Source organism: Streptomyces sp. NPDC126510, assembly GCF_040302345.1.
Classification (GTDB): domain Bacteria; phylum Actinomycetota; class Actinomycetes; order Streptomycetales; family Streptomycetaceae; genus Streptomyces.
Genome location: NZ_JBEORR010000002.1, coordinates 1 through 115343, shown reverse-complemented (window position 1 = coordinate 115343; position 115343 = coordinate 1). Strand labels below are relative to the sequence as shown.

Below are 115343 nucleotides of genomic sequence, written 5' to 3'. Positions count from 1 at the left end.
TACGCCTCGTCGACGACGACCATCGACGGCTTGGCGGCCTGCGCGGCCTCGTACAGCGCGAGGACCGTCTCGGGCGGGACGGCCGTGCCGGTGGGGTTGTTGGGGGTGGTGATGAAGACGACGTCCGGCTGGTTCTCCGCGATCGCCTTCTCGGCGGCGGCGAGGTCGATCGTGAAGTCCTCGTTGCGGGGGCCGGAGATCCAGCCCGTGCCGGTGCCGCGCGAGATGAGGCCGTGCATCGAGTACGAAGGCTCGAAGCCGATGGCCGTGCGGCCCGGTCCGCCGAAGGTCTGCAGCAGCTGCTGGAGGACCTCGTTGGAGCCGTTGGCCGCCCAGACGTTGGCCACGCCGACCTCGTGGCCGGAGGTGTCGGTGAGGTACTCGGCCAGCCGTGTGCGCAGCTCGACCGCGTCCCGGTCGGGGTAGCGGTTGAGGTTCCGGGCGGCCTCACGGACCCGCTCGGCGATCCGCTCGACCAGCGGCTCGGGCAGCGGGTACGGGTTCTCGTTGGTGTTCAGCCGTACGGGGACGTCCAGCTGGGGCGCGCCGTAGGGGGACTTGCCGCGCAGCTCGTCCCGTACGGGGAGGTCGTCGATGCGTACGTCGTTCACTTGCTCTCGGGCACCTTCCAGCCGAACCTGGCCTTGATCGCCGCGCCATGCGCGGGCAGGTCCTCCGCCTCCGCCAGCGTCACCACGTGGTGCGCGACCTCGGCCAGCGCGTCCTGCGTGTAGTCGACGATGTGGATGCCGCGCAGGAAGGACTGGACGGACAGGCCCGAGGAGTGGCAGGCGCAGCCGCCGGTGGGCAGGACGTGGTTGGAGCCGGCCGCGTAGTCGCCGAGGGACACCGGGGCCCAGGGGCCGATGAAGATCGCGCCGGCGTTGCGGACGCGGTCGGCGACGGCGGCGGCGTCGGCGGTCTGGATCTCCAGGTGCTCGGCGCCGTACGCGTCGACCACCTTCAGGCCCTCGTCGACTCCGTCGACCAGCACGATCGCGGACTGCCTGCCCGACAGGGCCGGGACGATCCGGTCGTCGACGTGCTTGGTGGCGGCGACCTGCGGCTCCAGCTCCTTCTCGACCGCGTCGGCGAGGTCGACCGAGTCGGTGACCAGGACGGCGGCGGCCAGCGGGTCGTGCTCGGCCTGGCTGATCAGGTCGGAGGCGACGTGCACCGGGTCGGCCGTGTCGTCGGCGAGGACCGCGATCTCGGTCGGGCCGGCCTCGGCGTCGATGCCGATCCTGCCGGTGAAGTAGCGCTTGGCGGCGGCGACCCAGATGTTGCCGGGGCCGGTGACCATGTTCGCGGGCGCGCAGGACTCGGTGCCGTAGGCGAACATGGCGACGGCCGTGGCGCCGCCGGCCGCGTACACCTCGTCGACGCCGAGCAGCGCGCAGGCGGCGAGGATCGTCGGGTGCGGCAGGCCGCCGAAGTCGGCCTGGGCGGGCGAGGCGAGCGCGACGGATCCGACGCCGGCCTCCTGCGCGGGCACCACGTTCATGATCACGGAGGACGGGTACACGGACCGGCCGCCTGGCGCGTAGAGCCCGACGCGGTCCACCGGCACCCACTTCTCGGTCACGGTGCCGCCGGGCACCACCTGGGTGGTGTGCGTCTCGCGGCGCTGTGCGCGGTGGACGACCCGGGCGCGGCGGATGGACTCCTCCAGGGCCGCGCGCACGGCCGGGTCGAGCTCCTCCAGCGCACGGGTGAGCGCGGCGGCCGGCACGCGCACCTGCTCGAGCCTGACCCCGTCGAACCGCTCGGCGGCGTCGATCAGCGCCGCGTCACCCCGATGATGCACGTCCTCGCAGATCGGACGCACCTTCTCCAGGGCGGCCGCAACGTCGAAGTCGGCTCGGGGCAGCAGGTCGCGCAGGGCGGGTCCCTCGGGAAGGGCGTCGCCACGCAGGTCGATTCGGGAGATCACGTCCCCAATTCTCTCAGACCCCGGTGAGGCGTCGTCCGCGCGTATCAATGGCTGATACAGAACGCGGCAGGCAGCCTGAAGATCACCCTTACGTGGAGTGTTCGGGGGGTCACACAGCGGGCATGAACAGGTGTACGAGGAAGTGACCGGCGAGTAGGCGGGGGAGGAAGGAAGCGCTGTGACCGAGGGGGCCGGCGTCCGCGCCGGGGAGCTGCCCGAGGACCTGACCGCGGCCGAGGCCGGCATGTGGCAGGCCTTCCGCAACGGCACCGTGTACGACCTGAGCAGCGGCGACGCCGTGGTGGACGATCCGCACGGCGGCCACCCCTGGGGTGCGGAACGGACCGTGCGGGCCCGGATCGTGTGCTGGCTGCTGCTGGACGGCCCGCCCGCCCTGGCCGGCCGCGTGTCGTCGCTGAAGCTGATGGGCGTGCAGGTCAGCGGCTCCCTGGACCTCGCGGGCGGCACGGTGGTGCCGTACGTCGAGATGCGCCGGTGCCGTTTCGAGCAGGACGTGCTGCTGCCGGAGGCCCGTTTCACGACGCTGCGGATGGTGGACTGCTCGGTGCCCCGGCTGGAGGCGGCCCGGGTGCACACCGAGGGCGATCTGCATCTGCCGCGTTGCCGCTTCCACCACGGCATCCGGCTCACGGACGCGCAGATCGGCACGGACCTGATGCTCAACCAGGCGATCGTGCACCGGGACCACAGCGGCCGGTCGATCGCCGCGGACGGCATGACCGTCGGCCAGGACTTACAGGCCGAGCTGCTGTCGTCGCACGGCGAGCTGAGCCTGCGTGCCGCGACCGTCGGCGTCTCCCTGAGCCTGCGCGGGGCGCGGCTGTCCAACCCGTACGAGCGGCTCGCGCTGAACGCCCCGCAGCTGACCGTCGAGCGCAGTCTCTATCTGACGCCGGCGGGGGTCGGCGCCCAGGCGATGAGCGGGATGACCCCGGCGCAGGGGACGCGGATCCAGCGCTTCGCCTGCGAGGGCGGCATCCGTCTGGACGACGGCCGGTTCGGCGACGCCGTCGACTTCGAGCGGGCCCGGTTCACTCTCACGGATGACCAGGAGCTGTCGCTGCGCCGGGTGCAGACGCCGGAACTGCGGTTTCTCGGGGAGCAGCCGGTGCGGGGGCGGGTGGTGCTGTCCGGGGCGAAGGTCGTCAACCTGATGGACCGGGCGGACGCGTGGCCGGGCCCGGGGCGGCTGCACATGGGCGGCTTCGCCTACGAGAACCTGGTGCCGCGCGGGCCGTTCCCCCTGGCCGAGCGGCTGGACTGGGTGACCGCGGCGACCGCCGAGTACAACCCGGAACCGTACGAGCGTCTCGCGTCCGTGCTGCGGGCCGGCGGGGAGGACGAGGACGCCCGTGAGGTGCTGCTCGCCAAGCAGCGCCGGCACCGCGAGAGTCTGCCGACGGCGGCCAAGCTGTGGGGTTACGCGCAGGACTGGACGGTCGCCTACGGATACCGGCCGGGCCGGGCCGCCGTGTGGATGGCGGTGCTGTGGGCGGCGGGCTCCTTCGCCTTCGCCCAGGCCGGCCATCCGCCGATGAAGCGGGGCGAACATCCGGAGTGGAACCCCACGCTCTTCACCCTCGATCTGTTGCTGCCGGTCATCGACCTGGGCCAGGTGGGCTTCTGGCAGCTGCGGGGGCCCTGGCAGTGGCTGGCGACGGCGATGATCCTGCTCGGCTGGATCCTGGCGACGACGGTGGCGGCGGGGGCGACGCGGCTCCTGCGGCGCAACTGATGGTGCTGGTGTGACCACAGTTATCGAACTGTCACGGTTTTACGTTCTCTTGACCATCGGATGTACAACTTTCCGTAGGTTCCATGAACAGTCTGGCGCCGTCATGACCAGCCGACTTTCAATGGTCGGCACCATGGCAATGCAGCTCCCGTTCATCCGCGCGAGCCGGATGGCAAGGCCCTCCCCCCACCTCGTCGGCGAGCCGTGCGCCGACGACGAGGTGCTGCTCGACGCGCCCGACGCCCGGCTGAGTCCGGCGCTGGTCGCCGCCGCCCGGGGCGACCACGGGCCGGCCGCGACCCTGCTCCTCGCCACCCGCGCGGCCTGCGAGTGGGAGCGGCGCGACCGGTACGTGACCCGGCTGGCCGCTTTCGCCCGCTCGCGGCCCGAGTGGCTGGACGCCTGGCTCGCCATCGCCCCGCAGGACCCCGACGCGCTGCTGCTGGGGGCCCAGCTGGCGGTGGACCGTGCCTGGCAGTCACCGGCCCGGGCCGAGCTGCTGCGCGAGGTGAGCCCGCTGATCACGGCCGCCGCCCGGGGTGACCAGCGGGACCCCGTGCCGTGGCGGCTCGCGCTCGACCACGCCCGGGGCGCCCAGGCCGGGCACACGTACTTCGAGGAGCTGTGGGCGGCGGCCGTACGCCGTGCCCCGCACCACTACGGCTGCCATGTGGCGGCCCTGCGCTACCTGGCCACCTACTGGCACGGCTCGCACCACGAGTGCTTCGACTTCGCCGATCGGGCCGCCCAGGACGCTCCCGCCGACGCGCTCGTGCAGGCCCTGCCGCTGCGGGCGGCCTTCGGCTACCTCACCGACCGGTGCGGGCCCGAGGTGCCGCGCGAGCGACTGGACGCGGCGGCCGACCGCGCGATCGCGCTGTCCCCGCTGCTGCCGGCGGCCGACCCCTGGCCGGCCCGGATGCGGAACCTGCTGGTCTTCGTCCTGGTGCGCCTGGAGCGCTGGGCGGATGCCGCCGAGCAGCTGCGCCTGAACGGCCCGTACGCCACTTCCTTCCCCTGGGACCAGGTGTCGGACGACCCGCTCGGTCACTTCCTGCGGGTACGCGAGGACATCCTGGCGGGGGCGGTCGGGGCAGCCGGGGACCCGTCCGGGCATCCGCGGAGTGAACGGGGCGGTCGAGTCCGTCCCGGCGACCATTAGGCTTTTGCGTCGTGACCACCGTCCGGCTTCCCCTCTTCCCCCTGAACTCGGTGCTGTTCCCGGGGCTCGTGCTGCCGCTCAACGTCTTCGAGGAGCGGTATCGCGCCATGATGCGCGAGCTGCTGAAGACGCCCGAGGACGAGCCGCGCCGGTTCGCCGTCGTGGCGATCCGCGACGGCCACGAGGTGGCCTCGACCGCGCCCGGCATGCCCGACCCGACGGCCGTGCCCGAGCGGGGGCCGGCGGCCGGTTTCGGCGCGGACCCCGTGAAGGCGTTCCACAAGGTGGGCTGTATCGCGGACGCGGCGACGATCCGGGAGCGCACCGACGGCTCCTTCGAGGTGCTGGCGACCGGCACGACCCGGGTGAAGCTGCTGTCGGTCGAGGCGTCCGGGCCCTTCCTGACGGCCGAGCTGGAGCCGCTGGAGGAGGAGCCGGGCGACGAGGCCGCGCCCTTGGCGGAGGGGGTGCTGCGCTCCTTCCGCCAGTACCAGAAGCGGCTGGCCGGGGCGCGGGAACGGTCCCTGGCGACGGGGGCCGACCTGCCGGACGAGCCGGGCGTGGTGTCGTACCTCGTGGCGGCCGCCATGATGCTGGACACCCCGACCAAACAGCGCCTGCTCCAGTCCCCGGACACCGCGTCCCGCCTGCGCGACGAGCTGAAACTCCTTCGCTCCGAGACGGCGATCATCCGTAGTCTGCCGTCGTTGCCGGCCTCGGAGCTGACACGCGGCCCGATGAGCCTCAACTGAGCGGATCGGCATGGCGAAGAAGGCGAAGAAGCAGCAACAGCCGGGCGGCACTCCCGCGACGGTGGCCCTCACGGCGGCGGGTGCGGCCTACACGGTCCACTCCTACGACCACGACCCCGCGCACCCCTCCTACGGCGAGGAGGCGGCCGAGGCCATGGGCGTCTCCCCCGACCGCGTGTTCAAGACCCTGGTCGCGGACGTCGACGGCACCCTGACGGTCGCGGTGGTCCCGGTGGCGGGCCAACTGGATCTGAAAGCCCTGGCGGCGGCCGTGGGCGGCAAGCGCGCGACCATGGCCGACCCGGCCCAGGCGGAACGCACGACGGGCTATGTCAGGGGCGGCATCTCACCCTTGGGCCAGCGCAAGCGCCTGCCGACGGTTCTGGACGACTCGGCCACGGCCCACGCGACGATCTGCGTGTCGGCGGGGCGGAGGGGCCTGGAGGTGGAGCTGTCGCCGCAGGACCTGCAGCAGCTGACGGAGGCGGTCCTGGCCCCGATCGGCCGCGCCTAGGTCTCGCCGAGCCGCGGGCGCCGGCGCTGAGGGCGCGGTACCCGTCCCGAGGAGAGCGGCACCGCAACGCGCCGCCCGGCCCGGCGCCGAGCCCCTACGAAGCAGGCGTCCCCTGATACGGCTCGTGATACGGCTCGGGTTCCGGATCCCGGGGCCCGAACAACGCCATGAGCCCGAGATGCAACACCAGCGCGGCGAACGGCCAGGCCAGCAACGCCCCCTTGGCTCCCAGCTTCAGCGGCGCGGAGAACGTCACCCCCCGCCCCACTTCCCGCGCGTGGGCGATGACATCCTCCGTGGGCCCGAGCCACACCCCGACCCGCCAGGCGAGCAAGGACCCGAGAAGCCCTCCCAGGGCCAGCCCCACCACCAGCGGGACACCCCCGCGCCGACGCAGCAGGAAGACCACGAGCGCGCTCACGACCCCGAAGCCCAGCCCGAGCATCGTGAAGGTGCCGTCGACACCGATGCCCTGCTCGCCCTCGGTGTCCTTGAGGTAGACGACCCAGCTCTTCTCCACCACGTCGCCGACCAGCGGCACGTGCGGCGCGAGCCACCACCACAGCACTCCGAGCAGCACCCCGCCGAGCGCCACGGCCACGGCGATCACCGCGGCCTCCCGCAGTTCCGTCTTCATTCCGGGGCCGTCCTGTCCGTACCAGCCGGGCCCGGCGTGTTCGGCGTGCTGGGACCCGGGAGCCGCAGGCCCGGCGTCCGGCGGCTGCCACGAACCCTGTGCGGAGTGTCCGTGCGGCGGCGGGGGCGGAGTCAGTGGTGCGGTCACCCTGCCATCGTGCCAGGCCCGCCTGTGTGCCGCGTCACCGGACGACCGCTCCCCGCTCAACGGACGGCCGCCCGGCGGTACGCCCAGGTCGCCACGACCAGCGAGACGACGCCCACGGCCCCGCACACCGCGAGGTCCCCGAGCACGAAGGCCCAGTCGGGATGCGGCCCGAACGTACGCGCGAAGGCCTCCACGCCGTACGTCGACGGCAGCAGGTCCCGCGCGAAGCGCACGACCTCCGGCATCCGGTCCGCCGGCAGCACGCCCAGCAGGAGCGCCGCCGACATGCCCAGCTGCCCCAGCAGCGTGGCCAGTTCCGGCCGGGGCGCGAGCAGCCCCAGCGCCGCGCCGAGCCCGGCGAGCGCGGCGCCCGCGAGCGGGATCACGGCCATGAGGACCCACAGATGGGCCATCGGCAGCCCGAACAGCACACACCCGAACACCGCGGTCACGACCGTCCCGGGCACGGTGAACGACGCGTACGCGCCGGCCGCGCCCAGCACCACCGCCGCCGGCGGCACGGGCAGCGTCGCGTAGTGGTCGAGCCCGCCGCTGGCCCGCAGCTGCCCGAAGTACTGGGCGAGGAGGTTCAGCGCGACGAAGGCGACCACCAGGACCGACGATCCGGCGACGACGGCCTGTGCCTCCGCCCCGTCGTCCACGACCCCGCGCATCAGGATCATGATCCCGACCGACTGGAAGGTCGCCACGAACAGCAGCGGGATCCGCGCCACCCTCGCCCGGGACAGCTGGGCCCGGTACACGGCCGCCAGCGAGGGCCACAGCCGCGCCCGGGGCCCGAGCTCGGCCGCGCCCGCGGCGGGCTTCTCAGCGGCCAGGGCACTGCCCGGCAGGACATCGGCGGGTACGACACTCACGTCGCGCTGCTCCCCTTCGCTCGGGTCCATTGCGGCAGTCGCCTGTTCGGTACGGATCCTGCGGCCGGTGTGCTCACGGCCCGCGCGTCCGGCGCCCTGGTGCTCACGCCTTCACCAGCCCCTGCTGCACGGCACCGCCGAGGGCGAGGTACACGTCCTCCAGGCTCGGCGCTGCCAGGGTGAAGTCGTCCAGAGCGGCGAACGCGGTCCCGCCGGTGACGGTCGCGACGACCGCCCGGGCCTCCTCGGGCCCGAGCCGGAGCGTCCAGCGGCGGCCCGACTCCACGACACGGTCCTTCAGGGCTGCCACCTCGGGCACGTGCAGCGGAGCCGCGTCCCGCCACACCAGGTCGACGCGCACCTCACCGGCGACCCGCTCCTTGAGTCCGGCGGGCGTGTCGCAGGCGATCACCCGCCCCCGGTCGAGGACGGCCACCCGGTCCAGCACCGTCTCGGCCTCGATGACGTTGTGCGTCACGAGCAGCACGGTCGTGCCGCGCTCGGCCCTGCGCCGGTCCACGGCGGACCACACGGCACGGCGCGCCACCGGGTCCATGCCGGTGGTCGGCTCGTCGAGCACGAGCAGCGGCCGCTCCCCGACCAGGGCCGCCGCGAAGCACGCCAGACGCCGCTGGCCCCCGGAGAGCTTCTTCAGCGGCCGCCCGGCGAGCGGCGCGAGGCCCAGCTCGTCGAGGACGGCGTCCCGCTCGGCCCGCGCCTGCCGCACGTCCAGGCCGCGCAGCCGCCCGGTGGTCTCGGCCGCGAGCGACACGGTCAGCTCGTCCAGGGCGGTCGACTCCTGCCCGAGGTAGGCGAGGATCCGCGCCGCCCGCTCGGGGTGGCGCACGATGTCGTGACCGAGGATCTCCACACTGCCGCGGTCGGGCCGCATCAGGCCGGTCAGCTGGCGCACGAGGGTGGACTTGCCGGCGCCGTTCGGGCCCAGCAGGCCGAAGATCTCGCCGCGGCGGATGTCCAGCGTGACGTCGTCCGTGGCCCGGACCTCGGGCGCCGCGGGAGTGCCGCGCCGGCCCCGGACCGCCGGATAGGTCTTGGTCAGCCCGCGCACCGCGCACACGACGTCACCATCGTGCCGAAATGCCTGTGCCGCGCGCTTACTCACAAGGGACGAGACTACGGGGTCGGCGACCCCGGTCCGCTCTCGGGTCGGTCCGTACCGGGAAATCCGCCGGCAAGGAACTCAGGCCTCTACGGGTGGGTGCTCCACGCCCGTGCGCACGCTGATCTCCCGCCAGAAGCCGGCCCGGATGGCGTACCGGTCGCGCTCGTCGATCTGGTCGTCCTTGTGGGCGAGCAGGCCGAAGCGGGCCGCGTAACGCAGCAGCTCCCCGTCGACGCGGTGCGGGATGCGCGGGTACATCCCGGACAGTTTCGGCAGGTGGGCCTGGTCGCCGAGGCGCTCCACCCAGCGCCGGGCGAAGACCTGCCCCACCTCGAAGGGGTCACCGCCGACGGTGGTGATGTCCTCCTCGCGGTCGGCCCACCGCTGCTCGGCCGTGGTCAGCTGGGCGAGTGTCGGCATCGAGGCGGCCTCGGGGGGCTCGGCCGTGGGCCGGTCGACCCAGCCCTTGTCGGAGGACCACCGGAGGGTCGCGGAGGCGGGGTGCTGGGCGGGCTGGGTGCCGGGGGCGCGCAGGGCGGCCAGGTCTTTGGGGGTGGGGACCCCTTTGGCGGCGGACCCCCGTTCCTCGGTGCCGTTCTGCCCGGGGCCGGCCTCCTGGTGCCGGGGCTGTGGGGCGGACCGGTCGGCCGTGGTTCCGAGGGCGGACTCGGGCAGCGGCGCGGAGAGGATGGCGGCGATCTCCGGCCGGGGCGCGGGCTGCGGCGCGCACACGCCGGTGAAGTCCTTGGCGCGGACGGCCTTGGTGATCCACGTACGGTCCAGGACGCGCCGCTCGTCGGCCTCGGCGACCAGGTCCTCGGACTGGTTGTAGTCGCCGTCGGCGGCCTGGACGGCCCACAGGTGGACGGCCACGCCGTGCTCCTTGGCGGCCATCATGCCGGGCAGCAGATCGCCGTCGCCGGTGACGAGGACGACGTCGGAGCACGCGCGGTTGCGGGCCAGCTCGGTGAGCTCGGCGTGCATCGCCGCGTCCACGCCCTTCTGCGCCCAGCGGCCGTCGCTGCGGGTCAGGGCGCCGAGCCGGACGGTGACCCGGGGCATCACGCGCAGCCTGCGGTGCTCGGGCTGCGGGACACGGTCGGGGGCGCCGTCGAACCAGTAGATGCGCAGCAGCGGCTGCTGCGTGTCGGATTCGGCGCGTTCGCGCAGGCCCTGGATGAGGGCGGTGTGGTCGACGGTGATGCGGGACCGCGAGGGCTCTCCGGCGAGGAGACTCGCCGCGGCTCCCAGCAGATACCCAGCGTCCACCAGGACGATGCAGCGGTCCACGCGACTCACCCTCTTCCCAGGAGGTTTGCTTCGGGCTCGCTTCGAGTCTGCCCGACGGCGCGGAGGTTAACGGCCGGAACTCGATCTTCGGCGTGGCGTTTCGGGCCCTCCTTCTCCGACCACCCCTGTCACGCACGGTAATTGTCCGACATGCGATCGTTGTCGGCCTGTGTGAATCTGGTCCCGGCCCTGGCCCCTAGTCCCCCACAGGAGGCATCACCATGGCCAAGAACAAGAACCGTGACCGTAAGCAGCAGCGTCCGACCGAGCGTGGTCAGCGGGCCGACCGCAGCCCCGCCTCGCAGACGGAGCCCCAGCCCGAGGTCGAGGCGACCCCCGGCGAGATGGCGTCGGCCAAGCGAAAGCGCAGCTTCGGCCACAACTGACGTCTGTGTGACGGGTTGTCGAGCCCACGCACATGCACGAGGGGCGTACCCGATCCCGGGTACGCCCCTCGAACGCGTCAAGAGCCCGGTCTCACCCGGCCAGGCAGGACGGCCCGAGCAGCACCTTCAGGTCGCCGAAGAGCGCCGGGTCCGGCTTCACCCGGTGCCGGTCCAGCCGCAGCACGGTGGTCTTGGTCGGCCCCTGGAGCTTGATCCGGACCTCGCTGTCGCCCTTGTGGTGGCTGAGGACCTCGCCGAGGCGGCTGACCAGCGGCGGGGTGACCCGGGTCGCCGGGATGGTGAGGACCACGGGTGCGTTGGTGCCCGCGTTCGACAGGTCCGGGATCATCAGCTCCATCGCGACGAGCCGCGGGATGTCCTCGCGCTTGTCGAGGCGGCCCTTGACGAACACCACGGCGTCCTCGACGAGTTGCGTCGAGACGAGCTGGTAGGTCGCGGGGAAGAACATGCACTCGATCGAACCGGCGAGGTCCTCGACGGTGGCGATGGCCCAGGCGTTGCCCTGCTTGGTCATCTTGCGCTGCAGGCCGGAGATGATGCCGCCGATGGTGACCACGGAGCCGTCGGAATAGTCACCGCCGGTCAGCTGGGAGATGCCCGCGTCCGCCTTGTCGGACAGGATGTGCTCCAGGCCGAACAACGGGTGGTCGGAGACGTACAGACCGAGCATCTCCCGCTCCTGGGCGAGCAGATAGGTCTTGTCCCACTCGTCCGGGGAGAACTCCACGTCGAGCCCGAAGCCCGGCTCGCTGGTCTCGGCCTCGCCCATGCCGCCGAAGAGGTCGAACTGGCCCTCGGCCTCCTTGCGCTTGACCGCGACCACGTTGTCGATCATGGGTTCGTAGTGCGCGGTGAGGCCCTTGCGGGTGTGGCCCATCGCGTCGAAGGCGCCGGCCTTGATCAGCGATTCGGTGGTGCGCTTGTTGCAGACCACCGCCTCCACCTTGTCGAGGTAGTCCGGGAAGGAGACGTACTTCCCCTTGGACGTGCGGCACCTGATGATCGACTCGACCACGTTCGTACCGACGTTGCGGACGGCGGAGAGGCCGAAGAGGATCACGTCGTCGCCCTGGGCGGCGAAGTTGGACATCGACTCGTTGACGTCCGGCGGGAGCACCTTGATGCCCATGCGGCGGCACTCGTTGAGGTAGACGGCCGACTTGTCCTTGTCGTCCTTCACGGACGTGAGCAGCGCGGCCATGTACTCGGCGGGGTGGTTCGCCTTGAGGTACGCCGTCCAGTACGAGACGAGTCCGTACGCGGCGGAGTGCGCCTTGTTGAACGCGTAGCCGGCGAAGGGGACCAGTACGTCCCACAGGGCCTGGATGGCCTCGTCGCTGAAGCCCTTCTTGCGGGCGCCCTCCTGGAACAGGACGAAGTTCTTCGCCAGTTCCTCGGGCTTCTTCTTGCCCATCACGCGGCGCAGGATGTCGGCCTCGCCGAGCGAGTAGCCGGCGATGATCTGGGCGGCCTTCTGTACCTGCTCCTGGTAGACGATCAGGCCGTGGGTGACGTCCAGGACCTCCCTGAGCGGCTCCTCCAGCTCGGGGTGGATGGGCGTGATGTCCTGCTGGCCATTCTTGCGAAGGGCGTAGTTCGTGTGGGAGTTCATGCCCATGGGGCCCGGGCGGTACAGGGCCGACACGGCGGAGATGTCTTCGAAGTTGTCCGGCTTCATCAGCCGGAGCAGGGAGCGCATGGGGCCGCCGTCGAACTGGAAGACGCCGAGGGTGTCGCCGCGCTGGAGCAGTTCGAAGGTCGTGGGGTCGTCGAGCGGGAGGCTCAGGAGGTCGATGTCGACCCCCTTGTTGGACTTCACCATCTTGACGGCGTCGTCCATGATCGTCAGGTTGCGCAGGCCCAGGAAGTCCATCTTCAGCAGGCCGAGCGACTCGCAGCTCGGGTAGTCCCACTGGGTGATGGTGACCTTGTCCGTGTGCCTGACCCAGACGGGCACGTGGTCGGTGATGGTCTCGCTGGACATGATCACGCCTGCGGCGTGCACGCCCATCTGCCGGACCAGGCCCTCGACGCCCTTGGCGGTGTCGATGACCTTCTTCACGTCCGGCTCGTTCTCGTACATCGCCCGGATCTCGCCCGCCTCCGAGTAGCGGGGGTGCTCGGGGTTGGTGATGCCGTCCAGGTTGATGCCCTTGCCGAGGACGTCGGCGGGCATGGCCTTGGTGAGGCGGTCGCCCATCGCGTACGGGTAGCCCAGCACGCGCGCGGAGTCCTTGATCGCGTTCTTGGCCTTGATGGTGCCGTACGTGCCGATCATGGCGACCTTGTCGGCGCCGTACTTCTCGGTCACGTAGCGGATCACCTCGACGCGCCGGCGCTCGTCGAAGTCGATGTCGACATCGGGCATGGAGATGCGCTCGGGGTTGAGGAACCGCTCGAAGATCAGGCCGTGCGGGATCGGGTCGAGGTCGGTGATGCCGAGGGCGTAGGCGACGATCGAGCCGGCCGCGGAGCCTCGGCCGGGACCGACCGCGATGCCCTGCTTCTTGGCCCACATGATGAAGTCGGCGACCACGAGGAAGTAGCCCGGGAAGCCCATCGAGATGATGGTGTCCATCTCGTACTCGACCTGCTTCATGCGGTCGTCCGGGATGCCGTCCGGGAAACGGCGGTTCATGCCGCGCAGGGTCTCCTCGCGGAACCAGCTGACCTCGGTGTACCCCTCGGGGATGTCGAACTTCGGCATGAGGTCGCGCTTCTGGAACATGCCCGTGGTGTCGACCATCTCGGCGATCAGGCGGGTGTTGGCGCAGCCCTCCTGCCAGGCGTCCGAGGAGTCGATGGCGTACATCTCGTCCGTGGACTTCAGGTAGTAGCCGGTGCCGTCGAACCGGAAGCGGTCGGGGTCGGAGAGGTTCTTGCCGGTCTGGATGCACAGCAGCGCGTCGTGGGCGCCCGCCTCGTGCGAGTACGTGTAGTGCGAGTCGTTGGTGACCAGCGGGGGGATGCCGAGCTTCTTGCCGATCTCCAGGAGGCCGTCGCGGACCCGGTGCTCGATCTCGATGCCGTGGTCCATCAGCTCCAGGAAGTAGCGGTCCTTGCCGAAGATGTCCTGGTACTCGGCGGCGGCCTTGAGGGCCTCGTCGAAGTGGCCGAGGCGCAGCCGGGTCTGGACCTCGCCGGAAGGGCATCCCGTGGAGGCGACGATCCCCTCGGACCACTGGGAGATGGTCTCCTTGTCCATCCGGGGCCACTTCTGCAGCCAGCCCTCGGCGTACGCGTCGGAGGACAGCCGGAAGAGGTTGTGCAGGCCGGTCGAGTTCACCGCCCACATCGTCTTGTGGGTGTAACCACCCGAACCGGAGACGTCGTCCCGCTTCTGGTGCGGCTGGCCCCACTGGATCTTGCGCTTGTTGCGCCGGGACTCGGGGGCGACATAGGCCTCGATCCCGATGATCGGGGTCACTCCGGACTTCTGGGCCGTGTGGAAGAAGTCGTACGCGCCGTGCAGGTTGCCGTGGTCGGACATGGCGATGTGCGTCATGTCCATCTCGTTGCAGGCGTTGAACATGTCCTTCAGCCGCGCGGCACCGTCCAGCAGCGAGTACTGGGTGTGGACGTGCAGGTGCGTGAACGGCGGCTTCGACATGCGGCGGCCTCCAGAGAAAACATACGGCAGATGGGACCCGACAGGCTGCTGAGAGTCTGGGGGACAGCGTCGAAGTCTATGCCTCTGCACTGACACCGGGAGGGCTGACCCGCGTACCTTCGGGCGAGGGTTCGCGGGCACTCCCGCGGGCCGCCGCACGTTAGGCTTCAGGGCGGACCTGCCGCCCTGCGACGCATGCACCAGGAGGCACCCAGCGATGTCGTTCCCGCAGCTCAACGACGAGCAACGCGGCGAGGAGATCCTCGCCGTCTTCGACACCGCCTTCGGCGAGCTCCTGGCCGCCGACCCGGCCGCGTTCCGCGTGAAGTTTCGGAAGATGGCGGCCTCTGCCTTCGCCTTCTACCGGGGTACGGCGGGCCTCTTCTACCACGATCTGGACGAAGAGAACGCCGGGCGGGGTGGCGGGAGCGAGTTCAGCGGGCCGTTCCTGGACGAGCGCACCTCACGCGTGTGGATCCACGGCGATCTGCACGCGGAGAACTTCGGCACGTACATGGACGCCAACGGCCGCCTGATCTTCAACGTCAACGACTTCGACGAGGCCTATGTGGGCCCCTTCACCTGGGACCTGAAGCGCTTCGCCGCCTCCGTCGCGCTGATCGGGTACGCGAAGGCGCTCGGCGACGAGCAGATCACCGAGCTGGTGCGGGTGTACGCGGGCGCGTACCGCGAGCGGATCCACGCCCTGGCGACGGGCGCGAAGAGCGACGAGGTGCCGCCGTTCACGCTGGACACGGCGCAGGGCCCGCTGCTGGACGCGCTGCGTGACGCCCGCTCGCTGACCCGCTTCGGCCTGCTGGACTCGATGACGGAGATCCGCGACTTCGAACGCCGCTTCGCCGCGGGCGGCGGTTCCGTCGAGCTGGACGCGGCCACGCGCTACAAGGTGCTCGCCGCCTTCGACGGCTACCTGGAGACGCTGCCGGAAAGCTCGCTGACCCGCCCGGACTCCTACCGCGTGAAGGACGTCGTCGGCCGGCGCGGCATCGGCATCGGCTCGGCGGGACTGCCGTCGTACAACATCCTGTTGGAGGGGCACAGCGACGCCCTGGAGAACGACGTCGTGATCTACATCAAGCAGGCCCAGACCCCGGCGGTCTCCCGGCACATCACGGACCGGGCGATCCGCGACTACTTCCAGCACGAGGGGCACCGCACGGTCATCTCCCAGCGCGCCCTCCAGGCGCACGCCGACCCCTGGCTGGGCTGGACCGAGCTGGACGGCGCGGGCCAGCTGGTCGCCGAGGTCTCGCCGTACGCGGTCGACCTCGACTGGGGCGACATCGACGACCCGGAGGAGATCGCCCAGGTGGTGGCCGACCTCGGCCGGGCGACGGCCACGATGCACGCGGCGGCGGACGACCAGTCCGGCGAGTCCCTGGTGCCGTTCTCCACGGAGCGGGCCATCGACGCGGCGATCGCGGCCGACGAGGAGGGCTTCGCGCCCCTGCTGGTCGACTTCGCGCACCGCTACGGCGCCCGCGCGCGTGCCGACCACCAGACCTTCGTGGACCTGTTCCGCAACGGCCGCATTCCGGGCCTGTGACGGTAAGGCCTCTCACAGGCATCCTTTAGGGGTCCCTTACAGGCCCACGTGACACACTCTCCTATCGCTATGGACATATCCGGGATCCAGCTCAGAGCCGTACGCGCGGCGCTGTTCACGGCCGTGGTCGTGACGCTCAGCACCGCGTCGCACGTCCTGCTGTCCCGGACCCCGCTGCCGATGGGCACGGTGGCGGCGGTCACCACCGCCGTGTACGTGATCGCTTTCGCCCTGGCGGGCCGCGAGCGCTCCTTCGGGAGGATCGCGGCCCTGCTGATCCCGCTGGAACTCGCCGCCGACACGGTGTTCACCACCGGCCAGCACGCCTGTTACGGCCGGGCGGGCGGTCCGGTCGCCGGCCCGCTGCGCTCGGTCGGCCTGGACGTGCTGTGCGGCGGTGGCGAGGTCGGCACGCCGCTGGCCCGGATGGCCGGCGCCACCGGCACGGAACGGCTCGCGACCGCGGTCGCCCACGCCGACCCGGCCACCGCCTGGCTTCTCCTGGGCGCGCACATCGGTGTCGGCCTGCTGGCCGCCGTGTGGCTGCGCCGCGGCGAGCGAGCCTTGGCCCAGCTGCTGCGGGCGGTGACGGCGACCACGTTCCGGCCGCTGCTGCTGGCGGTCGCCGCGGTCGCGGTGGAGCGGGCCCCGGCCGGGCGGCGCCTGCCGGCGCGTGCCGCCGACCGCACGCCCACGGCCCGCGACCGGATCCTCGCGTACTCCCTGGGACGGCGTGGACCGCCGTGCTCACCCGCCTTCGCGTAAGGCACTCGCCGTCGCGTCAGGCATCCGCCGTCGCGGGAGGCACCATCGCCCCCCCACGGCACCTTCGAGCACCAGCAGTCCCCCTACGTATCCCGCACACACAGATGTGCGCGTCCCCTACGGAGAACACCACCATGAGCAAGCGCAACAGCCAGTCGGCGAAGACGGCGGCCCGTGAGCGGCTGCGCATCGAGCGCGAGCGCGAGGCCAAGCGGGCGAAGACCAAGCGGCAGGTCATCGTCGCCTGCTCCATCGTCGGTGTCCTGGCGATAGCCGGCGGCATCGGGTACGCGGTCGTCCAGGCCAACAAGCCCACCCACTGGGAGGCGGTGAAGGACGAGAAGGTCGTCACGCCCGCCAACACCACGGGCACCGACGGCACCACGGTCGTCATCGGCAAGGCCTCGGCCAAGAAGACGCTGAAGATCTACGAGGACCCGCGCTGCCCCGTGTGCGCCCAGTTCGAGCAGACCGTCGGCTCGACCGTGAAGAAGGACATCGACGACGGCAAGTTCAAGTTCCAGTTCGTCGGCGCCACCTTCATCGACAAAAAGGACAACGGCGAGGGCTCCAAGAACGCGCTGAGCGCCCTGGGCGCCGCGCTCAACGTGAGCGACCAGGCGTTCCTCGACTACAAGGCCGCGCTCTACTCGACGAAGTACCACCCGGACGAGACGACCGACAAGTTCAAGGACGACAGCTACCTCATCAAGGTCGCGGACACCGTGCCCGAGCTGAAGGGGAACAAGAAGTTCCAGGACGCGGTCGAGAAGGGCACCTACGACGCCTGGGCGATGGCCATGTCGAAGACCTTCGACGACAACAAGGAGGGCGTGGAGGGCACCCCGGGCTTCGTCATGGACGGCAAGCAGCTGAACGGCGGCAACCCGCTGATGACGGTGGACGACTTCAACAAGGTCGTGGGCGAGGCCCTCAAGAAGTGACGGCAGGTCAGTCACCGGCCGGCGCGTGAAGAGCGGGCGAACTTCGGGACTTCGCCCGCTCTGCTGCATACCGACCAGTAACCTGATCGGTCGTGACCAGTCGATACAGATCATCGAATACGTCAGAGGGCCTCAACTCCCTCACCCCGCGCCGCCGTACGGTCGTCAAGGCCGCGGCGGCGACCGCTGTCCTGGCCGGGCCGCTGGCGGCGCCCCTGCCCGCGCGCGCCGTCGACCAGGCACCCGCCTTCCTGCACGGCGTCGCCTCCGGTGACCCGCTGCCGGACGGCATCCTGCTGTGGACCCGCGTCACGCCGGTGCCGGAGGCGATACCCGGCTCCGGTCTCGGCCCGGACACCGAGGTGAGCTGGGTCGTCGCCAGGGACAAGGCGTTCACCACCGTCGTCGCCAAAGGCTCCACGACCGCGACGGCGGCCTCCGACCACACCGTGAAGGCCGACATCCGCGGCCTGGAACCGGGCACCGACTACTGGTTCCGCTTCTCCGCCGGCGGCACCGACTCCCCCGCGGCGCGCACCCGCACCGCCCCCGCGCACGACGCGGCCGTCACGGGCCTGCGCTTCGGCGTGGTCTCCTGCGCCAACTGGGAGGCCGGCTGGTTCTCCTCGTACCGGCACCTCGCGGCCCGCGGCGATCTGGACGCCTGGCTGCACCTCGGCGACTACATCTATGAGTACGGCACCGGCCAGTACGCCACCCGCGGCACGGTCGTACGCCCGCACGCCCCGGCGCACGAGATCGTCACGCTCGCCGACTACCGCATCCGGCACGCGCGGTACAAGACCGACCCGGACCTGCAGGCGTTGCACGCGACGGCCCCGGTCGTGGCGATCTGGGACGACCACGAGTTCGCCAACGACACCTGGTCGGGCGGCGCGGAGAACCACACGGAGGGCACGGAGGGCGCCTGGTCCGCCCGCCAGGCCGCCGCCAAGCAGGCCTACTTCGAGTGGATGCCGGTGCGTCCGGCGATCGCCGGCACCACCTACCGCCGGCTGCGCTTCGGCAAGCTGGCCGACCTTTCACTGCTGGACCTGCGGTCCTTCCGCTCGCAGCAGGTGAAGGTCGGCAACGGCGAGGTGGACGACCCGGACCGTACGCTCACCGGCCGCGCCCAGCTCGACTGGCTCAAGGCGGGGCTGAAGTCCTCCGACACCACCTGGCGCCTGGTCGGCAACTCGGTGATGATCTCGCCGTTCGCCATCGGATCGCTCTCCGCCGACTTGCTGAAGCCGCTGGCCAAGCTGCTGGGCCTGCCGCAGGAGGGCCTCGCCGTCAACACCGACCAGTGGGACGGCTACACCGACGACCGCCGCGAGATCCTGGCGCATCTGCGGACGAACGCGATCCGCAACACGGTCTTCCTCACCGGCGACATCCACATGGCCTGGGCCAACGACGTGCCGGTGGACGCCGGCACGTATCCGCTGTCCCCCTCGGCCGCCACGGAGTTCGTCGTCACGTCGGTCACCTCCGACAACCTCGACGACATCGTGAAGGTCCCGGAGGGCACGGTCTCCGCGGTCGCCTCACCGGTCATCCGGGCCGCCAACCGCCATGTCCACTGGGTCGACACCGACCGGCACGGCTTCGGCGTCCTGGACATCACGGCCGAGCGCGCGCAGATGGACTTCTACGTCGTCTCCGACCGCACGAAGCGCGACGCGACCGCCAAGTGGTCCCGTTCGTACCGCACCCGCAGCGGCACGCAGAAGGTCGAGCGCACCTACGACCCGGTGTAACCGCCGCTACAGGGAGTCGAGGAAGCCGAGCGCCACCCGCCAGGTGGCCTCGGCGGCCTCCTCGTCGTAGTCCGGCAGATCGGGGTCGGTATAGAGGTGTCCGGCCCCGGCGTACCGGTACACCTCGACGTCGGCGCCGGTGCGGCAGATCTGGAGGTACCAGGCGCTCAGCCAGTCGTCCGACTCGAACGGGTCCGGCTCCGCCACGTGCAGCTGGACCGGCAGGTCCTGGGCCGTGACGTCCGGCGCGATGTCCGACGTGCCGTGCAGGAGGAGCAGGCCGCGGGCCTTCTCGTCCCCGAGGGCGAGGGTCTGCGCGATGGAGGCGCCGAGCGAGAACCCGGCGTACACCAGCCCGCGGTCGGAGTAGGGCGCGGCGGCCAGCACGGCCCGCTTCAGCAGCTCCTCCTTGCCGATCTTCTCCTTGTGCGCCATGCCCTCCTCGACCTCCTCGAAGGTGCGCCCCTCGAAGAGGTCGGGCGTCCACACCTCGTGTCCGGCCGAGCGCAGTCGGTCAGCGGCCCGGAGCACCGCGGGCCGCAGCCCGAAGGTCGAGTGAAAGAGCATGATGTTCATGAGGCCATGGTGCCAGCCGGGTGTGGGGGCCCGAGATCGCGGCACTACCCACGACGCAGCGGAAGTCACATGTTCATGCCCCCCGGGAGCCGGTTAGGTTCGGTGGCATGGAGAACCTGCTACGACCGCTGATCGTGGTCGGTGGCTCGGTCGCGCTCACGCTGGTGATCGGCTGGGCGACCGACTTCCTGCTGCGCAAGGCCGACGCACGGCACCACGAGACCCCCCTGTGGGGTTCGCTCCGCCGTGGCCGCATCCCGTACCAGCTCGTCCTGTTCTCGGCCCTGCTGAGAGGGTCGTACGACGAGGCGCGACTGCTGGAGAACCACCGCGACGGCATCGGCCAGACGCTGACACTGCTGCTGATCGGTTCCGCCGCCTGGCTGGTCATCCGGATCGCGGCCGCCGTCGTCGAGACGTCCTACAGCCGCTATGCCAACGCGCATGCCCAGCGCGATCCGGCCCGGGTACGCCGGGTGCGCACCCAGGTGACGCTCATCATGCGGGTGGTCTCCGCGATCGTCGCCGTGGTGGCCGCGGCCACGATGCTGCTGACGTTCCCGGCGTTCAAGGCCGCGGGCGCCTCGCTCCTGGCCTCGGCCGGCATCCTCGGCATCGTCGCCGGTGTCGCCGCCCAGTCCACGCTGGGCAATCTGTTCGCCGGACTGCAGATCGCCTTCGGCGACATGGTGCGCATCGGCGACACCGTGGTCGTGGACGGCGAGTGGGGCACGGTCGAGGAGATCACGCTGACGTTCCTGACCGTCCGCACCTGGGACGAGCGCCGCATCACCATGCCGGTGTCGTACTTCACGTCGAAGCCGTTCGAGAACTGGTCGCGCGGCACCCCGCAGATGACCGGCACCGTCTTCTGGCACGTGGATCACTCCGCGCCGCTGGAGGCGATGCGCGAGAAGCTGCGTGACATCCTGCGCGAGTGCCCGGCCTGGGACGGCCGCGCCTACAACCTGACCGTCACGGACAGCACCCCGAGCACCATGGAGGTGCGGGCCCTGGTGACGGGCAAGGACGCGGACGACATCTGGACGGTGCGGGTCACGGTCCGCGAGCAGATGCTCGGCTGGCTGGCGAACGAGCACCCGTACGCGCTGCCCCGGGTGAACACGGCGGACGCGATCCTCCCGCCGCCCTCCCGCGGCAACGGCCATCGCCCGTCCCCGGAGGCCGTACCGGCCCAGCAGCGCCGCTATCACGGAAACGGCTCGGGACGGCCGGGCCACTGACGGCGGGGCACTGACGACACGGGCCGGCGCCCGTACGGACGACCGGAGGGCTGCCCGCGGCGCGGGCAGCCCTCCTCCGTGCTGTCGGGTCAGCGACCGCGCTCGGCGCCGCCGTTGACCTGGATGATCTGCGAGGTGACGTGCCCGGCGCCCGGGGAGGCCAGCCAGTGCAGGGTCTCGGCGACGTCCCCCGGGGTCCCGGCCCGCCCGTTCGACGTCTCGCCGATGAGCCGGTTACGGCGGTCCTCGGCCATCGCGTCCCCGAAGAACTCGGTGTCCTCGATGTACCCGGGCGCGACCACGTTCACGGTGATGCCGCGCGGCCCCAGCTCGCGGGCCAGATCGTGGGCGTAGGGATGCAGCCCGGCCTTGGCCGCCGCGTACGCGCCGCTTCCCGATCCGCGGTACGCGGCGATGGAGCTGAGGAACAGCACCCGACCGCCGGTCTCGGCGAGCCGGGGCTTCAGCGCCTCGGTGAGAAGGACCGCGGTCAGGGTGTTGAGCCTGAAGTTCACGTTCCAGCTGTGCGCGACGGCCGCGAGCGGATCGGCTCCCGGGGCATCCGGTTCGAGCAGGCCGCTGCCCCCGGCGCTGTGCACGAGCACGTCCACGGTCCCCAACTCGCGCTCCACGAAGGCGGCGACACCGCGCACGTCCTCCGGCTCGGCGAGATCGGCCGCATACGTCAGCGCGCCGGGCACCTCGGCCTTCTCCAGCACCTCGGGCCGCCGCCCGAGCAGCACCACCCGGTCCCCGCCCGCGGCGAACACCCGGGCCGCCGCGAGCCCAATTCCCGTACCCCCACCACTGATTACTACGTTTCGTGCCATACGAACGACCCTACGACGCCCCGGCCACCCGCCGTCAAACCGGCAGCCGGAGCCGACGGCCGCTCACCGCAGGCTACGGACGTCGAGGTGCCGCAGAACCCGGTCGACCACCTCGGGATCCGCACCGGGCTCGCTACGCGCCGCAAGCACCTCGTGCCGGGCCGCGCTCAGCATCTCCTGCTGGATCCGCCGTACCCGCTTCACCCGCCGCGCCCTCTCCCGGTACGCCTCCCGGCGCTCGTCCTCGGCGAGTTCGGGACTGATCCGCACGCCGATGTCGTAGGCCCGCCGCAGCATCTGCTCGGACAGCTCCTCCGACAGCTCCTCGTTCCCCTCGATCTCCCGCAGTCGCTGCTTCGCCGCCTTGGCCGCCCGGATCGCGAGCGCCTTGGCGAACTCCTTCTCCTGATCCGTGTCGGCCTTCACCCCGAGCCGCCGCACCAGCCACGGCAACGTCAGGCCCTGCAGCACCAGAGTCGCCATGATCACCCCGAACGCGATGAAGATGATCTCGTCCCGGCTGGGGAACGGCGCCCCCGCGTCGGTCTCCAGCGGAATGGCCAGCACCAGCGCGACCGAGGCCACCCCGCGCATCCCCGACCACCACATCACCACGGTCTCGCGCCAGCTCACCGGGATGTCCTCGTCGTAGTCCCGCCGCGCGTGCAGCCGCTTCGTCAGCCAGGTCGCCGGCAGCAGCCACAGCAGCCGCGCGAACACGACGACGACCACCACGACCGCCGCCCACCAGAGCAGCTCGCCCCACCGTCCGGCGGCCGTGCGGATCGCGTTGTGCAGCTCCAGCCCGACCAGGCCGAACGCCACACCGGTGACGAGGGTGTCGACGATGTTCCAGAACGTGTGCCCGGCCAGCCGCGTCATGACGTCGTCGGCGTCGGAGCCGTACTCCGCGAGGAACAGCGCGGTGGTGAGCACGGCGAGCACCCCGGACCCGTGCAGCTCCTCGGCCATGACGTACGCGGCGTAGGGCACCAGCAGGGTCAGCCCGATCTGCAGGGTCGCGTCGCCGAGGACCTCCATCAGCTTGTTGGCGCCCCAGCCGAGCGCGAGCCCCACGGCCACCGCCACCACGGCCGACAGCACCAGGTCGAGCCCGGCCTTCCAGGGCGAGAACGTCCCGCTGACGGCCGCGGCGATCGCCACGTGGTAGAGGACGATGGCCGTCACGTCGTTGAACAGCCCCTCGCCCTCCAGGATCGACACGAGCCGGCGGGGCAGCCCCAACTGCCCGGCCACGGCGGTCGCCGCGACCGGGTCCGGCGGGGCCACCAGGGCGCCCAGCGCGAACGCCGCCGCGAGCGGCAGCCCCGGCACGATCGCGTCGGCCACGGCGGCCACGCAGGCCATGGTGACGAACACCAGCGCCACGGCGAGCAGGAAGATCGGCCTCTTGTTCGCCGCGAACTGCCGCCAGGACGTGCGCCGCACGGCGGCGTACAGCAGGGGCGGCAGCAGCAGCGGCAGGATCAGGTCCGGCGCGATCTCGACGTTCGGCACGAACGGGAGCAGCGCGAGGACTATCCCCAGGAGCGTCATCAGCACCGGGGCGGGCACCTTGAACCGGTCTCCCACGGGGACGCTGATCACGGCCCCGAGCAGCAGCACGAACAGCAGGGCCAACTGATCCACGGTCAGCGCTCCGGAAGGTCAGATGTTCACACGACTGACCTCAAGCCTGCCACGCAACTCCCGGGACAAACCGTTTCGGCACCCACCACGAGGGGCTAAAGCGAACGCCGCATCCCCTGGTGCGGAATGCCCGCCTCCAAGTACTCGGGCCCATAGGGCTCGTAGCCGAGCCGCTCGTAGAAGCCCAGCGCGTGCGTCTGCGCGTGCAGGTCCACGGCCGTCAGCCCACGCGCGCGCGCCGCGTCCTCGATGGCCCGCACCAGGGCGGCGCCGACACCGAGTCCACGCGCGGGGCCCGCCACGGCGAGCCTGCCGAGGGAGCCCACGGACGGGTCCCCGCCGGTCTGCGCGAGGGCCGCCTCCCCGTGCAGCAGCCGCCCGGTCCCGAGCGGCACACCGTCCTCACGGACCGCCAGCACATGGACCGCGCCGGCGTCGTACGCGTCGTACTCGAGATCCTCCGGCACGCCCTGCTCGCCGACGAAGACCTCCTTGCGCACCGCGAAGCACGCCTCCCGGTCGGCCGGGTCCTCGGCGACCCGCACCACGTACGGGGTGCTCACGCCCAGGTCTCCTGGCGCACCTGGTCGAGGGCCTTCTGCAGATCCTCCGGGTAGTCGCAGGAGAACTCCGCCCACTGTCCGTCCCCGGGGTGCTCGAAGCCGAGCCGCACCGCGTGCAGCCACTGCCGGGTCAGACCGAGGCGCTTGGCGAGCGTCGGGTCGGCGCCATAGGTGAGGTCGCCGACGCAGGGGTGCCGGTGTGCGGCCATGTGGACGCGGATCTGGTGCGTGCGGCCGGTCTCCAGCTTCACGTCGAGCAGGGAGGCCGCGCGGAACGCCTCCATGAGGTCGTAGTGCGTGACGGACGGCTTGCCCTCGGCGGTGACGGCCCACTTGTAGTCGTGCTGGGGATGCCGGCCGATGGGCGCGTCGATGGTGCCGCTGGTCGGGTCGGGGTGGCCCTGGACGAGCGTGTGGTACCGCTTGTCGACCGTGCGCTCCTTGAACTGGCGCTTGAGCGAGGTGTACGCCCGCTCCGACTTGGCCACGACCATCAGCCCCGAGGTGCCCACGTCGAGCCGGTGCACGATGCCCTGGCGCTCGGCGGCGCCGGAGGTCGAGATGCGGTACCCGGCGGCGGCGAGCCCACCGATCACGGTCGTGCCGCTCCATCCCGGGCTGGGATGCGCGGCGACACCGACCGGCTTGACGATCACGACCACGTCGTCGTCGTCGTGCACGATCTCCATGCCCTCGACCGGCTCGGCGACGATCTGCACCGGCGCGGGCGCCTGCGGCATCTCGACCTCCAGCCAGGCGCCGCCGTGCACGCGCTCCGACTTGCCGACCACCGACCCGTCGACCGTGACCTTCCCCGCGGCGGCGAGCTCGGCCGCCTTGGTACGGGAGAAGCCGAACATGCGGGAGATGGCGGCGTCGACACGCTCGCCCTCCAGGCCGTCGGGCACGGGCAGGGTACGGATCTCGGGAATCGTGCTCACCCGTCGAGTATGCCGGACGGCCGCGACGGGGCCGTACGCGCGCTCAGTCCTTGTGGACGGTCCCGTCCGGGTCGAGGCCCCGGAAGGACAGCAGCACGATCAGGACCCCACCGCACACGATCGCCGAGTCGGCCAGGTTGAAGACGGCGAAGTGCTTGGGCGCGATGAAGTCCACGACCGCGCCCTCGAAGACGCCCGGCGCCCGGAAGATCCGGTCGGTGAGGTTGCCCAGCGCACCGCCGAGCAGCAGGCCGAGCGCGATCGCCCAGGGCAGGCTGTAGAGCTTGCGGGCGAGACGGGCGATCACCACGATCACCGCCGCCGCGATCATGGTGAAGATCACGGTGAAGGCCTCGCCGAAGCCGAAGGCCGCGCCCGCGTTGCGGATCGCCTCGAACTTCAGCCAGTCCCCGATGATCTCGATGGGCGGGTGGTGCTCCAGCTTGGCCACCACGATCAGCTTGCTGATCAGGTCGAGGGCGTACGCGAACGCGGCGACGGCGAACAGCACCGCGATCCGGCGCCTGCCCCGGGGCCGCCCGGCGGTCGCCTCCGGCTCGCCGGTACCGGACGTTCCCGCCGCGGCCGCGGGGTCGGTGCCGGGCTCCCCGGCCGGGGTGCCCTCGGCGTCGGGCCGCTCCTTGCCACCCCCGGCCGCGTCCGGTGTGTCCGGCGTACCGATGATGCGCTCCGCCTCTGCCACGTGAGTCCCTCAACCTAGGTGCCTGACTGAGGACGAGGGTACGGCACACCCTGTACGTCGCACGTGCTCAGGAGGCATTCGGCGGGCGGTCAGTAGCGGCGCTCCTGCTTCTGCTTGCACTCCACGCACAGCGTGGCCCGCGGGAAGGCCTGCATACGGGCCTTGCCGATGGGGTTGCCGCAGTTCTCGCACAGGCCGTAGGTGCCCGCGTGCAGGCGTTCCAGGGCGCGCTCGGTCTGGAGGAGCATCTCGCGGGCGTTGGCGGCCAGGGCCAGCTCGTGCTCGCGGGTGATGTTCTTGGTGCCGGTGTCCGCCTGGTCGTCGCCCGCGCCGTCCCCGGAGTCCCGCATCAGGCCCGCGAGCGACCGCTCCGACGACGTGATCTCCTCACGCAGCCGGGTCTCCTCGGAGGTCAGCTCGGACCGCGCCTCCTCGACCTCCTCCGCCGTCCAGGGGTCCTCGCCGGGACGTACCGCGAGCTCGCCGGGCTCCGCCGCGGCGACCCGCGCCTTGGGAACGGCGGTCTTCGCCGCCGTGGCCGGGCCAGGAGTCTTCTTCGCAACCACCGTCGTCGCTCCCGTCTGCTGCGCGGCCTCGGCCGCACCCGCCTTCTTGGCCGTGCTGGTCGCGGCCGCGTCCTGTGTGACCGCGCCGGTCCGGGCAGCGCCCTTCCCGGCCACGCTCTTCGTGGTGGTGCTCTTGCCTCCGGCGGCCTTCCCGCCCGGGGCCTTCCTGGCGGCGGCCTTCTTCCCGGCCGCCTTGCCGCCTGCCGCCTTCCCGACGACGGCCTTCTCCGCGCCGGTCGATCCACCGGCTGCCTTCGTACCCCCCACCCTGCCCGCCTTCCTCCCGGCGGCGGGTTTCTCGGTCGAGGCCTTCTTCCCGCCCCCCTTCGCCTCCGCCACCCCGCCCACAGCCCTTCCGGCGGCCGTCTCCTCGGCCGGAACGGCGTCTGCGGCCACCGGCTTCCTCCCTGCCGTCTTCTTCCTCGCCGCCGCCCCGGCCACTGCCGTCCCGGCCGGCGCCTTCCCACTCACCGCTTCCGAGGCCACCGCTGCACCGGCCACGGCCTTCTCCGCCGTCGCCTTCCTCCCGGCCGACTCCGTCCCGGCCGTCCTCGCCCCCTCGGCCGCCTTCCCCACGCCCTCCTTCGCCGCCCGCCCCGCCGAGCCCCGCTGCGTGGTCTTCCCGCCCACGTCCTTCGCAGCGCCGCCGGAGGCCTGCGCGGACCTGCCGGACGCCGGCTGCTGTACGGCGGTCTTCTTCGCCACCATGGCCGCGGCCCCTTCACATATTGTGATCTTGCTCGCGAATCGTGCTGGGACGATAAATCGACTCGAGTCCCGCGGCAACGGGGCACACCGCTCGATTCGCCCGCTCGCGCACGCCACGCGGCGAGCATGCATCCGTTGTGCCCAGCTCCCCGCCCGGTAATCCGCCGAGCGGGACGTCCCAGGATCCGAACACCCATACCGCGCTATTCGGGTCATCAAACCCATAGCGCACCCCACGCGGCACCCCACCCCCGACCGTCCCGAAAACCGGTCGGCCGCCGTCCGCGCGGCGCCGTACACTGGGCGGAGCGAGAAGCGTGGATGGGGACGAGTAGCGGCGTACGCAGCCCAGAGCGACCCGGGGACGGTGGAAGCCCGGGGGCCAGCGCGACGTGAAGATCACCCCGGAGCCGCCGGAAGAAAGCCGGAGCCAGTGAGCTGCGGCCGGTAGACCCGGCATCGCGACCCCAATGAGGGGGCTCGCCGGCGCACACCCCGTGCCGGAGGGCCAAGGAGGGTGGTACCGCGGGAGCGCGCCGAAGGCGGCGCAGGCAGACGTAGCTCTCGTCCCTCCGGACGGAAGGCAGCAAGTCCGCCGGAGGAAGCCCGCTGATGACATCGCCGACGTACCGCCAGGTGCCCGCCCAGGTCGACCTGCCCGCCCTCGAGCACGCCGTGCTCGACTTCTGGCGCGAGCAGAAGATCTTCGCCAAGAGCCTGGAGCAGTCCGAGGGCCGCCCCGAGTGGGTGTTCTACGAGGGCCCGCCCACCGCCAACGGCATGCCCGGTGCCCACCACATCGAGGCGCGCGTCTTCAAGGACGTCTTCCCCCGCTTCCGCACCATGCGCGGTTACCACGTCGCCCGCAAGGCCGGCTGGGACTGCCACGGCCTCCCGGTGGAGCTCGCCGTCGAGAAGGAGCTCGGCTTCTCCGGCAAGCAGGACATCGAGGCCTACGGCATCGCGGAGTTCAACGCGAAGTGCCGCGAGTCGGTGACGCGGCACACGGACGCCTTCGAAGAGCTCACGACCCGCATGGGCTACTGGACCGACCTCCAGGACCCGTACCGCACCATGGACCCGGAGTACATCGAGTCGGTCTGGTGGTCGCTGAAGGAGATCTTCAACAAGGGTCTGCTGGTCCAGGACCACCGCGTCGCCCCCTGGTGCCCCCGCTGCGGCACGGGCCTGTCCGACCACGAGCTGGCGCAGGGCTACGAGACGGTCGTCGACCCGTCGGTCTTCGTCCGCTTCCCGCTCACCTCCGGCCCGCTGGCCGGCGAGGCCGCGCTCCTGGTGTGGACGACCACGCCCTGGACCCTGGTCTCCAACACGGCGGTCGCCGCACACCCCGAGGTCACCTACGTCGTCGCGACGAAGGGCCCAGAAGGTTCGGAGAAGCTGGTCGTCGCCGAGCCGCTCCTCGCCAAGGCCCTCGGCGAGGGCTGGGAGACCACCGGCCAGTCCTTCACGGGCGCCGAGATGGAGCGCTGGACGTACCAGCGCCCCTTCGAGCTGGTCGAGTTCCCGGAGCCGGCCCACTTCGTGGTCAACGCCGAGTACGTCACCACCGAGGACGGCACGGGTCTGGTCCACCAGTCCCCCGCCTTCGGTGAGGACGACCTCAAGGTCTGCCGCTCCTACGGCCTGCCCGTCGTGAACCCGGTCCGCCCGGACGGCACCTTCGAGGAGGACGTCCCCCTCGTCGGCGGCGTCTTCTTCAAGAAGGCCGACGAGAAGCTGACCGAGGACCTCGACAGCCGCGGCCTGCTCTTCCGGCACATCCCCTACGAGCACAGCTACCCGCACTGCTGGCGCTGCCACACCGCGCTCCTCTACTACGCGCAGCCCTCCTGGTACATCCGCACCACGGCCGCCAAGGACCGCCTCCTCCAGGAGAACGAGAACACCAACTGGTTCCCCGAGACGGTCAAGCACGGCCGCTTCGGTGACTGGCTGCAGAACAACATCGACTGGGCGCTGTCCCGCAACCGCTACTGGGGCACCCCGCTGCCGATCTGGCGCTGCGAGGACGACCACCTCACGGTCGTCGGCTCCCGCGCGGAACTCACCGAGCTGACCGGCACGGACCACTCCGGCCTCGACCCGCACCGCCCGTTCATCGACGCGGTCACCTTCTCGTGCCCCCAGTGCCAGAAGAAGGCCACGCGCGTGCCGGAGGTCATCGACGCCTGGTACGACTCGGGTTCGATGCCGTTCGCGCAGTGGGGCTACCCGTACAAGAACAAGGAACTGTTCGAGTCCCGCTACCCGGCCCAGTTCATCTCCGAGGCCATCGACCAGACCCGCGGCTGGTTCTACACGCTGATGGCCGTCGGCACCCTGGTCTTCGACAAGTCCTCCTACGAGAACGTGGTCTGCCTCGGTCACATCCTGGCCGAGGACGGCCGCAAGATGTCCAAGCACCTGGGCAACACCCTGGAGCCGATCCCGCTCATGGACCGGCACGGCGCCGACGCGGTCCGCTGGTTCATGGCGGCCGGCGGCTCCCCGTGGGCGGCCCGCCGCGTGGGCCACGGCACGATCCAGGAGGTCGTCCGCAAGACACTCCTGACGTACTGGAACACGGTCGCCTTCCAGGCCCTCTACGCCCGTACGTCGAACTGGGCCCCGTCCGGGGCCGACCCGGCCCCGGCCGACCGCCCGGTCCTGGACCGCTGGCTGCTGTCCGAACTGCACGCGCTCACCGACCAGGTCACCCAGGCGCTGGACGCCTACGACACCCAGCGCGCCGGCAAGCTGCTGTCCGCGTTCGTCGACGACCTGTCCAACTGGTACGTGCGCCGCTCCCGTCGCCGCTTCTGGCAGGGCGACAAGGCGGCCCTGCGCACCCTGCACGAGGTCGTCGAGACGGTCACGCAGCTGATGGCCCCGCTGACCCCGTTCATCGCCGAGCGGGTGTGGCAGGACCTGATCGTCCCGGTCACCCCGGGCGCCCCCGAGTCGGTCCACCTGTCGTCCTGGCCGGAGGCGGACCTCGGCGCCATCGACCCGGAGCTGTCGAAGCAGATGGTGCTGGTGCGCCGGCTGGTGGAGCTGGGCCGTGCCACGCGCGCGGAGTCGGGTGTCAAGACGCGTCAGCCGCTGTCCCGCGCCCTGATCGCGGCGACCGGGTTCGACGCGCTGGACTCCGAACTGCGCACGCAGATCACGGAGGAGCTGAACGTCGAGTCCCTGGCGACGCTGAGCGAGGTCGGCGGCAGCCTGGTCGACACCACGGCGAAGGCCAACTTCCGCGCGCTGGGCAAGCGGTTCGGCAAGCGGGTCCAGGACGTGGCCAAGGCCGTGTCGAACGCGGACGCGGCCGCCCTGTCACTGGCCCTGCGCGAGGGCACGGCGTCGGTGGAGGTCGACGGCGAGACCATCACGCTGGCGCCCGACGAGGTCATCATCACGGAGACCCCCCGCGAGGGCTGGTCGGTGGCCTCCGACGCGGGCGCGACGGTCGCCCTGGACCTGGAGATCACCGAGGAGCTGCGCCGGGCCGGCCTGGCCCGTGACGCCATCCGCCTGATCCAGGAGGCCCGCAAGAACAGCGGCCTCGACGTGGCCGACCGCATCGCACTGCGCTGGACGGCGACCGACCCGGCCGTCACCGGGGCCCTGGCCGAGCACGCCGGCCTGATCGCCGACGAGGTCCTGGCGACGGACTTCGCCCAGGGCGAGGCCGACGACACCTACGGCGAGCCCTTCACCGACGAGGGCCTGTCCCTGACGTTCCGCCTGCGCAAGGCGTAACCCTCAGGCCGAACAGCCCGAAGGCCCGGGCCCGCCGAAGATCTTGGCGGGCCCGGGCCTTCGGCGTTGCGTACGCACGAACACGGGTGCGCGGAGACGGACGCACGGAGCAAAAGGGCGAGGCCCCGGGTGGGTACCCGGGGCCTCGCCCTGAACGCTGCCGACGTCTATGCCGTACTACTGGCCATCAGGCCGTCAGTTGTCATCCTCGTCGATCAGGAAGCCCCGCATCGGCGAGGGCGCCTGACCCATCGGGGACGGGCCCTGCGGACGGACCGGCGCCATCGGCTGGGTCATCGCCGGCGACATCTGCTGCTGACCGCCGTAGGACGGACCGGACGGCGCCGGGGCACCGCCCATCGTCTGGTTGCCACCACCGTAGGACGGGGCGCTCGCGCCGGCCGGAGCCATGGAAGGCGCCGGGGACGGCGGGAGGGACGCGGCCGCCGGGGTGCGCGGCGGGGCCAGCGAGTCGTCGGCCTGGGTCTCCAGCTGGCGCAGCTGCGACTCCAGGTACGACTTCAGGCGCGTGCGGTACTCGCGCTCGAAGCCGCGCAGGTCCTCGACCTTGCGCTCCAGCGTGGCGCGGGCGGACTCCAGGGAGCCCATCGCGACGCGGTGCTTCTCCTGCGCGTCCCGCTCCAGGGCGTCGGCCTTGGCACGGGCGTCACGCTCCAGACCCTCGGCACGCGAACGCGCCTCGCCGACGATCTTGTTGGCCTCGGAACGCGCCTCGGCGATCGCCTGGTCGGCGGTCTGCTGGGCCAGCGAGAGGACACGGGCGGCGCTGTCGCCACCGGGGCCTCCCTGACCGGGGCCGCCCATCGGGCCGCCCATCGGGCCGGGGCCGCCCATGGGGCCGCCCATCTGCTGCTGCATCGGGGGCTGGCCCATCGGACCCGGACCCTGGCCCATCGGACCGGGACCCTGGGGTCCACCCTGACCGCCGGGGCCGGCGGGCAGCTGCGGGGCACCGCTCGGCAGCTGGGGCGGACCACCCATGGGGCCACCCATCTGCTGCTGCGGCGGGCCCGATATGCCGGCGGGGACAGGACCGCCCGGACCGCGCATGCCCTGCTGCTGTTGCTGCTGATCCTGCTGGGGCTCCGGAGGCTTGCGCATGTTCTGCTGGTTCTGCGCAGCAGCGCGCGTGGCCGCGGCCAGTTTGGCGCGCAGGTCCTCGTTCTCGCGGAGCAGGCGGGTCAGTTCGGCTTCGACCTCATCGAGGAAGGCATCGACCTCGTCCTCGTCATAGCCTTCTCGGAGGCGGACGGTCGTGAACTGCTTGTTCCGCACGTCCTCGGGGGTCAACGGCATCTCTTCACCTCAACGTAGTCGTCGGCAGTCGGCAAGACCGTATCTGTCACATCGCTCACATCGCGTTCCGCACGAGTGTGATCAGGATGTAGACGATGATCATCAGAACGAAGAAGGACAGGTCGAGCGCCACGCCCCCGAGACGCAGCGGCGGAATGACCCGCCGCAGAAGCTTGAGCGGTGGATCGGTGACAGTGTAGGTGGCCTCCAGAACGACCACCATCGCCTTGCCGGGTTGCCATGAGCGGGCGAACTGGAAGACATAGTCCATGACCAGTCGGAAGATGAGCACGATGAGGAAGCACATCAGCGCGATGTAGACGACATCCAAAACCACGCTCATGACCTCTTGCTTCCCTCTCCCCTGTGCCCTGCTCGGTACTGCTGTTCCGGTGGTGCGTCTCAGCTCTGGTTGAAGAACCCGCCCTCTGCGATGCGAGCCTTGTCCTCCGCCGTGACATCGACGTTAGCAGGCGACAACAGGAACACCTTCTGCGTCACCCGCTCGATACTGCCGTGAAGACCAAACACCAAACCTGCCGCAAAGTCGACAAGTCGCTTCGCATCTGTGTCGTCCATCTCAGTCAGATTCATGATCACCGGAGTGCCTTCACGGAAGTGTTCCCCGATGGTACGGGCCTCGTTGTAGGTCCGTGGGTGAAGCGTGGTGATCCGGTAAGGCTCTCGTTCGGACACGACCTTGGGCATGATCACCGGTGCGTTCTTCTCCAGATTTGCGCGTTCTTGTGTGATGGACGCCACGGGCGCGATGCGCGCCGGGCGGCTGGATTCCGCGGGTAGCGAAGCGGAGCGGGCTACCGGTTCGCGCGGCGCGGGCGGCTGTACGACTCGTACCTCTTCGTCCCTTTGGGCCTGATGTGAGACGTGCGGCTGGTGGGACGGCTCGTGCCGTCGGTGGTCCCGCTCGGGCTCCGGGTCCAGTTCGGGTTCGAAGTCGTCGTCGGGGTCGAATCCGCGGCCGTCGTACCCATCGTCCTCCACGAGGCCGAGGTAGACCGCCATCTTGCGCATCGCGCCGGCCATGCTCTGAGTCCTCCGCTCTGTGGTGGATCGGCTGACGACTGCCAAGTGCCCGCGATCCACGTGGTCCTTGAATCCGCCTATCGGCGGCAATGACCATATTTTCTGCTGTGGTCCGACTTCTTGGCGACGTTACCCGAGCCTGGGTCGGACTCCGAGTACCGCGCTGCCGACGCGCACATGTGTCGCTCCGGCCGCCACGGCCTGTTCGAGGTCCGCACTCATCCCTGCCGAGACCATGGTGGCAGTCCGGTGACTCCGGCGCAGGTCGGTCGACAAAACCATCAACCGCTCGAAGGCCGCCCGTTCGCGCCCGGCGTACTCGCCGGTGAGCGGCGCGACGGTCATCAGTCCGTCGAGCCGGAGCCCCGGCGCGCCGGCCACGAGATCGGCCAACTCCCCGATCCCGCCGGGCGCGACACCGCCCCGCTCGCCCCGGGCGCTCTCACCGGCGTCGAGTGCGACCTGGAGGAGGCATCCCAGTTCGCGCCCGGTCCGGACGGCCTCCTTGGACAAAGCTGTGACGAGCTTGGAACGATCGACGGACTGCACGAAATCCGCGTAACCGGCCACAGAACGCACCTTGTTGGTCTGGAGTTGACCCACGAAGTGCCAGGTGAGGGGCAGATCCGAGCAGGCCGCGGCCTTGGGGGCCGCGTCCTGGTCGCGGTTCTCGGCGACGTGCCGCACACCGAGCTCCGCGAGGATCCGCACGTCGCTCGCGGGGTAGGTCTTGGTGACCACGATCAGGGTCACCTCGTCGCGTGCCCGCCCCGCGGCCGCGCACGCGTCGGCGATGCGCCGCTCCACTCTCGCCAGGTTCGCGGCGAGTTCGTCCTTACGTTCCGTCATGTCCTGTCAGTCCAGCCACACATAACCCGCGAGCCGACCGGTGGTGCGGTCGCGGCGGTACGAGAAGTGATCGCGCGACTCCAGCGTGCACACCGGCGACTGCTCCCGGTCACGCACTCCGAGCCGTTCGAGCTGAGCGTGCACTCCGGCGCTCACGTCGACCGCCGGCGTGCCCCAACTGGTCTCGGCGTACGCCGCCGGCTCGACGGCGGACACCTCGGCGCGCATCGCCTCGGGCACTTCGTAACACCGGCCGCAGACGGTGGGCCCGGTGCGGGCGACGATCCGGGAGGGCTCGGCGCCCAGTTCCGTCATCGCGCGCAGCGCGGCCGGCACGACTCCGGCGATCATGCCGGGCCGGCCCGCGTGGGCCGCCGCGACGATCCCGGCGGCGGGGTCGGCGAGCAGCACCGGCACGCAGTCGGCGGTGAGCACGGCGAGGGCGAGCCCCCGGCGCGTGGTGACGATCGCGTCGACCGGCGGGATCCCGGTCGGCGATCCCCACGGCCCGTCCACCACCGCCACGTCGGCCCCGTGCACCTGGTTCATCCAGACGACCCGGTCCGGCTCGACGCCCAGGTGCTTGGCGGCGAGGTCCCGGTTGGTGTGTACGGCGTCGGGATCGTCACCGACCGCTCCGCCGAGGTTGAGCTCCTCATACGGAGCGGCGCTCACCCCGCCCCACCGGTCGGTGAAGCCGAAGTGCGCGCCGCTCGCGCTTTCGCGCTGTCCTATCACGACTGAAGGATCACTTGAGGAAGTCCGGTACGTCCAGTTCCTCGGCCGCGCTGTCCGAGTAGGTCCGCGGCGCCGGCGGGACCGGCGGGGCGACCGGGATGTCCTCGACCGGCTTCGGAGCGGGCTCCGGGTCCTCCTTCGGGGTCACGCTGCCGAGCGATCCGAAGGACGGGCGGCTCTCGGTCTGCCGTGCCGGAGCCGGCTCCTCGCGCTTGGCCGAGGACGAGCCGAGGACGTTGTCCCGCTTGGCGGGCGGCTGGCCGCCGTCGAAGCCGGCCGCGATCACGGTGACCCGCACCTCGTCGCCGAGGGCGTCGTCGATCACCGCGCCGAAGATGATGTTGGCCTCGGGGTGGGCCGCCTCGCTCACCAGCTGGGCGGCCTCGTTGATCTCGAACAGGCCGAGGTCGGAGCCACCGGAGATGGAGAGCAGCACGCCGCGGGCGCCGTCGATGGACGCCTCCAGCAGCGGCGAGGAGATCGCCATCTCGGCGGCGGCCACCGCGCGGTCGTCGCCGCGGGCCGAGCCGATGCCCATGAGGGCCGAGCCGGCCTCGGACATGACCGACTTGACGTCGGCGAAGTCGAGGTTGATGAGGCCCGGGGTGGTGATGAGGTCGGTGATGCCCTGGACACCGGAGAGCAGGACCTGGTCGGCCGACTTGAAGGCGTCCAGCACCGAGACCTGGCGGTCCGAGATGGACAGCAGCCGGTCGTTCGGGATGACGATGAGGGTGTCGACCTCTTCGCGGAGTTCGGCGATGCCGTCCTCGGCCTGGTTCGCGCGCCGCCGCCCCTCGAAGGTGAACGGGCGCGTGACCACACCGATGGTGAGGGCGCCCAGATTGCGCGCGATGTTGGCCACGACGGGCGCGCCGCCGGTGCCGGTGCCGCCGCCTTCACCGGCCGTCACGAAGACCATGTCGGCCCCCTTGAGGACCTCCTCGATCTCCTCGCGGTGATCCTCGGCGGCCTTGCGGCCCACGTCCGGGTTGGCTCCGGCGCCGAGTCCGCGGGTGAGTTCACGGCCGACGTCCAGCTTGACGTCGGCGTCGCTCATCAACAGAGCTTGCGCGTCGGTGTTGATGGCGATGAACTCGACGCCCTTGAGACCGACCTCGATCATCCGGTTGATGGCATTGACACCACCGCCGCCGACACCGATGACTTTGATGACTGCGAGGTAGTTCTGCGGTGCTGCCACGTCGAAGGCCTCTCGCCTCGAGTTACGTGTCGCCGAATCAGCGTGACGCCCTGCGCCCCGCGACCCGACGACTGATGCCGAATGGGACGGTCCGTATCGCCGACCCGAACCCTAACCCTGAAGTTTAGGGTTACCAGTGTGTCCGTTCCTTGGAGTCTTCTGAACAGGACACTAAGTCGACAAGTGGCGCGCGTTCAACGAACACGCCGAACCTCCCGTTTTTCTTTTCACCCTATGTGATCAGCCGTAGCACTGCCCAACCAGGGTGCTGGCCTGCGCGGATGTGCGTCAACTCGTTGATGACGCGGGCGCGGTGGGGACACTCACATCGAAGTACCCCGCATCGGGCGAGGCTTTCATCAGAGCGGTGAGCGTACGGGCCTTCGCGGCGCCCTTCTCGCTGCTTCCCCAGACGACCGTGCGGCCGTCCCGCAGCTCCAGCGAGATCGCGTCGTAGGAACGGACCTTGACGGCCTGTGTCTCGCGTGCGACGGCGGCCGGAAGCGCGCGGGCGACGGTGACGGCCTCACGCACCAGCCGCGGCTCGCCGAAGCGGCGCAGGCTGGCGGTGGCGGAGCCGGACCGGGCGAGCGTCAATTCCAGTGCCGGAACGCCTTTCGGCGCTTCGGAAACCGTGGCGAAGCGGACACCGTCGTCGTCCACTTCGACGAACTTTCCGCCCTTTTGGACAATCAGAACCGGAGTCCGCTCAACCACTTTCAGGTCGATTCCATGGGGCCAGGAGCGGACCACGTCAACCGCGTCAATTCGGGGCAATTTCCGGCGCAGTCGCGTCTCGATCGCATCGGTGTCGACGGAAATCAGCGGCTTCCCGAACGGAACATCGGCCGCCGCTTCGACCTGAGCCGGCGTCAGGACGCGGGTGCCGGAGACGGAGACGTGTTCGGCGCGCAGCCAGTCGGAGCCGTAGAACACCCAGACCGTCGGAATGCCGAGGAAGACCAGGGCGAGGCCCGTCAGCACGGTCACGCGGAGCCGGGCGCGCCTGCGCCGCGGGCGGGGCGGCGGGCCGGACGACTCCTGCTTGCGTTCACCGCGTTCGGCGGTGGTCGATCCGGCCACGCTCCCCTGCCTTCCGTCATACAGTCCTATCGGTGTGCACGGTTGGCGGCGATCGCCTCGTACACCATGCCGACGAGCAGGTCGTCGGCGTCCCGGCGGCCGAACTCGGCGGCGGCGCGGGACATCTGGTACAGCCGGTGCGGGTCGGCGAGCACGGGCAGGACGTTCTGCTGGACCCACTCGGGAGTCAGTTCCGCGTCGTCGACCAGCAGTCCGCCGCCGGCCTTGACCACCGGCTGGGCGTTGAGCCGCTGTTCGCCGTTGCCGATGGGCAGCGGGACGTAGGCGGCCGGGAGCCCGACGGCGGAGAGTTCCGCGACGGTCATCGCGCCCGCGCGGCAGAGCATCATGTCGGCCGCGGCGTACGCGAGGTCCATCCGATCCAGGTAACTTACCGGGACATAGGGGGGCATCCCCGGCATCTGCTGGACCTGCGGCAGTTCGTTCTTCGGGCCGACCGCGTGCAGGATCTGGATTCCGGCCTGCTGGAGCCAGGGCGCGACCTGCTGGACGACCTCGTTCAGCCGGCGGGCGCCCTGCGAGCCGCCGGTGACCAGCAGCGTGGGCAGGTTCGGGTCGAGCCCGAACGCGGCCCGGGCCTCCGGGCGTACGGCGGCCCGGTCCAGGGTGGCGATGGAGCGGCGCAACGGGATGCCGATGTAGCGGGCGCCCCGCAGCTTGCTGTCGGGCGTGGAGACGGCGACCTGGCTGGCGTACCGCGAGCCGATCTTGTTGGCCAGGCCCGGGCGGGCGTTGGCCTCGTGGATCACGATCGGCACGCCCAGGCGCTTGGCGGCGAGGTAGCCGGGCAGGGCGACGTAGCCGCCGAAGCCGACCACGGCGTCCGCCCTGGTGCGCTCCAGGATCTGCTCGGTCGCCTTGATGGTGCCGCGCAGCCGGCCGGGGACCGTGATCAGCTCGGGGGTGGGCTTGCGCGGCAGCGGAACGGCGGGGATCAGCGCGAGTTCGTACCCGCGCTCGGGTACGAGACGCGTCTCGAGGCCGCGCTCCGTGCCCAGGGCCGTGATGCCCACGCTCGGGTCCTGCCTGCGCAGGGCGTCCGCGAGGGCGAGCGCGGGCTCGATGTGGCCCGCGGTTCCTCCGCCGGCGAGTACGACATGCACCGAAATTCACCGCTCTCCGGACGAGCGCGCCGCCGAGGCACGCCGTCGCATCGTGTTCCATCTCCGGGGGCTCCGACCGGAACCGGTGCCCCCCGCCCCCCGCTTTCTACCAAAGCGGGGTTGCCGCATCGCAAGCGCCATCCGCGCAGCGGGGTCCTGACGCGCGAAGGCGATCAGCAGCCCGATGGCGAACATGGTCGGCAGCAGGGCGGATCCCCCGTAGGAGAACAGCGGGAGGGGGACGCCGGCGATCGGCAGCAGACCGAGCACCGCACCGATGTTGATCACGGCCTGGGCCGTGATCCAGGTGGTCACGCCTCCCGCGGCATACCTCACGAAGGGGTCCTCCGTGCGTCCGGCCACGCGGATACCCGCATAGCCTAGAGCCGCGAAGAGGGCGAGTACCGACAGCGTCCCCGCCAGGCCCAGTTCCTCACCGGTGACGGCGAAGATGAAGTCGGTGTGGGCTTCGGGGAGTTGGCCCCATTTCTCCACACTGGCACCCAGTCCGGAGCCGAAAATTCCGCCCGAGGCGAGGGCGTAGATCCCGTGCACCGCCTGCCAGCAGTCGACGGGCCCCGACTGGGGTTCCGTGGCGCCCAGGCACTGCAGGCGGGCCATGCGGTTGGGGCTGGTCTTGATGAGGATCAGGCCGAGGACCGCGGCGATCGACAGCACCCCGGCGAACAGCCGCGTGGGGGCGCCTGCCAGCCAGAGCAGGCCGAACAGGATGGCCGTGAGGATGATGGCGGTGCCCATGTCGCCGCCGATCATGATCAGACCGAGCAGCATGAAGGCGGCCGGGACCAGGGGTACGAGCATGTGCTTCCACTGGTTCAGCAGCCTCTTGTCCTGCTTGCGGGCGAGCAGGTCGGCGCCCCACAGGACGAGGGCGAGCTTGCCGAACTCGCTGGGCTGGATCTGGAAGGAGCCGCCGAGGGAGATCCAGTTCTGGTTGCCGTTGACCGACACCCCTATCCCCGGGACCTGCACCAGGGCCATGAGGAACACGGCGCCCGCGAGGATCGGGTAGGCGAGCGCCCGGTGGAGTCTCACCGGCATCCGCGAGGCCGCGAACAGCAGTCCGGTGCCGATGCCCGCCGCGAGCAACTGCTTGCGGAAGAAGTACGAACCCGGCAGCGACATCTGCAGTGCGGTGATCTGGGAGGCCGAGTAGACCATCACCAGCCCCAGCACGGTGATCAGCAGACTGCCGCCGAGGATCAGGTAGTAGGCGGTCAGCGGCCGGTCCCAGCCCCTGCGCGCGCGGGTGTAGAGGCCCAGGACGCCGTTCTCACGCGCGAGCCGTGGCGGGGCGGGGCGTTTGGTGGCACGCGGGGTCGGAGGCCGTCCGGTGCGGCTGGTGGGCATCGCGGCTCACCCCGCCGTGCCGGAGGGGAGCGGTGCGCGGTGCACGCCCCCAGGCCGCTCGGGCACCAGCCACATCCGTGTCACGCGTCCCTCCCAGGTACGCCCGGCACCGCCGCCGGGCGAGGCGGACCCGGGTCAGCCGTCGGCGGAGCCGAGCTCACGGACGGCGTCCGCGAAGGCGTCCCCGCGCTTGTTGTAGTTGGCGAACATGTCCATGGAGGCACAGGCCGGAGCCAGCAGCACCGTGTCGCCCGGCTGAGCGAGCTTCCGCGCCTCCTGGACCGCCGCGCGCATCGCCCCAGTGTCGGTCCGGTCGAGGTCGACGACGGGTACCTCCGGGGCGTGTCGCGCCAGGGCTTCCCGGATGAGCGCGCGGTCCGCGCCGATCAGCACGGCGCCCCGCAGCCGCTTCGCCGACTTGGCGACCAGCTCGTCGAAGGTGGCGCCCTTCGCCAGCCCGCCCGCGATCCACACGATCGGTTCGTAGGCCGCCAACGAGGCTTCGGCGGCATGGGTGTTGGTGGCCTTGGAGTCGTCGATCCAGGCGACGCCGTCCACGTCCGCGACGTGCGCGATGCGGTGCGCGTCCGGGGTGAACGCCCGCAGACCGTCCCGCACGGCCTTGGCGGGCACGCCGTAGGCGCGAGCGAGGGCCGCGGCCGCGAGGGCGTTGGCGATGTTGTGGGGGGCCGGCGGACTGACGTCGGCGACCTCGGCGAGCTCCTGGGCGTTCTTCTGCCGGTTCTCGACGAAGGCGCGGTCGACCAGGATGCCCTCCACGACGCCGAGTTGGGACGGTGCCGGGGTGCCGAGGGTGAAGCCGACGGCCCGGCAGCCCTCCTCGACGTCGGCCTCGCGGACCAGGTCCTCGGTCGCCTTGTCGGCGACGTTGTAGACGCAGGCGACGCGGTTGCCCTCGTAGATGCGGCCCTTGTCGGCGGCGTACGCCTCCATGGAGCCGTGCCAGTCGAGGTGGTCGGGGGCGAGGTTCAGCACGGCGGCCGAGTGGGCGCGCAGGGAGGGCGCCCAGTGCAGCTGGTAGCTGGACAGCTCCACGGCCAGGACGTCGTACCGCTCCTCGCCGAGCACCGCGTCCAGCAGGGAGACACCGATGTTGCCGACGGCGGCGGTGCGCAGGCCCGCCGCCTTCAGGATCGACGCCAGCATCTGGACGGTGGTGGTCTTGCCGTTGGTGCCGGTGACGGCGAGCCAGTCGGCCGCGTCGGGTCCGCGCAGGCGCCAGGCCAGTTCGACGTCGCCCCAGACCGGGACGCCCGCCTGCCCCGCCGCCGCGAACAGCGGCTTGTCCGGCTGCCAGCCGGGAGCGGTGACGATCAGGTCGGTGCCCTCCGGCAGGGTCTCGCCGTCGCCGAGGCGCACGGTGACGCCGAGCGCCTCCAGATCGGCCGCCTGCGCCCGCGCGCGCTCGTCGGCGCCGTCGTTGACGACCGTGACGATCGCGCCGAGGCCGTGCAGCACCTTGGCCGCCGGGACGCCGGAGACGCCGAGCCCGGCGACGGTGACGTGCTTGCCCTGGAAGTCGAAGGGCTCCGAGGAGGTCACTTGTCCGCTGCCCATCCTGCGTAGAAGAGGCCGAGTCCGACGATGACACAAATGCCCTGGATGATCCAGAAGCGGACCACGACGAGCACTTCGGACCAGCCCTTGAGTTCGAAGTGGTGCTGGAGTGGCGCCATCCGGAAGACGCGCTTTCCGGTGAGGCGGAACGAACCGACCTGGATCACCACGGACATGGTGATGAGGACGAAGAGGCCGCCGAGGATGGCCATCAGCAGCTCGGTGCGCGAGCAGATCGCGAGGCCGGCGAGCACACCGCCGAGCGCGAGCGAACCGGTGTCACCCATGAAGATCTTGGCCGGCGAGGTGTTCCACCACAGGAAGCCGAGACAGGCGCCCATCAGCGCGGAGGCCACCACCGCGAGGTCCAGCGGGTCGCGCACCTCGTAGCAGGCGCCCGGGTTCGTCAGCGTCCGCGCGTTGGCGCAGGACTCCTGGAACTGCCAGACACCGATGAAGGTGTAGGCGCCGAAGACGAGCACCGAGGCGCCGGTGGCCAGGCCGTCCAGACCGTCGGTCAGGTTCACGCCGTTCGACATGGCGAGGATCATGAACAGCGCCCAGACCACGAACAGCACGGGGCCGATCGTCCAGCCGAAGTCCGTGATGAACGACAGCTTCGTCGAGGCCGGGGTGTTGCCGCGGTTGTCCGCGAACTGCAGCGAAAGCACCGCGAAGCTGATGCCGACGATCAGCTGGCCGGCCATCTTCGCCTTGGCGCGCAGACCGAGCGAACGCCGCTTGACGATCTTGATGTAGTCGTCGAGGAAGCCGACCAGGCCCATGCCGACCATCAGGCCGAGCACCAGCAGGCCCGAGAAGGTCGGCGCCGCGTCGACGTCCGGGTCCAGATAGCCCGTGATCACCTTGGCCAGGAAGTACGCGGCGACGGTGGCCAGGATGAAGGCGATGCCGCCCATGGTCGGCGTACCGCGCTTGCTGGCGTGCTCGCGCGGGCCGTCGTCGCGGATGTACTGGCCGTAGCCCTTGCGGGCGAGCAGCTTGATCAGCAGCGGGGTCCCGACCAGGGTCAGGAAGAGGCCAATGACTCCTGCGAACAGGATCTGCTTCATCATCGGGCGGAAACCTCACCCTCGGCACCGGTCTCGACGAGCGCCTGCGCCACGCTCTCCAGACCGACCGAACGGGACGCCTTCACGAGCACGACGTCCCCCGGGCGCAGCTCGCTGCGCAACAGGTCGATCGCCGCCTGTGCGTCGGACACGTGCACCGACTCCTCACCCCACGAACCCTCGTTATATGCGCCCAGTTGCAGCCAGGCGGCTTCCCTGCCACCGACCGCGACGAGCTTGCTGACGTTGAGCCGGACGGCGAGCCGCCCGACCGCGTCGTGCTCGGCGAGAGCCTCGTCCCCGAGCTCGGCCATCTTGCCGAGCACCGCCCACGTACGACGCCCCTTGCCGATGGCCGCGAGCGCGCGCAGCGCGGCCTTCATCGACTCGGGGTTCGCGTTGTAGGCGTCGTTGACGACCGTCACGCCGTCCGGGCGCTCGGTGACCTCCATCCGCCAGCGGGAGAGGGAGCCCGCCTCGGAGAGCGCGACGGCGATCTCGTCAGCGGACATGCCCAACTCGTGGGCGACGGCGGCCGCGGCGAGCGCGTTCGACACGTGGTGCTCACCGTACAGGCGCATGGTCACATCGCTTGCACCGGAGGGTGTGTGAAGCCTGAACGAAGGCTGTCCGGTGTCCGTGAGTCGGACGTTCTCGGCAGAGACGTCCGCTTCGCCGGACTCTCCGAAAAAGAGCACCTTCGCCTTCGTTCGGGAGGCCATGGCCCGGACGTAGGGGTCGTCCGCGTTGAGAATCGCGGTGCCGCCCTCGGCCTCGGAGGGCAGGGCCTCGACGAGTTCGCCCTTGGCCTGCGCGATCTGCTCGCGGCCGCCGAACTCGCCGATGTGGGCGCTGCCGACGTTGAGGACCAGGCCGATCTTCGGGGGCGTCAGGCCGGCGAGGTAGCGGATGTGCCCGATGCCGCGGGCGCCCATCTCCAGGACGAGGAACCGCGTCTCCTCGGTGGCGCTGAGCGCGGTGAGGGGCAGCCCGATCTCGTTGTTGAGCGAGCCGGGCGTGAAGACCGTCGGCGCCTTGCGCTGCAGCACCTGCGCGATGAGGTCCTTGGTGCTGGTCTTGCCCGCCGAGCCGGTGAGGGCCACGAGGGTCGCGCCGAGACGCCGTACGACGTGCCGCGCGAGGGCGCCGAGAGCGCTCTGGACGTCGTCCACGACGATCGCGGGGACGCCGACGGGCCGGGTGCCGAGCACGGCCACCGCTCCCGCCTCGACGACCGCCGCGGCGAAGTCGTGGCCGTCCACGCGTTCCCCGGCGAAGGCCACGAACAGGCTGCCCGGCCCCGCCTCTCGGGAGTCCCGGACCACCGGGCCGGTGACCTGGACGGACGGATCCGGTATGTCGTGCGTCTGCCCGCCGACGACTTCTGCGATCTCGGCGAGGGAGAGGGCGATCACAAGTTCATCCCCTGGGTCTTCTGGATTTTCATCCCTGGGTCTTCTGGATGGCTTCGCGGAGCACCTGGCGGTCGTCGAAGGGACGGACCACCCCGGCGATGTCCTGGCCCTGCTCGTGGCCCTTGCCCGCGACCAGCACGGTGTCGCCGGGCTCGGCGCGGGCCACGGCGGCGGCGATCGCCGCGGCCCGGTCCTCGAAGACCTGCACCTCGCCGCGTTCGTGCGCGGGCACGGACGCCGCGCCCTGGAGCATGGTGGCGAGGATCGCGAGGGGGTCCTCGCCGCGGGGGTTGTCGGAGGTCAGCACGGCGGTGTCGGCGAGCCGCGCGGCGGCGGCGCCCATGGGCTCGCGCTTGGTCCTGTCCCGGTCGCCTCCGCAGCCGAGGACGATGTGCAGCCTGCCCTCGGTCACCTTGCGCAGGGCGCGCAGCACGGACTCGACGGCGTCGGTCTTGTGGGCGTAGTCGACGACCGCGAGGTAGGGCTGCCCGGCGTCCACGCGCTCCAGGCGGCCCGGGACGCCCGGGACGGCGGCGACGCCGTCGGCGGCGGCCTGCGGGTCGAGGCCGGCGACGGCGAGGGCGACGATCGCGGCGAGGGTGTTGGCCACGTTGAACGGCCCGGGCAGCGGCGACTTGGCACTGATCCGCTCGCCCTTGGGGCCGATGACGGTGAACGTCGAGTCCAGCCGGCCGACCTGGACGTCCTCGGCGCGCCAGTCGGCGTCGGGGTGGCCTTCCGCGGAGTAGGTGACGACGGGGACGGTGGCCTCCTTCGCCAGCCTGCGGCCGTACTCGTCGTCGACGTTGACCACGCCGAGCCTGCCGCGCTCCGGCGTGAACAGCTGCGCCTTGGCCTGGAAGTAGTCCTCCATGCCCGAGTGGAACTCCATGTGTTCCGGGCTGAGGTTGGTGAAGACGCCGATGTCGAAGACGCAGCCGTCGACCCGGCCGAGGACCAGGGCGTGGCTGGAGACCTCCATGGCGACCGCGTCCACACCGCGTTCGCGCATGACGGCGAACAGGGCCTGGAGGTCGGTGGCTTCGGGGGTGGTGCGCTCGGACTTGATGCGCTCGTCGCCGATGCGCATCTCGACCGTGCCGATCAGGCCGGTGGACCTGACCGTCTTCAGGCCGCCTTCGACGAGGTAGGCGGTGGTGGTCTTGCCGGAGGTGCCGGTGATGCCGATCTGGAGCAGATCCCGGCCGGGGTGGCCGTAGATCGTGGCGGCCAGCTCGCCCATCTGGGCGCGCGGGTCGTCGACGACCAGGACCGGCAGGCCGGACGCGGCGGCGCGCTCGGCGCCCGTCGGGTCGGTCAGCACGGCGGCGGCCCCGAGGCCCGCGGCCTGGTTGACGAAGTCGGCGCCGTGCACCCGGGCCCCCGGGAGGGCGGCGTACAGGTCGCCGGGGCGCACGGCACGCGAGTCATGGGTGATGCCCGTGACCTCTGCGGCGCTCTGAGGCGTGGGAGCACCCAGCTGACCGGCGAGTTCCGCGAGGGGTGTGGCGGAGACCTGAACCGGCCTGGGCGGCCCGGGGTATGTCACGGGATGGCCCTTCTGGGTGGTTTGCGACTGATCAGCGTGTGGCACGGCGGTGAGCGTACCGGGCGTACCCGCCTCCGGGCGAAGTGAGGGGCCGGTGCTGCTCTGGTTGCCGGGGTCGGGGGTGATCGTCGTCACGGAGGCGGTCCTGGTGGCTCGGTGGGGCTGAGTGCTGATCAGGGCGGGTCGGCCCTGATCACTGCTTGAAGGAGACGGGCAGTTTCGCGGCCTTGGCGCCGGTCGGCGGGACCTGGAGGGACTTCAGTGCGAACTCCATGACCTTCTTGTAGACGGGGCCGCAGATCTGCCCGCCGAAGTAGCTGCCCTGGGTGGCGTTCTGAATGGCGCAGTAGACGGTGACGCGGGGCTTGTCGGCGGGGGCGAACCCGGCGAACGACGAGGTGTAGCCGTGGTACTTGCCGGTGGCCGGATCCACGCGGTTGGCGGTACCCGTCTTGCCCGCGACGCGGTAGCCGGGGATGCGCGCCTTGGTGCCGGTGCCCTGCTCGTCGTCCACGACGGACTCCAGCATCTGGGCGAGGGTCTTCGCCGTTTTCTCGCTGACGACCCGGTTCTTCTCGGGTTTCGGGGCGGGCGTGAACTGGCCGTCGGGGCCCCTGGTGCCGCGTACGAGGCTGGGCTGGATGCGGACGCCGTCGTTGGCGATGGTCGAGTACACGGAGGCCGCCTGCATGGCGTTGATGGAAACGCCCTGGCCGAAAGGGATCGTGTACTGCTGCGAGGTCGACCATTTGCCGGGCGGGGCGAGGATGCCCTTGGTCTCGCCGGGGAAGCCGAGCCCGGTGTAGCTGCCGAGGCCGAACTTGCGCAGGTAGTCGTAGAGGACCTTGTTGGCCTGGGCCTGGGTCTTGCCGAGCTGTCCGGTGGCGAGGATGGTGCCGATGTTGCTGGACTTGGCGAGGACGCCGTTGAGCGTGAGGTACCAGGTCGGGTGGTCGATGTCGTCCTTGAAGAGCCGGTCGCCGCGGTGCAGCCGGTTGGGCACGACCACGTGGGTCCCGGGTGTGGCGACGTCCTGCTGGAGGACGGCCGCCATCGACATGACCTTGGCGGTGGAGCCGGGCTCGAAGGCGTCCTGGACGGCGGCGTTGCCGAGGGCGGCCGGGTCGGCGTCGGACAGGTCGTTCGGGTCGAAGCCGGGCGAGTTGGCCATGGCCAGGACCTGTCCGGTGCGGGTGTCCTGGACGATGACGTAGCCGCGGTCGGCCGCGGACTCCTTCACCTGCTCGCTGATGGCGTTCTGGGCGGCCCACTGGATGTCGCGGTCGATGGTGAGCTCGACGTCGCTGCCGGGGACGGCGGGTGTCTCGGTGGAGCCCGCGGTGGGCACCAGACGGCCGCCGGACTGGGCGTAGCGGATCTTGCCGTCCTTGCCGGCGAGCTGCTTGTCCAGCTGCAGTTCGATGCCGCCGCCGGGCTTGCCCTCGCCGTTGACCCAGCCCAGTATCCCGGCGGCGAGGTCGCCACCGGGATACACGCGCTTGCTGGTGGCGACGGAGAAGACGCCGGACAGGACGTTGGGAGTGGACTTGTCGGTCTCGGCCTTCTTGGCGAGTGCGGACTTGAGGTCCTTGATCTGCGTCCAGACCTGCGGGGTCTGGCGGGAGGCCAGCTTGACGTAGCGCAGGGCCGTGTTCTTCGGACGCAGCTTCTTGACCAGGTCCTCCTGCTCCTGGCCGAGGATCGGCGCGAGGAGTGCGGCAGCCTGCTCGGGCCCGTCCGCGATCTTCAGCATGCCGGGGGCGAACATCGTGGGGTCGGCGGTGATGTCGTAGGCGTCCTCGCTGGTCGCGAGGGCCACACCGGACCGGTCGGTGATCTCGCCCCGGTCCGCCGCCAGCACCTGCCCGACGTACCGGTTCTGCTCGGCCTTGGCGGCGTAGGTGCTCGCGTCGACGGCCTGCACCTGGAACAGCCGGACGACGAAGGCGGAGAGGACCAGGGTCAGCGCGAGCCCCACCAGCCGAAGGCGGGGCCGGGGACTGCCCAGCCGCAATGGCCCGGGCGCCCCCGGGCGGTTCTGTCCCGGGCGCCGGGCCGGACGGGGACCGGGGCCGGGGCGGCGCCGGGCGTCGGGGCGGGCGGGCTTCGCGGGGCCGGGCACGCGACGACGTGGCGGTTGCCTGTCGGACACTTCCGTCACCTGCCGGGGGTCGGGGCGAGGCCGTTGGGCATGGCCTCGGGGGCGAGGACCAGAGGGGTGTGCGCGGCGGACCGCCGGACACCGGGAGCGGCGCTGGGGACGCCCTTGACGGTGCCGTCGGGGTCCAGGAACGCGGGGTCGCCGCCGGGCACCATGCCGAGCTCGCGGGCGCGGCGCTGCAGGGCGTCGGGGGCGGAGTAGGCGTCGATGTCCCGCTGGAGGGCCTGCTCCTCGTCGGTGAGGTCCTTGGTTCCGCGCTGGAGGTCGTCGAGTCGGAACGCGCCCTCGCTGAGGGCCGAGTTCAGCACCAGGAGGGCGATGAGACCGCCGCCGAGGAGGAGGACGACCAGGAGGACGAAAGGCGTGCGGGCCGCCTGCCCGGGGCCGGTCGGGAGGAGCCGCGCGAGTCGGGCCGCCCTCCCCTTGAGTTCGGGTTTGCCGCTCACGCACGCTCCCTCGGTCCGGCCTGCACACGCCTCACTCGACGTCCTCCCTGATGCGCTGGGCCCCGCGCAGTCGCGCCGGTGCCGCCCGCCGGTTCTCGGCGATCTCCTCTTCGGTGGGGAGTTCGGCACCGCGGGTGAGCAGCTTGAGCCGCGGCTGGTAGCGCTCGGGGACGACGGGCAGTCCTGGCGGCGCGGTGGTGGCCGCGCCCGCCGCGAAGACCTGCTTGACCAGCCGGTCCTCCAGCGAGTGGTACGACAGCACGGCGATCCGCCCGCCCACGTCGAGCGCCTTGACGGCGGCGGGGATCGCGCGTTCCAGGACGGAGAGCTCGCCGTTGACCTCGATGCGCAGGGCCTGGAAGGTGCGCTTGGCCGGGTTGCCGCCGGTGCGCTTGGCGGCCTGCGGCAGGGCGTCGCGGATCAGTTCGACGAGACGCGCGCTGTTGCTGAACGGCTCCTTCTCCCGCTCCCGCACGATCGCGCTCACGATCCGCTTGGCCTGCTTCTCCTCGCCGTAGGCCCGCAGGATGCGCACGAGTTCGCCCGGCGGGTAGGTGTTGAGGACCTCGGCGGCGCTGACGCCGGTCGTCTGGTCCATGCGCATGTCGAGGGGGGCGTCCTGGGCGTAGGCGAAACCGCGGTCGGCCTCGTCGAGCTGCATGGAGGAGACGCCCAGGTCGAACAGCACGCCCTGCACGCGCGCGATGCCGAGTCTGTCGAGCACCTCGGGGAGCTCGTCGTAGACGGCGTGGACGAGGGTGGCGCGCTCGCCGTAGGGGGCGAGGCGCTCGCCGGACAGGCGCAGGGCCTCCTTGTCGCGGTCGAGGGCGACGAGCCGGGCATCGGGGAACCTCGCGAGCAGCGCCTCGCTGTGGCCGCCGAGGCCGAGGGTGCAGTCGACGACCACGGCGTCCGGGCCCTCCAGCGCGGGTGCCAGCAGATCCAGGCACCGCTGGAGCATCACCGGGACGTGTCGACTCTCGCTCAAGGGGCCCTCTCAGATCCGGCGCGGCCATGCGCACCGCCGGGTCACCGCCCGCTCGTGGACATGAGACCTGCCGGCGCCGGAAGCGTCAGCCGACCGGGAGCGGGAGGAGGCCGAGCCGTACGTACGCGCCGCGCACGCGGGGAGATCTCCGGTCGTCGCCGGGGTCTCCGAAGAACATCAGTCCAGCGGGGAGAGTCTCGCCTCCCGCTTCGCGTCACTTTAGTCCACGGTGTCGCCCGGTCAATCAACCGGCCTGCGCGTCGCCGCCGTTCGCACGCCGACCGGGGCACCGCCCGTGTGGGGTACCTCACAACCACCCCTCGGCGGCATTCTTTGTCCACTTCCACAGGAGGCCTGGACCGGGTGTGACCAGTAACGTCATGCCTATGACGACTTCTGCATCGGTACCCACAGGTTCGGAGAGCGCCATAAAGGCCGGCGACACGGTCACCGACCGTCTCGTAGAGGCGAACGCCCGGTACGCCGACGCCTTCACCGACCCGGGGATGGACGCCCGGCCCGTGCTGCACGTCGCCGTCGTGGCCTGCATGGACGCCCGCCTCGACCTGCACGCGGCCCTCGGGCTCGAACTCGGCGACTGCCACACGATCCGCAACGCGGGCGGCGTCGTCACCGACGACGTGATCCGCTCCCTCACCATCAGCCAGCGCAAGCTGGGCACCCGCAGCGTGGTGCTCATCCACCACACCGGCTGCGGCCTGGAGAGCCTCACCGAGGACTTCCGCAACGAGCTGGAGGCCGAGGTCGGCCAGCGTCCCGCGTGGGCGGTGGAGTCCTTCCGGGACGTCGACCAGGACGTGCGGCAGTCGATGCAGCGCGTGCGCACCTCCCCGTTCGTGCCGCACACCGACGACGTGCGCGGATTCGTCTTCGACGTGAAGACGGGCCTGTTGCGCGAGGTCGACCCGGCCTCCTGACCTGCGCGGCGGGAGCGACCCCGCCACCCGCCGCAGCTGTCGACTTCCTGTCAGTCACGCGTTCGAATGGCCGCAAGACAGACATATCGCGGCCAGTTGTCCACAGTCGAGTGACACGAAACGGTAACGGCAGCAAGAATGCGGGGGTGGCGTCACGCGGAACCTTTCACGCGTGGTGTCCGTGGTTCGGGGTGGGCCGGCCCGCGTCATGCGGCGTCGGCCCGGGAAAATGGGGTATTCCGTGCTTCCTGGGAGCACGGGAAAGGCCGAGGAGCGCCGGGTGACGACCTATGACGATCGAGCGAGCCATGGGGGTCCCCCAGCCCGGGATTTCTCCCGGGTGGGGGACGATCTGACCGCCGTGGTGGAGCGCGTGCGGCAGTCGGTGGAAGGCGTGATCGAGGGCAAGCCCGAGGTCGTACGGCTCTCGCTGACCGTGCTGCTCGCCGAGGGACATCTGCTGATCGAGGACGTCCCGGGCGTCGGCAAGACGATGCTGGCCAAGGCGCTGGCGCGGTCCATCGACTGCTCGGTGCGGCGCATCCAGTTCACGCCCGACCTGCTGCCGTCGGACATCACCGGCGTGTCGATCTGGGACCAGCAGCGCCGTGACTTCGAGTTCAAGCCGGGCGCGATCTTCGCGCAGGTGGTGATCGGCGACGAGATCAACCGCGCCTCGCCCAAGACGCAGTCCGCGCTCCTGGAGTCGATGGAGGAGCGCCAGGTCACCATCGACGGCAAGACCTACGAGCTGCCCAGCCCCTTCATGGTGGTGGCGACGCAGAACCCGGTCGAGATGGAGGGCACCTACCCGCTGCCGGAGGCCCAGCGCGACCGCTTCATGGCCCGGGTCTCGGTCGGCTACCCGAGCGCGGAGGCCGAGCTGCAGATGCTGGACGTGCACGGCGGCGTCTCGCCGCTGCAGGACCTCCAGCCGGTGGCCCACGCGGACGAGATACTGAAGCTCATCGAGGCGGTGCGTGGAGTGCACGTCGCCGAGCCGGTGCGGCGCTACGCCGTCGACCTGGTCGGCGCCACGCGCACCCACCCCGACCTGAGACTCGGCGCCTCCCCGCGCGCGACGCTGCACCTGCTGCGCGCGGCGAAGGCGTCCGCGGCCCTCAGCGGCCGGGAGTACGCGCTGCCGGACGACGTGCAGGCCCTCGCCGTCGCCGTCCTGGCCCACCGCCTGCTGCCCACCGCCCAGGCCCAGCTCAACCGGCGCACCGCCGAACAGGTCGTCGAGGAGATCCTGCAGCGCACCCCGGTGCCGGCGGGGCCGCAGCAGCAGAGCGGCTTCGGCGGCCTGGGCCGTACGGCGCCGGCGTATCCCCAGCAGCCGCCGCGGAGGCTGTGATGACCACCGCGGGGGCGGGCCGGGCGGAAGCCGACCGGGGCGAGAAGGGCGGCGTCCGCACCGCTCTGGCCGGTCTGACCACCCGCGGACGTTCCTTCCTGGCCGCCGGCGTCGCGGCCGCGATCTGCAGTTACGTGCTCGGTCAGAGCGACCTGCTGCGCGTGGGGCTGCTGCTGGCGGTGCTGCCGCTGGTGTGCGCGGCGGTGCTGTACCGCACCCGCTACCGGGTCGCCGGCAGCCGCCGGCTCTCCCCCGCGCGCGTGCCCGCGGGCAGCGAGGCCCGGGTCCACCTGCGGATGGACAACGTCTCGCGGCTGCCCACGGGCCTGCTGATGCTCCAGGACAAGGTGCCGTACGTGCTCGGTCCTCGGCCCCGCTTCGTGCTCGACCGGGTGGAGGCGGGCGGCCGGCGCGAGGTGTCCTACCGGGTTCGTTCCGACCTGCGCGGCCGCTACCCGCTGGGCCCGCTCCAGCTGCGCCTGACCGACCCGTTCGGCATGTGCGAGCTGACCCGGTCCTTCTCGACGTACGACACCCTCACGGTCATCCCGCGCGTGGAGCCGCTGGCGCCGGTGCGCCTGGGCGGCGAGGCGAAGGGCTACGGCGACGGGCGGCAGCGGTCGCTCGCGCTGGCCGGCGAGGACGACGTCATCCCGCGCGGCTACCGCTACGGCGACGACCTGCGGCGCGTGCACTGGCGGTCCACCGCCCGCTACGGCGAATTGATGGTGCGCCGCGAGGAGCAGCCGCAGCGCGCCCGCTGCACGGTGCTGCTGGACACCCGCGGCATCGCCTACCAGGGCGCGGGGCCCGACTCGCCCTTCGAATGGGCCGTGTCGGGCGCCGCCTCGGTGCTGGTGCACATGCTCGAACGCGGCTACTCGGTACGGCTGCTGACGGACACCGGCAACGCGGTGCCCGGCGAGGGCGGTGACGGCTTCGCGGGCGCCAGCCAGGAGTCGGCGGACGCGGCCGGGCTGATGATGGACACCCTCGCGGTGATCGACCATTCCGACGGCGCGGGCCTGTCCCGGGCCTACGACGTGCTGCGCGGCGGGAACGAGGGGCTGCTGGTGGCCTTCCTCGGAGATTTGGACGAGGAGCAGGCGGCCGTGCTGGGCCGGATGCGGCAGCGCAGCCCGGGGGCGGTCGCCTTCGTGCTGGACAGTGACACCTGGGTGCGGGAACCGAGCGATGTGCCCGGCCCGTTGGACAGGAGCGGAGACCGGCTGCGCATGCTGCGCGAGGCGGGCTGGACGGCCCTGCGCGTGCCGCGGGGCGCCTCCATGGACGAGCTGTGGCGGCTGGCGGACCGGGAGCGCAGGGGCGTGGCCGCCGCGAGCGGCGGGGAGGGACCGTGATGAGCGGGCGGGTACGACTGACGCTGGGCGCCTGGGCGGCCACGCTGATGGCCGCGTGCGCCCTGCTGCCCCTCGTCCGGCCGGCCACGTGGATCGTGCAGGCGGCTTTCCTGCTGGCGCTGCAGTCCGGCGTGGGAGCCGCTGCCCGCCGGGTGCCCCTGGCCCGGCCGCTGACGGTGGCGGCGCAAGCCGTGGTCACCGTGATGCTGCTGACCTTCGTGTTCGCCCGTGAGCAGGCCCTGGCCGGGCTGATCCCCGGACCGCAGGCCTTCGACCGCTTCGCGCTCCTGCTCCAGCAGGGCGGTGACGACATAGCGCGGTACGCGATCCCGGCGCCCCTGGAGTCCGACGGCATACGACTGATGCTCCTGGGCGGGGTTCTGATCATCGGGCTGCTGGTGGACACCCTCGCGGTGACCTTCCGCAGCGCCGCTCCGGCCGGCCTGCCCCTGCTCGCCCTGTACTCCGTGGCGGCGGGGCTGTCCGACGGGGGCGCGGACTGGCTGTGGTTCCTGCTGGCGGCGGCCGGCTATCTGACGCTGCTGCTGGCCGAGGGGCGGGACCGGCTCTCGCAGTGGGGGCGGGTCTTCGGCGGCTCCCCGCGCACGGCGGGCGGGGAGCCGAGCGGCGCGGTCGCCCCGGTCCGCACCGGCCGGCGCATCGGCGTGGTCGCGCTGGGCATCGCCCTGGTGGTGCCGCTCGGCCTGCCCGCGATGGACGGCGGCCTGCTGGACACCGTGGGCGCGGGAGCGGGCGGCGGTTCCGGCGGCGGGGGCACCATCTCCGCCGTGAATCCGCTGGTGTCGCTGCGGGACAGCCTGAACGCGGACGAGGACCAGCAGGTCCTGTCCCTGCGGACCAAGACGCCGGACGTCTCGGACCTCTATCTGCGGATCGTGTCCCTGGACGACTTCGACGGCACCACGTGGAAGCCGTCCCGGCGGTCCATCACCGCCGTCCCCGACGGCGCCTTCCCGGACCCGGTCGGGCTCAGCCCGGACGTCAAGCGCACGAAGTTCGACACCGCGATCACGGCGGCCGGCTGGTACGCCCAGGACTGGCTGCCCATGCCGTATCCGCCGAGCGGCGTGCGCATCAGCGGCAACTGGCGGTACGAACCGCAGGGCATGACGCTGGTCGGCGACCACGGGCAGAACACCCGCGGCCTGACGTACCAGGTCACGAGCCTGGACGTGCAGCCCACGGCAGAGCAGCTGGCCTCGGCGGGGCCGGCGCCCGCGAACATCGAGCGCGACTTCACGAAGCTGCCCGACTCGCTGCCGTCGGTGGTGGCCCGCACCGCCCGCAAGGTCACCGCGGGCGCGGCCAACCCGTACGACCAGGCGGTCAAGCTCCAGGACTGGTTCGCCGTGACCGGCGGCTTCGAGTACGACACGCAGGTGCAGGTCGGCAGCGGCTCGCAGGGGATCGCCCGCTTCCTGAAGGACAAGCAGGGCTTCTGCGTGCACTTCTCCTTCGCGATGGCGGCCATGGCCCGTTCCCTGGGCATACCGGCCCGGGTGGCGGTGGGCTTCGCGCCGGGTTCCCCGCAGGCGGACGGTTCGGTGTCGGTGGGGCTGCGGGACGCGCACGCCTGGCCCGAGCTGTACTTCGAGGGCGTGGGATGGACCCGCTTCGAGCCGACTCCGACCCGCGGCTCGATTCCGTCGTACACCCTGCCCGACAACCCCGGCAGTTCGGTGCCGAACCCGTCGCGTCCCTCCCAGTCGGCGTCGGCCGCGCCCTCCGCGGCGCCCTCGGCGAGCGAGAGCTGCACGCCTCAGCAGAAGAAGCTGGACGGCGGTTGCGCGAGTGAATCGCCGCAGGCGGCGCTGCCCACGGACGACGACGGCCCCAAGTGGTACGCGTTCCTGGTGTGGGCCCTGGCCGGTCTCGCCGTCCTCGCGCTCCCCCTGGCACCGATGCTGTGGCGGCTGCGGGCACGGTCGGCACGGCTGGGGGCGCACGGCCGCGGCGAGGCGGACACGGCGCCCCACACCCTGGCCGTCTGGCAGGAGCTGACCGATACGGCGTGGGACTTCGGGATCACGCCGGACGAGTCGCAGACCCCGCGCAAGGCGGCCGCCCGTATGGTCCGCCTCGGCGATCTCGACGCGACGGCCGCGGGCTCGGTGCACCGGGTGGCGAACGCGGTGGAGCAGGTGCTGTACGCACCGCAACCGCGTCCGGTGGCGGGTCTCACGGACGACGTCCGCCGTGCGGCGGCGGGCTTCGGCGCGGCGGCCGGCCGGGCGGCCGGGCTCCGTGCGCTTCTGGCCCCCCGTTCCACCGCGCGTGTGGTGTGGGCGGCGTCGGCCTGGTGGACGAGGGTCCGGGAGCGCGCCGTGGCGCTGCGGCCGACGTGGCGGAAGGCCTCGGGGCAGCAGGGCTGAGGCGATGGCAGGGCGCAGGGTGCGGCGGGACTGAGGAGCAGCGTCGCTCGGACCGGCCGGTGCGGATGCGCCGGCCGGTCTTGTCGCGTCCGGGGGCGCGTCGGCCTGGGCCTCGTCCGGGAAAGGTCAGCCGCCGCGTCCGAAAGGGTCGGCCTGGCAGCGGCCGGGAACGGTCGGCCTGGCCGTGGCCGGCCTCTGCCGGTCGTATGGCGGCACACGCGCAAAGGTCAGGGGGTGACCACCGAGTCGGTGGTCACCCCCTGACCTACGTTTTCACGTGGTCCTGAAGCGGCTGCGGGGGGGCTAATGGCCACCCTGTTCGTCGCGGCGCTTCTGCCAGCGCTGTTCGATGCGGTCCATCACCGAGCGGCGCTGCCGACCCTGTGAGCGGGCCTGGTGTCCGGCGGCACCGGACGCCTGCTCACCCGGCTTGGGGGCCTTGCGCCAGCCGGTCACGGCGAGCACCGCACAGCCCAGCATGACGAGGAAGCCCACGACGCTGAGCCAGACCTGCTTGGCGACCATTCCAGCCATGAGGAGCGCGATACCTACGAGGAAGCCCGCGACCGCCTGGTAGACCCGTCGCCGGGTGTACGTGCGCAGCCCGCTTCCCTCAAGCGCTGTCGCGAACTTGGGATCTTCGGCGTACAGCGCTCGCTCCATTTGCTCGAGCATGCGCTGCTCGTGCTCCGAGAGCGGCACGGAGTCCTCCTCATCGTGCAGTCGCCGGGGCGACCCGGGGGGTCCCTTCAGGATAGGCAGGGAATCGCCCCCGTGAAACCCGCCCCTCTGCGCCAATTGACCAACCGGAACCCGCCATGGGCGTCCGGCTCGCTGAGGCTTCCATTCCCCGGCGGCCGACACGTCATGCCGGAACGGTCTCCCTCGATCATACGGCGCGCCGTCCCCATTCGGGTGGCCTGTGGCGTACTCCATGCGCAGCCAAGGCGCTGATCAGCGGTGGTGCCTCACGAGGAGGCTCAGGCCTCGACCGCCCCATCGGTCTCGCCGGTCCCACCAGCCCCGCAGATTTCAGCGCGCCCCACCGGTCTCCCCCAGGACGTGCAGCTGCGTGGCCACGGAGTGGAACGCGGGGAGCTCGGCGGCGACCTCCTCCAGCTTCAGCAGCGCTTCCAGGGCTCCGGGCTCGGTGTCCACCAGGACGCCGGGCACGAGGTCGGCGAAGACCCGAACCCCGTGCACGGCACCGACGCGCAGGCCCGCTCCCTCGACCAGTGCCGTGAGCTGCTCGGTGGTGAAGCGGCGCGGTACGGGGTCACCCGCGCCCCATCGTCCGTTCGGGTCGTCGAGCGCCTGCCGGGCCTCCTTGAAGTGCCCGGCGAGGGCGCGGGACAGCACGGCACCGCCCAGTCCGGCGGCGAGCAGGCTGAGGACGCCCTCCGGGCGCAGGGCCGCCACCGCGTTGCGGATGCCCTCGGCCGGGTCGTCCACGTACTCCAGGACGCCGTGGCACAACACCACGTCGTAGCCAGCGCGCTCGGCCACGTCGAAGAGGCCGTGGGCGTCGCCCTGGACGCCCTTGACCCGGTCGGCCACGCCGGCTTCGGCGGCCCGGCGCTCCAGGGCGAACAGGGCGTTGGGGCTGGGGTCGACGACGGTGACCCGGTGGCCGAGACGGGCGACGGGCACGGCGAAGTTGCCGCTGCCGCCTCCGGTGTCGAGGACGTCCAGCGACTCCCGGCCCGCGGCCTTGACCCGGCGGTCCAGGGCGTCCTGGAGGACCTCCCAGACCACGGCGGTACGGAGGGAGGCGCGGGGGCGCATCGGGTCCGACACGGCAGTTGACTCCTCGGCGCGGCACCGCCTCTGGCACGGCGGCGCGAACGGGGTGTCTTCCCCGGCCCCGGCCACGGGGAGGGAAGACTTCAGGCGTCCCCCACCCTATTGCCTGGGCCGCGGCGTGCGGATGACCCGGTCCGGGGATGCCCCACGACCCCGGCCTTCCGGCGCCGGACCTCGTCCGTCCCGTACGGCCGCAGGCCGCCACGCCGGATCCCGGCCCCCTGCCTGACCCGGACCACTGCGGCTACGGGCTGCGGCTGCGGACCACCGCCCGACCCCCGATCACCGCCAAACCCACGACCACTGCCGAACCGGCGACCGCTGCCGGACCGACGACCGCTGCCGGACCCGGGCCGCCACCGGATCGCTACCGCCGCGGCCGGTCAACCCGCGTCCGGCATGTCACTCCCCGTGCCGGGGCCCTCCGGCTGGTCATGGTCCGGGCGGGGCTGTGGGAGGACCGGCTGGAGGACCAGCATCCGCTCGACGAGGCGCAGGAACATCGCCACGTCGCGTATCAGGTCGTCGGCGTCCCGGCCGGTGGCGGCGTCCTGGATGCCTGCTTCGGCGCGGGCGCGGCGCCGGGCGCCCGAGGCGAACAGCGCGCTCCACTCGGTCAGTTCGGGGGCGATCTCGGGGAGCACTTCCCAGGCGCTCCGGATCTTGGCCCGGGCCCGGGGCGAGGTCTCCGGGCGTCCCCGGGCGGCGAGCACCGCCGCGGCGGTGCGCAGGGCGGCGAGGTGAGCCCGCGAGTACCGCTCGTTCGGTGTCTCCAGGGACGTGGCCTCGTCGAGGCTGGCACGGGCCTGGGCGAGCAGGTCGAGGGCGGCGGGCGGGGCCGTGGCCCGGCGGAGCACCGGGTGCACGTCGCTCGCCGGGCCGGTCAGTGAGGGGGCAGGGCCGGTGGCGCGGCGCCGGCGGGCGGCTGCTGCGTGATAGCTGGCCATGACGAACCTCCTGTCGTCTGGTTGACGGCACGTCCGGTCACGGAGTGCCGTATGTGACCCATCGTGAGGTATGGCACTGACAATCCGTTCTGACCTGCCGTTTTGCCTCGCTCGTAGGTTCGGAGTAGTTTTTGCACTGACCAGTCAGTTCAAATTCAGGGGAGACTCGTGGGGGAACAGGCGGGAGGGGTGCGGATCGCCGCCGACGGCCTCGGGGTCAAGGGGCCACGGGGGTGGGCGGTCCGCGGGATCTCCGTCGACGCCGAGCCGGGTGCGCTCGTCGCGGTCGAGGGCCCGTCCGGGTCCGGCCGGACGTGCCTGCTGCTGGCGCTGACGGGGCGGATGAAGGTCTCGGAGGGCATGGCCGCCGTGGGCGACGCGCGGCTGCCGAAGCAGATGGCGGCCGTGCGTGGCAACAGCGCGCTGGCGCACGTCCCGGGGGTCACCGACCTCGACCCGGCGCTGACCGTCGGCGAGCACCTGCGGGAACGGGCGCTGCTCCAGCGGCGGTTCGGCGCATCGCTGCGCGGACTGCTGCGGCCCCGCCGCGAGCGGGCGGCCGAGGCCGAACAGCGCGTCGACGCCGCGCTGGAGGCAGCCGGGCTCGACCTGGAGACCCTGCCCAAGGGGCCCCGCACGGCCGTACGGGACCTGGAGCGCCTGGAGGCGCTGCGGCTGTCGATCGCGCTCGCCCTGGTCGGCGGGCCGCGGCTGCTCGGCGTCGACGACGCCGACCTCAAGCTCTCGGACGGTGAGCGGGAGGAGGTCCACGCGCTGCTCAGGTCTCTGGCCGACGCCGGGACGACGGTCGTGGCGGTGTGCAGCGAGGCTCCCGAGGGCGCCGTCCGGGTCTCCACCACGCAGAGCCACGCAGACCCGGCCGTCGGAGACGACCAGCCGGACGAGGCCGGGAAGGCAGACCAGCCGGACGTGGCCGAGAAGGCAGACCGGGCGGACCAGGGAGAGGAGAAGGCCGATGCGATCGCCGAAACTGGCCGCGCTTGAGCTGCGCCGCTTCGGGCGGGGGAAGCTGCCGCGCGCCGCGCTGGTCGCGCTGCTGGTGCTGCCGCTGCTCTACGGCGCGCTGTACCTGTGGTCGTTCTGGGACCCGTACGGCCGTCTGGACCGGATTCCGGTCGCGCTCGTGAACGACGACAAGGGGGCGACCGCCGACGGGAAGAAGATCACCGCGGGCGACGACATCACGAAGGGCCTACACGACAGCAAGACCTTCGACTGGCAGGAGGTGAGCGCCGCCGAGGCCCGCAGGGGCGTCGAGGACGGCAGCTACTACCTGTCGCTCACCCTGCCCGCCGATTTCAGCGAGCGGATCGCCTCCAGCTCCGGCAACAGCCCGGAGACCGGCGCCCTCCAGGTGCGCACGAACGACGCGAACAACTACATCGTCGGCCAGATCTCCCGCACCGTCTTCAGCGAGGTGCGGCAGGCGGCGTCCACCAAGACGTCCCGGTCCTTCCTGGACAAGATCTTCGTGTCGTTCTCCGACATCCACGGCAAGACCGTGAAGGCGGCGAAGGGCGCCGACCGGCTCAACGGCGGCATCGACAAGGCCGAGAAGGGCTCCAAGGACCTCGCCGACGGCCTGAAGAACGCCAAGGGCGGCAGCGGCAAGCTCGCCACCGGCCTGAAGAAGCTCCACACGGGCGCGGGCGACCTGGAGGACGGCTCAAAAAGGGTCGCGGAGGGCACGCAGAAACTCGCCGACCGGGTCAACGGCACCGCCGACAAGGTCGGCCCCTTCCTGAAGGGCAATGAGAAGACCATCGGCGACACAGCCCAGCTGGTCGCCGACTCCTCTGGGGTGATCCGCAAGCACCTGGACACCCTGGTGAAGACGGCCCCGACCGCCGCCAAGGGCGCCCGGGCGGCGTCCGGGACACTGAACGGCGTCTATGCCCGGCGCTGCGACGATCCGGTCCTGCCCGACCCGGCCTGCTCCGACCTGAAGAAGGCCAAGGAGGCGGCCGCCGACGTGACGACCATCGCCGACGACCTCAACACGCTGATCGCGGACCAGGACGGCGACCTCGACAAGCTCGACAAGAACCTCGCCACCCTCCAGAGGCAGTCCCAGGCGCTCGCGAACCGCGCACCGCACCTCTCCGAGGACCTCACCGACGCCGTCAAGAAGATCAACGCGCTGAACGACGGGGCGGCCGAGGTGGCCTCCGGTGCGAAGAAGCTGCACAAGGGGATCGGCACGGCCAAGACCGGGGCCGTCGCCCTGGACAAGGGCGTCGGGAAACTCAAGACGGGCGCGGACGACCTCAACGGCGGCATCTTCAAGCTCGTCGACGGCTCCGGGAAGCTCGCCGGCGGCCTGCACGACGGGGCGGAGAAGATCCCCGACTACGACGAGCACGACCGCGACCGGCGCACCGAGGTCATGGCCGACCCCGTGCGGCTCGCCTCCCACGACCTGCACAAGGCGCCCAACTACGGCACCGGATTCGCGCCGTACTTCATCCCGCTGTCCCTGTGGGTGGGTGCGATGGTGGCGTACATGCTGATCGCGCCCATGAACCGGCGGGCGCTGGCCGCGGGCGCCCCGGCATGGCGGATCGCGCTGTCGGGCTGGCTGCCGGTGGTGGCGATCGGGGTGCTGCAGACGGTGGCCCTGATGTCGGTGCTGCACTGGGCGGTCGGCCTGGAGATGGCCCGGGCGGCCGGGACGGTGGGCTTCCTGTTCCTGGTGACGGCGTGCTTCGCGGCGATCGTGCAGTGGCTGAACGCACGCTTCGGGGCGGCGGGCCGGATCCTCGTCCTGGCGTTGCTGATGCTCCAGCTGACCTCGGCGGGCGGCACGTATCCCGTGCAGACCAGCCCCGGGTTCTTCAACGCGCTCCACCCCTTCCTTCCGATGAGCTACGTCGTCGAGGCCCTGAGGCGGCTCATCACCGGCGGTGGACTCGAACCGGTGTGGCACGCGTGCGTGGTGCTGACGGCGTTCACCGCCGGCGCCCTCGCGCTGACCGCCGTGGCGGCCCGCCGGCGCCAGGTGTGGACGCTGGACCGGCTGCACCCGGAGCTGAGCCTGTGAGCCCCACCGTCGCTTCCCCCGGAAAGGTTCCTGTGACAATCGGGGCCATGGAAAGCAGCAGTGCCGCGTCGGGCGGCAGCACGCGCCGCGAGGCCACCCGGCAGAAGCTCTACGAGGCGGCCGTCACGCTCATCGCCGAGCAGGGGTTCTCCGCCACGACCGTGGACGAGATCGCCGAGCGTGCCGGGGTCGCGAAGGGCACGGTCTACTACAACTTCGCGAGCAAGTCCGTCCTCTTCGAGGAACTGCTGCGGCACGGGGTGGGGCTCCTCACCGCCTCGCTGCGGGAGGCGGCCGAGCGGACCGCGCGGGAGGGCGGCGGCAAGGTCGACGCCCTGGACGCGATGATCCGTGCGGGACTGGTCTTCATCGACCGCTACCCGGCCTTCACCCAGCTGTACGTCGCCGAGCTGTGGCGCACCAACCGGACCTGGCAGTCCACGCTGATGGTGGTCCGGCAGCAGGCCGTCGCGGTCGTGGAGGACGTACTGCGCGAGGGGGTCGAGGGCGGTGAGTTCAGCGAGGAGATCGACGTCCCGCTGACGGCCTCCGCGCTGGTCGGCATGGTCCTGGTCGCCGCGCTCGACTGGAAGTCCTTCCAGGCGGAGCGTTCCCTGGACGACGTCCACGCGGCGCTGTCCCGGCTGCTCCAGGGCCGGGTGAGCGGCTGCCGCTGACCCGTCGTCCCGTGCGCATGTGAAGGCGCCGGTCCGTCGTGGCCGCGTCCCCCGCGGGCCAACTCGAACCGGCGCCTTCCCCACTCCCCCGTTTTCCTTCTCCTGCTCCCCCGTGCGTCCCCCCGCAGGACCCCCGTTCGGTCGTCCCCCGGTTTCCTCCCGTTCCCCCGGTTCTCCCCCGTGTCTCGCTCCCGCCGACACCGCCGGCGGAAGGAGCGGATCGCGGGCCGGCTCCGTTCCGGCGCCCCGTGTCGCCGGTGCCGGAGCCGTGCCCCTCTCCGTGCCTCCACTCTCTCCTCCGCGCAGGTCGTCCCCCATCCGCACGCGTACTCAACTGACCGGCTAGGTATACGTACTCAGTGCTGCGCACAGGGCCCCACACCGCTCCGTCGCCACCTGATGACGACCGCCTCCGCGCCCGTACTCGCAGGCCGGTCGGCAAGTGCCGCCTGTGAGGGCTGTCAGTGCGGGCCGATAAAGTCCCTGACATGGCACGGATTGCGATGATCGGCGCCGGGATGGGCGCGCTGGCGGCTGCCGCCCGGCTGGCCGTCGCGGGCCACCGGGTGGCGGTGTACGAGCGGACGGACACCTACGGCGGAGCCCTGCGCCGCTTCGAGCGCGACGGGTTCTCCTTCGACACCGGCCCGACCCTGCTGCCGCTGCCCGCCGTCTACCGCGATCTGTTCGTCAAGACCGGCAAGGAGCCCCTGGAGTCCTGTGTCGAGCTGGTCCAGGTCGACCCGTCGGCCCGGCACGTGTTCGCGGACGGCACCGAGGTCTCGCTGCCGAACGCCTCGCGCGCGGGCGTCGTCGCCGCCCTGGACGAGGGGCTCGGGGCGGACGCGGGGAAGCGCTGGGGCGACTTCCTGGTCCGGGCCCGCGAGGCCTGGGACCGGACCCGCCGGCCGCTGCTGGAGGAGCCGCTGTGGCCGAACTGGCAGGTGCTCGCCGAGCGCGAGCCCTATCCGTCGGTGCCCCACAAGCGGCTGCTGCGCACCCGCCGGGCCGGCACACTCGCCGAGATCGGCGCCTGGGAGCTGCGCGACCCCCGGCTCGCGGCTCTCCTGGAGAGTCATGCCCTCGGCCACGGTCTGGACCCCCGGGCCACCCCGGCGAGCGCGGCCGTCCTGCCCTACCTGGAGCACGCCTTCGGCACCTGGTACGTGCGCGGTGGTCTGCGCGAGCTGGCCCGGGCGGTGTACGAGCGGTGCCTGGCCCGCAGGGTCGAGTTTCACTTCGGCGCCGACGTCACCCGTGTGCTCGAGAAGGACGGCGAGGCGTCGGGGGTGGAACTCGCCGGCGGGTCGGTGGCGGAGGCGGACTTCGTGGTGGCCGGTGTCGCCCCCGGCGTACTGGCCCGGCTGACGGAGGGCACCGTAGTCCGGGGCGACGGCGAGGTGCCGCCGCAGCCGGCTGCGGCGTCCCGGGTGACCGTCCTGCTGGCCCTGCGCGGTGCCCGCCCGGAGGGCACGGCTCACCGCACGGTGGTGCACGCCCAGGACCGCGAGGCGGAGTTGGACGCCCTGTTCGGCGGGGCGGCCGGAGATTCTGGTCCCACGGTCACGGTGCTGCGGCCCGACGACCCGGGCACCGCTCCGGCGGACCACGAGGCGGTCACGCTCACGACGGTGGTGCCCGCGCGGCCCGGCCGGGCTCACGACGACCTCGCCCACCACATGATCACCGTCGCCGAACGCGCCGTACCGGTCCTGCGTGACCGCCTGCTCTGGCACGAGGTGCGCACCCCGGCCGACATCGCGGACACGACGGGTGCGGAGGGTGGCGCGGTACCCGTGCCGGCCCTGGCGGCGGGCGGCGGACGGCTGCTGCACCCGTCCAACGGCACGCGGCTACCCGGTCTGTTCACCGTGGGCGGCTGGGCTCACCCCGGCGGCGGGCTGCCGCACGCGGGTATGTCGGGCGCGCTGGTGGCGGGACTGATCGTGGAGGGGCCGGAGTTCCGCGGCTCGCAGTGAGCACAGCACCCCGGCGGGGCCGGGGCTTCAGAAACGGTACTGCTCGTCGTACCCGTTCCCCTGCGGCTGCTGCCCGCCGCCCTGGTAGCCGTACGGCTGCTCCGGCGGCAGTTCCTGCCCGTACTCGTCGGTGTTGCGCTGCTGCGGGACCCAGACCCCGCCGGGCGGGCTGTCGCCGCCGTAGGTGCCGGAGTACTGGTCCTGGCCGTAGCTCTGCTGGCCGTAGTACTGCTGGTCGCCGTACTGCTGGTCGCCGTACGTGCCGTCGTACGTGCCCTGGCCGTAGTTCGACGAGCCGATGTACGGGTCGGAGTATGCGGCGTACTGCTGCTGACCGGTGGCGTCGTAGCCCTGCTGCTGGCCGTAGCCGGAGTAGTCGTAGGCGTAGGACTGGTCGGCGGACTGCTGTCCCCCCGACTGGTACCCGTGGTCGTAGACGCCGTAGGAGCCGGTGTCCTCGGGCATGGGCTGCGGCTCGTAGACGGCGGTGGTCTCGGCGGACTCCGGCTGGTGCATGGGACGGGCGGGGGTGAAGACGTCGTCCCGGTCGTAGTCGTCGTCCTGGCCGTGAGGGGCGGGGTCGCGACGGTAGGCGCCGGCCTCGTCGTCATGACCGCCCTCGGCCTCCAGGCCGGAGACCTCCAGGGTGGGCTCCTGGCGGCCGCGCTCACCGCGGCGCCGCTTGCTGCCGCCCAGCGCGGGCGCGTTCATCGCCCAGCCGGCCGCGAAGCCGCTGCGGAACGACAGAGTGACGTAGGTCTGCCCGACCGCGAAGGCGGCCGCACCCAGTCCGATCACGACGACCGACGGGATCAGGACACCGACGACCACACCGAGGAACCCGGCGAAGGCCAGCAGGCGCCAGCGCAGTCGCGCCTTGTACTGCAGGAGCACCTCGCCCAGCAGCCACAGCGCGACGATGCCGAACGCGATGTAGAGGACCGCCCAGCCCATGTACGCCCCTCTCACAGTGGCCGCTACGCAGTGTGTCGTATACCGGTGCGAACGGTCTAGGCCTGCGGTGCGTGGTGCAGACCCAGGTTCTCGTAGATCTCCAGTGTCGCGGTGGAGTTGTTGAGCGTGATGAAGTGCAAGCCGGGCACGCCCTCGGCGAGCAGCCGCGCACAGAACTCCGTGGCGAATTCGATCCCAATGGAGCGTACAGCGGCCGGATCGTCTTTTGCTGTGAGGATCCGCTCTTTCAGGGCGTCCGGGAACGTGGCGTTGGTGAGGGATCCGATCCGTTCCAGCGTCTTCACGCTGGCGATCGGCATGATCTCGGGAATGATCGGGGTGTCGCAGCCGGCGGCCGAGACCCGGTCGCGCAGCCGGAGGTAGTCCTCGGGCTGGAAGAACATCTGCGTGATGGCGTAGTCCGCGCCGGCCCGGCACTTGTCGACGAAGTGGCGGACGTCGGTGTCCCAGTCGCACGAGCGGGGGTGCATCGCCGGGAAGGCGGCGACTCCCACGCAGAAGTCGCCGGAGGCCTTGATCAGTTCGACGAGTTCGGCGGCGTAGGCCAGACCTCGGGGGTGCGGCACCCAGTCGCCCATCGGGTCGCCGGGCGGGTCACCGCGCAGGGCGAGCATGTTGCGGATCCCGGCGTCGGCGTACTGGCCGATGATGTTGCGCAGGTCGGCCACCGAGTGGTCGACCGCGGTGAGGTGGGCGATCGGGGTGAGGGTGGTGTCGGAGGCGATCGCCTCGGTCGCCTTGACCGTGCCCGCACGGGTGGAACCGCCCGCTCCGTAGGTCACGGAGACGAAGTCGGGCGCCACGGCCTCGACCCGGCGCAGCGCGTTCCACAGGTTCCGCTCGCCCTTCGGGGTCTTGGGGGCGTAGAACTCGAACGAGTACGTCGTCTTGCCGGCCGCGAGCATGTCGCGGACGGTGCGGGCGTGGTCCGACCTGATGGATGCGGTGCCGAGGGCCATACCGGCAGGTTAGCCAGGGGCGGTCGGTCCCCCAACCGGGGGCCGACTTTTGCCCTAATTGTCCACTTGTTGTCCATCCCTTGGACAAGCCGTGGGGACTACGCCTCACGCAGCCGCTTCGCGAACGCGGCCGCCGCGGCCCCGGGATCGTCCGCCTCGGTGATCGCCCGGACGACGACGACCCGCCGGGCGCCCGCCTCCAGGACCTGGTCGAGATTGCCGAGGTCGATGCCGCCGATGGCGAACCAGGGGCGGTCGGTCCTGAGAGCGGCGGTGTGGCGGACGAGGTCCAGGCCGGGTGCGTGACGGCCGGGCTTGGTGGGCGTCGGCCAGCACGGGCCGGTGCAGAAGTAGTCCACGCCCTGTTCGACGGCGGCCGCCCCGGCCTCGGACTCGGCATGGGTGGAACGGCCGATCAGGACGTCGTCGCCGAGGAGCGCACGGGCCGCGGGGACCGGCAGGTCGCCCTGGCCGAGGTGCAGGACGTCGGAGCCGGCGGCATGGGCGACGTCCGCACGGTCGTTGACCGCGAGCAGCTTGCCGTGCCGGGCACAGGCGTCCGCGAAGACGGCCAGGTACTCCAGTTCCTCGGCGGCCTCCATGCCCTTGTCCCGCAACTGCACGATGTCGACCCCGCCGGTCAGCACGGCGTCGAGGAACTCCCCGAGGTCGCCCTGCCGCTTGCGCGCGTCGGTGCAGAGGTAGACCCGGGCGTCGGCGAGCTGGGCCCGTGCGGTGGCGGCGGCGGTGCCGGTCATGCGTGTCCCCCTGGGTGTCGGTGGCGTGCGGGTGGGCCCGCGTGGGCGGCGTGCGGTGGCCCGCGTGAGCGGCGTGCGCGGGCGGCGTGCCTGAGCGTGCGGCACGGGCCGCACCCGTCCCGCCGCGACCGCCTCGGGCACCCTACGCCTGCCCCGGCCCGCCACGGACCCGTCGGCCAAGGCCGGTGAGGTCCGCGGCGCCATGGGTGGCGTTCGCAGCCACGCCGGTGGCGTTCGACTCCCCGCACGCGGCGCATGCCACCCCTGGGCCGTGACCCCTCGGGTCACGGCCCCCACATCGGGCGGTTGTTCAGGTCCGGCCCCGCTCACACGGCACCGGACGGTTGTCCCGTCGCGGCCGGGTCAGACCGCGAGCGCCTGGGCGCGGCGCTTCACCTCCGTGCCGCGGTTCTCGCTGAGCGCCTGCGCGGGGGTGCCGGGCAGGCTGGGGTCCGGGGTGAAGAGCCACTCCAGCATCTCTTCGTCCGTGAAGCCGTCGTCCCGCAGGAGCGTCAGGGTCCCGGACAGGCCCTTGACGACCTTGTCCCCGTCGATGAAGGCGGCGGGGACGTGCAGCGCGCGGTTCTCACCTCGGCGTACGGCGATGAGCTGGCCGTCCTTGACCAGCTGCCGCACACGCGTCACCTCGACGCCGAGCTGTTCGGCGATGTCGGGGAGGGTGAGCCAGGCGGGGACGAGAGCATCGATCTTTGCGTCAATCTCGGTCACGGAAACCAGCCTGCCATTTGCCGCTGACAGTCGGAAGCCGGACCGGTCCACCCGGCGGACGCGCCGCGCCCGGCCGCACCGCGCCCGCGGCCCTCACCGAGGCGGTGGCGTCTGGGCCGTCGCCGCTTTCATGGGCCTGGCCGGATCGGCCAGCAGCACCGGATTCATCGGCGTGCCGGACTCGATCAGGCGGCGGCCCTGCGCCAGGTCGCGGGGCCGGCCCACCGCCAGCAGCGCGACCAGCCGCTCGGCCCGCAGCCAGCAGACCGTCCAGGCCGGACCGGAGGGGTCGCCCCTCCACAGGGTGGTGTCCGCGGCCGCGTGGTGCCCGGCGTACTGGACGAACCGCCCGAACTGCTCGGACCAGAAGTACGGCACCGGGTCGTACACGGCCGGTGTCTCCCCCGTTGCCCCGCCGACGATGTTCACGGCGACCGTGCGCGGCCCCTGGAGGGCGTTGTCCCAGTGGTGGATCAGAAGGCGCTCGCCGTAGCGCCCCGAGGGGAAGGACGCGCAGTCGCCGACCGCGTACACATCCGGCACGGCCGTGCGCAGATGCTCGTCGGCGACGATCTCGCCGTGGGGGCCCAGTTCGAGGCCGGAGCCGGCCAGCCAGGCCGTGGCGGGGCGGGCGCCGATGCCGACGACGACCGCGCCCGCGGGCAGCCGCGTGCCGTCGTCGAGGACGACGGCACCGGGTTCGACGCGCTCCACGCGCGCGTGCGTCCGCAGGACCGCGCCCGCGTCGGCGTACCAGCCGGCCATGGGGGCGGCCACCTCGGCGGGCAGCGCCTCGGCGAGCGGGCGTTCGGCGGCCTCCACGACGGTCACCGCGCAACCCGCCTCGCGCGCGGCGGTGGCGAACTCCGCGCCGATCCAGCCCGCGCCGACGACCACGATGTCGTGCTGGCGGGCCAGCACCGGCCGCAGCCGCTCGGCGTCGTCCAGGGTGCGCAGCAGATGCACCCCCGGAACGCCCTCGGTGCCGGGCAGCCGGACGGGTTCCGCGCCGGTCGCGACGACGAGGACGTCGTACGGCACGGGCCCGTCCTCGGTGTCCAGCTCGTGGTCGGCGTGGCGCAGGCCCAGCACCTCGCAGCCGAGCCGCAGTTCGATGCCGAGGGCCTCGAAGTCCACGTCGAAGGCGGAGCTTTCGGACTTGCCGAGCAGGACGGCCTTGGACAACGGGGGCCGGTCGTAGGGCTGGTGGGGCTCGGCGCCGATGAGGATCACGTCCCCGGCGAAGCCCTGCTCGCGCAGGGCGACGGCGGTCTGCACCCCGGCCATGCCCGCACCCGCCACGACGACGCGCCGCGGCGCGGACGGACCTGGTTCCTGCGTCTGCTCGCTCACCTGATCACCATAGACACCTGACGTTTTGTCAGTCAGTGCTCATGCGCCGTGACCTGCTCCACAACGCTCGTGCCGTCGCCCCGCCGGGACTCCCACTCCCAGGTCTCCTCCAGCCGCACCCGCCCGTCGGGCAGCTCCACGACCGCCGAGACGCAGTGCCCCGAGGACGTGGTGCCGTCCCGCTTGAGCTGGACGTACCGGAAGTCCAGCCGGTCACCTTCCCGGGTACCCACGAGGTGCCCGCGTACGACGTCGCCGCCCGTGTACTCCGCCCAGATCTCGCCCGCCCGCTCGTGGTACGTGAACCGGGTCCGGGTGCCCACCTGACCCGGTGCCTGGTCGGCGACCGGGGCAAGGACGAGACCGTCGAGGGATCGGGCCATGGGCTGAGGCTCCCTTACTGCGGGGCAGGGCATCGGGCTAGGGTGGCCAACGTAAAGCACTCGCGGGAGCCCGGACGCACCGGGCTGAGAGGGAGGCTGGCGGCCTCCGACCGTACGAACCTGATCCGGGTCATGCCGGCGAAGGGAGGGGCTGGACGCCCATGTCGCGTACGTCCACATCGTCAGACGTCCTGGTCATCGGGGGCGGGATCATCGGCCTGGTCACGGCCTGGCGGGCCGCGCAACGCGGGTTCGCCACGGCCGTCGTGGACCCCGAGCCGGGCGGCGGTGCCGCTCAGGTGGCTGCCGGCATGCTGGCCGCCGTCACGGAGCTGCACTACGGCGAGCAGACCCTGCTCGGGCTGAACCTCGCCTCCGCCCGGCGCTATCCGGACTTCGCCGCCGAGCTCACCGAGCTGACCGGCCGGGACCTCGGCTACCGCCGCTGCGGCACGCTCGCCGTCGCCCTGGACGCCGACGACCGGGCCCACCTGCGCGAACTGCACGCCCTGCAGCAGCAGTCGGGGCTGGAGTCGCAGTGGCTGTCGGGGCGCGAGTGCCGACGCCTGGAGCCGATGCTCGCGCCGGGCGTGCGCGGAGGGCTGAGGGTCGACGGCGATCACCAGATCGATCCCCGGCGGCTGGCCGGGGCGCTTCTCGCCGCGTGCGAGCGGGCGGGTGTGGTCGTCCACCGGACGTGGGCGGAGCGGCTGACCGTGGTCCGGGACCGGGCCGCGGGCGCCGCCCTGGCCGACGGGACCGGGGCGGCGGCCGGGCAGGTGGTGCTCGCCGGGGGGAGTCTCAGCGGGCGGCTGGCGGGCGTCCCGGAGGACGTGCTGCCTCCCGTGCGGCCGGTGAAGGGGCAGGTCCTGCGGCTGACCATGCCGCAGCGGCACGGACCCTTCCTGAGCCGGACCGTGCGGGCGGTCGTGCGCGGCAGCCACGTCTACCTGGTGCCGCGGGCGAGCGGCGAACTGGTCGTCGGGGCCACCAGCGAGGAGCTGGGCTGGGACACCACGGTGACCGCGGGCGGCGTGTACGAGCTGCTGCGGGACGCGCACGAGCTGGTCCCGGGCATCACCGAGCTGCCGCTCACCGAGACCAGGGCGGGGCTGCGGCCCGGCTCCCCCGACAACGCGCCGCTGCTCGGACCCACCGGTCTGGAGGGGCTGCTGCTGGCCACCGGGCACTACCGCAACGGCGTCCTGCTCACACCGGTGACCGGTGACGCCATGGCGCACGTCCTGGCGACGGGCGAACTCCCCGAGGAGGCCCGCCCCTTCACCCCGAAACGCTTCAGCCCCGCCACCGCACTCACGGAGCAGCCCGCATGAACATCTCGGTCAACGGCGAGCCCCGGGACGTCGGGCCCGGCACGGCTCTGGACACCGTCGTGAGGTCGCTCACGGCCTCGCCCTCGGGCGTGGCCGCCGCCCTCAACGAAACCGTCGTCCCCCGCACCCAGTGGCCCTCCACGCCCCTGTCCGAGGGGGACCGCGTGGAAGTCCTCACCGCCGTCCAGGGAGGCTGACGATGGCCGACGATCCGTTCGTCCTCGGCGGCACGTCCTTCACGTCCCGTCTGATCATGGGCACGGGAGGGGCGCCCAGCCTCGACGTGCTGGAGCGGTCGCTGGCCGCGTCCGGGACGGAGCTGACGACGGTCGCGATGCGCCGGGTGAACGCCTCGGTGCACGGCTCGGTGCTGTCCGTCCTCGACAAGCTCGGCATCCGGGTGCTGCCGAACACGGCGGGCTGCTTCACCGCCGGCGAGGCCGTCCTCACGGCCCGCCTCGCGCGCGAGGCCCTCGGCACGGACCTGATCAAGCTGGAGGTCATCGCCGACGAGCGCACGCTGCTGCCGGACCCGATCGAGACGCTGGAGGCGGCCGAGACCCTGGTCGACGACGGCTTCACGGTGCTGCCGTACACCAACGACGATCCGGTGCTCGCGCGGAAGCTGGAGGACGCGGGCTGCGCGGCGATCATGCCGCTCGGCTCGCCGATCGGCTCCGGGCTGGGCATCCGCAACCCGCACAACTTCCAGCTGATCGTGGAGCACGCGCGCGTGCCGGTGATCCTGGACGCGGGCGCGGGGACGGCCTCGGACGCGGCGCTGGCGATGGAGCTGGGGTGTGCGGGCGTCATGCTCGCCTCGGCGGTGACGCGGGCGCAGGAACCCGTGCTGATGGCCGACGCCATGCGGCACGCCGTGGAGGCGGGGCGGCTGGCGTACCGGGCCGGGCGGATCCCCCGGCGGCACTTCGCGCAGGCGTCGTCGCCCGTGGAGGGCATGGCCGCGCTGGACCCGGAGCGGCCCGCTTTCCAGTAGAGGCCAGGAGAAGGTGGGACACACGTCACAGGTCGGCTGCAGTCCCGCCCCGGAAACAGCAGGGGGGACAGGGCTGTCGGTCGTGGCTCGTACACTCGCCTGCGTGGACACGACCCTTCAGGACCCCTTGGTTGGGCAGGTGCTCGACGGCCGGTATCGCATCGACGCGCGGATCGCGGTCGGCGGGATGGCCACGGTCTACCGGGCCGTGGACACCCGGCTCGACCGGGTCCTCGCGCTCAAGGTGATGCATCCCTCGCTCGCGGTCGACGCCTCGTTCGTCGAGCGGTTCATCCGCGAGGCGAAGTCGGTGGCCCGACTGGCCCATCCGAACGTGGTGCAGGTCTTCGACCAGGGCACCGACGGCTCCTACGTGTACCTGGCGATGGAGTACGTCGCGGGCTGCACCCTGCGGGACGTGCTGCGCGAGCGCGGGGCCCTGCAGCCGTGTGCCGCCCTGGACATCCTGGAGCCGGTGCTGGCCGCTCTGGGCGCGGCGCACCGCGCCGGGTTCGTGCACCGCGACATGAAGCCCGAGAACGTCCTGATAGGGGACGACGGGCGGGTCAAGGTCGCCGACTTCGGCCTGGTCCGGGCCGTGGACACGGTGACGAACACCACCGGCACCGTGCTCGGCACGGTCTCGTACCTCGCCCCGGAGCAGATAGAGGACGGCACCGCCGATCCCCGCGTCGACGTGTACGCGTGCGGCGTGATGCTGTACGAGATGCTGACCGGTGACAAGCCGCACGACGGGGACTCCCCCGCCGTCATCCTCTACAAGCACCTGCACGAGGACGTGCCCCCGCCCTCGGCCGCCGTGCCCGGCATGGCGTACGAGCTGGACGCGATGGTGGCCTCGGCGACGGCCCGCACCCCGGCTCTCCGCCCGCACGACGCGGTGGCCCTGCTCGCGCAGGTCCGTGACGGACGCGGCCGGCTGGACGAGGACCAGCTGGACGCGGTGCCGCCGCAGGCGCTCGCGGCGGACCACGACAACGGCGGCGACCGGACGACCGTGATCCCGCGCGCCCTGACCACCCCCCGCCCGCTGCCGGTGAACGAGGACGACGAGGCCTCCGGGGCCGCCGCTCTCGACCGCACCAGCCGCTTCGCGTCCCCGCCGCCGCCCCCGCCGTCCCGGCGCAGGGGGCCCCGGCGCGGCCCGGCGGCGATCGTCGTCGCCGTCCTGCTCGCGCTGGGTGTCGGCGTCGGCGTCTGGTACATCAACTCCGGCCAGTTCACCGAGGTCCCGCCGCTGCTGACGAAGACCCAGGAGCAGGCAGAGGACCGGCTGCGCGACGCCGGTCTCGAGCTCGGCAGGGTGGAGCACGCCCACAGCGACACCGTGGAGCGCGGCCAGGTCATCAGCAGCGACCCGAAGGCCGGGACGCGCATCCGCGGCAACGACTCGGTGGGCATCACGGTCTCCGACGGCCCCGAGACCGTGCGGGTGCCCGCCCTCGCGGGACAGAAGCTGGGCGAGGCGCGGGACCTGCTGAAGGACGACGGGCTGGAGCCGGGCATGGTCACCCGGGAGTTCAGCGAGGACGTGCCCCGCGGCTCGGTGGTCTCCGCGAGCCCGGCCGACGGCACGAAGGTGCGCGCGGGCACGGCCGTCGCACTGGTCGTCAGCAAGGGCGCCCCCATCGACATCCCCGACGTCACCGGCTCGGACGAGGCGGACGCGCGGTCCGAGCTGACGGAGGCCGGGCTCAAGGTGAAGATCGCCACCGAGCGGGTCAACTCCTCCGAGTACGACAAGGGCCAGGTGGTCCGGCAGACGCCGAAGTCCGGCAGGGCGGCCGAGGGCGACACGGTGACGCTGACGCTGTCGAAGGGCCCCGAGATGATCGAGGTCCCGGACGTGGTCGGCGACGCCGTCGACGACGCCAGGCAGGCGCTGGAAGGTGCCGGGTTCGAGGTCGACGAGGACCGCGGGCTGCTCGGCCTGTTCGGCGACGAGGTCAAGAGCCAGTCCGTCGAGGGCGGTCGGACCGCGCCCAAGGGCTCCACGATCACCATCAAGATCAGGTGAGTCGGGCGGGCCTGAGGCCCGCGGCCGGGGCAGGGCCGGACGCATGACACCCTGAACGGGTGAACAGTCAGCTGTCCGGCCCCTCCCGCAACCCCGTGGGCGGCCACGTCCCCGTGGCCGGTGGGCTCCACTCCGTCGGCCTGTCGTACGCCCGTGATCTGGCGGCGGAGGCCGTCCAGGTCTTCGTCGCCAACCCGCGCGGCTGGGCCACTCCCACCGGTAACCCCAAGCAGGACGAGGCGTTCCGCGCGGCGTGCGCGGACGGGTCGATCCCGGCGTACGTCCACGCCCCCTACCTGATCAACTTCGGCTCGCACACCGAGGCGACCGTGGAGCGGTCGGTGGAGTCGCTGCGGCACTCCCTGCGGCGCGGGCGGGAGATCGGGGCGCTGGGGGTGGTCGTGCACACCGGCAGCGCGACCGGCGGCCGGGAGCGGTCGGTGGCGCTGAAGCAGGTACGGGAGCATCTGCTGCCGCTGCTGGACGAGCTGACCCACGACGACGATCCGTTCCTGCTGCTGGAGTCGACGGCCGGCCAGGGTGCCTCACTGTGCTCACGGACGTGGGACTTCGGCCCGTACTTCGAGGCGCTGGACGCCCACCCGATGCTCGGCGTGTGCCTGGACACCTGCCACATCTACGCAGCCGGGCACGACCTGACCGGACCGAGCGGAATGCACCAGACGCTGGACCTGCTGGTCGACACGGTCGGCGAGGGCCGGCTGAAGCTGATCCACGCCAACGACTCCAAGGACGTCGTGGGCGCGCACAAGGACCGGCACGAGAACATCGGCGTCGGCCACATCGGCGAGGACCCGTTCCGGGCGCTGATGACGCACCCCGCGACCGCGGGCGTGCCGCTGATCATCGAGACGCCGGGCGGCAAGCAGGGGCACGCGGCCGACGTGGAGCGGCTGAAGAAGCTGCGCGACGGCTGAACCTCAGAGGTCGGGGCCGTCCCCCGGGAGCTCCTGGTAGGAGTAGCGCTGCTCCCGCCAGGGGTCGCCGATGTTGTGGTAGCCGCGCTCCTCCCAGAAGCCGCGCCGGTCGGCGGTCATGTACTCCACGCCGCGCACCCACTTCGGGCCCTTCCAGGCGTAGAGGTGGGGGACGATCAGGCGCAGCGGGAAGCCGTGCTCGGCGGTGAGCAGCTCGCCGTCCTTGTGGGTGGCGAACAGGACCTGCTCGTCGGCGAAGTCGGACAGCCGGAGGTTGGAGCTGAATCCGTACTCGGCCCACACCATCACATGGGTGACGTCGTCCGCGGGCGGGGCGAGGTCGAGGAGCGTGCGGGCGGGGATGCCGCCCCACTCGGCGCCCAGCATGCTGAACTTCGTGACGCAGTGCAGATCGGCCACGACGGTGGTGTGGGGCAGGGCCGTGAACTCCTCGTGCGTCCAGCAGTGCTTGCCGCCGCCGGCGGTGGCACCGAAGACGCGGAACTCCCAGCGCTCGGGCCGGAACTTGGGGACGGGCCCGTAGTGCGTGACCGGCCAGCCGCGTTGCAGCCGCTGGCCCGGGGGCAGCTCCGGCTGCGCCGCTCCTGCTGGATCGCGCCCTTCTCCCGATTCGTGTTCCAGCGGCTGACCCATGACTCCATCCTGACAGACCCCGGGTGATGCCCCTGACCGAGGCCACCCCGAAACGGAACAAACTCGACTAAGCATGCCCTTACTTACTAAGTGCAGACTTACTGGACGATCTTCTTCCTCAGTGGAATCATGCGGCGCAACCTGCCAGTTCCCCCCGCGCGGAAGGAGCCTCTGCGATGCAGGGCGACCCCGAGGTCCTCGAATTCCTCAACGAGCAGTTGACCGGCGAGCTGACGGCGATCAACCAGTACTGGCTGCACTACCGGATCCAGGACAACAACGGCTGGACCAAGCTCGCCAAGTACACGCGTGAAGAATCCATCGACGAGATGAAGCACGCGGACAAGATCACCGAGCGCATTCTCATGCTGGACGGCCTGCCCAATTACCAGCGGCTCTTCCATGTACGGGTCGGCCAGACGGTCACCGAGATGTTCCAGGCGGACCGGCAGGTCGAGGTCGAGGCGATCGACCGGCTCAGGCGCGGTATCGAGGTGATGCGCAGCAAGGGCGACATCACGTCCGCGAACCTCTTCGAGTCCATCCTCGAGGACGAGGAGCACCACATCGACTATCTGGACACGCAGCTCGAGCTGATCGACAAGCTCGGTGAGGCGCTGTACATCGCGCAGCAGATCGAGCAGCCGAGCTGAGGGCTGCCGTCAGGCGGCGTCTTCCAGCTCCGAGAGCACCGGCTCGCCCCGGTCGGCAAGGTCACGACGGGGGCAGGACCCCCTGCCCAGGATGGCCTGGATGCGGCGTACGCAGGACCCGCAGTCGGTGCCCGCCTTGCAGGCGGAGGCTATCTGGCGGGGAGTGCAGGCGCCGCCGTCCGCGTGCTGCTTGACCTGCTGCTCGGTGATGCCGAAGCAACTGCACACGTACACGCGGTTCACCTCCCGACGGGTCGTTCCCGGATTGCCGCCCCGTTGATCGGTGAGGCAAACCTAACCTTACCCGTCGGGTCGCGAGCGGAAAAGTGGAGTGGGGCGCGGATCGTGTGATCCGCGCCCCAGTCCGTGCCCGGGTAACAGGCGGACCTGCTACTGGTCCCTGTACATCTCGGCCACGAGGAACGCCAGGTCGAGCGACTGACTGCGGTTGAGCCGCGGGTCGCAGGCCGTCTCGTAGCGCTGGTGCAGATCGTCGACGAAGATCTCGTCGCCGCCGCCCACGCACTCGGTGACGTCGTCGCCGGTGAGCTCCACGTGGATGCCGCCCGGGTGGGTGCCGAGGGCCTTGTGGACCTCGAAGAAGCCCTTGACCTCGTCGAGCACGTCGTCGAAGCGGCGGGTCTTGTGCCCGGAGGCCGCCTCGTAGGTGTTGCCGTGCATCGGGTCGGTGATCCAGGCGACGGTGGCACCGGAGGCGGTGACCTTCTCCACCAGCTCGGGGAGCTTGTCGCGGACCTTGTCGGCACCCATGCGGACGATGAAGGTCAGCCGGCCCGGCTCGCGGTCCGGGTCGAGACGGTCGATGTACTGGAGCGCGTCCTCGGCCGTCGTCGTCGGACCCAGCTTGATGCCGATCGGGTTGCGGATCTTCGAGGCGAACTCGATGTGCGCGTGGTCCAGCTGCCGGGTGCGCTCACCGATCCACACCATGTGCCCGGAGACGTCGTACAGCTGCCCGGTGCGCGAGTCGACCCTGGTCAGCGCCGATTCGTAGTCGAGCAGCAGCGCCTCGTGCGAGGCGTAGAACTCGACCGTCTTGAACTCCTCCGGGTCGGTCCCGCAGGCGTGCATGAAGTTCAGCGCGTTGTCGATCTCGCGCGCCAGCTGCTCGTAGCGCTGCCCCGACGGGGACGACTTCACGAAGTCCTGGTTCCAGGCGTGCACCTGGCGCAGGTCGGCGTAGCCGCCGGTGGTGAAGGCGCGCACCAGGTTCAGCGTGGAGGCGGACGCGTGGTACATCCGCTTCAGCCGTTCGGGGTCCGGGATGCGGGCCTCTTCGGTGAAGTCGAAGCCGTTGACGGAGTCGCCGCGGTAGGTCGGCAGCGTCACGCCGTCGCGGGTCTCGGTCGGCTTGGAGCGCGGCTTGGAGTACTGCCCGGCGATCCGGCCCACCTTCACGACCGGCACGGACGCGGCGTACGTGAGCACGGCGCCCATCTGGAGCAGCGTCTTGAGCTTGTTGCGGATGTGGTCGGCGGACACCGCGTCGAAGGCCTCGGCGCAGTCGCCGCCCTGGAGGAGGAACGCCTCTCCCTTGGCGACGGCCGCCATCCGGGCGCGCAGCTGGTCGCACTCGCCCGCGAAGACGAGCGGCGGATACGACTCGAGGTCCGCAACGACTGCGCGCAGAGCCTCGGTGTCGGGGTACTCGGGCTGCTGCGCCGCGGGCAGGTTTCGCCAGGTGTTGCCAGCACTCGCGCTGGTCTTAGCGTTCACGGTCACGTCACCAACATTACGGGGTCGTGTCGGGCGTCCTGAGCCATGCCCAGCAAGTGAGACACCCCGAACACCCCTCGGACATGGGGTAGGGTGCGTCGCATGTTCGCGCACTCGATCCAGACCTGGTGGTGGACCGCTCATCCGGCGGCCCGCTGACTGCGCGTACTCAAGACTTCGCGAAGGCCGCCCGAGGGGCGGCCTTCGGTGTTTCCCGGGGTCCGTTCCTCTCTCACCGAGATGGAGCACGGACCCATGAACCTGCTCGGCTTGCCGGACGACTCCCGTCCGTTCGCCCTGCTGCGCCGCCGCACCCCGGGCCACGACCACGATCTGGTCGAGGTCCTGATCGGCCCGGTCGCGTCCTGCGACAGGCTCGCCGACCTCCCCGACCGGAGCCTCGCGCTGGTGCCCTTCCGGCAGATCCGCGAGCGCGGCTTCGACGTCCGCGACGACGGTACGCCGCTGCTGGCACTCACACCCGAGGAGTCGTACGCCGTCCCGCTCGTTGACGCCCTGCAGCAGCTCCCGGCGCACGACGTGCGCGTCGAGGGCGGCGGCTTCGACGTCGCCGACGAGGAGTACGGCGAGATCGTCGGACGCGTGCTGCGGGAGGAGATCGGCCGGGGCGAGGGCGCGAACTTCGTGATCCGGCGGACGTACGAGGGCGAGATCACCGGGTTCGGGCGGGCCGACGCGCTGGCGCTGTTCCGGCGGCTGCTGGAGGGCGAGCGCGGGGCGTACTGGACGTTCGTCGTGCACACCGGGGACCGCACGCTGGTCGGGGCCAGCCCCGAGGTGCACGTCCGGATGTCCGGCGGCACGGTCGTCATGAACCCGATCAGCGGCACCTACCGCTACCCCGCCGAGGGGCCGACGCCGGAGCACCTGCTGGACTTCCTCGCCGACGGCAAGGAGATCGAGGAGCTGTCGATGGTCGTCGACGAGGAACTCAAGATGATGTGCACCGTCGGCGACATGGGCGGAGTGGTCGTCGGACCCCGGCTGAAGGAGATGGCGCACCTCGCGCACACCGAGTACGAGCTGCGCGGCAGGTCCACGCTGGACGTGCGGGATGTGCTCAAGGAGACCATGTTCGCGGCGACCGTCACCGGCTCGCCGGTGCAGAACGCCTGCCGGGTGATCGAACGGCACGAGAGCGGGGGGCGCGGGTACTACGCGGGGGCACTGGCCCTGATCGGCCGGGACGCGGGCGGGGTCCAGACCCTCGACTCCCCCATCCTGATCCGCACCGCCGACATCGACGCGGGCGGGCGGCTGCGGGTGCCGGTCGGCGCGACCCTCGTGCGCGGCTCGGACCCGGCGAGCGAGGTGGCCGAGACGCACGCCAAGGCGGCGGGCGTGCTGGCGGCCCTCGGGGTGGGGCCCTCCCGGCCCCGCGCCGAGCACACCCGGCCGTGCCTCGCCGACGACCCGCGTGTGCGGGCCGCGCTGGACGGACGCAGGGCCTCGCTCGCGCCGTTCTGGCTGCGGATGCAGGAGCGCTCGCCGGAGCCGGCGGGGCACGCCCTGGTCGTCGACGGCGAGGACACCTTCACGGCGATGCTCGCGCACCTGCTGCGCGCCGGCGGCCTGGAGGTGAGCGTGCGGCGGTACGACGAACCGGGGCTGCGGGAGGCGGTGCTCGGGCACGAGGGTCCGGTGGTGCTGGGTCCCGGGCCGGGGGACCCGTCGGACCTGGCGGATCCGAAGATGCGGTTCCTGCGCTCCCTCACCGCCGAGGTGATCAGGGGCGAGCGGCAGGGCGTGCTGGGCGTCTGCCTCGGACACGAGCTGATCGCGGCCGAGCTGGGACTGGACATCGTGCGCAAGGACGTGCCGTTCCAGGGGGCGCAGACGGAGATCGAGCTGTTCGGGCGGCGGGAGACCGTCGGGTTCTACAACAGCTTCGTGGCGCGCTGTGACGACGAGGCCGCGGCCGAACTGTCGGCGCACGGGGTCGAGGTCTCGCGCGCTGCCGACGGTGAGGTGCACGCCCTGCGCGCGCCCGGGTTCGCCGGGGTGCAGTTCCACCCCGAGTCGGTGCTGACCCTGAACGGCGCGGCGGTGGTGCGGGAGCTGGTGGGTCGGCTCCGGGAGACGGGCGCGCCCTCGGTGTAGCACGGGCCCGGTCGGGGCCTGTCCGGCCCCGACCGGCATGTGGGCCGGGGCCGTCAGCCGAAGAACACCCCGACCTCCTCGTACAGCGCGGGGTCGACCGTCTTCAGGCGGGCGGTGGCGTCCGCGAGGGGGACCCGGACGATGTCGGTGCCGCGCAGGGCGACCATCCGGCCGAAGTCACGGTCACGGACGCAGTCGATGGCGTGCAGGCCGAAGCGGGTGGCGAGCCAGCGGTCGAAGGCACTGGGGGTGCCGCCGCGCTGGACGTGCCCCAGGACCGTCGTGCGGGCCTCCTTGCCGGTGCGCTTCTCGATCTCCTTGGCGAGCCACTCCCCCACCCCGGACAGCCGGACGTGTCCGAAGGAGTCGAGGGTCTGGTCCTTGAGGACCATGTCGCCGTCCCTCGGCATCGCCCCCTCGGCGACCACCACGATCGGCGCGTACGAGGCCCGGAAGCGGGAGGTTACCCAGGTGCACACCTGCTCGACGTCGAAGCGCTGCTCGGGGATGAGGATGACGTTGGCGCCGCCGGCCAGGCCGGAGTGGAGGGCGATCCAGCCGGCGTGCCGGCCCATCACCTCGACGACCAGGACCCGCATGTGGGACTCGGCGGTGGTGTGCAGCCGGTCGATGGCCTCGGTCGCGATGCCCACGGCGGTGTCGAAGCCGAAGGTGTAGTCGGTGGCGGACAGGTCGTTGTCGATGGTCTTCGGAACGCCCACGCAGGGCACGCCGTGCTCGTCGGACAGGCGGGCGGCCACGCCCAGGGTGTCCTCGCCGCCGATCGCGATGAGCGCCTCCACCTCCAGTCCGGCGAGGGTCTCCTTGATCCGGCGGATGCCGTTCTCCACCTTCAGCGGGTTGGTCCGCGAGGAGCCGAGGATCGTGCCGCCGCGAGGCAGGATGCCGCGGACCGCGGGGATGTCGAGGCGGACGGTGTCGCCTTCCAGTGGCCCTCGCCAGCCGTCCCGGAAGCCGGTGAAGTCATAGCCGTACTCCTGCACGCCCTTGCGGACGACGGCCCGGATGACGGCGTTGAGTCCGGGGCAGTCGCCGCCTCCGGTCAGTACTCCGACGCGCATGGAACAGTCCCTTCGCCGCAGGTACCTGACGAAGGGTCAGTGTGACGTGCGCCTCACTCGTCGTCGAGGCCGCGCTCTATCGCGTACCTGACGAGCTCCACCCGGTTGTGCAGCTGGAGCTTGCCGAGGGTGTTCTGGACGTGGTTCTGCACCGTGCGGTGGGAGATGACCAGGCGTTCGGCGATCTGCTTGTAGCTCAGGCCCTTGGCGACCAGGCGCAGCACCTCGGTCTCGCGGTCGGTGAGCCGGGGCGCCTTTGGTTCGTCGGTGTCGGCGGCGGGGGCGGGTTCGGAGGCCAGGCGGCGGTACTCGCCGAGGACCAGTCCGGCGAGGCCGGGGGTGAAGACGGGGTCTCCGACGGCCGTGCGGCGGACCGCGTCCTGCAGTTCCCCGGTGGAGGCGGACTTCAGCAGATAGCCGGTCGCGCCGGACTTCACGGCCTCCAGGACGTCGGCGTGCTCACCGCTCGCGGACAGCACGAGCACCCGCAGCGCCGGGTTCGCGGCGACGACCTCCTTGCAGACCTGCACACCGGGCTTGGCCGGCAGGTTCAGGTCGAGCACGAGGACATCGGGTGCGGCGGCCTTGGCGCGGCGTACGGCCTGGTCGCCGTCGCCCGCGGTGGCGACCACCTCGAAGCCCGACTCGGCCAGGTCGCGGGCGACCGCGTCGCGCCACATGGGGTGGTCGTCGACGACCATGACCTTGATCGGATCCTGCCGGTCTCCGGTCGTCTCCGTCATCGCTGCTCCGCCTTCCCCCGTGTGTTCGTCACGTTCTTCGGTACCTTCAGCTCGACCTCCGTGCCCTGCCCCGGCACCGAGATCAGTTCCGCGCTGCCGCCGAGGTCGCGCAGCCGGCCGCGGATCGACAGGGCGACACCGAGCCGCCCCTCGCCCTCGGCCTGGTCGAGCCGTCCCTCCGGGATGCCGGGCCCGTCGTCCCGTACGGTGACGATCACCTCGTCCGGCTCGTCCTCGACCAGGATCCACGCGCGTGCGTCCTGACCGGCATGCCGGCGGACGTTGTCCAGGGCGGCCCCGACGGCGGCGGCGACCTCCCGGGCGGCGCCCGGCGCCAGCGGCACGGGCGCGCCGGGCTCGGCGAGGCTGACCAGGGCGCCCGCGTACGGCGCGAGCAGGGCGCGCAGGTCGACGGGACCGCTCTCTTCCGGTTCCTCGTCGACGGCCCGTACGACCGCGCCCTGTGCGGCGTCCTCCGACACGCGGGAGACGGGCACGAGTCCGCCGGAGACCAGGGTGCGCAGCGCGACCTCCTGCTCGCCGGCCATCCGGCCCAGCTCTGCCGCCTCTCCCCCGATCACGGCCCCGCGGCGCTGCACCATCGCCAGCACCTGGAGCACGCTGTCGTGGATGTCCCGGGCCAGACGCTCGCGCTCGCGCGTGGCGGCCTCGATCTCCAGGGCGCGGGCGAGGGTGCGCTCGGAGGCTCGGGCGACCTCGACGACGTAGCCGATGGCGACGGAGGCGATGCAGACCAGGATGACGTTGTGGACGGTGTCGCGGGCCGGGCTGCCGCGCTCGGCCAGGTTGGCGACGGCCACCAGGCCGGAGGCGAGGGCCGCCCAGCGCCAGCCGCCCTTGATGGCGAAGGCGAGGACGGCGCCGGCGGTCCATATCGACGGCAGGGTCGGTCCGCCCGACTGGACCCGCTCGTGCGCGTCGGCGACGGGTGTGAGCAGGATGCCGGTGAGGGCGACGGTGAGATCGGCGACGAGGAACCGCTTGGTGCAGCGGGCCGCGTTCGCGACCCGGGGCAGGGTGGCCAGGGTCCAGCCGCACAGCACGGCGTAGTAGGCGACGGCGATCCAGGGGCGGGTGAACTCCTCGTAGGCGGTCGCGAACAGACCGATCGCGTACAGCATCGTGAGCACCCGGTAGCCGGTGAGCGCACGCCACAGCGGCTGCTCGACCGACATCCTCATGACGCGCTCGCGCTTGGCCATCTCCCCCGCCCCCCGACCGAAGCCCCGGCTAGGGCTCGGTCCGCCCCTGCTCCGCCTGCTTCTGCTTGTCGGCCTGTTCCTTCGCGGCCCGGGCGAGAGCGGCCTTGGCCGCCTTCTCGGCTTCCTTCTCCGCCTTCGCCGCTTCCGTGAGCTGCCGCTTCATGGCCGTGGCGTACATGTCGACGTATTCCTGGCCGGAGAGGTTCATGATCTCGTACATGACCTCGTCGGTCACCGCGCGCAGCACGAACCGGTCGTGCTCCATGCCCTGGTAGCGGCTGAAGTCCAGGGGCTTGCCGATCCGGATGCCCGGCCGCATCAGCTTCGGCATGACCTTCCCGGGCGGCTGGATCTTCTCCGTGTCGATCATGGCGACGGGGATCACGGGCGCGCCGGTGGCGAGCGCCACGCGCGCGAGGCCGCCCGGCTTGCCCCGGTAGAGCCGTCCGTCGGGCGAGCGCGTGCCCTCCGGGTAGAGCCCGAACAGCTCACCGCGCTCCAGCACCTCTATACCGCTCTTGATGGCGGCCTCGCCCGCGCCGCGCGCACCGGAGCGGTCCACGGGGAGCTGCCCGACCCCCTTGAAGAAGGCGGCCGTGAGCCGGCCCTTCACGCCGGGCGTGGTGAAGTACTCGGCCTTCGCGATGAAGGTGACCTTGCGGTCGAGGACGGCGGGCAGGAAGAACGAGTCGGAGAACGACAGGTGATTGCTCGCCAGGATCGCAGCACCCTCGGCGGGTACGTTCTCCAGGCCCTCCACCCAGGGCCTGAAGGCGAGCTTCAGCGGACCCCCGATGGTGACCTTCATCGCGCCGTACAACAACCGAGTGCCTCCTGTATGTGTCGATCAGACCTTAACCCGGAGCGCCGTCGAAGGAGCCGACGGCCCTGGTCGGTGTCAGTGCGGTCGCGTACGGTGAAGGTCCCGCGAACGCCGTGCGACCCCTTCCATGACGTTCCGTGACATTGCGTGATCGTGCCAGTCCCTTCTCACGACCAGGAGGCCGAAGGTGCCGGTCCTCGCCGGAGCCGAGCCGTTTCACCACGAGGGCGGAGAGGCAGCCGTCCTCCTCTGCCACGGCTTCACCGGATCACCGCAGTCGCTGCGCCCCTGGGCGGAGCACCTCGCCGAGCACGGTATGACCGTCTCCCTGCCACTGCTGCCCGGGCACGGCACGCGCTGGGAGGACCTGCGGATCACCGGCTGGCAGGACTGGTACGCGGAGGTGGACCGCGAGCTGCGCCTGCTGTGCGAGCGCCGCGAGACGGTTTTCGTGGCCGGTCTGTCGATGGGCGGCGCGCTGGCCCTGCGGCTGGCCGCGAAGCACGGCGACGCCGTCCGCGGTGTCATGGTCGTCAACCCCGCGAACAAGGTGCACGGCCTGGCCGCGCACGCTCTCCCGGTGGTGCGCCACCTCGTCCCCGCGACGAAGGGCATCGCCAGCGACATCGCCAAGCCGGACGGCAGGGAGCTCGGCTACGACCGGGTGCCGCTGCACGCGGCGCACTCGCTGCGGCAGTTCTTCCGGATCGTCGACGGCGAGCTGCCGCAGGTCACCCAGCCGGTGCTGCTGATGCACAGCCCGCAGGACCATGTGGTGCCGCCCGCCGACTCCGCCCGGGTCCTCAGCCGCATCTCGTCGACGGACGTGAAAGAGGTCATCCTGGAACAGAGCTACCACGTCGCCACGTTGGACCATGACGCGGACCTGATCCACGAGGAGAGCCTCGCGTTCATCGGCCGCATCGCGTCCGGCCTCGGCAAGGAGCCCGGGCTCGGCAAGGAAGGGACGACCGCAGGTGGCTGAGCACGACTCCGGCCGTGAGGGCCGGGAGCCGGACGACAAGGGCGTCCCCTTCGACGAGGAGGCCGCCTGGGCGGCGATCGTCGCCGGGTACGGCGAGGAGCCGCCTGACCCGCCGGGCGCCAAGCCGTTCAAGTCCATCGAGGATCTGGCCCTGCCCGCGACCGGGACCAACGACGCCGTGCTGGACGGCGACCGCGGCGACACGGCCGTGAAGTCCGGGGACGTCGTGAAGCCGGTCGAGTCGGAGGAGGCCGAGAGGCCCGGGCCCGGGGACGAAGCCGCGAAGCCCCTGGGCGGCTCGGTCTCCTTCGCGCCCGGTGTCGGTCCGCGCGACTACTCCACGCCCGAGCCCGCCGACGACGACTTCGACGAGGACGACGAGGGCCACTTCGTGCCCCCGGAGCCGCCCGCGCTGCCCGCCGCCGACCCCACCGCCAAGTTCGCCTGGCTCGGCGTACTCGGCGGGCCGGTGCTGCTCCTGCTGGCCGTGCTGCTCGGCTGGGACATGACCTGGTGGCTGGCCACGCTGGGGATCGGCGGGTTCCTCGGCGGGTTCGCGACGCTGGTGATACGGATGCGGACGGACGACGAGGAGGACGACGATCCCGGGCGGGGCGCGGTCGTCTAGGAGGACGGGACCCTGACGGCGGCCAGGACCGGGAGGTGGTCCGTGGCCGCCCTCAGGTCTGCCTGGGACACCCCGGGCTGCCCGGTCGGGACGCCGCAGCCCAGCACCTCGATGCCCTTCGTCACGAAGACCGCGTCGATGCGCTGGTAGGGGTCGGTGGGCGTCCAGGTGTGCTCGCCGCCCCAGGGGGCCGCGGCCCGGCAGTCGGTCAGGCTGTCGGCCAGCCGGCGGAAGGCCGGGCCGTCGGGGCGTTCGTTGAGGTCGCCGCCGGCGATCGCGTGTTCCACACCCATGCCGGCGAGCCGGTCCAGGAGCATGCCGGACTGCTCGTAGCGCTCGTCCTTCTGCAGGGACAGGTGGCAGCTGAGGACGCCGAGGCGGGCGCCGGCGATGCGGACGACCGCGGTGGCGAAACCGCGGCGGTGCAGGCCGGGAGTGGGGGGCAGGAGGATGTCCTCGGTGCGTTCGACGCTCGCCCGGAGCGAGCTGAGGATCGCCGGTCCGGTGGTGGTGGCGCCGCCGGTGACGATCACCAGGTCGGAGGCGAGGGCCAGGCGGGCGAGTTTCTTGCGCCAGCGGAAGAAGCGGGGGGCTTCCTGGATGAGGACGAGGTCGGGTGCGCAGGCCTTGATGACGCGGGCCAGGGCGTCGGTGTCGTCGCGCATGGAGCGGATGTTGTAGCCGAGGACCCTGATGACTGCGGAACCGTCGGGTTCTGTACGCGAGTTGGGGAGCAGCGACATGTGATCAATTTACGCCCCATGACTCGGGGCGCGAGGTACGTACGCGAGTGCCGGTCGTTCGTGGCCTGTCGCGCGGTTCCTCGCGCCCCCAAAAGCAAAAGCAGGGCGTTTACATGATCGGGTCGGGCTCGCGGGCCAGGTCGGCCGCTCCTACCAGACCGGCCTTGTTGCCCAGTTCCGCCGCTCTGACCTCCGCCACCGGGCGCCAGTTGCCGCCGACCAGCCAGCGCTTGTACGACTTGCGGATCGGGCCCAGGACCAGTTCGCCCTCGTCGGAGAGGCCGCCGCCGACGATGAACGCGGAGGGGTCGAAGAGGGAGGCCAGGTCGGCGAGGCCCGCGCCGACCCAGCGGGCCAGTTCGCGGTAGGAGTCGACGGCCACCCGGTCGCCCTGGCGGGCGGCCATGGAGATGTGCTTGCCCTCGATGCCCTCGGGTGTGCCGTTGCCGAGGCCGAGCAGGGTCTCGGCGTTCTCGGGGGTGGCGTTGGCGCGCTGCTTGGCGTACCTGACGAGGGCGCGGCCGGAGGCGTACTGCTCCCAGCAGCCCTGCGAGCCGCAGCCGCACAGCAGGCCGTCCGGCACCATGCGGATGTGGCCGAACTCGGCGGCGACGCCGAAGTGCCCGCGGCGCAGCTTGTTGCCGATGATGATGCCGCCGCCGAGGCCGGTGCCGAGGGTGATGCAGATGACGTTGCGGTGGCCCTTGCCGGCACCGAACTTGTACTCGCCCCACGCCGCGGCGTTCGCGTCGTTCTCCACGACCACCGGGAGGCCCACGCGGGCCTCGACCTTGTCCTTGAGCGGCTCGTTGCGCCAGTGGATGTTGGGCGCGAAGTAGACCTCGGAGCGCTGCCGGTTCACGTAGCCGGCGGCACCGATGCCCACGCCGACGATGTCGTGACCGACGCGTGCGCCGTCCACCGCCGAAGCGATGGCGTCCACGATGCCCTCAGCCGTGCCCGGGGTCGGCACCTTGTGGGTCGAGAGGATGTTGCCGTCCTCATCGACCACGCCGGCCGCGATCTTCGTGCCGCCGATGTCGACGCCGATGGTGAGTCCCATGAATCCCTCAGTTTCGGTCGAGCCCCGCTACGGCCAACGGTACCCGAGGCATGCCGCCGGGTCCGTCGTCGTCCGCACGCTGGGCACCCCGGGATGCCGTACCGGGGCCGCCTCTCGGCCGGGCCCGGGGACTCAGTCCAGGTCGATGCGCCCCCCTGGGCCGGCGTCCTCGCCGCCGTCCCGGCGCTCGCCCTGGTCACGGGGGTCGTGCCGGTCGTCGCGGCCGGTCCAGCGGCGTTCCTGGTCCTGGACGGCGGAGCGGTAGGCGGCGAGCAGTTCGTTGCCGGCCGCGGCCAGGTGGCCGAAGACGTCCGGATTGCGCTCGATGACGGGTTCCACGGCGTCCTTGGCCTGCTGCACGACCTGTCGCACGACCTGCTGGGCGGCGGGTCCCGCGACCGCGCCGAGCAGCGGGGACTGGACGCCGGACAGCTTCTCGGCGACGGCGTCGACGAGTTTCCTCAGTTCCTCGGCCGCGGAGCCGGGGGGCGTGCCGTACTCGGCGCGGCGACGGGCCTTCTCCGCCTGGAGGTCCTCGGCGCACGCGGTCGCCCAGGCGTCGGCGTCGGTCGCCCGCACGTCGTCCGCGGCCCCTTCCCGGGCGGCGCCGGACGGAGGGAGATCTTCGCTCATCACGGACTCCTGACTGCGGTTCGTCCTTACGACGTTACCCGAACGGGCGTCCCGGGTTCACGGGTCGGGCCGGCCACTGTCGCCCCCCGTTCGGCCCCGCTGTCTCACCGGCTCCGCGGCCACAGCTCCGGGTCGGGCGCGAAGCGGATCCGCAGCTCGCCGTCGCGCAGGGCGGCCCCGTCGACGGTGCAGCGGCGCAGCACGGAGGGCAGCGGGACGACCCGGCGGAACCGCCCCGCCGTGACGACGAGTTCGTCGCCGTGCCGGACGAGGTCCAGTTCCTCGCGTATGGCGCCGGGCAGCGGGATCCGCCAGACGAGCACGCCGTCCTCGCCGAGCCGGTCGGTCACGGGCCAGTCGGCGGCGGGGACCGCCTGCTCGGTGCCGGGCACGGCGAGGGCGGTGAGATCGTCGCTGCCGCGCGGGTCGCGCCCGAGGTGGGCGACGGTGCGGACGTCGTAGGCCTCCCGCCACTCCTCCAGCGTCTTGCGCTGCTGGGCGACGGGGCCGGCGAGCCAGGTGTCCGGGGACGCCTCGGGCAGGACGCGGTTGGCGACCACGACGTCGGTGCGCAGACCGCGCAGGGCGAGGCCGAGCCGGGCGGTGCGCAGCGCGTCGGTGCCGGCCGGGCCGGGCTCGGCGACCAGCCGCACGACGGTGCCGCGGTCGGCGACGACCGCTTCCACGGCGGCGAGTTCCAGGTCCCAGCGGGCCGCCGTCTCGTAGAGCCACTCGGCGGGCATGGGAACGCCGGCGAGACGGCCCAGGACGGGGCGCAGGGCGCGGGCGGCCTGCCGTTCGGGCGGGAGGAGGCGGCGCAGGTAACGGCGGAGTTCCTCGGGCAGGGCGAGCAGGGCGAGGGCCTGCGGGGCCGGAGGGAGGTCGACGACGAGGGTGTCGTACTTCTCCGACAGCGCGGCGTCGCGCAGGGCGCGCAGTAGGGCGAGTTCCTCGGCCCCGGGCAGGGGGGTGAGCTCGTCGGGGTCGAGGCGGGAGGCGCCGAGGAGGTCCAGGGCGGAGGAGGCGCGGTCCTGGAGGGCGACGAGGTCCCTGCGGAAGTCCTGGGCGGCGTCGGGGCGCCAGGTGGTGAGACGGGGTGCGGCCTCGACCGGCTTCGACCCCGTGACCACGCCCAGTGCGGCACCCAGGGTGTCGGTGCGGTCGGTGCCGAGGACGAGGGCGCGGCTGCCCTCGGCTGCCGCGGCCAGGGCGGTCGCGGCCGCGAGGGTGGTACGACCGCTGCCGCCGGGGCCGGTGATCAGGATGGTGCGCATGGGGTCGAACGTACCCCGGGGTGGCCGGCCAGGGGCGCGGGGCTGTGTCGAACATGCGGCTCCGCCGCGCGGGCGCGATCAGCCACCGCGCGCCCGCACCCGGAACTCCACCGGAACCCCCGCGGCGGCGGTCAGGCCGACTCGACCCGCTTCTTCAGCCCCGCCAGCGCCCGGTCGATGATGACCTTCTCCGCCTTGCGCTTGATCATGCCGAGCATGGGGATCTTGACGTCCACGGTCAGCAGGTACGTGACCTCCGTGCCGCCCGCTCCGGACGGCTTGAGGATGTACGAGCCGTCGAGGGAACGCAGCATCTGGGACTTCACCAGCGTCCAGGACACCTCGTTCTCGCCGGTCCAGGTGTATCCGAGGACCTGGTCGTCCTTGATCGCGCCCGCGTCCATGACGAGGCGGACCTGCTCGGCGCGGCCCCGGGCGTCGGTCTTGAGGACCTCCGCCTCCTTCACCTCGCCGGTCCAGTCCGGGTAACGGGCGAAGTCGGCGATGACCGCCATGACGTCGGCCGGGGCCGCCTCGATGGTGATGCTCGAGCTGGTGTGTTCCGCCATCGCCGTGGCTCCTCCAGATGCGGGCCGGTATGAGGTCGTGCGCACGAGTGTGCAGCGTGAAGGCTACCGCGCACGGGACCCGCGGATCTCACCCGACCTGGGGTGTCCTCACCACTCCAGGGCCCAGGGCGTCCCGGTCCCCGCGAAGTGCCCCACGTTCACGCACTCGGTGGCCCCGATCCGCATCCTCCTCACCAGCGGCTGGTGGACGTGCCCGAAGAGGGAGTAGCGGGGCCGGGTGCGGCGGATGGCGTCCAGCAGGGCACGGCTGCCGCGTTCGAAGCGGCGGGCGACGGTGTCGTAGACCAGTTCGGGGACCTCGGGCGGGATGTGGGTGCAGAGCACGTCGACCTCGCCCACGGCCTCGATCTTCGCCGCGTACTCCTCGTCGCTGATCTCGTACGGCGTGCGCATCGGCGTGCGCAGGCCGCCGCCGACGAAGCCGAAGACCCGGCCGCCGATCTCGACGCGCTCACCGTCGAGGACGGTCGTGCCGGCGCCCGCGTACTCCCCCCACAGGGGCGGCATGTCGACATTGCCGTAGGTGGCGTACGTAGGAGTGGGGAAGGCGGCGAACAGCTCGGCGTACTGCTTGCGCACCGCCTTCTCGATCACCGTGGCCCGGTCCCCCTGGAGGCCGGCCCACAGCTCGGCTCCGAACACCCGGGCCTCCTCGAAGCGGCGGGCGGTGCGCAGCGCGACGATGCGGTCGGCGTTCTCGACGCCGAACAGGTCGGGGAAGATGCCGCGCGAGTGGTCGGCGTAGTCCAGGAAGAGGACGAGGTCGCCCAGGCAGATCAGGGCGTCGGCGCCCTCGCCCGCCCTGGCCAGGTCGCGGGCGTTGCCGTGCACGTCGCTCACCACGTGGACGCGGGTCCGGTGGTTTCCGGCTGGTGTGGGTGCCATGACGATCAAGCGTAGGTCGCGCGCTGCGGTTGTGAACAGTGGCGGTCCTACCTGCGGTTACTGGCCAGTCAGTTAGCAGGTGGACTACTGTGCGCAAAGGAATACCCAACTGTGTGACGCAGCGAACATCTCGATGGGACCCCCTGTCGTGAAAGCCATACCGACGGGTAACGTCCGGCCAGTCCAGTCGTGCTCTGCATTTCAACAAGTGAATGCGCGAGCACTTCCCCGAGCCTTGGACCGCACCGTCGCAGCACACACCGTCGTGGCGCCGGCGCCCTATGAGGAGCAGCAGTCTTGCGCGAGTTCAGCCTTCCGGCTTTGTACGAGGTCCCTGCGGACGGAAATCTGACCGACATCGTCCGCAGAAACGCCGCGCAGCACCCGGACGTCGCCGTCATCGCCCGCAAGGTCGGCGGCAGCTGGCAGGACGTCACGGCCACCACGTTCCTCGCCGAGGTGCACACGGCGGCGAAGGGGCTGATCGCCGCCGGGGTCCAGCCGGGCGACCGGGTGGGCCTGATGTCCCGCACCCGCTACGAGTGGACGCTGCTGGACTTCGCGATCTGGAGCGCGGGCGCGGTGACCGTGCCGGTGTACGAGACCAGTTCGGCGGAGCAGGTGCAGTGGATCCTCGGCGACTCGGGCGCGACCGCCTGTGTCGTGGAGTCGGACGCCCACGCGGCCGCGATCGAGTCGGTACGCGACCGGCTTCCGGCGCTCAAGCACGTGTGGCAGATCGACGGCGGCGGCATCGACGAGCTGGGCCGGCTCGGCCAGGACGTCACCGACGAGACGGTCGAGGAGCGCGGCTCGTTCGCCAAGGCCGACGACCCGGCCACCATCGTCTACACCTCCGGCACCACCGGCCGCCCCAAGGGCTGTGTGCTCACCCACCGCAGCTTCTTCGCCGAGTGCGGCAACATCGTCGAGCGGCTGCGGCCGCTGTTCCGCACGGGCGAGTGCTCGGTGCTGCTCTTCCTGCCGCTCGCGCACGTCTTCGGCCGGCTGGTGCAGATCGCGCCCATGATGGCGCCGATCAAACTGGGCACGGTCCCGGACATCAAGGACCTCACCGACGAGCTGGCCGCGTTCCGTCCGACGCTGATCCTCGGGGTGCCGCGCGTCTTCGAGAAGGTCTACAACTCGGCGCGTGCCAAGGCCCAGGCGGACGGCAAGGGCAAGATCTTCGACAAGGCGGCCGACACCGCCATCGCGTACAGCAAGGCGCTGGACACCCCCTCGGGCCCGTCGCTCGGCCTGAAGATCAAGTACAAGACGTTCGACAAGCTCGTCTACAGCAAGCTCCGCGCGGTTCTCGGCGGCCGGGGCGAGTACGCCATCTCCGGCGGCGCACCGCTCGGCGAGCGCCTCGGCCACTTCTTCCGCGGCATCGGCTTCACGGTCCTGGAGGGCTACGGCCTGACCGAGTCCTGCGCGGCCACCGCGTTCAACCCCTGGGACCGGCAGAAGATCGGCACGGTCGGCCAGCCGCTGCCCGGCTCGGTGGTGCGCATCGCCGACGACGGCGAGGTGCTGCTGCACGGCGAGCACCTGTTCAAGGAGTACTGGAACAACCCCGAAGCGACCGCCGAGGCGCTGGCGGACGGCTGGTTCCACACGGGTGACATCGGCACCCTCGACGAGGACGGCTACCTCAGGATCACCGGCCGCAAGAAGGAGATCATCGTCACCGCGGGCGGCAAGAACGTCGCCCCGGCCGTGATCGAGGACCGCATCCGGGCGCACGCGCTGGTCGCGGAGTGCATGGTGGTGGGCGACGGGCGGCCGTTCGTGGGCGCGCTGATCACCATCGACGAGGAGTTCCTGGGCCGTTGGTGCTCCGACCACGGCAAGCCGGCGGGTGCCACCGCGGCGTCGCTGAGCGAGGACCCGGACCTGCTGGCCGCGATCCAGGCGGCGATCGACGACGGCAACGCCGCGGTGTCGAAGGCGGAATCGGTGCGGAAGTTCCGCATTCTGAACTCCCAGTTCACGGAGGAGTCGGGCTACCTGACGCCGTCGCTGAAACTGAAGCGCAACGTGGTGGCGAAGGACTACGCGCACGAGATCGAGGCCATTTACGCGAAGTGACCTCCTGGTCGGCTATGGCGCGGTGTCCTCGGCGAGGACCCGCGCCATCGTGCGTTCGGCGAGCGCGGTGATGGTCACGAACGGGTTGACCCCGAGCGACCCGGGCACGAGCGAGCCGTCGGTGACGTACAGCCGGGGGTATCCCCTGACCCGCCCGTAGTCGTCGGTCGCCCTGCCCAGCACGCAGCCGCCGAGCGGGTGGTAGGTGAAGTCGTCGGCGAAGACCTTGTTCTTCGAGCCGAACAGGTCGTACCGGTAGATCGTCGCGTTGGCCGCGTTGACGCGGTCGAAGAGCTTCTTGGCCATGGCGACGGAGACCGCGCTGTGGGCGGCCGTCCAGCCGAGCCGCAGCCGGTCGGAGCCGGTGTCGTAGGAGAAGGACGCCCGTTCCGGGTTCCTGGTGATCGCCAGATAGAGGCTCACCCAGTGCTCCAGGCCCGTCGGCAGCGGGGCGATCTCGGCGAACACCGGGTTGGCGGCGTTCGCCCAGTCGTCGATGCCCATGACCGGCATGGTCGACTGGTTCGCCCCGACCGTGTCCCACAGGTGGTTGGCCCGGCCCAGCATCACGTTGCCGTTGGTGCCCCAGCCGGCGCCGACACTGGCGTCGAGGCCGGGAAGCGTGCCCGTCTCCCGGGCGCGCAGCAGCAGTTCGGTGGTGCCGAGGCTGCCGCCGCCGAGGAAGAGGTACGTGCAGCCGTACTCCCTGGTTGCGACGACCTTGCCGGTCTCGTCGATGCGGTCGGCGGTCAGGACCCAGGTCCCGTCCGGCGCGCGGCTGATCGCGCGCACCTTCTCCAGCGTGTGGACGGTGACGTTGCCGGTGCCGAGCGCGGCGGCGAGGTAGGTCTTGTCGAGGCTGCGCTTGCCGTGGTTGTTGCCGTAGATGACCTCGCCGCCGAGTGCCGACTTCGGGGCGGTGCCGGCCGCCTCGCGCTCCATGTGACCGAAGTCGTAGACGCTCGGCACGAAGGTGGTCCGCAGGCCGGTCTTCTCGGCGTGCTTGCGGGAGACGCGGGTGAAGCGGTACCACTCCGTCGACTCGAACCAGGCCGGGTCGACGGTGTTCACACCGAGGGCCGCGCGGGCGCGCGGGAAGTAGGTGCCGTACATCTCGTCGGCGTCGACGGTGGGGAACTGCTCGGCGAAGTAGGACCGGGGCGGGGTGACCGCCATGCTCCCGTTGACCAGGGAGCCGCCGCCGACGCCCCGGCCGACGTACACGGACATCTGGTCGAAGTGCACGCGGTCCAGGACGCCCGGGTAGCGGCCGATGTCGCGGTTGACGACGTCCAGCCAGAGGAAGCTGCCGAGGGGGGCCTCGGTGCGGGTGCGGAACCACATGGAGCGGTGGTCGGGTGCGCTGGTGGTGCAGAAGACGTTGCCGTCGGGGCCCGCGGTGTTCCAGAGGCGGCCCATCTCCAGGACGATCGTGCGGATGCCGGCCTGGGCGAGGCGGAGGGCGGCGACCGCTCCGCCGTAGCCGGAGCCGACGACGATCGCCGGGGCGGTGTCGACTGCGTCGGGCTGGGCGGCTCGGGCGCTTTGGAGGCCGATGCGGGTGAAGCCGAGGGTGGCTGCGGTTTGCAGGGCTGCCATGCCGAGGATTTGACGTCTTGTCAGATGACGATGCGTCAGGTTTGATGTCATGGGCGCAGCATCGGCGGAATTTGCGGTTCCGCCTAGTGGGGTGCGGCTTGATCCTTGTGGGCGAGTGCGGATTGTTCGTGGTTTCTCGCGCCCACGCGGCGGAGCCGCACATCGATACAGCCCCGCGCCCCTTGGGGGCGACTGCTCTACAGCAAGTCTTTGAGGTGCTCGGCGAGCAGGTCCCAGCGCCACTTCTCCTCGACCCACGCCCTGCCCCGCTCGCCCATCCTGCGGCGCAGCTCGGCGTCGGCGAGGAGGACGGTGATGCGGTCTGCGGCCTCCTCCGGGGAGCCGCCCCTCACCACCCAGCCCGTCTCGCCGTCGAGGACCGCGTCCGGGGCGCCGCCCGAGTCGCCGGCCACGACCGGCAGGCCCGTCGCGGAGGCCTCCAAGTAGACGATGCCGAGGCCCTCGACGTCGAGGCCTCCGCGGCGGGTGCGGCACGGCATCGCGAAGACGTCGCCGGCGCCGTAGTGGGCGGGCAGCTCGGACCAGGGCACCGCACCGGTGAAGCGGACGGCGGAGGCGACGCCGGTCTCGTGCGCGAGCCGCCGCAGGTCCTGCTCGTAGGGGCCGCCGCCGACGATCAGCAGGACGGTGTCGGGCTCGGACGCGAGGATGCGGGGCATGGCCCGGATCAGGGTGTCCTGCCCCTTGCGCCGCACCAGCCGGGAGACGCACACCACGACCGGACGGTCCGTCAGGCCCAGCCGTGCCCGGACCTCGTCGCCGCCCGAGCCCGGGTGGAAGGTCTTCTCGTCGACGCCGGGCGGCAGCTGCGCCATCCGGGCGGCCGCCTCGGGCGTCAGGGCGGAGGCGATGCGCGAGCGGGTGTACTCGCCGAGGTAGGTGATCGTGTCCGTGGCGTCGCCGATCCGGCGCAGCAGCTGCCGGGCGGCGGGCAGCTGCGCCCAGCCGGCCTCGTGGCCGTGCGTGGTGGCGATCAGCCGCTCGGCGCCCGCCGCGCGCAACGCCGGGGCCATCAGGCCGAGCGGGGCGGCCGCCCCGAACCACACCGAGGCGCATCCGTGCTCCCGCAGCAGGCCGACGGCCCGCCGAGTGGCGCCGGGCGTCGGCAGCAGCATGGTCGTACGGTCCCGTACGACGGTGAAGGGCTGCTCGGCGTCGAAGGCGCGGGTCGCCTCGACGCCCTCCCGGGTCCGCTTCCAGGTCGAGGCGTAGACGACCAGCCGCTGCGGGTCCAGCCGCAGCGCCATGTTGTGCAGAAACGCCTGGATGCCCCCGGGCCTGGGCGGAAAGTCGTTCGTCACGATCAGGGTCTTGCGCACGCCGCCGACCCTACCGAACCGCCCTCACCGCCCTGTGCGGAAGTACATATGGCACGCTCACAGGCGGTGGGCCCATCATGGCCCCATCAACACGGCACGGGAACGGGCAGGGATCGCGTGAAGACGACGGGCACGAGGCGGTCCCTGGCATGGCCGGCGGTGGTCTGGTGTCTCACGAGGCTGTTGCTGCTGCTGTTCGTCCTGAAGGTGTTCGTCTTCCCGGGCCCGGACGTCACGAGCGACGTGCAGGTGATCTACCAGGGCTGGTACCACGTCCTGAGCACCGGGACCTTCCCGCTGTCCGACGTCACCTGGCAGTACCCGCCCGCCGCCGCCCTGGCCATCCTCTCCCCCGGCCTGCTGCCCTTCCTGGACTACGCGACGGCCTTCTTCGTGCTGGTCTGCGTCACCGACCTGGCCGTGACGGCCCTCATGGCGTACGCGGGACGCCGCCCGGGCCGGTCACTGCGCGGCACCTGGGTGTGGGTGATCGGCGTACCGCTGCTCGGGCCGACCGTGTACGCCCGCTACGACGTGATGGTCACGGCGGTGGCCGTGGCCGCGCTGCTCGCGGGCGCCCGGCACCCGAGGGCCATGGGCGCCCTGGCCGCCTTCGGGGCGCTGCTGAAGGTCTGGCCGGCGATGCTGCTCCTGGCCGCCCGCTGCCGCAGCGCGTGGGTGTCGGCCCTGCTGACCGGCATGGCGGTGACGGCCGGCTTCGCGCTGGCCATGCCGGGCGCGTTCGCCTTCCTGACCTTCCAGCGCGACCGGGGCACCGAGGTGGAGTCGCTGGGCGCCCTGGTCTTCCATGTCGCCCGGCACTTCGGCTGGCAGGGCCAGGTGCTGCTGAACTACGGCTCGATCGAGTTCCTCGGGCCGTATGTGAGCGAGGTGAGCACGGGCGCGCTGTTCCTGACGGGGGCGGCCTTCGGCTGGCTGGTGCTGTGGCGGCTGCTGGCCCGGCGCTTCGAGGAGCACACGCTCGCCGACGCTGCCTTCGTGGCGGTGCTGATGTTCACCACCACCAGCCGGGTGATCAGCCCCCAGTACATGGTGTGGCTGGTGGGGCTCGCGGCGGTGTGCCTGTACTTCCCCGGCAGCAGGATGCGGCTGCCGGTCGCCCTGGTGCTGGTCGCGTGCTTGGTGACGGTGCTGGAGTTCCCGTTCTACTTCGCCGACGTCGTGGCCAGCAACGGCCTCGGGATCACCCTGCTGTTCCTGCGCAACGGCCTCCTGGTGGCCGCCACGCTGATCGCGGCCCGGGCCCTGTGGCGGGCGACCGTACCGTCCGTCGCCCCGCCCGCCCCCGTACCCCCTCAGCCGACCCGGACCGACGAGACCCCCGTCTCCTCCTGAACCGGGACCCGGCGGAACAGCAACCCCGCCAGGCCGCACTGCACAGCCGCCGCCAACGCCAGCGCCAGGCACACTCCGGGCAGTCCGAGCCCCGTCAGTCCGTACGCGAGCGCCAGCTGGACCGCCGTCCCGAGCGCGGTGACGCGCAGCAGCGCGGGGGCGCCTCCGCTGCCCTCGAAGACACCGCCGAGCGCGATCAGGCCCGCCATCAGCACGAGATAGGGCCCGACGCAGCGCAGGAACAGCACACCCTCGTGCGCCACCGCGGGTCCCGCGCCGAAGGCGGCCATGATCCATGGGGCGCCTACGGCCAGCAGCACGGCCGCGGTGAGGCCGAGGGCCGCGGAGAGGAACACGGCCTGCCTCCCGATCGCCCGCCGCGCGTCCCGCCCCGCCCCGCGCGTGTGGGCGGTGTGGATGGCGGCGGCCTGGCGGACGGCGTAGAAGGCCATGGTCGCCACGTACATGGCCTTGTAGGCGATCGCGTACGCGGCCACCGCCGTCACACCGAGCCGCGCCACGATCGCGACCAGGGCCAGGGCGCCCGTCTGCCGCACGGTGAAGTCGGAGGACATCGGCAGCCCGGTCGTCAGCGTCCGGCGCAGCGAGACCGCCAGGGTCTCCCCCGGCTCTGCCCGGCGGGCGGTGCGCAGCAGGGCGTTGCGCCGGAGCGCCACGAGTCCGGCCCCGAGCGCCACGCACCGGGACAGCACGGTGGAGGCTGCGGCGCCCCGGACGCCGTCGAGCTGGATGAAGAGCGGGTCCAGGACCAGGATCAGGCCGTTGGCCAGCAGCGCGAGCCGCATCGGGGTGCGGGTGTCGCCGGTGCCCTTCAGGAGGCCGTCGACGAGTTGCTGGGCGAAGAAGACGGCCATGCCCGGCATGGAGAGCGTGAAGTAGGCGACGGCGAGCGGGAGCGCGGCGCCGTCCGCTCCGCCCAGCACCAGCCGGGCCAGCGGTTCGCGGGCGAGCAGGCCGCCCGCCACCACCAGGGGCGTCACCAGCGCCCACAGCGCCCACCCGCCGCGCACGGCGGCCCGTACGGCCCCGGGATCACGGGCACCGCGGCCGTGGGCGACCAGCACGGTGGTGCCGGAGGCGAAGACCAGGGCGACACCGAGCAGCACGTTCTCCGTGCTGGTCGCCACGGCCACGGCCGCCACGGCCGGACCGCCCAGCCGGGCGACCCAGACGGTGTTGATGATCCCTGCGGCGACCGATGCGAGGAGGGAGAAGTAGACGGGGCGGGCGAGCAGCAGGAGCTGCGTGCGGTGTGTGTTCACGGTGGCGGTCCCCCTGAGGCCTGACGAACCTCGATTCGAGCTATCTCGAATCGAGGTAGCTCGTTAAGAGGTAGCATGCGGTGTCGACCACCCGCAAGGAGGACCATGCTGGAGCTGTCGATCCTGGGCTTCCTGGCCGAACAGCCGCTGCACGGCTATGAACTGAAGGAGCGCATCAAGGCGCTGACCGGGCATGTCCGGCCGGTCAGCGACGGCGCGCTCTACCCGGCGATCACCCGGCTCACCACGGCGGGCCTGCTCGACCAGCGCACCGAGCCGGGTGCGAGCGCCGCCCCGCGCAGGATCCTCGCCCTCACGGAGAAGGGCAGGGAGGAACTGCTGGCGCGGCTGCGCGACCCCAAGCAGACGGAGATCACCGACCACGTCCGCTTCAACACGGTCCTCGCCTTCCTGCGCCACCTGCCCGACCGGCACGAGCAGGCCGCGGTGCTGCGCCGCCGGCTTGACTTCCTCCAGGCGCCGACGAGCTTCTTCTACGACTCCGGCCGGCCGGTCCGCGCCGAGGAGGCGGAGGATCTGTTCCGCCAGGGCATGCTGCGCGTGGCCCGGGCGACGGGCGAGGCGGAACGGGCCTGGCTGCGGGAGGCCGTCGAGGTGCTGGAGCGGGCGGAGTGAGAGTGCGGGCGGTCCGGGCCGGGCTCAGCCCAGCTGGTCCCGCAGATACGCCCGCCAGTCCTGCGTGAAGGCGTCGGGAGTGGTCCCCAGGACCTTCCGCATCGCGTCCTCCACCGCCCCGGCCCGCTGCCGGTGCTCCCCGACGGCCCGGTAGAACGCGCCCAGCCGGGCCTCGCCCCAGCGGTCGGCGATCAGCCGGCACGCCGTCCAGCCGCTCTCGTAGGAGCGGGCCAGACGACTCGCGTCGCCGGTGAAGCCGAAGTCCTCGTCGTCCGGGAGTGCGGTGGGGAGGCGGTCCTCGCGGACGGCCCGGGACAGTTCCGGCGCGGCCTCGGCGGGGGTGCGGCCGGCGGCGCGGTAGCCGACCCAGTCGGCGTACCCCTCGGACAGCCACAGCGGCGTGGCGGCCGTGGTCCGGGCGCGGGTGGCGACATGGGTGGTCTCGTGGGTGACGACGACCTGCTCGCCGAGGCCGCCGAGGAGCGCGAACGCGTCCGGGTTGACGATGATCCGGTCCGCCGGCGCCCGGGCCGCCCCCGTCTCTCCGGTGGTGACCGCCGCGATCCCGCGGTAGGAGGAGGCGGGCGAGCCGAGCAGGCCCGCCATCCCCTCGACCGACTTGGGCACCAGCACGACGACCCGCCGGCTCCAGTCCGTGCCCCACGCGTCCGACACCGCCGGTACGGCGCGGTCGGCCAGGTCCGCGAAGTCTCGCAGCGCCTGCCCGGACTGCCCGACGCCGAGCACGAGACTGTGCCGTCCCCGGATCAGTTGCACCGCTCCCTGGTCCCACAGCTGCTGTGCGGACTTCTTCGCCGGCCGGTCGGTGTCGACGGACCACCGCCCGTCCGCGTCCCGGCCCAGCCGGAGGGTGCGCCCCGCGGTCACCGGCGCCCGGTCGTATCCGGCGACGCGGTAGCGCAGTTCGGCGTCGGCGGTGGCCGTGTCGCCGGTGCGGCGCACCGCGGTCACCCGGTACGACCACGCCGCCACGGGAACCGCGCGCAGCTTGGCGAAGTCCGTCCCCCTGCCCGTTCGTTCATAGGCCCGCTCGTCGCGGTCCAGGACGGCGGCGGCCCGCCGGTCCAGGAGGCGCTGGACGTCGGCCGTGGCGCTGTCGGCCGCGGGCCGCCCGCCGCACCCGGCCAGGGAGACGAGCAGCACGACGAGCGCCACCAGCGCATGCCCCGACCTTCGACCAGCCACGACCCGATCGTACGGGCGCCGGGCCGCGCCGGTCAGACCCTGGTGACCGAGGAGACGGGCATCATCCCGACCGGGTCGTAGCGCACGGGCGCGCCGGGGTAGGGCGCGTGGATGACCTGGCCGTCGCCCATGTACATCCCGACATGGCTGGCGTCGCCCCGGTAGAGGACCAGGTCCCCGGGGCGCGCCTCGGACAGCGGGACCTGCCGGCCGGCGTACCGCTGCCCCTGCGAGGTGCGCGGCAGGGCGACCCCGGCCTGCGCGTACGACCACTGCATCAGACCCGAACAGTCGAAGCCGCCGGGCCCGTTGGCGCCCCAGACGTAGGGCTTGCCGAGCGCGCTGCGGGCGGCGGCGACGGCGGCGGACCCGCGGCCCGAGGCGGCGCCGGCGCCACCGAGGCCGGGCATGCCCGGGCGGCCGGAGCGGGAGGCGCGGCCGTAGGCGTCGCGCTCGGCGTCCGGCAGGGAGTTGAGCAGTCGCCGGGCCGTGGCGAGTTTCCGCTCCACGGTCTTCTTGCGGGCGGCGACGGCCTTGCGGCTCTTCTCCAGTTCGCGGAGCTTGCCGGCGGCCTCCTCGCGGTCCTGGGCGAGTTCGCGCAGGGCGTCCTGGAGCTTCTTCAGCTCGCCGGCCTGGCGGGCGGTGAGGCGGTCGAGCCGGGACGCGTGGTCGAGGTAGTCGTCCGGGTCGTCGGAGAGCAGCAGGGCGAGGGACGGGTCGATGCCGCCCGAGCGGTACTGGGCGCCGGCGAGCGAACCGAGGGACTCGCGCAGGTTGTTGACCCGCTGCTGCTGCCGGGCGGTGCGGTCCCGGGCGGTGCCGGCCTGCTCGCGCAGTTCGTCGGCGCGCTCGTCGGCCTCGTTGTACGCCTCGGTCGCCTTCTCGGCCTGCTCGTAGAGCCGGTCCACCGCGGCCCGGGTGTCGTCGTGCGGTGCGGCGCCTGCGGGTACCACGCTCAGGGCGGCGGCCGCGACGGACAGGATGCTGACGGCGGCACCGGCGCCCCGGTCGAACCCGGACGGTGCAAGGCGGCGATGGGACCCCACGGGAAGCCGCTCTCCTTCCGCTGGCGGACTTGGAACGCGGCAGACAGTAGCCCCGTGGCAGGGGACCGCCAACGACCATCCGGGGGTGTCCAGCACTGCGCCCCGCCGCTGACGCAGGTCAATGGCGGGGCGTGGGCTCACTCGGGGCGGCCGTGATTCGCCCGAACGGCGGACACGGTGTCCTGATCTTGAAGACGCCGAGGGGACCTCGGGACGATCTCGCGAGCTTCGGGGACCGGGGTCAGACGCGGACGCCGAACATGAACGGGCCGCCGATGGTGCTCATGGACTCGTAGCGGACGACCGTGCCGGTGCGCGGGGCGTGGATGATCTGGCCGTTGCCGGCGTAGAGGCCGACGTGGTGCAGGTCGTTGAAGAAGAACACCAGGTCGCCGACCTTGAGCTGGCTGGTCGAGTAGATCTTGGTGCCGATCTGGGCCTGGGCCTCGGAGGTGCGCGGGATCTGCATGCCGGCGGCGGCGTAGGCCCGGGAGGTGAGGCCGGAGCAGTCGAAGGAGCTCATGCCGGTGGCGCCGTAGACGTAGGGCTTGCCGAGCTGGCTCTGGGCGAAGGCGAAGGCGGCCGCGGCGCGGCCGGAGCCCGGCGGGACGTCGACATCGAGGGCGTCGCGCTCGCTGGCCCGGCTGGCGCGGCTCTGCTCGGCGGCGAGAGCGGCCTTCTCGGCGGCGGTGAGGCTGTTGAGCAGCTTCTGCGCGGAGGCGAGCTTGCCCTGGACTTCCTTCTTCTTGTTGCCGAGTTCGGTACGGGTGGAGGCGAGGTCCTTGAGCTTCTCGGAGGCCTCGGCGCGCTCCTGGGCGAGTTCGCGCTGCTTCTCCTGGACCTTCTTCAGCGCCTCGACCTGCTGGCTGCTCAACTGGTCGAGCGTGGAGGCCTTGTCGAGGTAGTCCTCGGGGTTGGCGGAGAGGAACAGCTGAACGGAGGGGTCGATGGAGCCGGTGCGGTACTGCGACGCGGCGGCGAGGCCCAGGCTGTCCCGGAGCTCGTTGAGCTCCTCCTGGCCGCGGGCCACGTTGTCCTGGATGGTGGAGATCTCCTTCTGGAGCTTCTCCTGCTTCTCCTTGGCCCCGTTGTACTTCTCGGTGGCCTGCTCCGCCTCTTCGTAGAGCTTGTCGACCTTGGTCTTGACCTCGTCCTTGCTCGGCTTCTCGCTGGGGGCCGCGTTGGCGGCCTGCGAGCTGAAGGCGACGGCAGCGGCGGCGGCTGTGGTCAGCACGGTCACACGTGCGCGGCTCGGCTGCTTGGGACGACGGTGGGACGCCACGGGTGAAAAGCTCCTTCTGGCCCCTCCGCCGTCTCTCCCGATGAGTGATCACCCGAGCGGAGGTTGGGCCCGACCCTAGTGACCTTCCTGTGATCAGTTCAAATCCTCAGATGAAAAATTGCGTCACGGTAGGCCATCTTTTCCCCTGGACTCACAGGCGGTGAGCCCCCTTTGACTCACCGTGGCTCACCGGCCACACCAATCCGGGCATCACGCCCAGGGGTTACAGAGCGGGCGTACGCCCCCTAGGCGCGCGAAAGGCGCTTGAGCAGCATGGCCGACGCCACCGGGCGGGCACCGGCCCGGGCCACGCCGTCGGCGACCTCGCGGTCGGTGGACGCCACGATGACCGGACGCCCCGGCGGTTCGGCGCGCACCAGTTGACGGATGAGTTCGTCGGCGGTGACGCCCGGCTTCGAGAACAGCACGCGTACGCCGCGCGGCGGGGCCAGCAGCACCGGTGCGGCGAGCTCGGCGCCGTCGAAGACGCAGGTCACCTCGGCGCCGCTCTGCGCGGCCAGTTGGGACAGCTGCCCGAGCAGCCTCAGGCGCTGCTTCTCCAGCGGCATCTGCGGATAACCCGTCTTGGTGACGTTGTAGCCGTCGACGACGAGATGGGCCTGCGGCAGCGCCAGCAGCTGGTCCAGGACCTGCGGGTCGTTCTCGGACAGAGCGCGGGCGGCGATGTCCTTCGGGGTCATCCGGCCCGGCTCGACGGCGTCCACGGTCTCGGCGGGCCGCACCGACACCGGCGGCAGGGCCAGTTCGCGGCGGAGCCCCTGGGTGGCGTCCAGGAGGGTGTCCAGCAGCAGCCGTACCCGCATGTCCTCGACGCTGCGGCCCTCGCGGGCGGCCCGGCGCGCGGCCTCCAGGGCGGCCTCGGACTCGCTCAGCCGGGACTTGAGCCGCCGGGTCTCGCTCTCGGCGGCGGACACCTGGGCGTGCCCCTCGGCGCGGACGGCGTCGATCTCGCCGTGCGCCTTGCGCAGGGCGGCCTCGCCGCGCTTGACGTCGCTGAGGGCGGCGCGCAGCTTGCGGTGCAGCGCCTCGGTCTCCCTTTTGGCCGATTCCAGCTCCGTGCGCAGCCGCTCGGTCTCGGCCCGGGTGTGGTCACGGGCGCGGTCGAGCTCGGCGCGCAGCCGCTCCAGTTCGGCCCGGCTCTCCTCGTCGGCCCGCTCGGCGTCGGCCCGCTGGGCCTCCTCGCCGGCGGCGGCCACCAGCTTCACCCAGCCGGGGGGCCGCAGTACGTAGGCCGCGGCCGCCACGTCGAGCGGGTCCGCGGCCGGGGGCGGGGAGCCTGAGTCGAGGGCGCCGGTCAGCTCCGGCTGGGTCTCTCTGAGCTTCTCCCCGATGCGCTGGCGGAACAGCGGATCCGTCTCCAGCGCGGCCGCCATCGCGTTGCCGGCGAACTTCGCCCGGCGGTTCGGCGCGAACCGGGCGTACTGCCTGAGCTGCGCGGGCAGCTCGCCGACCGTCAGCGAGCCGAAGCCGTCGGAGACGATCTGCACGACCCTGCGGCGCACGCCGTCGGGCAGCGGACGGTCGAGCACCTCGGCGGCGCCGTCGTCCGGCCCCCCGCCCGTGGTCTCCACCATCCGTCACACCCCAATGCCTGTGCGGGGCCTGCTCCCGTCAGGAGCCGGCGCCCGGCCTGTCCACGAGTTCCACCTGATCCACCGCGTTACACCAGCGGCAGCGCACCGACTCGATGGTCTCACTGAGCACCTCGCGCTCCTCGACCTTCGGCTCTCCGGCCAGGTCGAGGTGGACGTACTCGACGACCTTCGACGAGCGGGTCACGTCGAACCTCGTGAGGTTGCCGCAGAGGGTGCAGCGCCACCGCGTCTCGGCGGTCGGCAGGGGAACCGTCATCGTGACCTGTTCTCTTTCCTTCTAGTGTCCGTGACGCGACCGGCATCCCCGGTGCGTATGGCTCGTAACCCTACGGCCTGGGGACTCCGCGCCGCCCGCGCGTCCACGGCGGCGAGGCGATCTGTGCGGTTGCGTCCGGTTACGTCATGCTCTGTGCTCATGATCAGCAAGTGGAGCGCGTCGATCATCCGGGCCGGCCGATCGGTCCGGGGGTCCTCGGCGCCGGTGACGTACGCACTGATCGCCCTGTGCTGCACGCTCTTCCTGGCCGGACCCGCCTCGGGACTCAATCCCGCGTACGGCACCGGCGACGAGGTGCTCGCCGTGCAGCGGGCCTACTTCCGGCGCTGGGGAGTGGTCCCCGCAGAACTGTTCGAAGGGTCCGCGGGGTCGGCCCTCACCCCCGCGACGGCGCTCTTCGTCCACGGCAGCTGGGTCCACCTGCTCGGCAACATGCTCTTCCTCTACGTCTTCGGGGCGATGGCCGAGGAGCGGATGGGCCGGGTGCAGTTCACCCTGTTCTACGTCGGCTGCGGCTACCTGGCCCTGCTGGGCTACGCCGTCGCCAACGCGGACTCCGAGCAGTCCCTGGTCGGGGCCTCGGGGGCGATCTCGGCGGTCCTCGGTGCATTCCTGTACCTGTTCCCCCGGGCCCGGGTGACCAGTCTCCTGCCGTTCCTGTTCTTCCTGCCGGTGCGCTTCCCGGCGTGGGTCGTCCTGCCGTTCTGGGCGGCGCTGCAGTGGCTGGCGGCGGGGCGGGCCCCGGACGGGCCGGGGGTGGCCTACCTCGCCCACCTGATCGGATTCGGTCTGGGCTTCGGCTACGCGTCGGTCCGCTACGGCCGCCCCACCGGCCCCACTAGAGTGAAGGCCGCCCCTGCTCCGGCCCCCGAGGGAGAGAACCAGCCGTGATCACCGCGATCGTCCTCATCAAGACCAGCGTGGACCGGATCCCCGAGATCGCCGAGTCGATCGCGGCGCTGGACAGCGTCAGCGAGGTCTTCTCCGTCACCGGCACCTACGACCTGATCGCGATGGTCCGGGTGAAGGAGCACGAGGACCTGGCGGAGGTCATCCCGGGCCGGATCAGCAAGATCCCCGGGGTGGAGGGAACCGACACGCACGTGGCGTTCCGCACGTACTCGCAGCACGACCTGGAGGCGGCGTTCTCGATCGGGCTCGACAACTAGGGCCCGTCGGTCCCCCGCGGCGGCCGGCTCAGGCGGAGGTGTCCGGCACGCAGCGGCCGTCCTGCGTGCGGTAGTTCCACTTCGCCCCGTCCGTCACGAGCTCCTTCACCGCCCGCACGAACCGCTCCACGTGCTCGTCGGGCGTGCCGGCGCCGAAGCTGACCCGGATGGCGTTGAGCGACTTCTCCCCGGGCGCGGCCTCGGGCGACCCGCACTCGCCCTGCGCCTGCGGGTCACTGCCGAGCAGCGTGCGCAGCAGCGGGTGGGCGCAGAACAGCCCGTCCCGCACGCCGATGCCGTACTCGGCGGACAGGGCGGCGGCGAAGTGTGAGCTGTTCCAGCCCTCGACGACGAAGGAGAGCACGCCGACGCGCGGCGCGTCGTCCCCGAAGAGGGACAGGAACCGCACCTCGGGTACGTCGGCGAGACCGTCGCGCACCGTGCGGACCAGGTGCTGCTCCCGGGCGACGAGAGTGTCGAAGCCCGCCTCGGTCAGCGCCTTGCAGGCCGAGGCGACGGCGTAGGCGCCGATGACGTTGGGCGAACCGGCCTCGTGGCGGGCGGCGGTGTCGTGCCACTCCACGTCCACTCCCCCGTCCTCGCGCCGGCTGACCTTGCGGCTGGCGCCGCCGCCCGCGAGGTACGGCTCGGCCGCGCGCAGCCAGTCGGCCCGCCCGGCCAGGACGCCCGTGCCGAAGGGCGCGTACAGCTTGTGCCCGGAGAAGGCGACCCAGTCGACGTCGAGGTCCGCGACGGACACGGGGTGGTGGGGGGCCAGTTGTGCGGCGTCCAGCACGATCCGCGCACCATGGGCGTGCGCGGCCGCCGCGAGCTCCCGCACGGGCCACAGCTCGCCGGTGACGTTCGAGGCGCCGGTGACGCAGACGAGGGCCGGTCCGCAGGGGTCCCGGTCGGCGAGGGCGCGCTCCAGGGTCTCGACGGCCTGCCGCGGGGTGCGCGGGGCGTCCAGATAGGTGACCCGGGCCTCCTGCCAGGGCAGCAGGGAGGCGTGGTGCTCGGTCTCGAAGACGAAGACCTGGCAGTCGGCCGGGAGCGCGGCGGCCAGGAGGTTGAGGGAGTCGGTGGTGGACCGGGTGAACACGACCTGGTCGTCCTCGCGGCAGTCGAGGAACTCGGCCACGGTCCGGCGGGCGTTCTCGAACAGGTCGGTCGAGAGCTGGGACAGGTACCCGGCACCGCGGTGCACGCTGCCGTAGTACGGCGCGTAGGCGGCGACGTCGTCCCAGACCCGCTGGAGCGCCGGGGCACTGGCGGCGTAGTCGAGCGCGGCGTAGGTGACCTCGCCACCGGTCACGAGCGGAACGGTGACATCCCGCCCCAGAACGGGCAGAGGGGTGCAAACAGACTGGTCGGCGGCAAGGGTGGAGACAGACATGACGGAACTCCCGTGAAGGCAGGTGGAATCCGCCCGCGAGCGCGCACGGCTCGAGCGGGGGTGAAAGGAAAAAGGGGATGCGGAGGCGGGGCTCTGCGGCCCTATCGCATTCGCTGGTTCACGGAAGACTCCTCGTCACGCGCTTGCCGCAGACCTCGCTGCCTGCGGCCCGGTCTTCACCCGGGGCACCCCGCCACGGACGGAGGGTTGCCGGACAGTCGGCCGGGGCCTCATGACTGTCACTCATGACCTGTTCAGGAACGTACGCGAAAAGATCGGCGCCCCGCAACCCGAGTCCGGATCGCGGGACGCCGCCCCTTCACCTACGGGGTCCGCTACGCGTTGCTCGCGGCCACCCAGCGCTCCAGCGTGCGCTTCGCCGCCCCCGAGTCGATCGACTCGGCCGCCTTCGCCATCCCGGCGCCGATCTGCTCGGCCAGGGGCGCGGTGGTGGGCTCCAGCGCCACCAGTGCCGCCGCCGAGTTCAGCAGGACCGCGTCGCGGACCGGGCCTCTCTCGCCGTCCAGCAACCGCCGGGCGACCTCGGCGTTGTAGGAGGCGTCCGCGCCGCGCAGCGCCTCCACGGGGACCAGTTCGAGGCCCACGTCACGCGGATCGAAGGCCTCCTCGGACACCTTGCCGTCCCGGACGGTCCAGACCCGGGACGTGGCCGTGGTGGTCAGCTCGTCGAGGCCGTCGTCGCCCCGGAAGACCAGGGAAGAGTTGCCGCGCTCGGCGAAGACGCCCGCGACGATCGGCGCCATGCGGGGGTCCGCCACGCCGACGGCCTGGGCGCGGACCCGGGCCGGGTTGGTGAGCGGGCCGAGGGCGTTGAACACCGTGCGGATGCCCAACTGGCCGCGGGCAGCGCCCGCGTGGCGCAGCGCCGGGTGGAACTTCACCGCGAAGCAGAAGGTGATCCCGGCCTCGTCGGCGACCTCCGCGACCCGGTGCAGCGGCAGCTCCAGGTTGACCCCGAGCTTCTCCAGCACGTCGGAGGCCCCGGACGCCGAGGACGCGGCCCGGTTGCCGTGCTTGACGACCTTGGCACCGGTGCCGGCGACGACGATGGAGGACATCGTGGAGATGTTGACCGTCTTGGCGCCGTCACCGCCGGTGCCGACGATGTCGACCGTCGCCCCGGGCACCTCGATCACGTTGGCGTGCGCGTACATCGCGCGGACGAGGCCGTTGATCTCCTCGACGGTCTCGCCCTTGGCGCGCAGGGCCACGACGAACCCGGCGATCTGCGCCTCGGTCGCCTCGCCGCGCATGATGCGGTCCATCGCCCAGGCGGTGTCGTCCGCACTCAGGTGCCTGCCGTCCAGCAGGCCGTTCAGCAGCAGGGGCCAGGAGCGGCCCGCCGCGGTGTCGCCTCCAGCGGGGGTCACAGCGCTCATAAGCCGCTCCAGGGTCAGGCGTCCCGTACTACGGGACGAGAGTCTCAACGGGTCCACCCTATCCAGCCGCGAGCACCGCGAAGGGCCCCGTCCGGATGGGGGTACCCCCTGCTCTTTTGAGCTTGGGGGACGGACGGGGCCCTTCTGTGGCGTGGCGAAGCAGTGATCAGTGGTGGCCGTGGCCGCTCGTGATCTCCCGGTACTCCTCGGCGGTGGGCTTCGGGATCTGGGCGCCCTCGCCGTAGTAGGCGTCGCTGAGCTTGGCGCGCAGCTTCTCGGAGCCCTTCACCTTGCGCTCGACACCGTTCTCGTCGACCGTCGGGCCGATCTCGGCCGGCTTGTACTGCTCGTGCGCCGTGAGCGTGTACATCTGCTCCTGGCTGAGCGGCTCGTGCACCTCGATGAACTCACCGTGCGGCAGGCGCTTGATGATGCCCGACTCGCGGCCGTGCAGCACCTTCTCCTTGTCCCGGCGCTGCAGGCCGAGGCAGATGCGCTTGGTGACGACGAAGGCGATGACCGGGCCGAGGAAGAACCCGATCCGGACGAACCAGGTCACCGAGTTGATCGACAGATGGAAGTGCGTGGCGACGATGTCGTTGCCACCGCCGATCAGCATGATGATGTAGCCGGTGACCCACGCGACACCGACGCCGGTGCGGGTCGGGGCGTTGCGCGGCCGGTCCAGGATGTGGTGCTCGCGCTTGTCCCCGGTGACCCACGACTCGATGAACGGGTACAGGGCGATGATCCCGAGGAAGACACCGAACAGCACCAGCGGGATGAACACGCCCAGGACGAGCGTGTGACCCCAGAGGTTGATCTCCCAGCCCGGCATGGCACGGATCAGGCCCTCGGCGAAGCCCATGTACCAGTCGGGCTGGGCACCGGTCGACACCTGGTCGGGCCGGTAGGGGCCGAGGACCCAGATCGGGTTGATCGTGGCGATGCCGGCGAGGGCCGCGATGGCACCGAAGACCAGGAAGAAGAAGCCTCCGGCCTTGGCCATGTAGACCGGCAGCAGCGGCATGCCGACGACGTTCTTGTTGGTCCGGCCGGGACCCGCGAACTGGGTGTGCTTGTGGTAGAAGACCAGGATCAGGTGGCCGACCACGAGCCCGAGCATGATGCCAGGCAGCAGCAGGATGTGGATCGAGTAGAACCGGGCGACGAAGTCGGTACCCGGGAACTCCCCGCCGAACAGGAACATCGAGATGTACGTGCCCACGATCGGCACGGACAGGATCGCGCCCTGCGTGAAGCGGACACCGGTGCCTGAGAGCAGGTCGTCCGGGAGCGAGTAGCCGGTGAAGCCGGTGAACATGCCCAGGACGAACAGCAGGAAGCCGAACATCCAGTTGATCTCACGCGGCTTGCGGAACGCGCCGGTGAAGAAGACGCGCATCATGTGCACGAACATGCCGGCGAGGAAGATGATCGCCGCCCAGTGGTGGATCTGCCGGATGAGCAGACCGCCGCGGACGTCGAAGCTGATGTCCAGCGTGGAGGCGAACGCCTCCGACATCAGCTGCCCCTGGAGCGGGACGTAACTGCCGTGGTACTCCACCTCGTTCATCGACGGGTGGAAGAACAGCGTCAGGTACACACCCGTGAGGATGATGATGATGAAGCTGTAGAGGCAGATCTCGCCGAGCATGAAGGACCAGTGGTCCGGGAAGATCTTGCGCATATTGGCCTTGGCCAGGGAGTAGATCCCGAGGCGGCCGTCGGCCCAGTCGGCGACCCGCTCACCCGCGGGCGCCTTGCGGCGTGTCTGTGCAGTGCTCATCCGCGCTCCCAGAAAGCAGGGCCGACGGGCTCTTCGAAGTCGCCGAGCGCCTCGAGGTAGCCCTCGTCGTTCACGCCGATGCGGAGCTGCGGCAGGGCGTGACCGGCGGGACCGAAGATCACTCGGGCGCCGTCGGAGAGGTCGAAGGTGGACTGGTGGCAGGGGCAGAGCACGTGGTGCGTCTGCTGCTCGTACAGGGAGATCGGGCAACCGACGTGGGTGCAGATCTTCGAGTACGCGACGATGCCCTGGTGCGACCACTCGAGCTCGCGCTTGTCCTTGATGTCCTCCGGCTGGATCCGGATGATCATCAGGGCGGCCTTGGCGATCTCGTTCTGGAAGTCGTGGTCGTGCTCCTCCAGGCCCTCGGGCTTGGCGAAGGTCAGCGAACCGACCGCGACATCGGACGGACGCAGCGGCTCGTTGGTGTTCATGTTGACGAGCAGCTTGCCCTTGGACCACAGCGTGTGGCGGAGCTTGGTGCCGGGCAGCGGACCGAGGTCACGCAGCAGCACGACGCCGGAGAGCGGCACCAGCGTGAGCGCGCCGAGCATCGTGTTGCGGATCAGCTTGCGGCGGCCGAGCGCGGATTCCTTGGCGCCCTGCTTGAAGTCGGCGAAGACCTTCTCGCGGACCTCGGGCGCCGCCTCGATCGGGTGCCGCTCGTCGGCGACCTCCACGTCGGACATCAGGGTGCGTGCCCAGTGGACGGCGCCCGCGCCGATGCAGAACAGCGCGATGCCGAGCGACATGCCCAGCGCGAAGTTCAGCGCGCTGATGTGCCCCAGCGGGAAGATGAAGACCGCCTTGTCGACCGGGATCGCCACGAAAGAGGCGATGAAGGCGACGGTGGCCAGCATCGACACCGTGAACAGCAGGGCGACCGAACGCTCGGACCGCTTGGCGGCCCGCTCGTCGATGTCCTGGACTCGGTGCTCGTGAGGGGGCAGGCCCGGGTCGGCGAACGGGTTCTTGTCGTCCGCGACGCTCACCGCGCCGTGCCCGTGCTCGTCATGTCCTGCGGACTGCGCGGCAGGCAGGTTCTCTTCTGGAATGTCTTGGCTACTCATGACTTCTTGGCCTTTGCGGTCCGGGCGGCGACCCACACGGCGACGGCGATCAGACCGCCGAGACCGAAGATCCAGCCGAACAGGCCCTCGCTGACCGGCCCGAGGCCACCCAGTTCGAGGCCGCCGGGGCTCTCGGTCTTTTCGCTGTTGACCGCGTCGAGGTACGCGATGATGTCCTTCTTGTTCTTCTCCGACAGCGTGGTGTCGGGGAAGGACGGCATGTTCTGCGGGCCGGTCTGCATGGCCTCGTAGATGTGCTTCGGGGAGACGCCCTCGAGGGTCGGCGCGTACTTGCCGTGCGTCAGTGCGCCGCCCTTGCCGGTGAAGTTGTGGCACTGCGCGCAGTTGGTGCGGAACAGCTCACCGCCCTTGGCGATGTCGGCACCCTCGGGGCCGTACTGCTCCTCCGTCGGGACGGACGGACCGGCACCCAGCGAGGCGATGAACGCCGCGAGCTGGTCGATCTCGGCCTGCGAGTAGATGTTCTTCTTCTCCGGGACCTGGGGGCCCTGGGAGGTGGCGGCCGGCATGCGGCCGGTGGCCACCTGGAAGTCGACGGCCGCGGCGCCCACACCCACCAGGCTCGGCCCGTCGGAGGTGCCCTGACCGCCGGTGCCGTGGCAACTGGCGCAGCCGACCGAGTAGAGCTTCTTGCCCTCCTCGATGGTGAGGGACTGGGCGGTTTCGTCGGCCTGCGCCTTGTCCGCGGGTGCGAACACGGCGTACAGCCCCCCGGTGCATGCCAGCGCGAGGAGTAGGACGACGAGCGCCGCCAACGGGTGGCGTCGTCGTGCGGAGAGCTTTTTCACGGATTACCCCGGTGTCAGGATCTTCTGCGTCGATGCTTCTGGGATGCGCGCTTCGTCGAGCACGCGCGGATGCGGGCCCTGCTACTTGATCATGTAGATCGTGGCGAAGAGACCGATCCAGACGACATCGACGAAGTGCCAGTAGTAGGACACGACGATCGCGGCCGTCGCCTGCTCGTGGGTGAACCTACTGGCCGCGTAGGTCCGGCCCAGGACCAGCAGGAAGGCGATGAGACCGCCCGTCACGTGCAGGCCGTGGAAGCCGGTGGTCAGGTAGAACACCGAGCCGTACGGGTCGGAGGACAGGGACAGGCCCGCGTCCTTGACCAGCTCCGTGTACTCGAAGACCTGACCGCCGATGAAGATCGCACCCATCACGAACGTGACGATGAACCACATCCGGAGCTTCTTCACGTCACCGCGCTCGGCGGCGAAGACGCCGAGCTGGCAGGTGAGCGAGGAGAGCACCAGGATGGTGGTGTTCGTCGCCGAGAACGGGAAGTTGAGATGGGCAGCCATCTCCTTCCAGTGATCGGGACCCGTCACCGATCGCAGGGTGAAGTACATCGCGAAGAGGGCCGCGAAGAACATCAGCTCGGAACTCAGCCAGATGATGGTTCCGACGCTGGTGAGGTTCGGCCGATTGACCGACGGGTGCGCGTGCCCGGTTTCTACTGTCGTTGCTGTCGCCACGACCGACATTATGTCGGTCGCTTATCCCGCCCTCACTCCGGGGGGTGCCGTTCGGAGTGTCTTCACCGGTCGTACCGGTGTTGACGTGGTGTTCAAGGGAGTAGCATCCGGCCCAACGGGCCTGTCCTTACGACGTTGACGTCACGGAGGAACAATGCAGCCGACCGCCACGGTGCTGGTCTACAGCGACGACTCCAACACCCGCGAGCAGGTGCGGCTGGCCACGGGACGGAGGCCGGCTCCGGACGTCCCCGTGGTGGAGTTCCTGGAGTGCGCGACCCCTGCCGCCGTGCTCACGGAGCTGGACCGGGGTGGGATCGACGTCTGCGTGCTGGACGGGGAGGCCGTGCCGATGGGGGGCATGGGGGTCTGCCGGCAGATCAAGGACGAGGTGTTCGAGTGCCCGCCGGTGCTGCTGCTGATCGGGCGGCCTCAGGATGCGTGGCTGGCGACCTGGAGTCGCGCCGAGGCCGCGGTGACTCTGCCGGTGGAGCCGGTGGAGTTCGCCGCGGCTCTGGCTTCGCTGCTCCGGGACAAGGCGGCTTTGAACGCCTAGGGGCTCGGGTTCGCCCGTGGGTTCGGCGTGTGCGGGTGCGTGGGGGCTGTTCGCGCAGTTCCCCGCGGCCCCTTCAGGTCAGACGCTCTGAGGGCGTAGACGGGCCCTGTCGGCCTCTGTGGGGCCGTCCGGGGTGCCGCCCAGAAGGGCGCTGCCGGTGCGCCACTTCGCCCAGTCGAGGTTCCAGTCGCCGTAGCCGTTGCCGAACGGCGTCATCATGTCGCCGCCGGAGTTGATGACCTTGACGATGTCGCCCTCGCGGACGGTGTCGTAGAACCAGGCGGCGTTCTCGGTGCTCATGCCGGTGCAGCCGTGGCTGACGTTGGCGTAGCCCTGGGAGCCGACCGACCAGGGCGCGGCGTGGACGTACTCGCCGCTGTTGGTGACCCGGACCGAGTGGTGCACGACCAGGTCGTAGAAGTCCGAGGCGCCGATGCTGGCGCTGGTCATGCGGACGGTGCCCTCCTTGGCCAGGACGACCTTGACGCCGTTGCGGGTGTCGTAGCCCGGCATGCCCGTGGTGACGGGGATCTGGCGGACGATCTCGTCGTTCTTGTAGACGGTCATCTGGTGGGCGGCGGCGTCCGTGACGGCTATGAGCTTGTCCGCGGTGGTGAAGGTCAGCGGCTTGGCCTTGCCGCCCCACATCCGGTCGCCGATCTTGATGCCCTGCAGGTTGCTGCGGACCTGGACGGTGGCCTGGGCGGGCCAGTACTCCTTCGGGCGGTAGTGGAGCTTCTTGTCGTCCACCCAGTGCCAGGCGCCGTCCGTGGCGGGCGTGGAGGAGACCTTGAGGGCACGCTCCACGACGGCCCGCTGTGCCGTGTCCTTGACGGGCTGGCTCAGCTCGGCGGTGACGGGCTGGCCGACGCCGTAGGTGCCCGTCTTGGGGCCGAAGGTGACGTCCAGGCGCTTCTTGGTGGTGGGCTTGCCGGTGTCGAAGGTGACGACCTTGCGGCCGGGCGCCCCGTCCTCGTCCTCGGTGCTCACACGGACCGTGTAGCTGGCGTTGGCGGCGAGCGGGGAGGTGCTGTGCCAGCGGCTGCCGTCGGCGGTGAGTTCGCCCGCCACGTAGCGTCCTGAGGCGTCGTGGGCCGTGACGTCCGTGATGCGCCCGTCGGAGTCCTCGACGATTTCCAGGGGCTTGTCCGGGTCGGCCTTCTCGCGCTCGCCGTCGGGGGCGTTGAAGGAGATCTGGTCCGCCGCGTCGTAGGGGCGGGCGGCCAGCGGGTTGCCGTCGGAGCCGCAGGCGGTGACGCCCGCGCTGAGGGCTATCAACAGCAGCGTGCAGCTGACGACGGTGCGGGGGCGGGAGATCACTGTGTGGCTCATGACCTCACGCTAGGAACCGGCGTCAACAGAGGCACGCCGAGCGACTCGTACGAGTGACACGCATTGCGGCAAACGCAGGGGCCCGGACACTCCTCTCGGAGTGTCCGGGCCCCTGCGGCGCTCGGCGCGTGTTACTGGGTGCGGTTCTCACCGCGGTAGTACTCGAACACCCAGCCCCAGATGCCGATCAGGATGATCGGCAGCGAGAAGTACATCAGCCACCAGCCGATGGCGACCGACAGGAAGGCGAGGGCTCCGCCGATGCCCAGCGAGAGCGGCTGCCAGCTGTGCGGGCTGAAGAACCCGACCTCGCCGGCGTCGTCCGCGACGTCCGCCTCCTTGTTGTCCTGCGCACCGACGTCCACCCGCTTGGCCGTGAAGCCGAGGTAGAAGCCGATCATGATGCACAGGCCGAAGGCCAGGAAGAGGGCCGTGGTACCGGCCGGCTCCTTCGACCACACGCCATAGACCACAGCCATGGCGAGGACGAAGACGCTCAGCCACATGAACATCTTGCCCTGGATCTTCACTTGCCGGCCTCCTTGCCACCAGCGATGGCCTTCTCGCCGTGACCGACGTTCTCGAGCTGGTCGAGAGCGGCGATCTCCGGGTGGTGCAGGTCGAACGCCGGCGATTCACTGCGAATCCGCGGCATGGTGATGAAGTTGTGCCGCGGCGGCGGGCAGGAGGTCGCCCACTCCAGGGAGCGGCCGTAGCCCCACGGGTCGTCGACGCCGACCGGCTTGCCGTACTTGGCCGTCTTCCACACGTTGTAGAAGAACGGCAGGATCGACATGCCGAGCAGGAACGAGCTGATCGTCGAGATCGTGTTCAGCGCGGTGAAGCCGTCGGCCGCCAGGTAGTCGGCGTAACGACGCGGCATGCCCTCGGCGCCCAGCCAGTGCTGGACCAGGAACGTGCCGTGGAAGCCGATGAACAGCGTCCAGAAGGTGATCTTGCCGAGACGCTCGTCGAGCATCTTACCGGTCCACTTCGGCCACCAGAAGTGGAAGCCGGAGAACATCGCGAACACCACGGTGCCGAAGACGACGTAGTGGAAGTGCGCGACCACGAAGTACGAGTCGGAGACGTGGAAGTCCATCGGCGGAGAGGCCAGGATGACACCGGTCAGACCACCGAAGGTGAAGGTGATCAGGAAGCCGGTCGCCCAGAGCATCGGTGTCTCGAAGGACAACGAGCCCTTCCACATCGTTCCGATCCAGTTGAAGAACTTCACACCGGTCGGGACGGCGATGAGGAACGTCATGAAGGAGAAGAACGGCAGCAGGACACCGCCGGTGACGTACATGTGGTGGGCCCACACCGTCACGGACAGACCCGCGATCGCGATGGTCGCGCCGATCAGACCCGTGTAACCGAACATCGGCTTGCGGGAGAAGACCGGGATGACCTCGGAGATGATGCCGAAGAACGGCAACGCGATGATGTACACCTCTGGATGGCCGAAGAACCAGAAGAGGTGCTGCCACAGCAACGCGCCGCCGTTGGCGGAGTCGAAGACGTGGGCGCCGAACTTGCGGTCCGCCTCCAGGGCGAACAGCGCGGCCGCGAGGACCGGGAAGGCCAGCAGGACCAGCACACCGGTCAGCAGCACGTTCCACACGAAGATCGGCATGCGGAACATCGTCATGCCGGGGGCGCGCATGCAGATGATCGTGGTGATGAAGTTGACCGAGCCGAGGATCGTGCCGAAGCCGGAGAAGGCCAGACCCATGATCCACATGTCGGCGCCGATGCCCGGGGAGCGGACGGCGTCCGACAGCGGGCTGTAGGCGAACCAGCCGAAGTCGGCCGCGCCCTGCGGGGTGAGGAAGCCACCGACCGCGAT

104 protein-coding genes and 2 riboswitches (1 of these 106 running past the window's edge) are annotated in these 115343 nt (G+C 71.4%); of the genes, 35 read left to right on the top strand and 69 right to left on the bottom strand.

All coding sequences use genetic code 11. From position 1 onward, the window contains the following. A protein-coding gene (locus ABTX60_RS02435) for a histidinol-phosphate transaminase (RefSeq protein WP_352095224.1) crosses the window boundary here: on the bottom strand, positions 1-611 show its 5' portion. The gene continues 502 nt to the left of window position 1, outside the view; only the first 611 of its 1113 coding nucleotides appear in the window; the start codon lies at positions 609-611; the stop codon falls past the left edge of the window. Continuing rightward, positions 608-1933 (bottom strand): histidinol dehydrogenase, encoded by a 1326-nt coding sequence (gene hisD, locus ABTX60_RS02430; protein ID WP_352095223.1) that lies wholly within the window; start codon positions 1931-1933, stop codon positions 608-610. The genes ABTX60_RS02435 and hisD overlap by 4 nt, the downstream gene beginning before the upstream one ends. Before the next feature lie 178 nt (positions 1934-2111). On the opposite strand from hisD, the gene ABTX60_RS02425 reads away from it, so the two are divergent. From ABTX60_RS02425 to ybaK, 4 genes are all read left to right on the top strand, one after another. Next, positions 2112-3689 (top strand): oxidoreductase, encoded by a 1578-nt coding sequence (locus ABTX60_RS02425; protein ID WP_352095222.1) that lies wholly within the window; start codon positions 2112-2114, stop codon positions 3687-3689. A 121-nt stretch (positions 3690-3810) separates the two neighbouring features. Then, positions 3811-4851: a hypothetical protein gene (locus ABTX60_RS02420; RefSeq protein WP_352095486.1), complete on the top strand. Its 1041-nt coding sequence runs from the start codon at positions 3811-3813 to the stop codon at positions 4849-4851. Between the two features lie 11 nt (positions 4852-4862). Further along, positions 4863-5603, top strand: coding sequence for an LON peptidase substrate-binding domain-containing protein (locus tag ABTX60_RS02415; RefSeq protein ID WP_352095221.1), 741 nt, complete (start codon positions 4863-4865; stop codon positions 5601-5603). 10 nt (positions 5604-5613) lie between these two features. Continuing rightward, the gene (gene ybaK, locus ABTX60_RS02410) at positions 5614-6117 is read left to right on the top strand and encodes a Cys-tRNA(Pro) deacylase (RefSeq protein WP_352095220.1); all 504 of its coding nucleotides are present in this window, start codon (positions 5614-5616) and stop codon (positions 6115-6117) included. A gap of 94 nt (positions 6118-6211) precedes the next feature. Here ybaK and ABTX60_RS02405 read toward each other — a convergent pair whose 3' ends face one another. From ABTX60_RS02405 to ABTX60_RS02390, 4 genes are all read right to left on the bottom strand, one after another. Then, positions 6212-6901 (bottom strand): AAA family ATPase, encoded by a 690-nt coding sequence (locus ABTX60_RS02405; RefSeq protein ID WP_352095219.1) that lies wholly within the window; start codon positions 6899-6901, stop codon positions 6212-6214. A gap of 56 nt (positions 6902-6957) precedes the next feature. Further along, on the bottom strand, positions 6958-7779 hold the full coding sequence (locus tag ABTX60_RS02400; RefSeq protein WP_352095218.1) for an ABC transporter permease: 822 nt from the start codon (positions 7777-7779) through the stop codon (positions 6958-6960). Between the two features lie 103 nt (positions 7780-7882). Next, positions 7883-8857, bottom strand: coding sequence for an ABC transporter ATP-binding protein (locus ABTX60_RS02395; protein ID WP_352095217.1), 975 nt, complete (start codon positions 8855-8857; stop codon positions 7883-7885). Between the two features lie 123 nt (positions 8858-8980). Continuing rightward, on the bottom strand, positions 8981-10192 hold the full coding sequence (locus tag ABTX60_RS02390) for an NYN domain-containing protein (RefSeq protein ID WP_352095216.1): 1212 nt from the start codon (positions 10190-10192) through the stop codon (positions 8981-8983). A gap of 221 nt (positions 10193-10413) precedes the next feature. On the opposite strand from ABTX60_RS02390, the gene ABTX60_RS02385 reads away from it, so the two are divergent. After that, positions 10414-10578, top strand: a complete 165-nt coding sequence (locus tag ABTX60_RS02385; RefSeq protein WP_167526560.1) for a hypothetical protein — start codon at positions 10414-10416, stop codon at positions 10576-10578. 91 nt (positions 10579-10669) lie between these two features. Here the strand turns inward: ABTX60_RS02385 and dnaE are convergent, their stop codons facing one another. Next, entirely contained in the window at positions 10670-14209 is a 3540-nt protein-coding gene (gene dnaE, locus ABTX60_RS02380; RefSeq protein ID WP_352095215.1) for a DNA polymerase III subunit alpha, read from the bottom strand. A 217-nt stretch (positions 14210-14426) separates the two neighbouring features. On the opposite strand from dnaE, the gene ABTX60_RS02375 reads away from it, so the two are divergent. The 4 genes from ABTX60_RS02375 (at position 14427) to ABTX60_RS02360 (ending at position 19248) form a co-directional block, all read left to right on the top strand. Continuing rightward, complete coding sequence (locus ABTX60_RS02375; protein ID WP_352095214.1) at positions 14427-15776, top strand: DUF2252 domain-containing protein; 1350 nt, start codon at positions 14427-14429, stop codon at positions 15774-15776. 69 nt (positions 15777-15845) lie between these two features. Next, entirely contained in the window at positions 15846-16541 is a 696-nt protein-coding gene (locus ABTX60_RS02370) for a hypothetical protein (protein ID WP_352095213.1), read from the top strand. Positions 16542-16675: 134 nt separating this feature from the next. Continuing rightward, complete coding sequence (locus ABTX60_RS02365; protein WP_352095212.1) at positions 16676-17485, top strand: thioredoxin domain-containing protein; 810 nt, start codon at positions 16676-16678, stop codon at positions 17483-17485. Positions 17486-17577: 92 nt separating this feature from the next. Continuing rightward, complete coding sequence (locus ABTX60_RS02360; protein ID WP_352095211.1) at positions 17578-19248, top strand: alkaline phosphatase D family protein; 1671 nt, start codon at positions 17578-17580, stop codon at positions 19246-19248. Positions 19249-19254: 6 nt separating this feature from the next. On the opposite strand, the gene ABTX60_RS02355 is transcribed toward ABTX60_RS02360, so the two are convergent. Beyond that, the gene (locus ABTX60_RS02355) at positions 19255-19824 is read right to left on the bottom strand and encodes a dienelactone hydrolase family protein (RefSeq protein ID WP_352095210.1); all 570 of its coding nucleotides are present in this window, start codon (positions 19822-19824) and stop codon (positions 19255-19257) included. Between the two features lie 107 nt (positions 19825-19931). Here ABTX60_RS02355 and ABTX60_RS02350 point away from each other — a divergent pair, with 107 nt between their 5' ends. After that, positions 19932-21068, top strand: a complete 1137-nt coding sequence (locus tag ABTX60_RS02350; protein WP_352095209.1) for a mechanosensitive ion channel family protein — start codon at positions 19932-19934, stop codon at positions 21066-21068. An 89-nt stretch (positions 21069-21157) separates the two neighbouring features. Here the strand turns inward: ABTX60_RS02350 and ABTX60_RS02345 are convergent, their stop codons facing one another. The 6 genes from ABTX60_RS02345 to ABTX60_RS02320 all read right to left on the bottom strand — a co-directional run bounded on the left by ABTX60_RS02345 (position 21158) and on the right by ABTX60_RS02320 (position 27029). Beyond that, positions 21158-21898, bottom strand: a complete 741-nt coding sequence (locus ABTX60_RS02345) for an SDR family NAD(P)-dependent oxidoreductase (RefSeq protein ID WP_352095208.1) — start codon at positions 21896-21898, stop codon at positions 21158-21160. Positions 21899-21961: 63 nt separating this feature from the next. Further along, complete coding sequence (locus tag ABTX60_RS02340; protein WP_352095207.1) at positions 21962-23548, bottom strand: Na+/H+ antiporter; 1587 nt, start codon at positions 23546-23548, stop codon at positions 21962-21964. Between the two features lie 95 nt (positions 23549-23643). After that, positions 23644-24111, bottom strand: a complete 468-nt coding sequence (locus ABTX60_RS02335; RefSeq protein WP_352095206.1) for a GNAT family N-acetyltransferase — start codon at positions 24109-24111, stop codon at positions 23644-23646. Further along, positions 24108-25052, bottom strand: a complete 945-nt coding sequence (locus ABTX60_RS02330; RefSeq protein WP_352095205.1) for an RluA family pseudouridine synthase — start codon at positions 25050-25052, stop codon at positions 24108-24110. Before ABTX60_RS02330 ends, ABTX60_RS02335 begins: the two co-directional genes overlap by 4 nt. Positions 25053-25095: 43 nt before the next feature. Then, the gene (gene lspA, locus ABTX60_RS02325; RefSeq protein ID WP_352095204.1) at positions 25096-25755 is read right to left on the bottom strand and encodes a signal peptidase II; all 660 of its coding nucleotides are present in this window, start codon (positions 25753-25755) and stop codon (positions 25096-25098) included. Between the two features lie 89 nt (positions 25756-25844). After that, positions 25845-27029 (bottom strand): TraR/DksA C4-type zinc finger protein, encoded by a 1185-nt coding sequence (locus ABTX60_RS02320; RefSeq protein ID WP_352095203.1) that lies wholly within the window; start codon positions 27027-27029, stop codon positions 25845-25847. Between the two features lie 612 nt (positions 27030-27641). Between ABTX60_RS02320 and ileS the strand changes: the two genes are divergently transcribed. Next, entirely contained in the window at positions 27642-30788 is a 3147-nt protein-coding gene (gene ileS / locus ABTX60_RS02315) for an isoleucine--tRNA ligase (protein WP_352095202.1), read from the top strand. A 195-nt stretch (positions 30789-30983) separates the two neighbouring features. On the opposite strand, the gene ABTX60_RS02310 is transcribed toward ileS, so the two are convergent. The 16 genes from ABTX60_RS02310 to rsmH form a co-directional block, all read right to left on the bottom strand. Beyond that, entirely contained in the window at positions 30984-32105 is a 1122-nt protein-coding gene (locus ABTX60_RS02310; protein WP_352095201.1) for a DivIVA domain-containing protein, read from the bottom strand. A 55-nt stretch (positions 32106-32160) separates the two neighbouring features. Next, positions 32161-32448 (bottom strand): YggT family protein, encoded by a 288-nt coding sequence (locus tag ABTX60_RS02305; RefSeq protein WP_062926337.1) that lies wholly within the window; start codon positions 32446-32448, stop codon positions 32161-32163. Positions 32449-32507: 59 nt separating this feature from the next. After that, positions 32508-33149, bottom strand: a complete 642-nt coding sequence (locus ABTX60_RS02300) for a cell division protein SepF (protein ID WP_352095200.1) — start codon at positions 33147-33149, stop codon at positions 32508-32510. Positions 33150-33278: 129 nt separating this feature from the next. After that, entirely contained in the window at positions 33279-33998 is a 720-nt protein-coding gene (locus tag ABTX60_RS02295; RefSeq protein ID WP_352095199.1) for a YggS family pyridoxal phosphate-dependent enzyme, read from the bottom strand. A gap of 6 nt (positions 33999-34004) precedes the next feature. Beyond that, on the bottom strand, positions 34005-34736 hold the full coding sequence (gene pgeF, locus ABTX60_RS02290) for a peptidoglycan editing factor PgeF (protein ID WP_352095198.1): 732 nt from the start codon (positions 34734-34736) through the stop codon (positions 34005-34007). A gap of 10 nt (positions 34737-34746) precedes the next feature. Continuing rightward, positions 34747-35940 (bottom strand): cell division protein FtsZ, encoded by a 1194-nt coding sequence (gene ftsZ, locus ABTX60_RS02285; RefSeq protein WP_104779356.1) that lies wholly within the window; start codon positions 35938-35940, stop codon positions 34747-34749. A gap of 288 nt (positions 35941-36228) precedes the next feature. Continuing rightward, positions 36229-37023, bottom strand: a complete 795-nt coding sequence (locus ABTX60_RS02280; RefSeq protein ID WP_352095197.1) for a cell division protein FtsQ/DivIB — start codon at positions 37021-37023, stop codon at positions 36229-36231. Between the two features lie 26 nt (positions 37024-37049). Next, positions 37050-38147 (bottom strand): undecaprenyldiphospho-muramoylpentapeptide beta-N-acetylglucosaminyltransferase, encoded by a 1098-nt coding sequence (gene murG / locus ABTX60_RS02275; protein ID WP_352095196.1) that lies wholly within the window; start codon positions 38145-38147, stop codon positions 37050-37052. A gap of 6 nt (positions 38148-38153) precedes the next feature. Further along, a complete protein-coding gene (gene ftsW, locus ABTX60_RS02270) occupies positions 38154-39518 on the bottom strand; it encodes a putative lipid II flippase FtsW (RefSeq protein ID WP_352095195.1) in 1365 nt (454 codons plus the stop codon). A gap of 135 nt (positions 39519-39653) precedes the next feature. Next, complete coding sequence (gene murD, locus ABTX60_RS02265; protein WP_502992265.1) at positions 39654-41096, bottom strand: UDP-N-acetylmuramoyl-L-alanine--D-glutamate ligase; 1443 nt, start codon at positions 41094-41096, stop codon at positions 39654-39656. Further along, positions 41078-42169 carry a phospho-N-acetylmuramoyl-pentapeptide-transferase gene (gene mraY / locus ABTX60_RS02260; RefSeq protein WP_104779663.1) on the bottom strand — a complete coding sequence of 364 codons (1092 nt, stop codon included), beginning with the start codon at positions 42167-42169 and terminating at the stop codon, positions 41078-41080. Before mraY ends, murD begins: the two co-directional genes overlap by 19 nt. Continuing rightward, positions 42169-43584 carry a UDP-N-acetylmuramoyl-tripeptide--D-alanyl-D-alanine ligase gene (locus tag ABTX60_RS02255; protein WP_352095193.1) on the bottom strand — a complete coding sequence of 472 codons (1416 nt, stop codon included), beginning with the start codon at positions 43582-43584 and terminating at the stop codon, positions 42169-42171. Before ABTX60_RS02255 ends, mraY begins: the two co-directional genes overlap by 1 nt. A 28-nt stretch (positions 43585-43612) precedes the next feature. Further along, on the bottom strand, positions 43613-45133 hold the full coding sequence (locus ABTX60_RS02250) for a UDP-N-acetylmuramoyl-L-alanyl-D-glutamate--2,6-diaminopimelate ligase (protein ID WP_352095192.1): 1521 nt from the start codon (positions 45131-45133) through the stop codon (positions 43613-43615). Between the two features lie 193 nt (positions 45134-45326). Next, positions 45327-47285 (bottom strand): peptidoglycan D,D-transpeptidase FtsI family protein, encoded by a 1959-nt coding sequence (locus ABTX60_RS02245; protein ID WP_502992264.1) that lies wholly within the window; start codon positions 47283-47285, stop codon positions 45327-45329. 5 nt (positions 47286-47290) lie between these two features. Next, entirely contained in the window at positions 47291-47740 is a 450-nt protein-coding gene (ftsL, locus tag ABTX60_RS02240; RefSeq protein ID WP_352095190.1) for a cell division protein FtsL, read from the bottom strand. Between the two features lie 31 nt (positions 47741-47771). Further along, positions 47772-48728, bottom strand: a complete 957-nt coding sequence (gene rsmH, locus ABTX60_RS02235) for a 16S rRNA (cytosine(1402)-N(4))-methyltransferase RsmH (protein ID WP_352095189.1) — start codon at positions 48726-48728, stop codon at positions 47772-47774. 386 nt (positions 48729-49114) lie between these two features. Between rsmH and ABTX60_RS02230 the strand changes: the two genes are divergently transcribed. From ABTX60_RS02230 to ABTX60_RS02215, 4 genes are all read left to right on the top strand, one after another. After that, positions 49115-49666, top strand: coding sequence for a beta-class carbonic anhydrase (locus tag ABTX60_RS02230; RefSeq protein ID WP_352095188.1), 552 nt, complete (start codon positions 49115-49117; stop codon positions 49664-49666). 280 nt (positions 49667-49946) lie between these two features. Beyond that, complete coding sequence (locus ABTX60_RS02225) at positions 49947-51023, top strand: AAA family ATPase (protein WP_502992263.1); 1077 nt, start codon at positions 49947-49949, stop codon at positions 51021-51023. Further along, on the top strand, positions 51023-52384 hold the full coding sequence (locus tag ABTX60_RS02220) for a DUF58 domain-containing protein (protein ID WP_352095187.1): 1362 nt from the start codon (positions 51023-51025) through the stop codon (positions 52382-52384). Before ABTX60_RS02225 ends, ABTX60_RS02220 begins: the two co-directional genes overlap by 1 nt. Further along, on the top strand, positions 52384-54777 hold the full coding sequence (locus ABTX60_RS02215; protein ID WP_352095186.1) for a transglutaminase TgpA family protein: 2394 nt from the start codon (positions 52384-52386) through the stop codon (positions 54775-54777). The genes ABTX60_RS02220 and ABTX60_RS02215 overlap by 1 nt, the downstream gene beginning before the upstream one ends. A gap of 303 nt (positions 54778-55080) precedes the next feature. Here the strand turns inward: ABTX60_RS02215 and ABTX60_RS02210 are convergent, their stop codons facing one another. The 3 genes from ABTX60_RS02210 to ABTX60_RS02200 form a co-directional block, all read right to left on the bottom strand. Beyond that, positions 55081-55479 (bottom strand): SCO2097 family morphological protein, encoded by a 399-nt coding sequence (locus ABTX60_RS02210; protein WP_352095185.1) that lies wholly within the window; start codon positions 55477-55479, stop codon positions 55081-55083. A 330-nt stretch (positions 55480-55809) separates the two neighbouring features. Beyond that, positions 55810-56574, bottom strand: coding sequence for a methyltransferase (locus ABTX60_RS02205; RefSeq protein ID WP_352095184.1), 765 nt, complete (start codon positions 56572-56574; stop codon positions 55810-55812). A 389-nt stretch (positions 56575-56963) separates the two neighbouring features. Next, on the bottom strand, positions 56964-57527 hold the full coding sequence (locus ABTX60_RS02200; protein WP_352095183.1) for an SAV_6107 family HEPN domain-containing protein: 564 nt from the start codon (positions 57525-57527) through the stop codon (positions 56964-56966). A gap of 168 nt (positions 57528-57695) precedes the next feature. On the opposite strand from ABTX60_RS02200, the gene ABTX60_RS02195 reads away from it, so the two are divergent. The 4 genes from ABTX60_RS02195 (at position 57696) to ABTX60_RS02180 (ending at position 63244) form a co-directional block, all read left to right on the top strand. Then, positions 57696-58532 carry an ATP-binding cassette domain-containing protein gene (locus tag ABTX60_RS02195; RefSeq protein WP_352095182.1) on the top strand — a complete coding sequence of 279 codons (837 nt, stop codon included), beginning with the start codon at positions 57696-57698 and terminating at the stop codon, positions 58530-58532. After that, positions 58504-60588, top strand: coding sequence for a YhgE/Pip family protein (locus tag ABTX60_RS02190; RefSeq protein WP_352095181.1), 2085 nt, complete (start codon positions 58504-58506; stop codon positions 60586-60588). Before ABTX60_RS02195 ends, ABTX60_RS02190 begins: the two co-directional genes overlap by 29 nt. Positions 60589-60635: 47 nt before the next feature. Next, on the top strand, positions 60636-61265 hold the full coding sequence (locus ABTX60_RS02185; RefSeq protein WP_352095180.1) for a TetR/AcrR family transcriptional regulator: 630 nt from the start codon (positions 60636-60638) through the stop codon (positions 61263-61265). Positions 61266-61753: 488 nt separating this feature from the next. After that, complete coding sequence (locus ABTX60_RS02180) at positions 61754-63244, top strand: phytoene desaturase family protein (protein WP_352095179.1); 1491 nt, start codon at positions 61754-61756, stop codon at positions 63242-63244. 27 nt (positions 63245-63271) lie between these two features. On the opposite strand, the gene ABTX60_RS02175 is transcribed toward ABTX60_RS02180, so the two are convergent. The 6 genes from ABTX60_RS02175 to ABTX60_RS02150 all read right to left on the bottom strand — a co-directional run bounded on the left by ABTX60_RS02175 (position 63272) and on the right by ABTX60_RS02150 (position 68401). Continuing rightward, positions 63272-64198 (bottom strand): SCO2102 family sporulation regulator, encoded by a 927-nt coding sequence (locus tag ABTX60_RS02175; RefSeq protein ID WP_352095178.1) that lies wholly within the window; start codon positions 64196-64198, stop codon positions 63272-63274. 56 nt (positions 64199-64254) lie between these two features. Then, a complete protein-coding gene (gene metF, locus ABTX60_RS02170) occupies positions 64255-65178 on the bottom strand; it encodes a methylenetetrahydrofolate reductase [NAD(P)H] (RefSeq protein WP_352095177.1) in 924 nt (307 codons plus the stop codon). 98 nt (positions 65179-65276) lie between these two features. Next, complete coding sequence (gene thiE / locus ABTX60_RS02165) at positions 65277-65936, bottom strand: thiamine phosphate synthase (protein WP_352095176.1); 660 nt, start codon at positions 65934-65936, stop codon at positions 65277-65279. 363 nt (positions 65937-66299) lie between these two features. Then, positions 66300-66665, bottom strand: coding sequence for an Rv2175c family DNA-binding protein (locus tag ABTX60_RS02160; RefSeq protein WP_086855209.1), 366 nt, complete (start codon positions 66663-66665; stop codon positions 66300-66302). 93 nt (positions 66666-66758) lie between these two features. Then, complete coding sequence (locus tag ABTX60_RS02155) at positions 66759-68018, bottom strand: NAD(P)/FAD-dependent oxidoreductase (RefSeq protein WP_352095175.1); 1260 nt, start codon at positions 68016-68018, stop codon at positions 66759-66761. A 32-nt stretch (positions 68019-68050) separates the two neighbouring features. Next, positions 68051-68401, bottom strand: coding sequence for an avidin-fold protein (locus ABTX60_RS02150; RefSeq protein WP_352095174.1), 351 nt, complete (start codon positions 68399-68401; stop codon positions 68051-68053). Positions 68402-68453: 52 nt separating this feature from the next. Then, positions 68454-68565: riboswitch (TPP riboswitch) on the top strand. Here ABTX60_RS02150 and thiO point away from each other — a divergent pair. From thiO to ABTX60_RS02125, 5 genes are all read left to right on the top strand, one after another. Beyond that, positions 68563-69735, top strand: coding sequence for a glycine oxidase ThiO (thiO, locus tag ABTX60_RS02145; protein ID WP_352095173.1), 1173 nt, complete (start codon positions 68563-68565; stop codon positions 69733-69735). It overlaps the preceding riboswitch by 3 nt. Further along, complete coding sequence (gene thiS / locus ABTX60_RS02140) at positions 69732-69932, top strand: sulfur carrier protein ThiS (protein ID WP_053671923.1); 201 nt, start codon at positions 69732-69734, stop codon at positions 69930-69932. Before thiO ends, thiS begins: the two co-directional genes overlap by 4 nt. A gap of 2 nt (positions 69933-69934) precedes the next feature. Further along, positions 69935-70732 carry a thiazole synthase gene (locus ABTX60_RS02135; RefSeq protein ID WP_352095172.1) on the top strand — a complete coding sequence of 266 codons (798 nt, stop codon included), beginning with the start codon at positions 69935-69937 and terminating at the stop codon, positions 70730-70732. 103 nt (positions 70733-70835) lie between these two features. Further along, positions 70836-72770: a Stk1 family PASTA domain-containing Ser/Thr kinase gene (pknB, locus tag ABTX60_RS02130; protein ID WP_352095171.1), complete on the top strand. Its 1935-nt coding sequence runs from the start codon at positions 70836-70838 to the stop codon at positions 72768-72770. Between the two features lie 59 nt (positions 72771-72829). Then, the gene (locus ABTX60_RS02125) at positions 72830-73708 is read left to right on the top strand and encodes a deoxyribonuclease IV (protein WP_352095170.1); all 879 of its coding nucleotides are present in this window, start codon (positions 72830-72832) and stop codon (positions 73706-73708) included. Between the two features lie 3 nt (positions 73709-73711). Here ABTX60_RS02125 and ABTX60_RS02120 read toward each other — a convergent pair whose 3' ends face one another. After that, a complete protein-coding gene (locus ABTX60_RS02120; RefSeq protein WP_351642687.1) occupies positions 73712-74362 on the bottom strand; it encodes a sulfite oxidase-like oxidoreductase in 651 nt (216 codons plus the stop codon). A 176-nt stretch (positions 74363-74538) separates the two neighbouring features. Here ABTX60_RS02120 and bfr point away from each other — a divergent pair, with 176 nt between their 5' ends. Next, on the top strand, positions 74539-75015 hold the full coding sequence (bfr, locus tag ABTX60_RS02115; RefSeq protein WP_344457173.1) for a bacterioferritin: 477 nt from the start codon (positions 74539-74541) through the stop codon (positions 75013-75015). 9 nt (positions 75016-75024) lie between these two features. Here bfr and ABTX60_RS02110 read toward each other — a convergent pair whose 3' ends face one another. Then, the gene (locus ABTX60_RS02110) at positions 75025-75258 is read right to left on the bottom strand and encodes a (2Fe-2S)-binding protein (RefSeq protein WP_053671928.1); all 234 of its coding nucleotides are present in this window, start codon (positions 75256-75258) and stop codon (positions 75025-75027) included. A 147-nt stretch (positions 75259-75405) separates the two neighbouring features. Further along, the gene (locus tag ABTX60_RS02105) at positions 75406-76758 is read right to left on the bottom strand and encodes a class II 3-deoxy-7-phosphoheptulonate synthase (protein WP_352095169.1); all 1353 of its coding nucleotides are present in this window, start codon (positions 76756-76758) and stop codon (positions 75406-75408) included. A gap of 96 nt (positions 76759-76854) precedes the next feature. Between ABTX60_RS02105 and ABTX60_RS02100 the strand changes: the two genes are divergently transcribed. Together ABTX60_RS02100 and ABTX60_RS02095 are read left to right on the top strand one after the other, a co-directional pair. Next, positions 76855-76911, top strand: coding sequence for a trp operon leader peptide (locus tag ABTX60_RS02100; RefSeq protein ID WP_078602827.1), 57 nt, complete (start codon positions 76855-76857; stop codon positions 76909-76911). 96 nt (positions 76912-77007) lie between these two features. Then, positions 77008-78873 carry an anthranilate synthase family protein gene (locus ABTX60_RS02095; protein ID WP_352095168.1) on the top strand — a complete coding sequence of 622 codons (1866 nt, stop codon included), beginning with the start codon at positions 77008-77010 and terminating at the stop codon, positions 78871-78873. A 53-nt stretch (positions 78874-78926) separates the two neighbouring features. Here ABTX60_RS02095 and ABTX60_RS02090 read toward each other — a convergent pair whose 3' ends face one another. From ABTX60_RS02090 to ABTX60_RS02075, 4 genes are read right to left on the bottom strand one after another with little or no spacing between them, the layout of a single operon-like run. Continuing rightward, a complete protein-coding gene (locus ABTX60_RS02090; protein ID WP_352095167.1) occupies positions 78927-79955 on the bottom strand; it encodes a 6-phosphofructokinase in 1029 nt (342 codons plus the stop codon). 53 nt (positions 79956-80008) lie between these two features. Continuing rightward, on the bottom strand, positions 80009-80698 hold the full coding sequence (locus ABTX60_RS02085) for a response regulator (protein ID WP_352095166.1): 690 nt from the start codon (positions 80696-80698) through the stop codon (positions 80009-80011). Then, on the bottom strand, positions 80695-81921 hold the full coding sequence (gene macS, locus ABTX60_RS02080) for a MacS family sensor histidine kinase (RefSeq protein ID WP_352095165.1): 1227 nt from the start codon (positions 81919-81921) through the stop codon (positions 80695-80697). The genes ABTX60_RS02085 and macS overlap by 4 nt, the downstream gene beginning before the upstream one ends. Before the next feature lie 28 nt (positions 81922-81949). Beyond that, positions 81950-82729, bottom strand: coding sequence for a lysophospholipid acyltransferase family protein (locus ABTX60_RS02075; protein ID WP_352095164.1), 780 nt, complete (start codon positions 82727-82729; stop codon positions 81950-81952). Between the two features lie 202 nt (positions 82730-82931). Between ABTX60_RS02075 and ABTX60_RS02070 the strand changes: the two genes are divergently transcribed. After that, the gene (locus tag ABTX60_RS02070) at positions 82932-83729 is read left to right on the top strand and encodes an alpha/beta hydrolase (RefSeq protein WP_352095163.1); all 798 of its coding nucleotides are present in this window, start codon (positions 82932-82934) and stop codon (positions 83727-83729) included. Beyond that, positions 83722-84357: a hypothetical protein gene (locus ABTX60_RS02065; protein WP_352095162.1), complete on the top strand. Its 636-nt coding sequence runs from the start codon at positions 83722-83724 to the stop codon at positions 84355-84357. Before ABTX60_RS02070 ends, ABTX60_RS02065 begins: the two co-directional genes overlap by 8 nt. Here ABTX60_RS02065 and ABTX60_RS02060 read toward each other — a convergent pair. The 6 genes from ABTX60_RS02060 to ABTX60_RS02035 form a co-directional block, all read right to left on the bottom strand. After that, entirely contained in the window at positions 84354-85100 is a 747-nt protein-coding gene (locus ABTX60_RS02060; protein ID WP_352095161.1) for an endonuclease/exonuclease/phosphatase family protein, read from the bottom strand. The genes ABTX60_RS02065 and ABTX60_RS02060 overlap by 4 nt on opposite strands. Before the next feature lie 109 nt (positions 85101-85209). Beyond that, a complete protein-coding gene (locus ABTX60_RS02055; protein ID WP_344457196.1) occupies positions 85210-86163 on the bottom strand; it encodes an ROK family glucokinase in 954 nt (317 codons plus the stop codon). A gap of 132 nt (positions 86164-86295) precedes the next feature. Further along, positions 86296-86796, bottom strand: coding sequence for a DUF5304 domain-containing protein (locus ABTX60_RS02050; RefSeq protein ID WP_352095160.1), 501 nt, complete (start codon positions 86794-86796; stop codon positions 86296-86298). Positions 86797-86900: 104 nt separating this feature from the next. Beyond that, the gene (locus ABTX60_RS02045; protein WP_352095159.1) at positions 86901-88070 is read right to left on the bottom strand and encodes an ArsA family ATPase; all 1170 of its coding nucleotides are present in this window, start codon (positions 88068-88070) and stop codon (positions 86901-86903) included. A 131-nt stretch (positions 88071-88201) separates the two neighbouring features. Next, the gene (locus ABTX60_RS02040; RefSeq protein WP_352095158.1) at positions 88202-88639 is read right to left on the bottom strand and encodes an SRPBCC family protein; all 438 of its coding nucleotides are present in this window, start codon (positions 88637-88639) and stop codon (positions 88202-88204) included. Between the two features lie 108 nt (positions 88640-88747). Continuing rightward, complete coding sequence (locus ABTX60_RS02035) at positions 88748-89545, bottom strand: metallophosphoesterase family protein (protein WP_352095157.1); 798 nt, start codon at positions 89543-89545, stop codon at positions 88748-88750. 297 nt (positions 89546-89842) lie between these two features. Between ABTX60_RS02035 and ABTX60_RS02030 the strand changes: the two genes are divergently transcribed. Then, positions 89843-91639, top strand: a complete 1797-nt coding sequence (locus ABTX60_RS02030; RefSeq protein WP_352095156.1) for an AMP-dependent synthetase/ligase — start codon at positions 89843-89845, stop codon at positions 91637-91639. Positions 91640-91651: 12 nt separating this feature from the next. Here the strand turns inward: ABTX60_RS02030 and ABTX60_RS02025 are convergent, their stop codons facing one another. Beyond that, positions 91652-93289 (bottom strand): GMC oxidoreductase, encoded by a 1638-nt coding sequence (locus ABTX60_RS02025; protein WP_502992262.1) that lies wholly within the window; start codon positions 93287-93289, stop codon positions 91652-91654. A gap of 146 nt (positions 93290-93435) precedes the next feature. After that, positions 93436-94578 (bottom strand): glycosyltransferase family 4 protein, encoded by a 1143-nt coding sequence (locus tag ABTX60_RS02020; RefSeq protein ID WP_352095154.1) that lies wholly within the window; start codon positions 94576-94578, stop codon positions 93436-93438. A 117-nt stretch (positions 94579-94695) separates the two neighbouring features. On the opposite strand from ABTX60_RS02020, the gene ABTX60_RS02015 reads away from it, so the two are divergent. After that, on the top strand, positions 94696-95934 hold the full coding sequence (locus ABTX60_RS02015; protein ID WP_352095153.1) for a glycosyltransferase 87 family protein: 1239 nt from the start codon (positions 94696-94698) through the stop codon (positions 95932-95934). Here the strand turns inward: ABTX60_RS02015 and ABTX60_RS02010 are convergent. Further along, positions 95895-97217 carry an MATE family efflux transporter gene (locus tag ABTX60_RS02010; protein ID WP_352095152.1) on the bottom strand — a complete coding sequence of 441 codons (1323 nt, stop codon included), beginning with the start codon at positions 97215-97217 and terminating at the stop codon, positions 95895-95897. The genes ABTX60_RS02015 and ABTX60_RS02010 overlap by 40 nt on opposite strands. A gap of 105 nt (positions 97218-97322) precedes the next feature. Here ABTX60_RS02010 and ABTX60_RS02005 point away from each other — a divergent pair, with 105 nt between their 5' ends. Beyond that, positions 97323-97853 (top strand): PadR family transcriptional regulator, encoded by a 531-nt coding sequence (locus tag ABTX60_RS02005; protein ID WP_352095151.1) that lies wholly within the window; start codon positions 97323-97325, stop codon positions 97851-97853. A 24-nt stretch (positions 97854-97877) separates the two neighbouring features. Here the strand turns inward: ABTX60_RS02005 and ABTX60_RS02000 are convergent, their stop codons facing one another. From ABTX60_RS02000 to ABTX60_RS01980, 5 genes are all read right to left on the bottom strand, one after another. Beyond that, positions 97878-99059 (bottom strand): hypothetical protein, encoded by a 1182-nt coding sequence (locus ABTX60_RS02000; protein WP_352095150.1) that lies wholly within the window; start codon positions 99057-99059, stop codon positions 97878-97880. Positions 99060-99091: 32 nt separating this feature from the next. After that, a complete protein-coding gene (locus ABTX60_RS01995) occupies positions 99092-100105 on the bottom strand; it encodes a C40 family peptidase (protein ID WP_352095149.1) in 1014 nt (337 codons plus the stop codon). Positions 100106-100346: 241 nt separating this feature from the next. Then, positions 100347-101387, bottom strand: a complete 1041-nt coding sequence (locus ABTX60_RS01990) for a C40 family peptidase (protein ID WP_352095148.1) — start codon at positions 101385-101387, stop codon at positions 100347-100349. 245 nt (positions 101388-101632) lie between these two features. Continuing rightward, entirely contained in the window at positions 101633-102982 is a 1350-nt protein-coding gene (locus tag ABTX60_RS01985) for an NYN domain-containing protein (protein WP_352095147.1), read from the bottom strand. Between the two features lie 37 nt (positions 102983-103019). Next, positions 103020-103259 (bottom strand): hypothetical protein, encoded by a 240-nt coding sequence (locus ABTX60_RS01980; RefSeq protein ID WP_003989675.1) that lies wholly within the window; start codon positions 103257-103259, stop codon positions 103020-103022. A 159-nt stretch (positions 103260-103418) separates the two neighbouring features. On the opposite strand from ABTX60_RS01980, the gene ABTX60_RS01975 reads away from it, so the two are divergent. Continuing rightward, a complete protein-coding gene (locus ABTX60_RS01975) occupies positions 103419-104171 on the top strand; it encodes a rhomboid family intramembrane serine protease (RefSeq protein ID WP_352095146.1) in 753 nt (250 codons plus the stop codon). Continuing rightward, positions 104168-104449 (top strand): Lrp/AsnC family transcriptional regulator, encoded by a 282-nt coding sequence (locus tag ABTX60_RS01970; protein WP_030848030.1) that lies wholly within the window; start codon positions 104168-104170, stop codon positions 104447-104449. Before ABTX60_RS01975 ends, ABTX60_RS01970 begins: the two co-directional genes overlap by 4 nt. Before the next feature lie 28 nt (positions 104450-104477). On the opposite strand, the gene ABTX60_RS01965 is transcribed toward ABTX60_RS01970, so the two are convergent. From ABTX60_RS01965 to ctaE, 6 genes are all read right to left on the bottom strand, one after another. After that, on the bottom strand, positions 104478-105845 hold the full coding sequence (locus ABTX60_RS01965; protein ID WP_352095145.1) for an aminotransferase class V-fold PLP-dependent enzyme: 1368 nt from the start codon (positions 105843-105845) through the stop codon (positions 104478-104480). 134 nt (positions 105846-105979) lie between these two features. Continuing rightward, positions 105980-106096, bottom strand: a riboswitch (SAM riboswitch). 84 nt (positions 106097-106180) lie between these two features. After that, complete coding sequence (gene trpD / locus ABTX60_RS01960; RefSeq protein WP_352095144.1) at positions 106181-107245, bottom strand: anthranilate phosphoribosyltransferase; 1065 nt, start codon at positions 107243-107245, stop codon at positions 106181-106183. 166 nt (positions 107246-107411) lie between these two features. After that, on the bottom strand, positions 107412-109034 hold the full coding sequence (gene qcrB / locus ABTX60_RS01955; RefSeq protein ID WP_352095143.1) for a cytochrome bc1 complex cytochrome b subunit: 1623 nt from the start codon (positions 109032-109034) through the stop codon (positions 107412-107414). Next, positions 109031-110104 (bottom strand): cytochrome bc1 complex Rieske iron-sulfur subunit, encoded by a 1074-nt coding sequence (gene qcrA, locus ABTX60_RS01950; protein ID WP_352095142.1) that lies wholly within the window; start codon positions 110102-110104, stop codon positions 109031-109033. Before qcrA ends, qcrB begins: the two co-directional genes overlap by 4 nt. Continuing rightward, positions 110101-110913 carry a cytochrome bc1 complex diheme cytochrome c subunit gene (gene qcrC, locus ABTX60_RS01945; protein WP_352095141.1) on the bottom strand — a complete coding sequence of 271 codons (813 nt, stop codon included), beginning with the start codon at positions 110911-110913 and terminating at the stop codon, positions 110101-110103. Before qcrC ends, qcrA begins: the two co-directional genes overlap by 4 nt. 81 nt (positions 110914-110994) lie before the next feature. Beyond that, positions 110995-111615: an aa3-type cytochrome oxidase subunit III gene (gene ctaE / locus ABTX60_RS01940; protein ID WP_003989683.1), complete on the bottom strand. Its 621-nt coding sequence runs from the start codon at positions 111613-111615 to the stop codon at positions 110995-110997. Positions 111616-111760: 145 nt separating this feature from the next. On the opposite strand from ctaE, the gene ABTX60_RS01935 reads away from it, so the two are divergent. Further along, entirely contained in the window at positions 111761-112162 is a 402-nt protein-coding gene (locus tag ABTX60_RS01935) for a response regulator (RefSeq protein WP_352095140.1), read from the top strand. A gap of 78 nt (positions 112163-112240) precedes the next feature. On the opposite strand, the gene ABTX60_RS01930 is transcribed toward ABTX60_RS01935, so the two are convergent. The 3 genes from ABTX60_RS01930 to ABTX60_RS01920 form a co-directional block, all read right to left on the bottom strand. Continuing rightward, entirely contained in the window at positions 112241-113494 is a 1254-nt protein-coding gene (locus ABTX60_RS01930; RefSeq protein WP_352095139.1) for a L,D-transpeptidase, read from the bottom strand. Between the two features lie 131 nt (positions 113495-113625). After that, complete coding sequence (locus ABTX60_RS01925) at positions 113626-114024, bottom strand: cytochrome c oxidase subunit 4 (RefSeq protein WP_351641970.1); 399 nt, start codon at positions 114022-114024, stop codon at positions 113626-113628. Continuing rightward, positions 114021-115343 (bottom strand): cytochrome c oxidase subunit I (locus tag ABTX60_RS01920; RefSeq protein ID WP_352095138.1); only part of this gene is annotated, 1323 nt, incomplete at its 5' end. The genes ABTX60_RS01920 and ABTX60_RS01925, both read right to left, overlap by 4 nt.

What these genes read in the sequence shown, in the direction of transcription:
- ctaE (WP_003989683.1), bottom strand. Translation starts at nt 111,615, where the DNA reads ATGTCGGTCGTGGCGACAGCAACGACAGTAGAAACCGGGCACGCGCAC.
- ABTX60_RS01980 (WP_003989675.1), bottom strand. Translation starts at nt 103,259, where the DNA reads ATGACGGTTCCCCTGCCGACCGCCGAGACGCGGTGGCGCTGCACCCTC.
- ABTX60_RS02090 (WP_352095167.1), bottom strand. Translation starts at nt 79,955, where the DNA reads ATGCGCGTCGGAGTACTGACCGGAGGCGGCGACTGCCCCGGACTCAAC.
- ABTX60_RS02050 (WP_352095160.1), bottom strand. Translation starts at nt 86,796, where the DNA reads ATGAGCGAAGATCTCCCTCCGTCCGGCGCCGCCCGGGAAGGGGCCGCG.
- ABTX60_RS02385 (WP_167526560.1), top strand. Translation starts at nt 10,414, where the DNA reads ATGGCCAAGAACAAGAACCGTGACCGTAAGCAGCAGCGTCCGACCGAG.
- ABTX60_RS02055 (WP_344457196.1), bottom strand. Translation starts at nt 86,163, where the DNA reads ATGGGACTCACCATCGGCGTCGACATCGGCGGCACGAAGATCGCGGCC.
- qcrB (WP_352095143.1), bottom strand. Translation starts at nt 109,034, where the DNA reads ATGAGCACTGCACAGACACGCCGCAAGGCGCCCGCGGGTGAGCGGGTC.
- ABTX60_RS02200 (WP_352095183.1), bottom strand. Translation starts at nt 57,527, where the DNA reads ATGGCCAGCTATCACGCAGCAGCCGCCCGCCGGCGCCGCGCCACCGGC.
- ABTX60_RS02305 (WP_062926337.1), bottom strand. Translation starts at nt 32,448, where the DNA reads ATGAGCGTGGTTTTGGATGTCGTCTACATCGCGCTGATGTGCTTCCTC.
- thiE (WP_352095176.1), bottom strand. Translation starts at nt 65,936, where the DNA reads ATGACCGGCACCGCCGCCGCCACCGCACGGGCCCAGCTCGCCGACGCC.
- ftsW (WP_352095195.1), bottom strand. Translation starts at nt 39,518, where the DNA reads ATGCCCACCAGCCGCACCGGACGGCCTCCGACCCCGCGTGCCACCAAA.
- ABTX60_RS02295 (WP_352095199.1), bottom strand. Translation starts at nt 33,998, where the DNA reads ATGACGGAACGTAAGGACGAACTCGCCGCGAACCTGGCGAGAGTGGAG.
- ABTX60_RS02300 (WP_352095200.1), bottom strand. Translation starts at nt 33,149, where the DNA reads ATGGCCGGCGCGATGCGCAAGATGGCGGTCTACCTCGGCCTCGTGGAG.
- ABTX60_RS02345 (WP_352095208.1), bottom strand. Translation starts at nt 21,898, where the DNA reads ATGGCACGAAACGTAGTAATCAGTGGTGGGGGTACGGGAATTGGGCTC.
- macS (WP_352095165.1), bottom strand. Translation starts at nt 81,921, where the DNA reads ATGGCCAAGCGCGAGCGCGTCATGAGGATGTCGGTCGAGCAGCCGCTG.
- mraY (WP_104779663.1), bottom strand. Translation starts at nt 42,169, where the DNA reads ATGAAGCAGATCCTGTTCGCAGGAGTCATTGGCCTCTTCCTGACCCTG.
- ABTX60_RS02185 (WP_352095180.1), top strand. Translation starts at nt 60,636, where the DNA reads ATGGAAAGCAGCAGTGCCGCGTCGGGCGGCAGCACGCGCCGCGAGGCC.
- ABTX60_RS02120 (WP_351642687.1), bottom strand. Translation starts at nt 74,362, where the DNA reads ATGGGTCAGCCGCTGGAACACGAATCGGGAGAAGGGCGCGATCCAGCA.
- ABTX60_RS02075 (WP_352095164.1), bottom strand. Translation starts at nt 82,729, where the DNA reads ATGAAGGTCACCATCGGGGGTCCGCTGAAGCTCGCCTTCAGGCCCTGG.
- metF (WP_352095177.1), bottom strand. Translation starts at nt 65,178, where the DNA reads ATGGCCCTCGGCACCGCATCCATCAGGTCGGACCACGCCCGCACCGTC.
- ABTX60_RS02060 (WP_352095161.1), bottom strand. Translation starts at nt 85,100, where the DNA reads ATGTCGCTGCTCCCCAACTCGCGTACAGAACCCGACGGTTCCGCAGTC.
- ABTX60_RS02175 (WP_352095178.1), bottom strand. Translation starts at nt 64,198, where the DNA reads ATGGGCTGGGCGGTCCTCTACATCGCGTTCGGCATCGTCGCGCTGTGG.
- ABTX60_RS02230 (WP_352095188.1), top strand. Translation starts at nt 49,115, where the DNA reads ATGACGACTTCTGCATCGGTACCCACAGGTTCGGAGAGCGCCATAAAG.
- ABTX60_RS02035 (WP_352095157.1), bottom strand. Translation starts at nt 89,545, where the DNA reads ATGGCACCCACACCAGCCGGAAACCACCGGACCCGCGTCCACGTGGTG.
- ABTX60_RS01975 (WP_352095146.1), top strand. Translation starts at nt 103,419, where the DNA reads ATGATCAGCAAGTGGAGCGCGTCGATCATCCGGGCCGGCCGATCGGTC.
- ABTX60_RS02095 (WP_352095168.1), top strand. Translation starts at nt 77,008, where the DNA reads ATGAACCTGCTCGGCTTGCCGGACGACTCCCGTCCGTTCGCCCTGCTG.
- ABTX60_RS02180 (WP_352095179.1), top strand. Translation starts at nt 61,754, where the DNA reads ATGGCACGGATTGCGATGATCGGCGCCGGGATGGGCGCGCTGGCGGCT.
- ABTX60_RS02310 (WP_352095201.1), bottom strand. Translation starts at nt 32,105, where the DNA reads ATGCCGTTGACCCCCGAGGACGTGCGGAACAAGCAGTTCACGACCGTC.
- ABTX60_RS01985 (WP_352095147.1), bottom strand. Translation starts at nt 102,982, where the DNA reads ATGGTGGAGACCACGGGCGGGGGGCCGGACGACGGCGCCGCCGAGGTG.
- ABTX60_RS02085 (WP_352095166.1), bottom strand. Translation starts at nt 80,698, where the DNA reads ATGACGGAGACGACCGGAGACCGGCAGGATCCGATCAAGGTCATGGTC.
- ABTX60_RS02135 (WP_352095172.1), top strand. Translation starts at nt 69,935, where the DNA reads ATGGCCGACGATCCGTTCGTCCTCGGCGGCACGTCCTTCACGTCCCGT.
- bfr (WP_344457173.1), top strand. Translation starts at nt 74,539, where the DNA reads ATGCAGGGCGACCCCGAGGTCCTCGAATTCCTCAACGAGCAGTTGACC.
- ABTX60_RS02420 (WP_352095486.1), top strand. Translation starts at nt 3,811, where the DNA reads ATGGTCGGCACCATGGCAATGCAGCTCCCGTTCATCCGCGCGAGCCGG.
- ABTX60_RS02150 (WP_352095174.1), bottom strand. Translation starts at nt 68,401, where the DNA reads ATGGCCCGATCCCTCGACGGTCTCGTCCTTGCCCCGGTCGCCGACCAG.
- ABTX60_RS02045 (WP_352095159.1), bottom strand. Translation starts at nt 88,070, where the DNA reads ATGCGCACCATCCTGATCACCGGCCCCGGCGGCAGCGGTCGTACCACC.
- ABTX60_RS02320 (WP_352095203.1), bottom strand. Translation starts at nt 27,029, where the DNA reads ATGGTGGCGAAGAAGACCGCCGTACAGCAGCCGGCGTCCGGCAGGTCC.
- murD (WP_502992265.1), bottom strand. Translation starts at nt 41,096, where the DNA reads ATGGGCAGCGGACAAGTGACCTCCTCGGAGCCCTTCGACTTCCAGGGC.
- ABTX60_RS02005 (WP_352095151.1), top strand. Translation starts at nt 97,323, where the DNA reads ATGCTGGAGCTGTCGATCCTGGGCTTCCTGGCCGAACAGCCGCTGCAC.
- thiO (WP_352095173.1), top strand. Translation starts at nt 68,563, where the DNA reads ATGTCGCGTACGTCCACATCGTCAGACGTCCTGGTCATCGGGGGCGGG.
- ABTX60_RS01965 (WP_352095145.1), bottom strand. Translation starts at nt 105,845, where the DNA reads ATGTCTGTCTCCACCCTTGCCGCCGACCAGTCTGTTTGCACCCCTCTG.
- trpD (WP_352095144.1), bottom strand. Translation starts at nt 107,245, where the DNA reads ATGAGCGCTGTGACCCCCGCTGGAGGCGACACCGCGGCGGGCCGCTCC.
- qcrA (WP_352095142.1), bottom strand. Translation starts at nt 110,104, where the DNA reads ATGAGTAGCCAAGACATTCCAGAAGAGAACCTGCCTGCCGCGCAGTCC.
- thiS (WP_053671923.1), top strand. Translation starts at nt 69,732, where the DNA reads ATGAACATCTCGGTCAACGGCGAGCCCCGGGACGTCGGGCCCGGCACG.
- dnaE (WP_352095215.1), bottom strand. Translation starts at nt 14,209, where the DNA reads ATGTCGAAGCCGCCGTTCACGCACCTGCACGTCCACACCCAGTACTCG.
- ABTX60_RS01930 (WP_352095139.1), bottom strand. Translation starts at nt 113,494, where the DNA reads ATGAGCCACACAGTGATCTCCCGCCCCCGCACCGTCGTCAGCTGCACG.
- ABTX60_RS01935 (WP_352095140.1), top strand. Translation starts at nt 111,761, where the DNA reads ATGCAGCCGACCGCCACGGTGCTGGTCTACAGCGACGACTCCAACACC.
- ABTX60_RS02370 (WP_352095213.1), top strand. Translation starts at nt 15,846, where the DNA reads ATGGACATATCCGGGATCCAGCTCAGAGCCGTACGCGCGGCGCTGTTC.
- ABTX60_RS02190 (WP_352095181.1), top strand. Translation starts at nt 58,504, where the DNA reads ATGCGATCGCCGAAACTGGCCGCGCTTGAGCTGCGCCGCTTCGGGCGG.
- ABTX60_RS02355 (WP_352095210.1), bottom strand. Translation starts at nt 19,824, where the DNA reads ATGAACATCATGCTCTTTCACTCGACCTTCGGGCTGCGGCCCGCGGTG.
- ABTX60_RS02215 (WP_352095186.1), top strand. Translation starts at nt 52,384, where the DNA reads ATGAGCGGGCGGGTACGACTGACGCTGGGCGCCTGGGCGGCCACGCTG.
- ABTX60_RS02375 (WP_352095214.1), top strand. Translation starts at nt 14,427, where the DNA reads ATGTCGTTCCCGCAGCTCAACGACGAGCAACGCGGCGAGGAGATCCTC.
- ABTX60_RS02365 (WP_352095212.1), top strand. Translation starts at nt 16,676, where the DNA reads ATGAGCAAGCGCAACAGCCAGTCGGCGAAGACGGCGGCCCGTGAGCGG.
- ileS (WP_352095202.1), top strand. Translation starts at nt 27,642, where the DNA reads ATGACATCGCCGACGTACCGCCAGGTGCCCGCCCAGGTCGACCTGCCC.
- ABTX60_RS02025 (WP_502992262.1), bottom strand. Translation starts at nt 93,289, where the DNA reads ATGACATCAAACCTGACGCATCGTCATCTGACAAGACGTCAAATCCTC.
- ybaK (WP_352095220.1), top strand. Translation starts at nt 5,614, where the DNA reads ATGGCGAAGAAGGCGAAGAAGCAGCAACAGCCGGGCGGCACTCCCGCG.
- ABTX60_RS02040 (WP_352095158.1), bottom strand. Translation starts at nt 88,639, where the DNA reads ATGGCGGAACACACCAGCTCGAGCATCACCATCGAGGCGGCCCCGGCC.
- ABTX60_RS02350 (WP_352095209.1), top strand. Translation starts at nt 19,932, where the DNA reads ATGGAGAACCTGCTACGACCGCTGATCGTGGTCGGTGGCTCGGTCGCG.
- ABTX60_RS02220 (WP_352095187.1), top strand. Translation starts at nt 51,023, where the DNA reads ATGACCACCGCGGGGGCGGGCCGGGCGGAAGCCGACCGGGGCGAGAAG.